We start from the raw sequence: 96,683 nt of genomic DNA, 5'->3' as shown, positions 1-96,683 counted from the left end.
GTCATCGATTAACGCTTTGCAATAATTACAAGAATGCCAAACAAGATAAAAATCCCAAGACGGATCTAAGAGTATTGCAGTTTTAATCGGCAAAGAATTTTCATTACTATTCATAACTATTCGCTCATTTTTGCGTAAGCGTTAATCATTTCTTCGCGCTGTTTGGGTGTCATTTGCTTAAATTGTTCGTCTGCCTTGTCAGACAAATATTCCATCCAATCGCTTAATTCTCTGTTGGTCATTTGTGCCAGTAACTGACAGGCAATGCCAGAAAGTAAGGAATTAGTTAAAAATTCCTCTTTGTCCATAACGATGTTCTCCCCTTCTAGTTTCATATTTTAAAAATCCGGCTCGTTTGGATGTTCGGTGTCGGAAGTCGCAAGCAGTGGCGGAAAAAGCTCGTTATCCACAAGAGCGATTAGCGTTTTTAACTCTTCATCCGGATCGTCATTTTCGTTGACGATAGATGTAGCTTCGAGGGTTTTAGATTGGTAGTTACCGAGGTTTTTGATTCGCTTGTAAGTGATGCTTTTAATGGGCATAGTGGTGATAAGATTACTCCTGTCTGAGTTTGTCAAAACGCGATCGCACTTTGCACATACAGAGTGCGATCGCGCAAAATTACCATTCGTTCTGCTTGCCAAGTTGCAATAGTTCTTGTAGCATCCTGTGCCCCTCCTCCCAGTTGCGCCCTCCCTTTTTGAGAACTTTCTCAATAATGTAAGTCTCGTTGCAACCACTTTCTAGTAGAGCTTTCACCGCTAAATACACCATTTTTTGGGAAGTGGAAGTGGAAGTGGAAGTTGTCTGTTCTGCGCTACCCTCTGTGTACAAGTGTTCTAGGGATTTAGTTAATTCGTCCTTGACTTCCGGCGTGTAAGTCGGTGCGCCATAAATTTCGTACAGCGCTTGCTCTTGTTGTTGGGTGTGCAGCGCTATTTCTACTTGCTCTAGTTCTTGGTTCATTGCTTGCAATGCACCGCGCCTAGCATCGCTAATCATCAGTCGGCGCGATTCTTGGACAAGTTGGACTACGGCAACGATCGCCAAACTGTAAGAAATGCCCTTACCGATTTTTGGCAGCGGGGATAGTGCAGCCAACCAAAAGGCGATCGCACTGGCTAACAAACAATTGGTTTTTAACCACCTAGAAGCCATGACAACACACCCCCTAAAACCAAAGCACCAAGAATTCCAATCAACAGCGCGTAGTAATCTGGTTCGGATAGTTTGAAAAAGGGGCGTACCGCATCATCGGTAAACAATGCCAAGACTAGCGCCACTGCTGCAACAATATATACAACCCACATCACCCGAAACAAAGCAGGATGCAGCGCCCCTAGCCAAGCAATAAAGCTAGAAGCGATACAGCCGGTGAGAAACCAGGCTCCCAGGTGTACCGCTTTCGCCATTAGTATTTATCCTTAACTTTGGCTTTTAACTCTTCAATTCGGCGCTGTGCTGAATTGTCAGCACGGTCTAAACCAATACCCAACCGGGCGTATTCTGGGCGCTGTGCGTGTAAAGCACGCGCAGTTTTGACATCAGAGCGTTTTTTGGTTAATTCGCTTTCGGCAACGCCCCTAATATAGCCACGGTGGGCGGTGTGTACTTCCGCGTCGCTAGCCTCCAGCTTCTTGAGGGACTTGTAAGCGCGTTTAGCTTGCTTGGCTTCTTGGGCTTTTTGGGTTGCGAGTCGCTTGAGAGAATCAGCTTCAGTTTTGTTAAAGTAGCGTGGTGTATCATTGACTGGTGCTGTTCTCACAGTTTCCCAACTACCCGCGTTCATCGGGTTAATGACGGTTGGATCTGTGGGGGATAGCACCCGATTTTTATCTATGGCGTGACCGCCACTGCTTAGAGACGAAGAATCGTTCGTGTTGCCGGAAGTTTTGCCCCTTCCGGTGATGCGTGCGAGCATTCCCATAATTTATTCCTTACAGACTTTGCTTTTAACTTGTTGTAGTTGTTGGTGGTCAGATTGCAGTTGACGTAGTTGCTGTTGATCAGCGCTTTGGTAGGTGCTAATGGCACCGAGCGCTAACCCACTAACTAAGGCAGCCGCAATAAAAATGAACGTTGCACCCGCAACCGGACTTGGTGTTGGGGTTGTGGTTTGTGCTTCCGATTCGGGGTAAAACTCCCCAGTGAATGGTATGATTTTTTTTGACTTGGACTGATGCTTATTCACCTTCTCCCTCTAATAACAGCGGTTGGTAGGTGGGCAATAGTAAGTGAGATGTGCCAGCGTTAAGGGCACTTCTCACGCTATTGGCAACAATTTCTCTATCTTCAGGTGTGGGATTGCAACGCATTTGCTTGATACGCTGCAACGTCCGGAGTGGCAGCATTTGATAATACGCAATAGCTAATTGCTGCGAATCGTTCTCTAGCAGCGCTTCAAGCAAATCTTCCGCCTCAAAATTTGCAGCGCCAGGGGTTGCAGTTTCTCCCGCAGTTTTGCGCGATCGCAACAAATCCAACCCCGCAACAGTCCACATTTTGCGTCCTGTTTCTTCAATGACAATGTGAATACCGACTTGAAAAAGACCGGGGTAGCGCGTTAACCAGCTGCGAATTGTCCCATCTGGGATGCCGGTTTCTTTGGATGCTTCAGGTGTGGTATATAGCTGTTGCATTTGCTTTTTATTGCTTACAGTCGGCTCCAAGGTGTCTGAAAGTACCGGACAGTGGACTGTTCAGCCTCGTGAACTAAGGTGTTGATTATCTTCTGCATGAGTTTTAAGCGCTCATATTCAGTCAGCACTTTCAGGCGTTCAAATACTTCCTCAGGCAGGTAGCCTGTATAGCCTTCAAGTTCTTCAAAATCCTCATCGGGAAATTTCAAGGCAGCGGACAGTAATTCGACGACGGACAATAAGTCATTGCGGTTAAGGGTTCGCAGTAGTTCGGCGTTGTTCATTCCTCTTTTTATGTGACGGTTATGTGACTGGTTGCACTCTCACTTTCAACTGCTGGCAGGTCTTTTACTTGCACTACTTGGCTAGCAGGCTGCCGTCTCTGCTTGGTTGCGGTTGGTGGCGAGAGTTCCACTTGCACAAATGTAATCTTCTCTTATAATACACACATGTACAAATGAAGGCAATAACGACATTTGTACATATGCGATAATTGAGGAGTTGAGAATGGAACAAGTAAATGGCAAAGACCGGTCGCCCCAATCCCAGGAAGAATCCGAAAACAGTAAGTTTACATTTGGAGTCGGAAGCCTGGGAACTGTTTCAGAACCTCGCTTTAAGTATGAATCTTACGAGGTCGGAGTTAGTAGAGAAGATAGCAATGAATCAAATAACTTTGTCGCAGGAGAACGGGCATCTGATGGAGTCGGTGGGAAACTTGTCCGCCAGCTAGTTAACGAGACAGAGAAACAGCTGGCATATCACCAACAACAATCCGAATACCACGAACAACAAGCCGAACTACTAAAACAAAGGCTTGAAGAGTTAAAGCAAATTCCTGAAAAGCTTGTAGAAGTAGAACAAATCGAATAAAGCCGTCCCGCCTCATGAGGCAGGGACGGCTTTTTAATGGGTGCGATGCCGTGAGGAGTGCGATCGCGTCCCAATGCCCAATGCCCAATAACTAAAAAGCCCCAGCACTGACAATGCATAGGGCTAAAAACTAAACAATAACCAAATCAAAAAAATGGAACAACATTACAGAATGACTCTGCAAGATGCTATTGAAAAATATCACGCGGGTGATATTACAATCAAGGGCTTAATTCATTTTTACATACTTATCAAAGGTAAACCCGGTTGGGAAATAAAAATAGATTTTGATTACATCAAGCAGATATTACCTGTTAGCAAGTCTTCATTTTACCACGCAATTAACTGTTTAAAGAAAGAAGGTACTATTGTCTGGAAAGCTATAAAAGGCGCTGTTGTATCCATAATTACTCCACAAGCTGACAATGATATCAGTGTGCCTTCAGAGTCATACACAGAGCCTGATTCCAGAATCCCGGACTGCCAGTCCGAAATCCCGGACTGCCAGTCCGAAATCCCGGACTGCCAGTCCGAAATCCTGGACTGCCAGTCCGGAATCCCGGACTACGAACCGCCAAAACCCGCTACACAAAGCGATTGCGGCGATTCCCCAGATTTAGATCAATCTTTAGATCAACTTTTAAACAACTCTCTCTCCAATGAACAAGAGAGAGAGTCTTTTATAGAGTTTGGTAAGAAAAAAGCATCCGAACTTCCAAAACCACCAGGCTTAACTTTGTCGTGGATTAAAAAGCACTTCACCGAACTATTTGATATTTGGCAGAAACAATCAGGAGTCATCACAAATCAAGCTAGTAACAAATGGGAGAATCACCCACAAAAAGAAGAATGGCTTAACAAAATCCGAACGATAGGCTTTGGTGCATTCATTGTTGAAAACGGTTTCGATGAACAGCGAAAGGCATTTTTTGTGTGGGCTTCGGCTTCAAATATTATCTGGGAGGCGAAATCATGAACTTCCCCGAACTACCGCCTCAGCCAATCCGCCCTGAAACCGAGCAAGAAGAAAAAGAAATCTGGCAGCCATCCTGGAAGTGCTTTTGTTGCCAAGACACAGGGAAAGTGCAGCCTCACTTAGCTCGGTTAGTGGTTCCTGATTACAACTACGACCGCGATCGCTTGCCTGTTTGTCAGTTCTCTGACTGTAAAAAAGGCTTGCGCTGGCTGAATTTACCGACTGACAACCTTGATATGCGCTTTACGTTGGCAATCTGCCAGCAACTTGATATGCACGAACGCACAGTTTGGCGGCTAACCGTCGAGCGTCAATCTATAGACATACGGTCTTTAGCCAACAAAATGACGATGCCCAATGTTGAGTATCGCGACGGACGAAAAGAGCGTAATCCCAATGACGAGCGAGAAATTCAGCAGCGCAAAGCTGAGATAGAGGCAATCCCACCCGAAGACTGGCTACGTATGGGAGACGAATATATGTATGGGAAAAAACATGACGATGACTAAGCCGCTTGGGAACTATTAAGTACTTGCGGATAAAAAAATAGCCGCCTGCAAGCGACTACGAACAATTTCCTCGAATTATAAATTATGCATCAACCAAAGCAATTACAGCTGTTTGAGATTCTCATTCAGCCTGAAATCAAGGCAATTTACGATCCTTATTGGGATGAAATAACAAACAGTGTTGGGGGGCAAATTTCTGTTGATGAGTCTCCGTACAAAAGTGTTGGGGGGCAAGTCATCACTGATACCCAAAAAGTTGCCCCCCAACACGATGGGAAACTATACGACCGAGATACCGTTGACAAAACTACTCATTGGGTAGAGAAATATTGGGTTGAAAGAGTCGGTCAGAAGTATTGGTACTACCGTTACTGCTGGATGGAAGGACGCAAGATAAGCCGCATTTACATTGGGGCGGTGGCTTCAAAAAAAGCAATGAAGAAAAAGCAGGCGGTTGAGGATGCCATACTTGACGGTCAATCACCCCAGGAGATTAAACAGTTAATCCGAGACTTCAAAGTCTGTCCCCATGTCCCCCCTCTCCACCATTGCCCTAAACTTTCTTAGTTCATCCCAAGCGCGGCTATTTACGTTTGGTTCTTTAGCGTATTTATTGGCGTGATAGTAGGAGCGTCGTCTCCACTTTATATATCTATCGATTGCACTCAGTACTATAAAATCCTCCGTCTTGGCATCGGAGGATTTTTCGTGAGTATCAAGTGCCCTAGCGTAATCAAGAATTCGGTCAACTAGTGCGATTGGCACTCGGATAATTTGAGTCTTGCCGTGGTTCCATGCTGGTGTCCAAGTAGTGTTATTTATACCGTTAATTTTTATGACTTTCTCCTGCAATGCCTGTTACAAGGCATAGTACAGCATCTACAGTACTAGTGTCAAAAAAAGAGCGACTGTGTTACGTCAGTCGCCTCTAAGTAATTTAAATTTTGAGTTATCAATATAACTTACGGATCTATCCTTATTGACGGTTGCAAATTTTCCGCCTCGTCCCAGGTTGCTTGTCCCAATCTTCTAGCCTCATTCCACGCATCACCGGCTAATTCTTCCAGTAGCAGCGCAAAGCGTGCGGGGTGCCTCACTTCTCCAAGCAAGATGAGATTATTTATGCGCGTTAAAGACTCCATCAATTCATTTGAAATCATGTTTTTATTGAATTTACGATAATAGTTTTTGTGCTTCTGGTAACACAGAAACAACTTTGTTGACATAGCCGTTGTCTGGGCAGTAGCCGGCATCAACAATAAATCTCAAATACTCCCTTGGACTGGACGAATATTTCTCCCATCCCCGGTATGGCTGCCTGCCGATAAATAGCCAGTAACCCTTCACAGCATCCTCTAGGCTTTCAAACTTGCAGTAACTATCAAGCCCATCGTGTGCTTGATATGAGGTGCTTTGCGCGATCGCGCTCATTTCACTACGCCACTTAAGCCCGTAAGGGTTGTTATGTGTTAAGAACAACTCTGATTTTCCACGTCCTGACTCCACAATCGCTTGAGCTAACTGCGCTACCTTCAATTGTGAATACTGAATGCTTGTGTTTTTAAGCACCTTGATAAACTCTTGCCATTTGTCAGCGTCGGGAGTCCTGACGGATTGCCCGGTTAAGCCTTCTACAATCGCTTTCGCCATATCACCAACATTAAATAAATCCATATCCGTTGGTGAATCCAGAAAGCAACATTCAATAAGAATAGCCATCATGTTTGTGTTTTTTAGCACATACAAATGACCACCATCCTTAACGCCGCGATCATAAAATCCTAGTGAGCAGATTTTAGACAGTACGCTTTGTGCGAGTTTTCTACCTTGATTGCTTCCGGTAAATACCTCGCACCCGTGAGCCTGACGATTAAAAGCGTTGAAGTGGATGCTGGCGTAAACATCAACTGCGGCGTTGTTTGCGATCGCGCATCGCTGCCTCAACGAATGACTAACAGTGCTGGCTGAAGTGGGGTTGCAACTGACGACCTCATGTCCCAATGCTCGTAACCCAGCTATAACAACTTTCCCCACAGCTAAAGTTAGCTGGTCTTCTGACTTTATTCCCACCGCGCCAGTGTCCGGCGGGCAATTGTGCCCACAGTCGATTCCAATTTTCATAATGTTGCTATTGCTCCTTTTACGCGATCGCTTGAAATTTGTACATATCTCTCCAAAGTTTTAAAATCCTTGTGTCCGGTAATTTGTTTGATGGTGAACAGGTCAATCCCATTACCGTGCAGATGCGTGATAAAACTCCTCCTGGTACTGTGAGTGCTAATGCCCAAAGCTGCAAAGCCGGCTTTCTCAACCGCAGTGCGTAAAATCTTATCAGCCCACCTGAGGGTTATAGGCTTGTCCCCAGTGCGATCGGGGAACAGATAAATCGATTCAGTCTCTGGTTTATAAGCGCTTAAAACCTCACTAAGTGTTTGATGTGTGGGGACTTGTCGCGCCTGGTGCTTGCCGTCGGGGGTTGCTTTGCGAGTTTCAGCAGCAAAGTTGATATAAGCCTTTGGCTTTCCCTCAAAATAGCAATCACTTATTTTTAATTGCACCAGCGCCCCCCATCTTTCGCCGGTGTACCAAGCTAAGTCTAAAAGTAATTTATATTTTTGACTTTTGATATGTTGGCGAACTTTTGAATATTCTAAGTTCGACAAAATATATCCTTGTCCCTGCCGATTATTTTTAGCCATTCTTTTAATGAAAGCGAGTTCCGGTTTTACCCCTCACACTGATAAAACCGGAACAATCGTGTAAATTGCTGTCAGTGAAAGCAGGCTCTAATCTAATCCCAGCAATTGTTGTAGCGCATCCGTAAATGTTCTGGTTTTACATATAACCGGAATATTGGCATTGTTTTAATTGCTGATTACAACTGATTTATTCACTTCAAGAAAATCAGTTTTATGGCGGAACCAACCTTAGTTCAAGTTTTTGGGGTTAATGCTTCCCAAACCGCAACAGACTTAATTATCAGTAAGACGGATTTAGCAGCCGTGGGGTTAACTCCAGATGCTAATAACAATCCAGAATCTTTGATTGTGGCGATTCTCCTACAAGCAAAAGCTTACTTAAATCCAACGATCCAGGAGACTAATCCAGATATCCAAGTAACAATTGAGGAAGGAACTTTTCAATCACTTGTAAGCAGAAACAACGCCAACTACAGGGAGGCTACTTTCACGGTCAACCTCCAGTCAGCGGATATTGCTTTCACAATAGACCCGGATAATTACTAATGGTTGCAATTCGCAAAGATTCAACTTTAGGTGCTAGCTTTACTCAAGCGACTTTATTTGCAGCAATCAAGGCTGCAACGCTTGATGCGGGTTTTAGCAATCCGATTGATGATTACACATCTGGGACGGATCGGATTGCTGTATACGCTTTTGTAACTGATGCAAGTAAGACTTACGGCACTACTTATTATCGGGTAAGAGTTACCACTGCTTTTTCGGTATCTATTTCCCTTTATCAAGCTTGGAATTCAACTACTCACACTGGAACAAATGGGAGTGGGGAATATACATCCTCTACTTTAATTGCTTCTAATACAGTTAACTTTGTTGCTTTAGCTGGTGGATCTGAATATAAATTTGTATTTATTACTCAAAATACTACTTTTATTCCCTTGTGTGTAATTGTGCCCTCGACCAGACCTAGTTGGTGGAATTTAAATAACTGGAATTATGCTTTTCTTCTTGTGACTAATTCGTTAAATGTTGCCGTATCTACGGGCTTAAATCCGTATAGCAACGTTACTTCTAATTTGCTAATTAACAATGCTTTGATGGCTACTGCTAACCCTCAGTCAAACCTCAGCGATGTGATGACAGGATTGATTTTTATGAGCAGCTCGACTAGAGGAATATCCGGGAAAACTTCTGACGATTTAGGTAGTGCTTGTGTATTTGCCTCTTCTAGATACAACATAATAGCCACGGATACAATGGATCAAAACTTTTTAATTATCAATCCTGTAGCTGGAGGATTAGTAATTAAAATATGATTTTTGATTCCCCTAATATTCAATCTGGAATAGTACACCTTAGCGGAATTGCTACTAAAAGCCCAAATTTTCAAAACCTCTTAAGCAAGAGCCAAATTTATTTAGGATTTAATGCGACTCAAAATCAAAACTATGTCGTATTCAAAAAAACCGATTTAACCGGACTAACTCCTACCTCAAATAACACTGCTGAAAGCTTGCTAGTAGCCATTACCAACCGCTTAATTGATACTGTCGGGACTAATAAAAGGATTGAGGCAGAAGCTGCTTACTGGGGAGCCTTTACAGAAAGTGGAGCAGTCGAAAAAACGATTGAACTTAAATTCTACAATCTACTCTCGGTTGTCGATTACGAAATTCAATACAGCGATATAGTTTCACCAATGGATTATTAATTATGGTTTGTGAAATTGGCGATAAACCGACAATTAAATATAAGTTCGCTGGTCAATCTGAAAAAAGATATAAATCTAAATTCTCGCCAATAGAAATACTTCAAAAGTCTGTGCCAATACCCGCTAGCGATAATTACAGTCCTCAAGGCTTTGGACTTCGAGTGTGGCCCGTTAACGTCGGTCAATACGTTACAGGCGTTGTGTTAGATTATGAAATTTTTCATAACCCTAGCTTTCCTTTTTACGATACGGTTTCCTCTATTGCTTGTGGGGAAAAAGATTATATCGTTTTAAATCCTACGGATTGCGCCAATGCTAACCTTCAATTTGCCAAATGTCGAGCAAACTGTTACGACATTGATCCATCCAAAACAGTAACGATTGATAATACTGTTCATTGTCCCGTGCCAATGGAAGAAAAATGCAGCTTACAAATTCTCTACAATAATTTAGTAATCTTTCAAGACCAAGGCAATTGTCCTTTAGAAGTAGAAGTGATTTGCGGCGATTGTCCGGAGGGAAGTATTAAGTGTTCACATTTAAAATATCCTGGTTATTGCTGCATTCCATGCAAGGAAACCGCCAATAAAATAAATAATTTAGCTAATAAAATTAGGTAAAGTCATGGCTGATTGCAACGAAATTGATGCAGCTTTAGCCAGTCTAGGTAATAAAATTGATGGACTGGGGAATAGATTGAATGATTTAGATAGAAAGCAAAAAGAATGTTGCGACGACAAAGATAAAAAGCCAAAAGATGTTGATTTGTCAAAGATAGAAAAACGACTTGATGATATTGAACGCTACATCAACAAGCTAGACGAAGAAATTAAATTAATTACCAACAAAATCAAAGAGATTGGGGGATTTTTTAGTGACTTGTTGGATTCTGCCGATGGCATTTTAAATAAACTATTTGGCTCGATAACTATGTTTACTAATTTATTCAATTTATTTAAATAAAATGGGTGTACCTTCTAGTCCTGCCACAAAGTCCTTACAAGAATCTTTAAACGTTGTTGGCAAAGTTGTTAAAACAAGTAAATACAAGTTTGCAGATTGGAATATAAAACTTCCCAAGGGGACAACTAAGCTACCAGAAGCCGAATTTAAAAAGCTTAGTAGAGCGGCTACTTTCTTTAGAGAAGGACATTTCACCACAGAGGATATTAAAAAGGTTCAAGACACCGCAAGAGAAGCTAAGAGTAAAGTTAAAGAAGCTGAAAAACTAGCCAAAGAAAGTAAAAATCTTTGGGATAAGTTTTTGTCAAAAGCGAAGGGTGCAAGTCAAGCTGCGAAGGCGATTGAAGCTGGCAGTACTGTCGCGAAGTCTGGCGCTTTTTTAGTAAAGTTTGCACCCCTACTTGCCGCCGTAGCCGCCATAGGTGTTTCTCTTCTTGTAAATGAGCTTCAAAGTTGGAGAGCTGACATGGCTGAAGAGGGGCAACAACTATTGTCTCAATCAATTAGCCAAGTATTGGGATTGATGAATGTCCAAAAACTTAAAATTGATAAAATTAACGTTGAGATAAAAAAAGCTGATTTAGAGAATCAGCGAACCAGAGATAGAATTTATGGCGTAGAAAAGCAACTTCCTGGAATCAGGGAATCTGTTGTTGAAGCGAAAAAACAAGCGAACGACGCGCTGTATGAAGTTCGCCAGGGTCGGGTCAAAACAGATATTCAAATTGCTGAAGCCAAGAAACAAGCGAACGATGCATTGTATGAAGTTCGCCAGGGTCGGGTCAAAACAGATATTCAAATTGCTGAAGCCAAGAAACAAGCGAACGATGCATTGTATGAAATTAGGCAAGGCAGGCAAACAATTGATAGAGAAATTAATGATGCCAAGCGTATTGCTAGTGATGCCAAATTAACAGCAGAACGCATTAGCAGCGCGATTGAATCACTTAAAGCCAGAGTGGGGGACGCATACAATACCGCCACAAAGGCGCTAACTCGTGCCGACCAGTTACCAAAAATAATTGAAGGTAAACCCGGTAAGGATGGAGTGCCGGGTAAAGCCGGGACTAACGGAATTCAAGGTATTCCAGGAAAAGATGGAGTAACCAAAATAGTTACTATTCCTGGTATTCCGGGACGTGACGGTAATCACGGCATCCCTGGTACAGACGGCAAACCGGGCAAAGATGGCAAGGATGGAAAAGACGGGAAACCAGGGAAGGATTTAGAAATGGATGAAGCAACAAAAGAGCTAATAAGAAAGACAGCCCAAAACGCGGCTTTTATACCTGCCCTAGTGGCTCGTCCTGCACCATTAAGCGCAGATCAAACGATTAGCGCTGCTGCTGCTGGCACTTGCAGAACTTTGCAGCCTGGGGGATGCAGTGCCAAAGCTTTAGATGGTTTAGGCAATGGTGTAAATCAAAATACCAACAATCAAATAGACGGTTTACTTAATAAATTAAACGCCGGGGCAAATGCAGCTCAACTAGCCTTGCTTAGAGTTATTGATAATAAGCTAGGAGCGCAAATCCCCAATGGTGGGATATCAAAGTTTTTAAATGTTTTTCTTGATACATTTAACAACTTTACCAGTTGGACACGTCTAGACAGACTTTTAAATATGCTAATTTTTGCAGCAACAATCCAGAATCATTTAATGCTTTCACGAGACATCGGAACAACTTTGATTGGGGCATTTACTAATATTCTTACTCTTGTTGGATTAAAAGATAGCGAGGGAAACACTTTTAACGTAGAGGGAGTTATCAGATTTTGCAAGCAAATGAATTAATAGCGGCTCACACTGGAAAGATAGGAAACGCCCTAAAAAAGGGCGGGGTTGTTCTTGAGAGCGCTTATGGCTGGATGAATCCGCAACCTAAATTTAATAGGGTAACAAGATTCCTAGAAGGATTGCAGCAAGGAGCATCAACCGTCCAGATGGTGACGCAAGCACCGTTGGATGTCATCAATGCGACGACGGAATTTACAACAGCTTCTACTGAATTTGTTAAAGCTGTCAAGGAAGATGATAAACCAGAAAATAAAGCTACCCCCACACCGGAACCGGATGAGTTAAAAGCCAAGGAAACTAAATCAAAGGCTGATTCTCAACCCTTAGCGTTTGATTTTTCAGATTTATTTGACGGTGAGGATTAATTAATGACCTTACCGGAAGACCTTAACAATATTGAACATCTCCAGAAAACTTGGAATCAAGAGCATAATCGCCGGGTTGACAGATATTTTAAAGACGTACAAGGCAATGGTGACTTATCTGGTGTTAGACCTTCTTTAAAGTTAGCTTGTCGGGCTTTAGATAATGATAATATGTACGCATCCTGGATGCGTAGCGACCTTTTTCATAACCTTATTGGCTACAGCCGTAAAAATCTTGCGGTTGTTTACGGCAGCAAATTTGATACGGCTCCCCCTGTTGCTGGACACCCCCAGCTATTTTTATGTTTTTCACAAGACGGGGCAGCACAACCAACAGACGAGCCATTAATTGAACACGAGAAAAGTTGCAGGCTGATGAATTTTTCATGCGCTAGTGGGGGTGTAAAACCTGCTATTACCAAGACTGACATGACCGCAATTGCAACTGAAATTAAAACTCTATTTTTAGATAATAAAAAAGGAATTACGTACACTACCGGAAATAAATCAGCATCTTACACAGACCCTGATAATGGGTTTGCAAAAGGAAATTATCTGCTAGTCAATTCAAAGGCTGACGCGGTGAATATATATTCAAAAATGTGTAACGCAATTGATGTGGCTTATAAGGGTGATAGCCATATTGTCCTCAACGACCCGGATAAAGCTAGTACGACCACTGCCACTGCTGGAAAGACAACTATCTTGGGAAAGCAGCGTAACAATATGCGCTACAGACCAGTGGCAATACTTCGATTTAGATATGCTTATATTTCGTTGGGTAGCTTGATTCCTCCAATATTTTTAGTTGATACCACTTTTAGAAACCAGTCACTAGTAGAGTGGCTGTGAAATCTGGTGGGGAAATTCGCTGGAAACCTATTAGGTTTCCGGACAGAGAAAACCGATAAAACCAGCCTATGTTGTAAAAACATTTAGACAAAAAAAGGATTCAATATGGGTTTTAGAGCCTTGCAGAGATATGAAAGCCAAAAAGCTAAATACGATGCTTACAAGCTTTGGCAAGCAAAGACTCCAGAACAAAAACAAGCTTTGTACGATGCCATTCCCGGAATTGCTACTGGTAGAGCAAAACCAGTCCTGACAACGGGCTTCATTATCCCCTTTAACGCCACAGGCACAATTGTTACATATATTGAAACGTTTAAGATTTTCGATGCAACCCAAGGGAGTGCGGTTGGGGCGGATGTAGCTAGTGCGCTTCGGACTGCATTAGCTGGGCAATTTTTTGCTACTGCTGCTGGAACCACCCCCGTAGTGCTCACAAATCCGAGATACAAGTTTGCAAAACTCAGCTTTACTAACAAAGACTCCTTTGTGAAGAGGGTATCACGAATCACTGGGTCTACTTACCAAAAGCCGACAACCGACACCGTATCAATGCCTTTTGGCGGGAAGACGATGACTGATGATTTTGATACAGCAGTTGCGGATATTAAAACCAAAACCAACGGTGCGAATGCTTGGAAAAATGGCAGCACTGCCACAGTTAAAAAATCCTACAAATTTACTCCAGAAGGGATTTAATCCATGTACAGCAAGATAGCTCAAAGGGAGGGATTACTTTGGGTTCCTGATGATGACATTGATTTACTTGCTGTAGAAATTGATGTTGATGCCAGCGATGAAGAATTCGCTGGCATGATCGGATGTAACAAAGCGGCTAGAGAATGGCTGGAAAATCAAATCTCTACAGCCGACTACTGCGACAAGCTGCAATTATATGGTGTAAAAGACCCTTATGAAATTGTGGGCGAATTTTGCGATCACATTGAATTAATAATGTACCGAGGGGTATAAGTGACAAGGAATTTACAGTTAGGGATAGAAAGTAATTGGGCTTTACAATATAGTGATTCTTTCCCTGCTGTAACTTACTTGAATGATTCAGCAGGAAAACCAATTTATGAAAAGATAACTGAAATAATTGTCCCAACTGTGTTTGATAAACCTATTATTGCCGTGTCTGTCGCTACCACTATTCCTGTAGGCAAGATTTGGAAGTATGCAGGTTACTTGAGCCGTAGCCTCACAACTGGCTTGGGGGCAAGTTTCACAGGAGAACGCGAGGGATTGTTTTTAGGGAAATTCAATTTAATAGTTTTTGACGATTTAAACATTAATTATTTTGTTTCTATCCAGGTTCCCAAATGGTTTATTAACGCCAATATTTCTATCTATCAATACGAAGGTGTGGATACAACAACACTTGAAGATGATATCCAGGCAATAAAAGAAGCGGTCGGAATTTAATATGCCTTTTTTCTTTGGTCTATAGTTTCAAAAAGCATTAATCATGAAAGTTGATGTCAACAATTTTTTTACACTTGTTTCTTTGGCATTTTTATTGATTGGTGGTATCTATCGATTAGCGCAAATAGAAGCGCAAATCAACACCAGAATCACCAATGTACAAACTACTTTGTTAGCCGCAATTGATTTACACAGGGATATTTTTGTTGAGAAATTATACCTAAATGAAAAAAGGCTAGAAGTACATTTGACTGAGTACGCAGAGAAAAAATTATTCTCGGAATACAGGCACAATGCCACCGACAAACTACTTGAACACAAATTCAACCGACTTAGCGGGCTGATTAAGCAGCTTACCGGATTTTTGAATAAAGAATCTGGGTTTATTATTCGAGATGATGAATACTAAGATGCTGTCAAAAATTAGTGTTCGGTCTGTGGTTGTAATTATTTTGGTAATCGGGGCGCTGGTATTGGCGATCGCTGACCATAACTTCCGCCCTACCTTTGGGGACTTAGCGAAAGTTGGTGTCGGTGGGTATTTGGGTCAAATGCTACCAGAAGCAAATAAACGGACTGGGGATTCAGACAAGTTGGTGAGGGGAGTTGCTTTCAAGTATGGCAGAAACAGCAGCGAATATGAGATAGTCGGTGGTGTTCGTGAGAGCGATCGCGTCCGTAAAGGCAGATTGACTCGTTTGAAAAGTAGTATACCACACAGCGCTCAAACCCCTTAGCATTATCAATAGACATCTCCAGAAAAGAAAAAAAACGACGACAATTAACCCATTAGCATTCTAGCCGCACTCTTCTAGGGTGTCGGGTAAAATATTTGTTCAAAAGTGGGATGTTCCCGAAGTCCTTACTACATGTGACACAATAGACATTGCCGCATTATTATCAACATGACTGCTTGTGCAATTATCGTTCTCGGTCAAAATAGTGTAATCTTAGCTCTTCAAATAAAAACAGTTTTGCTGAATGCTACTATTTATGGTTTAGCTGAACGTACATCAAATGTCGATGTCAGTTTCACTAACTTTGGTGCTACACTGCGAGAATTATTTGCAAAGGGAACCCCAATAATTGGTATCTGTGCAGCGGGAATTCTTATTCGCACCCTTGCGCCAATTATATCTGATAAGCGTCAAGAACCACCTGTGTTAGCTGTGGCGGAAGATGGTAGCGCTGTTGTTCCCTTGTTGGGAGGACTTCAGGGAGTGAATGATTTAGCGCGACAAATTGCCGCAATGCTTGAAGTCAAAGCCGCAATTACCACAACCGGAGATATCCGCTTTCACACAGCACTCTTAACTCCTCCTCCCGGATATCATTTAGCGAATCCAGATGATGCAAAGAAGTTTATTTCTGATTTACTTGCAGGTGCAACAGTTAAACTAGAAGGAACTGCACCTTGGTTAATTAATAGTAAACTGCCTTTTGACTCTAACGGACAACTAACTATTCGCATCACAGAGTATCAAGTCCCACTAACACCAGATTGTTTGGTTTATCATCCAGCAACTCTGGCAATTGGAGTTAGTAAAGCTGCAAAAATCAGCTTAGAGGATGCGGTATCTTGCATTCAGCAAATGTATGCCGATGCTGGACTTTCAATTTTCTCTGTTGCGGCTGTATGTGCATTAGAGGAAGAAGCCGCAGAATCAGTAATTGAGGAAATTGCTGATGCTTTAAATGTACCAGTTCGTTGGTTCAATTGTCAAAGTGAGAAAAATGCCGTTGCGATCGCTTTAACTGCAACCGGTGCTAATGGTAAATTACTTCTGCAACAAGAATCTGGTATAAATCTTGCTGTGGCTGTTTCTGATGAATTAATTGATATTAACGCAATTGGCAAGGCAAGGGGACAGTTATTTATTGTGGGTACTGGTCCAGGTGCCGCAAATTGGATGTCTCCCGAAGTCAGGCAAATTATCAGTGAAGCCACAGACTTAGTAGGTTATAGCTTTTACCTGGATTTAGCGGGAACGTTGCGAGAAGGACAGCGACGACATGAGTTTGATAATCGTGAGGAACTCGCACGCGCAGAGATGGCTTTGGATTTAGCCGCAGAAGGACGAATAGTTGCGGTAGTTTCATCTGGCGACCCTGGTATATACGCAATGGCGGCAGCGGTATTTGAGGTGCTTGATTGTAACCTTCAACCCAAATGGCAAAGTATCAAAATTCATGTTGCCCCTGGAATTTCCGCTATCCAAGCTGCCGCAGCGAGAATTGGCGCACCTATCGGACATGATTTCTGCGTAATTTCTCTGTCAGATATTCTCAAACCTTGGTCTATTATCGAACGTCGGATTATTGCCGCTGCTGAAGCTGATTTTGCGATCGCTTTCTACAACCCTGCATCTAAACAACGCACTTCACAACTTGCATCTGCACGGGAAATTTTGCTTCGGTATCGTTCCCCAGAAACGATAGTTGTACTTGCCCGGAATGTTGGACGTGCGGGAGAATCAGTTGTAGTGCGGACTTTAGCTGATTTATCCCCCCAGGAGGTAGATATGCGAACTTTGGTGTTAGTTGGTTCAAGTAAGACGCGCAGAGTGCCGCATCCTAGAGGTGTTTGGGTTTATACTCCACGCACATATTAAGGAGGTGGGGTTTGGAAAATACCTTTTGCAAAAATCTGAATAAGATTATAATAGATTATATCTTGTCCCCCCTTATTAACACTAGTACAGGTCGGCGTAAAAATGAATTATGCGTTGCCCACAACCCTTGTAGAGACGCGAAATTTCGCGTCTTGTAAGAGAAATTTCGCGTCTCTACATATAATGTCCGGAAAATTATGATGTAAAGACGTTCCGCCGGAACCTCTCTACGACGGTTGCGACGTTTTTATTACTGTTAATTAAACGGACATGATATCATATTAGGACTTACGCAAAAACTCTCTCAAACTTTTCTTCCTTGGCGGTTGGTTTTTTCATGATTCTGCGTAAGTCCTACATATATAACCAGACCTCATATCAAAGATTTGCTCAAACGGGAGTAATAGAATATTAAAAATTATTAACAAATTGATTATTAAAAAAGAAATTATGCAAAATCTTATATTGAACACAACATTGAGTTTAGAACTGTTTCATCTTCAAAGTAATACGTCTTTGGAGTTACCAGCGAATCTTTCTGTAATTCGTATTGGTAAGCCAAATGAGCAAGTTCCAGTCGATATTGATGTTTCTGGCTTAACTAATGCTGATGCTGTTTCTCGGCTTCATGCAGAGATTCATGTTGAAGGAAATAGTTACTATATTGAAGATTTAGAAAGCACTAACGGAACATTTATTAACAACACAAGGTTAATACCTAAAACTCGTTATCAGCTTAGTTTAGGAGATAAAATAGACCTTGGTCAGGCAAGCCAAGTAACATTTATTTTTCAACAGAAACAACACAGAGCAAATATTTTTTCCACTGCAAATCCTACAGCAATTCAACAAGGAAATGCTGAAAATGGTAAATCCTATCAAATAGATCGTCCAAGCAAGTTTGTCGGCTTGGCATTAATGGTTGCAGGAATTATAATTTTTACAGCAAATACTCAAGTGGGTCTTTTTGTGCGGATTCCTGGTGTATTGTTATGCATTGCCGGGGTTGTAGTTTTAATCCAGCAGCGAATAAAACGTAATTTCGGATGGATTTTGATCGCATTGGGACTAGCAGTCATGATTTTTACTGGCAATGTCTTCGCATCAGTGAATTTTCTTGCTATTCTCGCTTCATCAGCTTTATTATTTGTTGGATATAAACTTTTTAGTACGGGGAAAGTGTTTAATTATAGTTTGCGATCGCTTTCCGGATTATTAAAGAAATAAATTAGGGTGGAGTAATTTACCCACCCTCCACGTAACATCAAGTAACAATTCATTTACACCCAGATTATCATTGTTACTTGATTTGAAGTATGATAAATTCTTATGCAGTACGACGGTTAAACCAGTTCCACAGAAACACGGCAATGATTGCACCGAGAACAGCTACAGCAACCCCAGGAATGCTCAAACTTGTGGCTGTCAATTGTAGAGTTCCTGTACTGAGAAAAGTTGCCAATGTACCACCAACGAATGCGCCGATAATACCTAATATCATTGTACCGAGAATACCACCACCTTGATGACCTGGATAAATAGCTTTAGCGATCGCACCAGCCAACAAACCTAAAACAATCCATGCAACTATATTCATCGTTTTATTCCTTTAAATTCAATGTCTCGTTTCTTTTGATGAATACAGAATATCAATGTCCTGATTGAAAACCAATCTGTCAAGCGAAAGAAATGTCAAATTTCTACTATTCCTTCTGGTTCGCACCCCTTCAATTGTCTTCCTTGTACTAACGGCTTTAGCCGTTAAATTACCATGAGCGGTAAACCGCTCACTACGAAAAACCTCACCCCCATAAAGCTACGCTTTATATCCCCTCTCCTTGTCAAGGAGAGGGGTAGGGGTGAGGTTTTTTAATTGCGGGTATTTTGCCTGTCATGATATTACTTATCAACAGCGTTGTAGTTGAGTTAACAACAGAACAATCTCATCAACCCCTTCCCGCAAAGCTTTCGCTTTCTCTTCACTTTGATTAACAATAATACTGAAAACCAAAGGCTCATATTTAGAATTATTTACATATCCAGATAAAGAAACAACACCTGTTAACGTACCCGTTTTTGCTTGTACAATACCTTCAGCAGGCGTATTTTGAAAGCGAGTTTTCAAACTCCCGCTTTTGCCGGCAATCGGTAAAGATGCACGATAAACTGATGCTGCTGGTGTTTTTGCCATTGCTTGCAAAACTTGCACTAAAGCTTCTGGACTAATTAAATCATGACGCGATAACCCGGAACCATCTACTAGAACGTAACCTGTGGGATTGACTCCCAATTGAGTTAAAGTTGTTTTAAGAACTTCTAAAGCAGTATTTACGGTAGTTTGATCTGGCTTTTTGGGTTGTGCGATCGCCCTTGGCGTTGGCGTTCGCGCAGCGTCTCGAAGAGAAGCGATCGCTCTCAACAATGCCTCAGCATATAAATTGTTACTATTCTGATTTGTCTCCATCACCAAATCTGATAGCAAAGGTGATTCGACAAAAGCTAATTCCTGTTGATTAAGACCCCCAGATACTACCACTGTTTCTCGCAAGCGGATTTTTTCCCCAGCTAAAGCTATACGAAAGCGTCGCAAAAAGTAATAATTCGGATCAACCACAGGCACTTGAACTAAAAGCGGATCGGCTTTCACTGCTAATTGCCCTTGAATTCGCAACACATTTCCCGATAATTCGCGGGTAACATTGATAAAAGCTGGTTGTTTTTCCTCAACTGTCATCGATTGATTAATAATCTGCCACAATCTTCCTTCGCTAAAATCAGTCCACGCAACTTGTAAAGGTTTACCCACAACTTGCGGTATTAACTTGATACTAAACACATTTTGATTGACAATCAAGCTGTTAACTGGTGCGCCATAATCAGAATAAACATCTTCCCATTCCCAGCTAGGGGACACAATATCCCCTTGAAAATAGCTATCATCAGCAATTAACTTTTCAATTTGGGTAATTCCCTTTGCTTTCAACTGTCTTGCCAATGCTACAAGCTGAGTATCGCTAAAGCTAGGATCTCCCCTACCCACAACACGCACAACATTATTACCATCTTGATAAACAGAAGTGCGAATCCGAAAATTTGCCCCCAATTGCTGTAAAGCGGCAGCCGTTGTCAGCAGTTTCGCGTTAGAAGCTGGAATAAAATATTTCTGAGCATCTCGACTATAAAGATTTTGCCCTTTATATAAAGGTTGCACTAAAATACCCCAACGCACCCGACTGTATTGAGGACGATTTATCACTTCATCCACTGCTGCTGCTAATTGATTGGGGCAAATATTTTTGGTTTTGGTTGCCGGTGCAACTTTTATTTGTGCTTGAGCAACTCTAGAATTAAATCCTATCTGGGTAGTCAAAAATAGCAGCAAACAACCCAGTGCTTTATTGAATGCCTTAATTTTCACCGATAATCCTCATTCCAATGATAGATTTTAGCACCCTGATATCAAACTTCTTTCCTCACAGAGAATCTGATACAGCAATCCTATCGCTCTTGTTGAATACACGTAACAGACGTAGCAGTGCTACGTCTCTACAAAATTTTTCAACAGATGTCTAGTATATGAAGGATGTTGACATGTTTAATAGGCAGCGGTCAATTAAAAATAATTCATGAGATGATAAAATCGCTCTTGTTAACTAACCTGTACATACAGAAATACGGAATAGGGGTAAAAGTGTGAATACATTCTTGTCTGGTGTGGCTGTATTACTTTCTACTTTGGCTTTAATGTGTAGTGGCTATGCGGCTTATCAAGTTTTCACGTTACAGCAGACACTGAATAGTAGCAAAACAGCGACTAATATCGCTCCTATCCCCATACCATCAACTGCCCCAACTTTGGAAACTCCCACAACAGCGATCGCACCATCACCGGTAACAACACCAACAACCACCGCTACAGCCTCAACATTTACCCCCGGTCAATTTGTCCAACCGGCTTTTGGTAATAAAGCAAAAGTAGAGTTACTCTCACTTAAACGGATTAAAGATCCCGGAACTGGAAACCGTGATGTAGTTAATCTGCGTCTTCGGGTACGTCGCGTCGCCGCAGATGAAGTTGCTGATAGTGATATAATATCAATTGCGAGTACAACAGCTCGTAATCCTGATACCAGTGAAACATACAAAGCTGTTGCCTTAGATCGCTCAACGGGAAGCGTTTCTTTGTTTCAGGTACGTGAAAATTCCTCAGCGGATGCGTATGTCTGGTTAAGGGTTCCCGAAGCTGTGAATAACTTGGACATCTTTGTACCAGATACAGCAGCTTTTCAAAATGTACCAATTTCTAATTAAGAGTGCGATCGCTCAACCAGATAAATCTAACTTAGTACAATATTGTATAAATTCATGTCGAAAATTTCTCACGAAAACTCTGCGTTTACCTCCTTTGCTCGTCTGCGTTAAAAAACGCGCTCGTTCTTATGCGATCGCTCTAACTTAGGTAACATCAGAGTAAAGCCACCGTTAATACACAAATACTGCCCCGTAACAAATCTGGACTCTTGACTTGCGAAGTAAAGCACTGCTTCAGTAATATCCTGTGGAGTACCCCAATTCTGCATGGGAATTCTGACTTGGTAAGCATCCTTTTTTTCCTGAAGAACACTTTCATGACGTTCTACAGGAATCCACGCTGGAGCAACTGCAATCTTTTTAAACTCTGGGACTCTGTGATTCTGCATGGTCTCACTTTTTTAATCAGCAACACCAGCAATCAAATTATCTTCCTGCTTTGAGGGAAAATAAGACTTCAGCCTCAATATAGGCTGCTCTAAACAATACCAACTCAATAATGAAACAACTAATGTCAATACTCCACAAAAGAAAAAACTAGCTAAATGTCCCAGGATAAAACAGTGACCAACGTATTCATAAATTCTGTCACACAACATCCACAAAATGGGAAAATGATAAACGTAAAATCCGTAACTGATAGTACCCAATCCTTGTAACGGCGACCAACTTAAAAATCTGACTAAGAGGCTATTTTTTGATTGTGCTACAGACAAAATTAACACTGAACTAAAGAAGATAGCTATTACAGAAAAGCCGATTGATTGAACCACTGGATTCTCATAAGAAAGTCCTCCTTGAGTGATTACTATAATGCCCAAACTAATGCCACTCAAAATTGTGAGTATTGGCGAAATTGATAGTAGCCGAGGAAGTATCTTAGGCGATCGCATCCACAAAGCAGTCAAACAACCTATCCCTAAGGCATCCACACGACAGAGGGTATTAACGTATATACTAGAAGAAAGGGTATGAGTTAAGGGATGGGTCAACAATAAGGAACTGCGAAAAAAGAGTGCAGACAAAATAACTATTCCCAAAAACCAGCTTAACAGTCTGCGAGGCAGAAAATAAATCAACGCCGGACAGATAATATAGAACTGTTCTTCAATAGCTAAACTCCAAAGATGATCCATTGGTCCAGTAAAAAAGACTCCCTCAAAGATCAATTTCCAGTTTCCTAAGTAAAACCAATACCAAATTTGGTTACTATCTAAATTATTTGCATATTCATAATTCCGAATAAGTGGATGTATTACTCCTAAAAAAAGGCTCAAAAAAACGTAGTAAACGGGAAAAATTCTGAGGATTCGTCTAGCATAGAAATTTTGGAAAAAATTCGGTTTTTCGCGGCTATCAAGGAGGATTCCGGCAATCAAAAATCCAGAGAGTACAAAAAAAGCATCGACTCCAAACCAAGTTGAGTTCATTAAATCTCTGTAAAAAGCGTTCACAGATTCAGCATGTTTCCCTGCAAATTCGGAAACACAATGAATCAGAAAAACTAACAAAATAGCTACGCCACGATATCCATTTAGTACGGGCATATAGCCACGTATAGTACTAGGAACTCTCTCTACATTCGGGGATGAATTTAACATTTAGGTAAATCACATAATTGATTTAATTTAATTTAATTATTTTAAATCTTTGCCATAGACCTTAAGACCATCCCAAATACCCATCACCCCATGATAGGGACTGTAGTAGACGTTCTCCATTGTCTGAATCTTCTTGACTAATCTTGGCTCAGAATTTCCCACAGCAATTCCTTTTAAATATTCTATAGCTGAAGCTTTGATTCAATATCACCACTCAATAGGGAAAAATCTACATAAAGTAGGGTGAGCAATGCCCACCCTCGTCTTTAAATATTAATAGGACTTACGCATTTTGAACGAGAGGCTCCTTCATGTGCGATCGCTACACTTGGTTTCGCTAAGTATGACAAAAATATTTTGCTCCCAGTCCTGATTAGTTCATTGCGGCTTTACAATTTAGTGCCGCAATCACCACAGAAGTTCTGATTGGGAGCATTTTTCGCACCGCAATGGCTGCAATAAATTGGTTCTATTGCGGCTTTGGGGACTTGTTTTGGCAAACCAATCATTTGCGCGTTGTTTTTGCCTGGGGCTACCATTGGGTAACAGTTTTCGTCTTTGGTGACACGGGCATCGACGATTACAGGTCCTTTGTGTGCTAGCATTTCGGCGATCGCATCTTTCAACTCTTCACGGTTATAAATCACCATCCCCTTGATGCCGTAAGCTTTTGCCAACAACTCAATGTCTGGCATTCCTACTTCCATATTTGAGCATGAGTAACGCTCGCCGTAAAAGGCTTGTTGCCATTGACGTACCATTCCCTGCCAGCCATTATTCATAATCACAGTCTTGACATTTATGCCATACTGTGATAATGTCCCTAATTCTTGCAAGCACATTTGGAAACTAGCATCACCGCTGATACAAATAACTTCTTCATTGGGGAATGCCACTTTAACACCCATTGCCGCAGGTAAGCCAAAACCCATCGTTCCCAAGCCAGCGCTAGAAATCCAGCGACGGGGACCATTTTTGAGGAATTGTGCTGCCCACATTTGATGTTGTCCCACATCTGTGGTGTAGTATGCGTGGGGTGCTTGACTGCCGATTTCCACAATCACTTCTTGGGGTGACATGCTATCAGCATAATGCGGCACCACTAAAGGATATTCTTCCCGCCAGCGGTTAACTAAATTCAGCCATTCTTGGGTTTGGTTGGGTGTCCCCGTGACACCTGTCTGTTTGCAGCGACGCAACAAGTCAATTAATACATTCCGGACATCACCGACAATCGGCACTTCGGGAACGCGATTTTTACCAACTTCTGCGGGATCGATGTCGATGTGAATTACTTTTGCGCGGGATGCGAATTCATCTAACTTGCCGGTAACGCGATCGTCAAATCTTGCACCAACGCAAATTAGTAAATCGCAATCAGTCACCGCAAAGTTAGCGTAAGCGGTGCCATGCATCCCTAACATTCCTAAAGCTAGGGGATGATGTTCGTCAAAAGCACCGATACCCATCAACGTGGTAGTGACGGGGATATTAAATAATTCTGCGAGTTGTTTAATTTCTTCGTGGGCACTTGAAGCGATCGCCCCACCACCCACATACAATAAAGGACGGCGACTTTCACGAATCAAGTTAATTGCTGCATTTATCTGTCGCGGATTTCCCTTCACCGTGGGACGATATCCGGGTAACTTCACTGAACCCGGTTCCACAGGCAGATAATCAAATTCTTCTAATGCCACATCTTTAGGCACATCAATCAAAACGGGTCCCGGACGTCCAGTACTGGCGATGTGGAACGCTTCGGCAACAATTCGCGCCATATCTTGGGTGTCGCGCACTACATAGGAATGCTTGACAATTGGTAGCGTAATTCCGTAGATATCCGTTTCTTGGAACGCATCTGTACCAATTGATGCCCGTGATACTTGCCCGGTGACAATAATCATCGGGATCGAGTCCATGTAGGCGTTGGCGATGCCCGTCACCAAATTAGTTGCTCCTGGTCCTGATGTACCAAAGCACACCCCTACCTTTCCAGTAGCGCGGGCGTAACCATCAGCGGCGTGGGATGCACCTTGTTCGTGCCTAACCAAAATGTGCTTCATCGCACCAGTGGCTTCTACTTTATACAAGTCATCGTAAATTGGCAGAATCGCACCGCCAGGATAGCCAAAAATATACTCAACGCCGTGACGACGCAAACTGTCCAGCAAAGCGAAACCACCACTGACACGCTTGGGCGTGACTATTGGTGAGGGGATATTTGGCTGAACGTGATTCTCAGTTTGTGGGGAAGTAATTGGGTAAGGCGATCGCACTCTTGAACCTCAGACTATAACTAACTTGATGTTTAAATACTGTAGTTAAGAATTCATTTTAATAGAAAAGCTGAATATATTTGTCAAGAAACGATAATGAAAATTGGGTAATGGGCATTGGGCAAGGGGCATTGGTACTATTTCAGACAGCATCCTCAAACAAGCGATCGCCTCGATGCAATCTGTAAGCCATTTGATAAGTTTGTCCTTGGGATCGCATAGTGGGTGCATGAGCTGCTAAATATCGGGATGCGGCGACTAAGACATTAATCCCAGCAGGTGTGTTATTCAATAGGGAGTATTGACGAAAAGCGGCTTCAATCTCCTGAATAACGTGAAATTGACGGTCTTCGCGCAACAATAATTTACCTAACATCGCCAAGAGCAGTTGTGGTTCACCCCCACTGTAGAGATAGCAACCGACTAATTCCCCAACCCGATTTACTTGCTGCTGTCTATCGAGTAAATCTGGCAATTCCCGTAATAATTCTTCCGGATTTTCCACAGTTTTATCTGGTTTGGGGAGACGAGCAGCAGGTACATTGAGAAAGCGATCGAGATATACGCTCATTGCTGCATCAAACACTCCTCGCAATAGTTCTGGTGATGTTACCCGTCGCAGTCCTTGATGGACGGCATTAGCAAAGGTAAAGGTGTGATGGGCACTATCCCAATCGCCAAAATCATTGTTGGTACTAAATTGGGCAATCCGCAAAGCGGCTGCATAGGCAACAATTCCCGCTAACTCTTCCTCGGAACATCCTTGACCCAGGGCAGTAAGTAGAGAATTGGCGATCGCTTGGGCATTGTCACTTAGTAATATTGGTATGAGTTGGTCGCGATCGTCCCAAGTTCCCCGTTTACTTTTCCCCTCAGTCAAAGCACTCGGCAATTCCTCAAAAGCCTGGTGTAAAATTGCTACCAAATCCACAGGGGAACGCCAAGATCTAGATTCCTCCATGCGAGCAGCTTTTGCGTAGCCAGCAACTAAACTAGTTAAAACGATTTCGGCATTTTGCCAACCTGTTACATCCAAAGCTTCTAAAGCTTTATTGGTGAAATCCAGAGTATGACCAACATCCAGATAGCGATGATCAGTAACTACAGTAAATAGCATCTGGGCAATTTGCTGTTGGGATGCACCCCCACGGATTGCCGATGCCAAACAGCGTTCTGCACCTTCTGCATCTCTCACCTCAATAAACTGACGAAACCAATTTTCCAGGATGGGCAGTTTTTCTGGATTGTCCGAGTCGGGTAGGGGTTGAATGGGGAACCGGGGTGGTTGATTGTTAGAATCCCTAGTGACTGCCGCTAAACCATGATAAATGGCACGGGGTTTGTCTTCCGCATCAAGATAGGGCAATAGGTTCATCATACAAGTGTGGATTGTCAAACCCGTATCCCAACCACTTTGCCGATAACACACCCCAAAATCCAACCCCATCCAAAACGGTTCAGTAGGGTTAATTTTCTTATCCAACAGGGCAATGACAGATTTGCCAATTACTAAAGAAATCCCTTTTTCTAAGCCATCCTGGAGACGTTGACGGTGGTGAGTTAACACATCTGCATGAGTCCCTAAATCAACCCACACCTCGCCATTACGGATTTGCACAGGGAAAGCTGGTAAATCATCAGCCCAAGAGTCGAAGGTTCCCCCACTCATTAAATCAAAGCGAGCGTAGTGCCAATCGCAGGTGAGAATACAATCTTTCACAGTCCCCCGACTCAGGGGAAAACCCATGTGGGGACAGCGATTATCCACGGCATAAATTTTGTCATCCAAACTGATTAGCAATAGTGTATGTCCGGCAAGAGCAACAACTAATCTGCCTGCATTACAGACATCATCTAATTTGGCAGCACGGACATAATTTTCTATTTTGGTATTTATTGTCATCACTTTCACCTAGAAGTAAGTTATCTATTTCTAGTAACCGGAGTAGCATTTGCCAATAATGTGAAAACCCAGAGATTTATAAAGTGCGATCGCTAACCTTAGATTTATCGCCTAGCGGCTCTGCCAGAGCATCGCTATTTGAATCTGTTCTAGAGAGAGGGTTTGGATAATTTTAATTCGGTTGTGCTATGTATGTTGTGATCCATCATTAATCTTTACCGATAATTATGATGACAGCTACACCAAATTGAGATAAATTTACTATGAAAATTTACTGTTATCCTATGTAATTAGAATTCCACTTACCTTGTTTCCATTCGTAGCCATCCGGGCGACAAATTCATCTCCACCATCAGCGAAACTAAGTTTCCACAAATAAATTTGATATTTACCCTGTTTCAGATTACCGAAGTAAGTAATGTTATACCCCTCTGGCATTCGTGGTGCAAGCTGAGAGCTAACCGAGTCAAACATTTCTTTGCTAATCCCTGTTTTGTAGTCCGCATCGCCAACTGTGAGGAAAAGTTCGTAATTGCCTGTTTTTATGGAATCCAAGATTGTTTCCAAACTAGCAATTGTATTTTCTGAAGGATGTATCGAACTCATAAATTATGCACTCCTAAGGAATTCTAGTATTTGTAGTTAAAGATTAAATTGATGATTTGCTATTTTTACGATGGCAAATCTCTGGGTTTTTAACAGTACCCTTGAGGGTTATTTTCTTAGGAAATTACAACTCAACTTATTCTACTTTTTTTAAAATCCCCTGGGCATTAGAGTAATACCAATTCTTTATGAGGCTGCGCTTAATAACCCGACGAGTAAACTCGCGGCTACACGTACAAAGCCCACCTGCGTGGGCACTCATTAGGCGCAGCTTCACACAGAAATGGTATAAGTAGCTTTGTAAGCAAGTTTGCCATCTGAGAGCAAATGAAAATGCTCTCCTGCTACAGGTGTGCAAATTTTGAAATTGCTTCTACTATCAAAATTACTAACGTCAAACTCGTAATCGTCACTGCTGACTTGATGCAGAGAAATTTCGCCATAACAGGGAACATCAGGAACACTGATATAACCACATTTCTCGTTTAAGCTGCAATTTCGCTGAATCTCAAGATTGATGCGAAACGACTTTCCTAAAGGCTCTTTGGCTACACCCGACCATTTCCCCAAGAACGCATTCGATACTCGTAGCGATACGGAAGAAAGAGATGTTGGAACGGGAGTAGGTGCAGAGGATGGAGATACAGAAGGAGTGGCTGAAGGAGAAGATGATGGACTAGGTGATGTTTTGTTTACCGTATTAGTTACTATCGTATTAGTTATGGTAAAGATACCACCAATTACCGCTACTGCAATAGTAGCGATCGCAGTCCATGCTTCTGGGCTAATAGCTTTTGTCTTGAATAAAAATTTACACAAAAAATTGACTTTGACAACAGTGCTACAAATAATTAACATAAAATTATCTGTTAATTATTTGAAAATATGACTCTCAGCGTTCGTAACATTTACCCATTGTCAGAATTTCAACGAGGTGCTAAAGCCTTTTTAGAAAAGCTTAGGGGAACAAAAGAACCTATTATCCTTACTGTTAACGGCAAAGCATCTGTAGTTGTCCAAGATGCTCAAAGCTATCAGGACTTGCTAGACAGGCTAGAACTGTTAGAGACAAGCGCAGGAATTCGCAAAAGTCTTGAGGAATTTGAGCTTGGTTTAGGTATCCCCCTAGACGAAGCATTCGAGCAGCTGCGAACAAAATATGATATACAAAGTTGAAATTTCGCCGACTGCGTTGGCTGATATCGAACAAATATTTCTCTGGATGCGTGAGTATTCTGTAGATACAGCCCATCGATGGGTCAGAGGGTGCTACGAAATTATGCTGACATTGGAAAAATTTCCTAATCGTTGTCCCATGTCACCAGAAAGTGAGTACATGGGCATAGAAGTACGACAGCTACTATACAAACAGCAATTTCGTATTTTGTTTACTGTTAGTGAGACTTCAGAAGAAGACGAAGGAATTGTTCGCATTCATCGAGTTCGTCATGGTTCACAAAAAAGGTTACGTCATCCCGAACAACTATTAGATGATGTAGATGATGACGATGAATAAATCAATCAATCAATACTGTTTTACAATTTATGCACTGTACAAATTAATCATAGTATGTAATATTTAATATCAATGTATAAGTCAGAATTTTCTAACAATTTTGAGCAAAATCTTGCTATTAATGGCAAAATTTTTTGGGATTCATCCCTGTATGTTTGCGAAAACACTTGGCAAAATGACTCTGATTGGCAAAGCCGCAATCTAACGCGATCGCTGTAATGGTGAGTTGCGATCGCTTTAGTAAATCTTTTGCCCGTTCTACTCGCTGTTGAATTAAGTGTTGTATTATACAAAAAATTGAGTTTGACAACAGAGCTACAAATAATTAACATGAAATTATCTGTTAATTCCATGAAAATATGACTCTCAGTCTTCGTAACATTTACCCATTGTCAGAATTTCATATCTATTCTATACAGATAGCTGCGTTTACTTCGGACTACCTAATGAACTCAATCACAGCATCGATTTGAGCTTAATTACCTCTTCCCGGTTTACAATCAGCAAAACCTAATGCTTCCGTATCGAGAAAACTGGCGATCGCCATTTCAATAACCGCTTCAACTGGATACTCAATTTCGGCAGCACGGACAATTAAAGCTTCTCGAATGCCATCGGGTAAAAGCCCTAAAATAACTTAGGCATCGGTACTTGTCAGTTGCTCTTTACTTTTAGCCTGCATAAATTCACCTTTCGGGTGGGATTTGGACGTTGTAAGGAGGTTCGGTAGCCCTGAGAATAATTGCTTCTAACTCCAATAGATTTCTCCGGAAAAGTTTTAGAGACCGCAAATTTACGCACAATCCTAACCCCCCTTCCCCCCTTCCCTACGAGGGAAGGGGGGTTTTAAAGCCTCTCCCCGAAACGGGGAGAGGAATGGAAGCGGGGTCTTTTTTCTTTTCCGGAGAAGTCTAATAGTAACCCAGGGTTTTCCCAGTAAGAATTGGCTGCATTGCAATACGAATATCTTCATCATTGTACTTATCGAGCCATGCCCACAAAAAAGCCTTATGTCCCCCACTAAAACGACTCCGCAAACTCTTGGTTTTACCGATATAAAGCAAACCGTCTGTTTTGTGTCTAATTGCATAAATACCAGGACGAGGGGGAATATGGTTGAATTCACGGCTTAAAGGCTGACATTGCTCGAAGGGTGTAAAAGCGATCGCATCCAAGATTATCCTCGCTTGGGTTTGCAATTCGGAATCGTTTGTCGGCATGAAATTAAGAAGACTGAATGCATAAAAATCATGCTCTCACAAATTTTGCAATAAATCTTTGATAGAAAATATTTCAGGTGCGATCAATCGCCACATTTACGGATTTACGTTTCAGGAACTCAACTTTCCCTTGGAACCATCGGAGTATCAAAAAGCAACAAAAAATTTTGTTTCATTTATTGCAGGCGATCGCTGTAATATTATCTTTGTTAACCCAGAGAGCGCTCGTAGTTTAGTTTTTTATGACTAAGTTCAAGTGCATTACAAAAGCTATTGAGGCTACTCAGCATCGAACAAATATTTCTCTGGGCGTAAGTCATATACCAAAAGTATAGAATTTTTTTCTAATCCCCAGTCCCTTAAATCTAAATTACATCTTCCAACACCCGGCGGGTATTTTGCCAAGCCCAAACACCGACACCAGCAACAACAATACTCATCCCTACCAGCACAATTCGCAAGCCGAAAGCATCAGTTATCGGACCTGTAATCGCTAAGGGTACAGAAAGGGCAATATTCACAGCATGATTTTGAAAGCCAAATACTTTACCAAGCATTGTTGGCGGAGTTTGCTGTTGAATTAGCGTTTGCATCGGCACACCAATTAAAGAAGCACCAATACCAAGCATTGCACACAGTCCTAAAGCCAGCGCTAAATGGTGGATAAAACTAAACAAGCCTAAAACCAGCGCCATGATCAAAAAACCAATTAAAGGTAAAGGCTTGCCATGTAATTTTTCGCCCCAGTTACCCAAAATCGCTGCACCCAAGACCATACCAACTCCAGCAGCTGCTAAGAAAAAACCAAATTGTTTCTCTTTCAAACCAAATTCCGCCGCTAATCTAATGCTCAATACCATTAAAGCTGCAAATACGCAATATAATGTTACAAGTTGCAACATGGCATTCAACACTAAACGGTTTTTCTTCAGGTAGCGCAACCCCTGTTTAAAGTCAGTCCAAGGGTGAATTACCGCCTCAGTGTCGTCTGTTGCTTTGTTCTCTTTAAAGTTAATCGGCTGCATGATTATAGCCGATAACACGTACAATGCGCCGACTACAAGCTCTTGACCATATCTTTCTCCCAAGAAATCTTTCGCCAAACTCAACATCGGCTCTCCAACTGCAAAGCCAACAATTAAAGCGCTCATCATTGTACTGCTAAACAGCGCATTAGCTGCTAACAAATTCTCTCGACGCACAATTAAAGGAATGACAGCTTGTTCGGCTGGGGCAAAAAATTGCGTGACAGTCGAGATGGCAAAAGTGACTATTAATAAAATGAGAAACTCTCGTGGCAAAAACGGCAGACACAGCGTCAATATACCGCGTACCACATCAGAACCAACCATGATTAGCTTTTTAGGAAAGCGATCGACAAAAATGCCGCCAGCAGAACCGAACAAAATTGCTGGTATTGTAAACGCTACCATCAAAGTTGAGTATTTGGAGTTTTGCGCCAACCCAGGAGATGGGTAGTATTCCAGCAGGGCAATCATCAAAACGAAGAAAACCTTGTCTGCTAATTGGGATACTAGTTGCCCAATCCACAAAAGCATAAAAGCACGATTTTTGAGAAGGGCGCCAAACCCGTTATTAACAGCCGCAGGTTCAGTTGGGAACATTAGAGATTTGGGGTAAGGACTACGGTAGATGGGGCATTGGGCATTGGGCATGGGGCATTGGGCATGGGGCATTGGGGAGGCAGTGCGGTCTTGGGGTTTCCCCAAGTGGAGGAACTGCCGAACCCGTAAGGGTCTCCGTCACGATGGGGGACTGGCGAACCCGAAGGGTCTTGGAGTCTCACGCTACTGCGTTGCGGGGTGGCTCGACAAGTGGAGCAACTGCCCTCACCTGCCGTCAACTCCTCTGGGGATGGGGAAAGATGAGGAAGAGAAATTTTGCCCCATGCCCCATGCCCCATGCCCCATGCCCCATGCCCAATTCTCAATGCCCTATTTCTCACTCCTGTTTGCCTACTCTTTTTTCCGGACTATTTTTATTGATAACGCTTTAAAAGGATCTGTAAAAATTCTGCCGCAGTCAGGTGACTTTTACGTGGGGAAACTTCATTATTAGATAAGTCTACCCATCTGCCTTGGATAGTTGGGGGCGATCGCCACATCGATAAATGCTCTACTGGTGGATCTGCATAAAAGTTATCTTGCCCACTTCCCAATATTTTAGAACTCCAGTGGGTGAGATAATCATGACTCATCCTGTGAATCGGGAAACTGCCCAAAAGAGGTACTCCCCATCCATCAATAGCAATAAATGCTTTGATGTTACCACCTAACATTTGCCACGAATACGCTGCGGCTATTGCCCCAACGACACCTGCACTAAAGCTGATGAATATAACTGGCGATTTAGTGCGATCGCCCAGGCGATGTCTTAAAACCTGTAATATATGAAATCCTGATAACGCCGAAAAACCATCAGTGGGCACTTTCAGTATATTCACTGTTTTTTCTTTAGTTTGAGAATAAATCTCTAACCCTCCCGAAATAAAGTTTTCTGTTAAGGCTGGCTCATGAATTCCAGGGCAAATAATTATGCTCGTCATTTAAAGTAGCTTTTTTACACATAACATTTATTGATTAGGACGTATTTTAATATTACTACCCAACACCCACCGAAGGCTGAGGCGTTCTGCGTACAAAGTCCGCCTAATCATGGACTAGGAAAAGTTAACGTTTTTAGCTCACCTAGGCAGGTTTTGTTCGTGTAGCTTTTTGAGTGCGTGAATGCGTGACTTCCGCCTTGCAGTACTAGTGCTTTTTTATTCGACATTATAACATTTTTTACTTACCCAAATATCTAAAAACCTTAGGTTTTTAGCCAAACTAAACGTATTAAACCGCACTTCTAGATTTAATATTTGGAATTTTTAACTCCACGTAGGTGCTATCCCCCTGGATGGGATAGTAAAATACGAGTAAGGGAAAAATAAAATCCCTTAGATATTAAATGGTTACATTGAGGAATTCAATCGTGGTTGCTACCCCGGAAAAGCTGGATCATACACACGAGCATCTATCAAGTCAAGAACGAGTAGCTGTATTGCTTATGGGTTATGGTGAAGTCGAAAGTTATGAAGACTTCGCTAACTATAACGAACAAGCTTTAAATCTACTGACAGCAAAATTTGCACCAGTACCAACCTGGATTTATCCTCCTCTGGCACGTCTTTTAGCATTATTCGATCGCCATGAATGGGGACACACGCATCATGATTTTATTTCCCCACATAACGCCATCTTTGAAAAGCAACGGGCTGGCATTGAGAAAAATTTACAAGAAAAATGGGGCGATCGCGTTCAAGTTTTCAAAGCTTTCAACTTCTGCGCTCCCTTTCTCCCCGACCAAGTTTTAACCGAAATTCGTGAAGCAGGCTTCGATAAACTACTAATTTACCCATTGCTGGTAGTTGATTCTATCTTTACCAGCGGCATAGCGATCGAGCAAGTTAACAATGCTCTTTCCCAAATCCCTGATGGTGAAGAACACTGGGTTAAAGCACAGCGTTACATTCCTTCTTTCTACAACGAACCAGCTTACATCGATTTGATGGCTCATCTGGTAGAAGAAAAAATTAACGCTGATTTGGCTAACGCTTACCTACCTTCTCAAATCGGTATTGTGTTGATGAATCACGGTTGTCCCCACAAAGCGAAAGGTTTCACCTCCGGGATTACCGAAAGTCAGATACTTTACGACTTAGTACGTGATAAGCTAATTAACCGCTATCCTCTCATCTCCGTAGGTTGGCTCAACCATGACACACCTTTAATTGATTGGACTCAACCAAACGCTGAACAAGCGGCAAAAAACCTCATCCAATTGGGTGCGAAGGTGATAGTATTTATGCCAATTGGCTTTGCGACAGAAAATCACGAAACTCTCTTGGATGTGCACCACATTATTCATGACCTAGAGAAAAAACATTCAGGTGTAAGCTACGTACAAATGGCTTGCGTCAACGACGATCCTCAATTCTTAGCAGTGGCAGCACAATGGGCAAATGCTCATATCGCTGAACTCTTATCAGAGGAAGCGACAGCAGTTAACCCCCAACTAGCTGGACATCATCACCACCATTAGGGAGATGGGGGAGATGGGGGAGATGGGGGAGCAGGGGGAGCAGGGGGAGCAGGGGGAGCAGGGGAAGCAGGGGAAGAAATTTCTCCTTGTCTCCTTGTCTCCTTGTCTTCCCTTTCCCTAACTGATTCCTCGCAATTTCCGGGTATTCTCAACTAAACTTTGGGCAAATTCGTCAAATCGCTGAGAAAGTTTCTCATCTAGTAACTTACCTTCAGCGTTGAAAGCTTTCCAAACTTGTCCGATCGCTACCTGTTCAGGTATACACCAAGCATGAACCCATCTGAGAATTAATCTCATATCATTTAAAGCGTTGCTGTTAGGTTGTCCCCCTAAGACGCTAATTAATCCCGCTACCTTACCAGAGAACTGATCGAAGCTCATTAAATCTAGTGCATTTTTCAACACACCACTGACGCTGCCGTGATATTCTGGTGTTGCTAAAATTAATCCATCAGCAGAAGTGACAGCATCCTGCATCCGTTTTACGTCGGGGTAATCTGGATATTCTTTTCCCCCGTCGCAAAAAGGTAATTTCATCTGCCTTAAGTCTAAAATTTCGACTTCTGCACCTAGCGCTTCTACTCTTTGCGCTGCTAATTGTAAAGCCATTTGGCTGTAAGAGTCCGGTCTTAAACTACCTGCAATGCCAACAATTCTCACCATAAACCAACATCCTAATATAGATTCAATAGCATCTTTTTAAATGCAAGTCGAAGTCATTACGACTAAATCTATTTTAGCGATTATTATCAAAATGTGTAGAATATACCCTTGCACTCATTCATGAATGTGCGATCGCTTTCCCCCCTTCCCCTTCTTCACAAGTGATGCAATGATGCCTATACGTCAAAGTTTATTCTTATCTGATATCCAAGTATCTTACTTAGAGTGGAATCAAGGTAAAGAACCGTTGCTGCTATTACATGGTTTAGCTGACAATGCGGTTGTTTGGTCAAGCTTAGGAGATTACCTAGCGGCAGAATACCATATAGTTGCTCCAGATATGCGCGGTCATGGTGAAAGTAGTAAGCCTGAGACAGATTATACTTTTGAGAGCGCGATCGCTGACTTAGAAGCACTGATGGATCGGTTGGGATGGAAATCTGCTCATGTCGTAGCGCATTCTTGGAGTGGTAAATTAGCTTGCATTTGGGCAAAGCAAAATCCAGCACGTTTGCGGAGTATGATTCTTGTTGATCCGATTTTTATTTGGAAAATACCCAGTTTCTTCAAAGTGACATTTCCGTTGTTGTATGGTGTCTTGCCATTTCTCAAAGGAATGGGACCATTTGCTAGTTTAGAACAAGCCGAGATGCAAGCGCGTCAGTTAAGTGAATATCAGGATTGGAATTCTTTACAGCAGCAAGTCTTTCAAGCTGGAATCGAAGAAAAAGCCGATGGTAGTTGGGGTAGTAAATTTACAATAGCTGCACGCGATCGCATTTTTGAAGAAGTCATGCGAGTTCCTGGATTAACAGTTACAATTAATACCTCAACTCTCTTTATCCAACCAGAAAAAGGTGTTAATCGTCAACAATGGCAACTTAAACCCTACAAAACTTATCTAACAAACTTACGCATCTGCCAAGTTCCCGGTAATCACTGGGCATTTTTGACAGAAAGTCAAGCATTCAACTCGACCGTAGCAGCTTTCTTAAAAAATTCGTAGTAAGCGATGAGAGCGCTTATCTTGGGCACTTCAGTGCCCACTACGATCTAAAAATATTATAAATTAATCTTTTACTTGGAGCGAAACCACATTCATGAGCTTTTGTATTAATCCAGTTTGCCCGAAACCGAACCACCCAGACAACGATGAGAACCGCTTTTGTCAAAGTTGTGGTTCCCAACTTGAGTTGTTAAAACGCTATCGGGTGTTGCGTCTTTTGAGTGACAAAACTGGTTTTGGCAAAGTTTATGACGCATACGAACAAGACACACCGAAAATCCTTAAAGTACTCAAAGAGGATTTATCAAATGATGCGAAAGTAGTAGAACTATTTCAGCAAGAAGCAGCAGTGCTAGGAAATTTGAATCATCCGGGTATACCTAAAGTTGATGGTTACTTTCAATATCAGACCAGAAATGGCTTGGTATTGCACTGCATTGTTATGGAAAAAATTGAAGGTTCCAACTTAGAACAGTGGCTAAAACAGCAGCAAAATAAACCGATTTCTCAAGAACAAACTGTAGCCTGGTTAAAACAGTTGTTAGAAATTTTAGCTCTGGTACATGGGAAACAGTATCTGCATCGAGATATAAAACCATCTAACATCATGATTCGTCCTGATGGGCAGTTAGTGTTAATTGACTTTGGTACAGCCAGAGAAGTTACTAGAACCTACTTAGCCAAAATCAGCAGCGGTGGTGGAGGAATTACAGCAATTATGTCATCTGGCTACAGCGCACCAGAACAAATAAGCGCTCAAGCTGTAGCGCAATCAGATTTTTATGCCTTAGGACGCACCTTTGTATTTTTGCTGACAGGGTATCATCCTTTGGAGATGTACGACAGCCATCATAATGTATTGCATTGGCAAAATCATGCGATGCAAATCTCACGTTTACTGTTGAATTTGATTGATTCGCTGATGGTGCGGGATGTAAATCAGCGTCCAGCTACCGCTCAGGATATTATAAAACAGTTGGAGGCAATTGAACAACAATTAACAGGAACTATTGCAACTGTAAATATTGTGGGAAGTCCAAAAACCGCCTTTTTACCGCAACCAACTACGACGACTTTACCACCCCAGCCAGAAAAGCAGCCGGAAAAAGTTCCTTTATTAGCATTATTTGCCGCGTTGCTGGTATCGTTAGGATTATTAGGTTTAGTAGCCTTAGCAACTCGTTCTTCTAAATTAGCTTCTTTACCTGAAGATTACGGGCAAGCACCAGAAAAAAAAGGCAAAGTTGATTACTTTCCTTATGAAGAAGGTAAAGATAGTCAAGGTAGAGTTGCGGAATTTAACGTTGCGGTTTTATCAGTAGAATATAAATGGCAACTTGGCAGTAATTATCAAGTTAAATATAACGACGAACTGATTAATCTGGATTCTTTAAAGTCTAATTTAGAAGAAGAAGGAATTCAGAGAATCATGGAAAATCCCAGCGAAATTATCTCTGTCGGCACAGCTTCTTGTGAAGGCAATGTAGAGGTAGAAGAAAAAAGAGCTTTTGAACGTTCTCAGAAATTACAACTTTTAGTTAAGAAAATATTTAGCAAGACCAGAAGTGTGGAAGGTTATCGGTTGTTAAATATGGGACAATTTCAGCGGACTGATTGTCAAGCAAATCAAGATTCAACAGCTTATCAAAGAAGTATTATTATTATTGGTGTGAAGAAACAATCAGAAGGTGTAATTTTAGATGAAGCGTTAAGAGATAGGTTAGACAATAAGCCTTTTGCCGATTTTAAATTACAAGATTATTCGCTGGGTTCCCAAAAGAGATTTAAGACAATACCAAGTAATTTGTAATCTATTCAGAGGAGGTTTTGATTGACTCCTCTCCAAACTTCTCCTCCTGTGGAGGAGAGGCTTTGATTTTTAATTCGTTTCTTCTTAACTCGTTCCCAGGCTCCAGCTTGGGAATGCATACTCATACCAATTCACTAAAATTATGTACCTCACGCGATTTGTCGTTTTGCTACTATTACAGCAAATTTCAGGTTGCAGGAGGTACATGCCTAAAACCCAAAACCCGCTCACAGACGTAGCATTGCTACGTCTCTACGTGTATTTAATAACAACGCAATCTGCTGTATATAAATACCGTTTTACTTTAGGTTGCTAAGGAACAGTAAAAACGAGATAATATTATTTGTATAGATTTTTGGGGTTTGTGAAAATGACAGCACCTCAACCAACAGCTTTTACTAACTCAAGTCTTTACGAGCAAGATTTTTATCTGTGGATAGAAACGACTGCTAAACAGTTAAAAAAAGGTAAGTTTGCTGAAGTTGATTTAGCGAATTTGATTGAAGAAATCGAAAGTATGGGGAGAAGCGAAAAAAGAGCTTTAGAAAGCAATTTAGTAGTTTTATTAATGCACCTCCTGAAATATAAGTATCAACCCGAAAAATGTTCTAACAGTTGGCTTTCTACTATCTTTGAACATCGGCGCAGATTAAATAAATGTTTGCAAGATAGCCCAAGTTTGAAAAAGTATTTTGCGGAAAACTTTATGGAATGTTATCAAGATGCGCGTCAGCTAGCAGCTTTAGAAACTGGGTTAACTCTTGATACTTTTCCTGTAGAGTCTTTTTTGACTGCGGATGAATGTTTAAATCAAGAGTTTTTACCTGATTAGTTGAATTTTGATTTATTTTACCAAAAAACCTTGTAGAGACGTTCCGGTGGAACGTCTCTACAATCGTGTGGAATGACGAAAAATCGTTATATAAGGGGTATCATCTCGGATTCGTGCCTCGATATCTTTAAAGAAGTCGGGGATCTTATTTTTTCAGGTTAATTGCTTTGAAGAATTAGCCTTTAGCAACCCGAAGATGACATCACATGTGACTTTATGTCTGAGCCTACAATGGGTTAGGAGGTTGAAAAATCAAATAATTTTGCGTAACCAGTTACCCTAACCCCAGCCAAGAGAAGAGATTTTGCCACCAAGAAGTACTTACCTGACCCACAAGTTTCATTTTTTGGCGAATGTCTTGAATATTCCAGTTAGTTAATTTCGCAAGAGTTTGCGCTTCTTTTTCAAAACGCTTGCCCAAAGAACGTTTATATTCTCTTCCCGCAGAACATGTAACTCGACCTGTAAATGGGTGTTGCAAAATGTAACGTCCTTGAAAAGATTCGCGGTTAGAAGTTTCGTGAAACATCAAATCTTCCGGGAATTTGTCGCGAGTGTAGCGGACATGCAAACGAGAAATGAAAACGCTACTAGAAGGGCTTGGTGGACGAAAGCCACGGGGTGCAGGTGCGTTTACCCCAAAATCATTATCTAACCAAAATACACCCGCTTGCTTAAGTTCCTGTTGGCTAAGAGGTTCGGCAGAACAAGGATCGCAATTACTCATATCCCAAGCATATTCTAAAAATGCCACTTTTCTATCTTCTTTGATGTAAGAAGTTTGGAACATGGATTTATAAAAGTTGCTAAATTCATCTTTGACAAATAAGGGAATATTGTCACCAGAGGGAACTTTCACTGTGCGGTAATTGGTGATTTCTGCTTGTCCTTTGGGCGATAAAATGTAGACAATTAAATCTTGTTCGCTTGTGGCATTAATCATGCCCAAACGAATTGGCAACATGAATTTAGGTGAAGTGTAATAAATTTGCAAAGGACGCAGAAACTGATAGCCAGATTTCTCAAATTTATTCAAGTTGACTTTAGCAACAAAGAATTTCATTGAAGAACGAATGTAAGGCTGAAGTAGCTGTTTTGCCCCTCTAGGAATTTTATAACCGTTGCGGTTCAGCCAAGTTTCCAGTCCGCCCGATTCTTTGGCGCTGAGGATTAAAATGTCGTATTCACCAACGTTAAAACGCGCTTCTATAGTCACACCTAAATTGTCAGCACCCCTAGCATTTCCTACTCGACTTCTTGGTGCTGCTGATGGTGCAGGTAATACCCTATTTTCTTCGTAAACTGGTGTGCAGGGGTCTGAGTCGAAATATTCTACCAATCGTGGTGCGCTAAAAGCATCTAAACGCTCGATGATTTTCGGTTCGGCAACACGCACTTGCTCTTTTTTCAACACTGTCGGTACAGGTATAACAATTGCAAAATCTTTAACTTCACCCTGAAAGTCATTTGCCATCGTTAGGACAGTGCGATCGCCTGATCGTGCGATCGCTACCTGAGAAGCTTTGTTATACAGCTTTGCATCAGCTTTCGCAACATAAAATCCACAAAATGCCCATGCCGCCGGCGTAAAACAAAATACCGCAACAAATGTTAGTAGTAAAGAAATTAATAATCGAAAAGGTTTCATGTTAGTTGTTAGTTGTTGGTTGTTGGTTGATAGTTGATGGTTGATAGTTGATAGTTGTTGGTTGATGGTTGATGGTTGATGGTTGTTGGTTGATGGTTCATAGTTGATGGTTGATGGTTGATGGTTGATATAACCACTAACTACTAACCACTAACCACTAACTAACAACAACTAACCACTAACTACTAACCACTAACTCTTAACCAGGAAAATCGCGGTGCTTTCCACAAGGTATCTAGCAGGATAGTTAAAGGTGCAAGGGCAAACAATGCCCAAAAAACTGCGGTGGAAACAAAGAAATAATTCCGCAGAATAAAAGTTAATATCGCAATGCACATTGCCCAAATCACACGCCCAATTTGAGCATTGGGAATTGACCGGGGGTCTGTTACCATAAATAGGGCAAATAGCACTAACGATCCACTCATCAATCGATGCCAGTAAACATCCCAAGTCCAGCCCAACATCATATTGCGAATTGCTTCCATAAAAGCGTATGTAAGCAAAAAAGCGGCTGTTGTATCCCAACGTCCGACTCGCTTGAGAATCATGCCACCTGTGCCGGCAAATAACAGCCCATACCACCAATCATCACCCCATTGTCCTGGTGAAACCCAAGCATCGGGGGTTAGTAATAAAGCACAAATGATACCAGCGTTGGCGGGATTGAAGACATGTTTATCGCCAACTTTGAAGACAAATTTACTCGCGATCGCCACAAATCCCGCTAAAGCCATCGTCGTCCAATCATCAGCTCGTAAAAGCAAGCTGAGTCCTAATGCAGTAATCAACGCACTACGAATATTCGTCTTTTGCCCTGTGTCATTTGCTAATAACTCTTGACTGGTAGAGACGCGATATATCGTGTCTCTACAACTGTTGACTAATGACAAAAGCCATTGCGTTGATACACAGGTAGCGATCGCAACTACAATCAACTCTGGTTGTAGTGTCCAATCTCTTGTACCAATTCCTAAAATTAGGAATAAGGAAAGAAATAAAATTTGATAATCTCGTATATCTTTCAGCAACATTGCCCCTAAAATCAGAGATTTCCCGAATATGTGTCACCAATCTAAACGGGTAGAGGCAAAAATGATGCTGCCGTTACAAATTTTGTTACAGTTTGAGAAGGGACTGGGAACTGGGGAGTAGGAATTAAGTGAATTTCCAATTTTTAATCCCCAATCCAAAATCCAAAATCCAAAATTGAAAGACTCAAGATGCAATTCGCTTCACTATATCCGCTTGTTTACCGAATTCTCAAACCAACGTTTCCTAAGTGTCTTTGGTGTGGCAATCCAAATTCTAAAGCGATCGCACTCACGTTTGATGATGGTCCCCATCCGCAATACACACCAGAACTTTTAGCCGTTTTAGACCGCTATAATATTAAAGTTAGTTTTTTTTGGTTGGGTGTTTGCGTGAATCGTTCGCCGGCGATCGCCAAAACAATATGCGATCGCGGTCACTGGATCGGATTGCATAGCTACGATCATCGCAATTTCCCCATGCTTTCCCCAACTGAACTTCAGCAAAGCTTAGAAAAAACCCAAGCTGCAATTCATAATGCTTGCAATTTACCACCGTCACAAGTACGTGATGTCCGACCCCCCAATGGTTTCTTTACACCGGAAACTTTAAAATTATTACATCAGTGGAATTACCGCCCTGTTATGTGGAGCGTTGTCCCTGAAGATTGGGTAAGACCAGGAGTCGCTACTGTGGTGCAGCGAGTTCTCCAGCAAGTACAAAACGGCTCACTGATTGTTTTACATGATGGTGCTTGCGGTGGACAAGATGTTGCCGCTACAGCAGAAAGCTTGATTCCCCAATTGCTACAACAAGGTTATCAGTTTGTCACAGTTGATACTTTATGGCAGCAATCTGCACTCACGTCATAATCATCACCTATAAGATGAGTGCTAGCGCCAATAGTTAACGGTTAACATTCCTGATGAATTATTGCTATCTATAAAGGCGCTGCCAAGTAATACCCTTTTAGAGTAGAATAATAATATGGCAATGGTGTCCCGCATACATTTGAATTTAGGTAATATACGCACTTTGTAACTTGCTTTTCTTACGTGCCAATAGTCAAGCAATCAAGTACCAACAATAGTTGGCTGGTGCTTATGAACCAAGAAATTAAGAATGAGTGAATTTACTTAAGATACATTGGAGTTGCTTCTAGCGACTTTGCGCTTGTGAGCTACTTCAGGTTGTGGTGTGCTGGCAAGCGTTGGCTCGTCAGTCCCCAATAGGTCATGTATCTCGCTTAAGGATCTTGAAGTTTTTGCCGAAATCTCTTCTGGTGAGGCACTTACGTACTCAATCAGGTCTTCTACTTTGCAGTTTAGAGCTTGGCAAAATCTCACGATTCTTTCAATATGGTCTGTTCCAGTCCTGCCACTCTCCCAGTTCTGGATGGTGCTTTCAGTAACCCCGACAAGACGTGATAGCTCAAGCTGGGTCAGCCCTGCTTTGTCACGCAGAAAGGCGATTCTTGGTTTTGCTTTCTGTTTCACAGCTGTAGCACTTTATATCTTAACTTATAGTCGTAGATCCTAGCACCAAAAAAATCCAGCGCCCAGGAATTTCCCAAAAAAGACTTTTGCCCAAATCCTTGACACCCCCAAGAACTTTGGTTAAAAATATTGTGTATGAGGATCACCTCTTTTAGAGGTTATATAAAGGACAGATTAAGCGCACCCATGCAATTTAAAAAAAACTTTCCGAATATTCCGGAATGATGCGACTTTGATTTGAATATCATGATATCAAACGACAGCGTAAAAACCCTGGTAACTCCTCAAATTTTAAGTATGTATACGCAAATTGAGTCACAGGATTTATAAGTCAGTTTGAACCAACTACAAGACACAAATAATCAGGTCTAGAAATATTATGTTGAAGAATTTTGCTTTCGGTATCTTGGCTGCTGCGATCGCGATCGCTCCTGGTGCTGCATTTGCCGGTCAATCTCAAAGCAACGTGCAAGTTACCACACAAGACGGTGCGGCAATCAATGGTAGCACCAACGCTCAAACTTCTACCAGCACCAACGTTCAACAACAAATTCAACGCGCTAACCAAGCTGGTAATCGTTATAACCGTGGCAGAAACTACAAACCCGTTTGCAGAACTGGTGCTCAATCTCAAGGTTCTGTACAACGTACAAGCCAAAGCGGTGCTGCGATTGACGGTTCTGTCAATGCTCAAGATAGCGTTACAACCAGCAATCAACGTCAAATTTTAGCTGCTGGTTGCCGCTAATTAGTGCATAAATTCTGATGGCGTTACCTACTTAATAAAAGAATCAGAAAAACGATTCCACTAGTCTTATAACGCCTTCTCTCAATCAAAAACACACACAAATTTTTAGGTATAAAAACATGTTGAAGAATTTTGCTTTCGGTATTTTGGCTGCTGCAATCGCGATCGCTCCTGGTGCTGCATTTGCCGGTCAATCTCAAAGCAACGTCCAAGTTACTGAGCAAAACGGTGTTGCAGAAAATGGTAGCACCAACGCTCAAACTTCTACCAGCACCAACGTCCAACAACAAATTCAACGCGCTAACCAAGCTGGTAATCGTTATAACCGTGGCAGATACTACAAACCCGTTTGCAGAACTGGTGCTCAAGCTCAAGGTTCTGTACAACGTACAAGCCAAAGCGGTGCTGCAATTGGCGGTTCTGTAAATGCTCAAGATAGCGTTACAACCAGCAATCAACGTCAAATTTTAGCTGCTGGCTGCCGCTAATTAGTGCATAAGTTCTCCTGGCGTTACCTACTTAATAAAAGAATCAGAAAAACGATTCCACTAGTCTTATAACGCCTTCTCTCAATCAACAACACACACACTTATTTAGGTATAAAAACAATGTTGAAGAATTTTGCTTTCGGTATTTTGGCTGCTGCGATCGCGATCGCTCCTGGTGCTGCATTTGCTGGTCAATCTCAAAGCAACGTACAACATACCAATCAAGAGGGTGCTGCAATCAATGGTAGCACCAACGCTCAAACCTCCACCAGCACCAACCGTCAACAACAAATTCAAAACGCACAGAAAAAAGCTGGTGGATACCGTGGCAGCTACTACAAGCCCCGCTACCCCAAAGCTAACACAAACCAATCTCAAGGCTCTGTACAACGTACAGGTCAAAATGGTGCTGCGATTGACGGTTCTGTAAATGCTCAAGAGAGCAACACCCGCAACAACCAAACCCAAACTGTTCGCGGTCGCTAATTATTAATTAAGTTCTTAGGCGTTGGTAGTAAAAGTTTAACTTAAACAACGCCCTTTCCAAACAAAAACAACACTCACACACAACTAAATCAGGTTTAGAACAATGTTGAAGAATTTTGCTTTCGGTATCTTGGCTGCTGCGATCGCGATCGCTCCTGGTGCTGCATTTGCTGGTCAATCTCAAAGCAACGTACAACATACCAATCAAGAGGGTGCTGCAATCAATGGTAGCACCAACGCTCAAAGCTCCACAAGCACCAACCGTCAACAACAAATTCAAAACGCACAGAAAAAAGCTGGTGGATACCGTGGCAGCTACTACAAGCCCCGCTACCCCAAAGCTAACACAAACCAATCTCAAGGCTCTGTCCAACGTACAGGTCAAAGCGGTGCTGCCATTGACGGTTCTGTAAATGCTCAAGAGAGCAACACCCGCAACAACCAAACCCAAACTGTTCGCGGTCGCTAATTATTAATTGAGTTATTAGGCGTTGCAAAATTGAAGGAATCAGCCAAATTATTCCGCTTCTAAAGCAACGCCAACTCGAAATCAGTAAGAAATTTCAAATCGGATTCAAAAATATGTTGAAGAAAACTTCCGTTTTTAGTCTTTTAGCCGCAGCAATGATTATAGCACCATCTGCTGCTTTCGCAGGGGATTCCGGTACTCGCCAAGAGCTTAATCAAAGTGCTACTTCGATTAACAACAGCCGAGTTGATCAAGCAGCTACCCAAACGAGCATTCAGTACCGCAACAACAGAGCAGGTTCTCGCTACGGCAGCTATAACTGCCCAGCAAACCAGCAATCACAACGCTCAAATCAGCGTATTGACCAAAATGGTGTAGCGATCAATGATAGCGTTGTCAGCCAACGTGCCAACCAAGCAAACTTGCAACGTCAAGTTGGTGCCGGTCAACGTTACTGCCGTTAAAGCACTTGTGTTATCAGCTATCAGCTATCCAGTTTGGAACTTAAAATACTGCTGCTGTGGTTGGTGACTAAACCCTTGATTAATTCTACTGCCACGAGAAGGGTGTTGTGAAATAATTAATTCTCAAACCCGCCCGGATCGCTTTCAAGTCGAATTAGTCTGTTAGCAAGCCTGTGGTGTGGTGCTGACAGCTTTTACAGGGGTATTACCGATTTGCTAGCTTGCGAAGCAGAAAAAAAAATCGGTTTTTTCTATTAGGAGAGTGATTAAGTTATGTTTCCCAAACAAACAGTTTCATTACTAGCAGTCTTATCTGCGCTAATTGCATTACCAAGTGGAATTGCCAGAGCCGGTGAAATCTACGTTCAAACTGATAACGTTCAAGTCTCGGTTGGCAATGACAGCGGTATCCGGATTAACACTACTCCCACACACACATACTTGTTTCCCCGTTGGCTGTCTGCACCGATCGCATCACCTAGCGGCTTTATCACAGCAGGTAACACGATAGTTCAAACTGACGACGTAATGGTCGATTTTGATGACGACGATGACGACGACATCAGGGTTAACACAATTCCCAGAAGAAGAACAACTATTATTCGCACTCCAACGCAGATTTATCGACCAAATAGTGTTCGGACTTACGGAAATTGGAAAAACCCCCGCTCAACCCCGTCCATGCGGTGTAATGGCAGAAATATAACAAGGACAACCACTCAAAGCCAGAGTTCTGGTAGGGCAGTTAACCGCAGTTATAGTTCGATGACAACAACAACTTGTCAATAGTTTACGTTTTGTTTATTTCCATTAGGATACAACCATGAATTTAAAATTACTTTCTCTTGGTATTTTCTCAGTTGTAAGTGTATCTCCTTTCTTGGTGCCTTCGTTTACTCCTAAAGCTGAAGCTGGATGTGTTGCAGTTGACGTGGCAGCGCAAGTAGCGGTTGACGGTTCCAGAACACGTTCGCAATCCAATAATGTTAGTCAACGCTTTGACCCGAATTGCAGTGGTGGCAGTGTGACCAGCGTCGGCAACCAAGTTTGTGTTTCTAGCAAGTGCGATCAAAGACGGACTAGCAATCAGTCTGTTAGTGGAAGTGGCAGATACAACACTGGTGGTCGAAATATTCAAATTAGAGTCAATCCTAAAGTGCATGTATACAACCGAGCTGCTGACCCTAACTTTCTTAACAAGAAGTAAATTAGCCCAATATTTATAGATTGGGTGTAACGATTTTAATCGTTTTGAATTCCCCTCCGGGGGAATTTCGCCATAAATATTTTCTTAACATTACTTTGGGGAGTTTCCTTCCTTGAGGAGTTGGGTTTAAACTCATACTATATACTCAAGGGAGTAAGTCTAATTATGAAAAAAATTCTCATGGCTTTTGGAAGCAGCGTTGCTTTTCTTATAGCGACGATGTTTGTAGCTCAAAGCTTCAATCAAAGCAACGAAAATCAAAATACTTTTCTGCGATCGGATAACACTAGTATTAACTCAGACAGTACTAGCGTTAACTCAGCTACCAATAATGACGATGATGATATGAAAGACTCTGGAACTTTTCTTAGCCAACAAAACGATCAATCATCTCAGTATCAACGAAGCACTCTCAATGTGGATGCAGCTAGTCTTAGTCAACCTCATATTCTCAGCATTAATAGCTCTGCAACTCAATTGAAAGGTCAGATTGTTGTTGATGGTAAAGTGGTGAAAAGACTAAACAAAAATAGTTCTGAGATTAATCTCTCACCTTATCTATCAATGGGACAACACAATGTGGAAATTACTGCGCGTTATTCTCCCCCAACCTCTGGGGTCAGTGTACAAATAAACGGTCCTGGAACAAATGTCGCTCAACAAAATAGCGGTGATGGTGCTTTGAATTACAAAATTGATGTTAACGTCCAATAGCGTGAATCAACTTTTGTTTAATCTAAAATGGTATGTACGTAGAGACGTAGCATTGCTACGTCTCTACAATAATTTGGGGCTTAATTGAAAGGTATTTGCTTATAGCCTGCGGGCTTTTTGCACATTTGGAATGCTCCCCTAATATTTGTTTTTTGTAGTGAGGACTTTAGTCCTCATCAGATAAGGACTGAAGTCCTTACTACGAGCTTATCAACGTTATATGATTAGACATTGTATGAAGCAAGTTTATGATTAACTAGTTCTAGTTGCTTGTAATTGATTTTCTAGATTTGCCCGCAACCGCAAGTCTGCGACTGACCAAATCCAAAACTTGTTAGAACATAAAGCAAAATCATCATGTTTATGGGTAACGATCGCATCTAATTTTTCATAACTAGCACAAACTAATTCTACGGCAGATTCAAAATCTCGAAGTGGTGAAGAGCGTGCTTGTTGTAAAATTATCTGATCGACAGTGCAAATCTGAATTTTATCTTGTAACCAATCAACGACTATTTCTGCTATTTTAATACCTTGAAAACGACTCGCATAATCGTAAATTTTCTGCCAACCAACATCTGTTACATACATTTGTATTGACGGGTGTACTCTATCCAATAGTTCTCTGATATTTCCAATAAATTCGGTGCGATTAATCAAAGCTTCTAAAATTAAATCAGCATCAACTAAAATCCTGATCACTTTAACCCCCCAGAATATCTGAAATTGTGTGTGAGAAAGTTTTGTTCAAAAATCAAATAGGAGTCCTATATATAAGTTCTTCAAAGAATATTTCTGATTTGATTTGACTTAATCTTATTGGCAAAAGAGAGTTACTTGGTAAATAAAAATAGGTTTTCACATTAGCAATTAGGACAAAAATTACAGATTTCGGATGGTAAATTGAAATGACGACTTAGAATTTTTGTAGTTCCTAGCTATTCATGAAGAGGGTAAAGGATTAGATTCACCTAGATAAACAAAGTGAAGATAAAACACAATTTTTAGGGCAAAGACTTGTGATTATATCACTAAGTTGGAAAAATAAGCGTTAGATGAATTGTTAACTTTATAAAAATCACTTTTCAAACACCATCATGATAGTTGTAAATATTAGTTCCGCTTTTACTAGGGAAATAAGTTTATTTCTGGGACTTAAGTAGCAGATAATATAGTTGTCCATCACTGACAGTTACACCAGCGCGATCGCCTGCCACTTTCCCAGTACCTAAAAAATAATCCACCCTTCCCGCACCTTTAATCGCACCTCCAGTATCTTGATCGAGAACGTAACGGCTGACGATTCGATGCTCCATTTCCCCACTAGACTTGACAAAGGGAAAAGGAGCGCGAATTAACGCTAAAGCACCAGGAGGCATGATAGATTTATCTGTAGCAATTGAACGCTCTGGAGAAAGTGCCACTTGGATAGAACCTTGCGCTGCTGCACCGAAGTTTTCTTGAAAAAAAACAAAGCTGGGATCGCGAGGAATATAGATATTTAGCGCTTGTGGTTGCTTATGAAAATAATCCAGGATAATCGGCATTGTCATCCCCTCAAGGGGTAATATTCCATCATTAGCCAATTCTCGTCCGATGCTTTTGTAGTTGTAAGCTGTATTACCGGCATAGCCTACGGTAGTTTGTGTGCCATCGGTCAAATCAAGTTTGGCAGATCCTTGTATTTGAATCATATATGGTTCCAGGCGATCGCGAAACCAAAACAACTCTAAACCCCCCAACTTTCCTGCTTGACCTTGCAATCCATCAACTCCCTCTAGTTGCACTCGTGTCGGATGAGGTTTTGACCAAGATTGGATATCAGCAGGCAATTTATAAATCGGATAGCGATACTCTGCGGTAGGAACACGACTAGCAGCATAAAGTGGTTCATAATAAGCGGTGAACAAAACAGAACCTTTGTTGTCTTTACCAATTGACTGATAAAGGACAAAATCGCGCTCAATAGCTGTATGAAGTTCTGTAGCAGATTTAGATTTTAGCAGCAGTTCGCGGAATCTTTGCAGACTTTTGCTGACGCGATCGCGTGTAATTCCCGGCACTGATGAGTTTTTGTAAGCCGTATCTGCATTACTGGTTTGCAAATATCCCAAACTGCGATCGATAGCTTGTAAAAGTATCTTTTTATCTGGTAACTGAGTATTTTCACCTTGAAATAAAACTTGATCCAAACAAGACGTATCACCCTCACAACAAGCTACTGGCGACCTTTGGATAAGTACTGGAGATGAAGCTTTTTGATTTTTGGTTTTCAATAACACTGGTAGATCCCACTTTTTGACTTGACATTCCGGTGGACTGAGTTCCGGCTGTCCAAAACTTGGCATCCGTACTAGAAGTATTAACAAAACTACGGGTATGCTGAGAGTGATGATTGTCAGAGTCTTTTTCATCGAAAAATGTCTAATGAAAATTTTTAATATTTAATTCCCTAGTCATGTTACTTAGAAAACTACAGTTTTTCATAACTCACTTTTTAGATGAAAAAGTCTTGATTTTCGGTTTCTGCGAAAATCAGCGGATCTAACCAAGCTGAAAGATATCTCAGCAAAGCTCCTGGGAACTTTCAGCTGTGCTGTATCTATATGATGAGCTTGGGAGATTTATGCAAGTTCCGGAAAAATTAGTTACATTTTTTAACTTTGGCAAGACTAATCAATAGACATCTGGTAAAAAACATGTAGAGACTACCAAGTGCTACGTCTAATCAAGGGTTGTGGACAACGCATAATAAGCATAGCGATCGCGCAAGTTGTAAAAACCCCCACACCTGTCCGAATAAGGGATAGATGCAGGGGTTGTGTCTTCATAACCGTTAAACTAAAGTAGTTTACGCATCACGACTCGTAACTTGTTAACAAGATGTTGTTGTCATGGTACTATAACTACGGTTAACCGAAGTGCCAGACCTATTGGTTTGAGTACTTCGCTGGGTTATTTTTTTGCCATTACAAATATTTGGTGTTGATTGAGAATTTTTCCAAACGCTGTAACGCTGGTTGCGATTTGATAGAACACGTGCTCTTGACGTAGGTACGCGATTAGGAACGATAATTGTTTGTCTGGGAGTCGAGTTAATTATTGTAGTACCGTTTTCATTGACTCTAACTCTCATGCTGCCGGTCTGAACGTCAATGTCCTGTGCTGTGGCAATACCAGCTGGTAATACCATCAGCGCAGAGACTGCTAATAATGAAAGTGTTTGTTTGATAATCATGGCTTGGCTTTATGACTCTATTAGTAGAAAAGACTGATTTTTTTCTGCTTTGTTCGCAAGCAAATAGCAAAACTTTACTTGTCTAGTAAGTAATACTCGGTAACTATTTTTACCCAAAGCTTATTCATTCATATTGCGGTAGGTTGCTACTGCTGAAGGTGATATGCGGTTTAGGTATCGGAAGATCCAGTACTTAAATATGGTATCTAAAATTACTGGAAAAGTGGCAATAAACAAGAAAATGAAATCGTGATTACCTGGTAGTCCCCAATGACGTGATATACCCTCTAGAAGCACTTCCCATCCATGAGGTGAGTGAAATCCGACAAAAACATCTGTAAACAAAATAATAATAAATGCTTTGGCACTATCACTCAGACCATATACTATATTATCTAAGAAATCTTTGATTACGGCAATGGAGGGTTTACTCACCAGTAAAAGCGAGATAACAGCAACAACCGAGCAAAGGTCAGCAAAAACATTTTTAATCGCACTTGAGCTTTCGGCACGAAATTCTTGGGCAATCTCAAGAGCCTTTTCTTTTACCTCGTTTTTCATCTCCTCAGGAGATAGGGGGGTTAATCTGCCTATAAGAATGTCGAACTTTGTTCTCTGTTCAAATTTTTCTAGTGCTTGGAGTGCTTCTTCTTCCATTTCATAATTGATGAAGATTCCAGTTTGCTCGGAACTTCTAAAACTATCAACAAGTGGTCCGACAACCAATGTTTTTGATAGTTGATGAGTTAGAATTGGCACTATAATTAATAGTAAAAGAAATCTGACAGATATAATTGTTCTTCTTTGAGCCTGACGAAAGTTTTTAACAACATCTTGTTCGGATTTCGGATCTAACTCAACTTGCAAACGAGTAATAGTACTTAAAATTGAACGAGGCAATATTCCGGTTGAATTTGCCTTATTTAGGGGTTTTTTATCCCAAGTTTTACTTGAGAACCTTTGCGCTAATGGTGCCGGTGCAATATTTGGTGCGATCGCTGAATCTAAAGGAATATTTTCCAGTTTAGGATCGGTAACTAAATCTGAAGAAGTTGTTTCATAATCAAAAGTGGTGTATTTGGCGATAACTTCATCGATAAATTTAAGTTTTTCTAAAATTGTCGCCGGATTAGTATATTCTATCCCTGCTTTCTTGGCAGCTTTTTCGTTAGATTCGCTGAGAAAATAACGGCTAGCTTTAAACTCTGTCAGCCGCATTCGAGCAATTTTTAATTGTTTTTGCAGATCTGACTCAAAATAATCCATCATGCTGTTGGTGTATTTAGATGAGTCAAAGTCTATTTTATTACCATTAAAATATTCGTCTTCTATACCCTTAATGTGTAACGCTGCTTTGTAAGCTTGCTCTAGAGAACGTTCTGCTGTCACTAAGTACCATCGGTAAGCAGCTAGCAGAAAATTATATACTTTTTGGCGAAAAAAAGAAATCTTCATCGTCGGCAATCATCCAGCACTTTTTGGTGATTATTAACTTTAAGTTAACGCATAAGCTATAATAAGAGATTAACTTTGGAGATGGTTTGTGGTTTCTGATTCACTTTGGATTGTAGGCGCTAGCCGCAGTGGTAAGACTGCTCGCTTGGTGAAGCAGTTCTGTAATTGGCTGCAAACTGAAAATCCAAACCAGGAATTATTTTATACTAAAAAGCCAGGACAAAAAAAAGATTTACCCCGACAAAAATACCCCTATCTTCAGCAAACAAAACCAGCAGTTTTAGTGTTTGCCGCCAATGACGATAATCGACGACAGTTGGCAGATAGAATTATTACATCAACTCAGGGAAAATATCCAGTACGTGCTAAGACGATCTTGGGGTTTTTTCAGGATGAGATTATTTTATTTTGGCCCCTATTAATTCAATCTTTACACTTAAAAGCTCAATTTCCGGTTAGATTACGTCCAGAGACTGAGCAAGAATTAGCAACTAAGCTTTGGCGATCGCATTTGGATGAAAACTTTCTCCAAGCTTTGGGAGGTTCGGAGTATCGAGTTGTGCGTCGCATCCTGGACTTATTGCAATTAGCGGCTTACAGTGGTGTACCCTGCGAAGATATTAGCCAAATTTTAACAAAAGCTATATTACCACAAGAAAATACGGTAAATTTAGATCCGCAATTGTTAGGCACTTTGCTTTTAGATTGGCGTAACTGGTGTTTGGAAAGGGGATTATTGACTTATGGAATTATCACCGAACTTTGGTGTCAACATTTGTTAAGCGATCGCCTTTATCAACAGCGCTTAATTAAACGTTACCAAGCAGTGTTAGCTGATGACGTAGATGAGTATCCAGGGGTAGCACGTCGCTTATTTGACTTTTTGTTAGATCAAGGTGCTGTAGGAGCTTTTACTTACAATCCTGATGGGGGTGTGCGCTGGGGATTGGGAGCAGATCCGAAATACGTAGAAGAGTTAGGAAGGCGTTGTCGAGTAGAAATTTTAAATCAACCAGCAGAAAACAGCCTTGCAGATACGCTTACCGTGCCGATGGTGGAATTAGTTACAGAATCGATGCTTTCGAGTTTACCAGAGGTAGTGCGATCGATTCAAACGACATCCCGCGCTCAACTGTTGCGACAAACAGCAGAAGAAATTGTCAAAGCGATCAAAACTGGAGAAGTTGAAGCCGATCAAGTTGCAATAATTGCACCTGGTTTAGATGCGATCGCTCGTTATACCCTAGTAGAAATTCTAACTAAGCAAGGAATATTTTTAGAATCCCTCAACGACCAACGCCCTTTGATTGCTTCACCAATTATCCGTGCCTTACTTACACTTATGGCACTAGTTTATCCTGATTTGGGACGCTTGGTAGACCGAGATGCTGTAGCTGAGATGCTGGTTGTTTTGAGTAAGGGATATAGCGGGGGGGAGGGGGGGAAAGATGAATTATTATTTCCTTCTTTGGTTTCTAGTCATTACATCGACCCAGTAAGAGCAGGATTAATAGCAGATTACTGCTTTGTGCCGCATCTTGATCGCCCGAATTTGCTTGCCGTTACTGCCTTCGATCGCTGGGATAGAATCGGCTATGCAGCGACTAAAGCGTATACTCAGATATTAGAGTGGATAGAACAACAGCGATCGCAACAAGAATTACGACTTATCCCCAGTCCAATTTCCTTATTAGATAGAGCAATTCAACGCTTTTTGTGGAATGGTAGCAATCTCCCCTACGAACAATTAGCCCCACTGCGGGAATTACTGGAAACCGCCCAACATTACTGGGAAATTGATACCAGGTTACGGCAGACGCCATTATCTGGAGCGGGGATGGGGGCAGGGAAAGCAGGGGGAGATGAGGGAGCAGGGGGAGCAGGGGGAGCAGGAGGGGGACAAACAAGAATTTCTTCTTTATCTCCCTTATCTCCCTTATCCCCCTTATCTCCCCTCTCCCCCTCCTCTACAGTCGGTGAATTTATACAACTGCTGCGTCGGGGAACCATTACCGCTAACCCTTACCCAATGCGTCCTGTAGGACCAGCTAGCAAAGCTGTCACCTTAGCGACAATTTTTCAATATCGCGCAAGTAGGCGATCGCACCGCTGGCATTTTTGGCTGGATGCTGGTTCACCTTTATGGTCAAAAGGTGGTGCAGCAACCTTATTTGGTGCCCCTTTCTTTCTGCAACACAGATTAGGACAGCCTTGGACAGCAGAAGACGATAAATTGTCAGAACAACAGCGATTACAACGCATTTTAGCTGATTTGCTATCTCGTGTATCACAGAGAGTATATTTGTGTCACAGCGAATTAGCTGTGAACGGACAAGAACAACTTGGTCCGTTATTGCCTTTAGTAAATGCTTGCGTATCAGCACCGACACTGTAGAAGGGTGCGGTGTGCCTGTTCTTGGCAACCCCTAATTGTTGATTTGCCGCAGGCGATCGCTAAAAAACGGACGAAATAACTCGCAGGCAGGATTTGCCATTATACCATGCAAATGCACCAACCCCATCTTGTACAATTGTGAGGCGGTGCAAGCCTCACAATATACAAGATTTGATTGCTTGACGATTTCTGTAAACAATGGTACTAAATCGGGATAGCGTTGCAGGTTCCACCATTGTTGTTTTAGATGCTCTGCATAGATGGTGGTGGCGATCGCAGAATTTTCTAACAATTCTTCCAGGGTTACTGTCTGTTGCTGAAGGTAATAAAAAGCCAACTGCAAGCGATAGGGATGTCCTCCCAAAAGGGTAATCAATTGCTCAATTTGTTGCACCGTCATTTCCTCTCCCCACCGATTTGCAAAATCCTGCACCTGAGCCGGGGTAAACTCAGGTAACTCAATAACTAGCCCAGTATTCAACAGTGAGGGATTGATCGAGGGAGGCATCAGGATTTCAGTAGAATGAACCGTCACCAGTCGCAGCTTGTGCCAAGGATTAATGTCTGCATCGCTTTCTTTGGCTTGCTCAGACCAGGTTCGCAAAAGTAGGAGAAATTCACGAGCAATGTCCGGGTAGGCAAAAAGCTCGTTGAGTTCATCGATGGCAATCACCAGGGAGCGATTCTCCCTTGAAGACCCTGCGCGAACGAGTTTGGCTAAGAGAATCTTCTCTAAGTAGTCCGTAGTGTTCGATTTGCTACCCAACGAGTTATCCCAAAAAGATGCGATCGCCCAAAGGGCGATCGCATCTGGCAAGTCTAACTGCTTGCTGACTCTGACACAGAACCATTGTAGGAAGCGTTCTAGGTTCTGTAAAATCTCCTCGTCGGCAAGTTGCAAGTTCAGGGAAACAGTGCGATCGCCATTCATTTGAGAATAAGCCAGGATGCGGGTCATTAGGGAGGTTTTGCCCATTTGCTTGGGGGCACGGATGTTGACCAGCGCACCAGGTTCCTGGATGGCTTCGTAACAGAGGGATTCGAGAATGGGACGGTCAATGTAAAAGACTGAATCCAGGGGCATCTGCCCTCCTGGTACGATTGGGGGACGAGGTTGCAGATTGTCAGGCGATCGTTCCATTTTGTAGGTTTGAGGCGGATTGGTGCGAGAATCGCAGACTGGTTCGATAGGACAATAGTTTTCATTCGCGGACATTGAGCCAATCTCGGCAAGATTGTCTTGATCAGGCTCCAGGTAGAGATAATCGTCCTTTAACAAAGTTAGATTAAAGGCATTGAAGCAGCACTCCAGGGTTCGCTTATCGACTCCAGTTGAGCCATTAAAGACCTTGCTGAGGGTATTGGGGGTTAAACCTGTTTTTTCACTGAGGTCTTCGAGAGTGTATCGCTTAAAGTTTTGCTGAATTTCTACCTCGGCTTTTGCTTGATTGAGTTTCCTTGAGCCTTGAGCCGTCAGAGTCGCACCCCGTCGCCGTAGTTGATTTTTTGATTGTAATTGCATTTTTAACTCTCAAATACAGGATCAGAATGTGCTTAGTAATCTGCTTATTAGTTATAGGTGAATACTGTTATGATTTATGCACTTTACAAGTTTATGCAGTATAGTTACAAATCTTACAAATAAAATTCCAAAAAGTTCATTCTCAACGCGCCCATCCTTGACAATTTCAAGAAAAGTCTATATTGTCAATACTTCTAAATACATAAATATACTGCAAACGGCTCATAGTTGAACTTTTTGCACCGGCTGTAAGCTTTGCGTGATAAAGCTTTTGTGATTATTGAAAAGTAAAGCTCCAAGCCGTTTTGAGTATATATAAGCTTTGAATTGGAGTTTGCTCAGGATAAGGTAAACGGAAGCATAGTTCTTAACTTGGTGGTTTTTCCAAAATTAAGAATGACGTTAACTAATGGTTGCGAGGTTATTAAATTTTTCGTAACTCAAACCAATATGGGGAATAGCTTTGGGAAATTGCTGGTGCTAAATCCTTAACTTTTTTCTTAAAATTGTAAACTTTGGTGGCTTGGTTTTGGTTGAAGGTGCAAGCTAAGAGCAATTAGAAGGGAAAAAACAGATGACAAACGCAATAAAAATAGTTGGCGGTGGTGATTACGAGCCGAACCTGGAAAAATTGGGGTTAAAACCTTACAACTCTGAAATGCTTGTGACTGAGAAAGTGACTGCAACGGCGGTCGTACCAATAGTGATAGCAAGTGTATCCTTGATTGTGGGGCTTGCAAATGGTATCATGGGATGGTTGGCAGCAATAGGGCGGGATAACGAGAAACGTGAGGCATTTACTAGAAATTTTGTAGAGGAAGCACACAAACAATTTCCTGATTACAATGTTGTGATTATCCACACACAACATAGCACCTGGGGGACTTGGATACACCAGCACGTTGAACTTCCTATGACGATTGGAACCTGCGGTTATGAAATATATTTCTCGGTCAGAGGTCAAGGGTTCACCTTGGCAAATAATGGTGATGGTGGATATCTAAATTGGGCATACTATGGTGAGTACACCCGAAACAGTAACTCTATCTCGGCAATAGAGTACTAATTAGTGCGATCGCTGCTCTTGTAGCGACTGTGTTAAAAGTCAAGCGATCGCTCATGGATGATGGTTGATAAGGGTGCGATGTCTGTTCTCAAGAGTGCGATCGCCGCTCTTGTAGCGACTGTCTTAAAAGTAATGCGTAGGCGAAGCCCGTCGTAGACATCGCCCATGTATGAAAGTATTGGAGCGTGGGATGTCTGTTCTCAAAAGTGCGATCGCGTGATGTTGTAGCGACTGTCTTAAACAGAGGTGATCGCTCATGTAGGACGGTTGATGAGCGTGCGATCGCGGATCTTGTAGGGTGCATTAATATTAATGCAATGCACCATCTAAATTCTCCTCCAAATGACGTATTAATGGTGAGTTACGCGCTTCGCTAACCCACCCTACGAAATTTTAGTGTAATTTAAGCAACAGCAAACTCAGTTAACTTACGACTTTCTGGATCGTAGAAAGCTAGAACAATATCCTCTTTCGGTACATTTTCCCTTAATAACTCAGTAGCAATTCCTTCCTCCGTCCAATCTTCCTCAATATAAATCTTCTCATTTTTAATGCGAATATGAACTTGAATATTTCTGATTTTTTTCTTTCCTTCCCAACCCATAAACAGCCAAAAATATTGATCATGTATCTCGTCAAAAACAAGGCAACTTTCTTGATCTAAATTGGCTGAACCAGAAACCCATTCGTGATATTCTGTTAAGATTTTTATAATATAATTACGATATTTTTTTAATTTATCCATTGTAAAATTTCCTCCTTTTCCATCTCAACAACAATCAAAAGTAATTGATTTATTTTAGTAATATCTTGAATGGACTCCCGTTTAAAAAAGTTTTCGTAAATACTGTCCTTAATTGCTAAATAAATTTGATATTCTGGTTCAGTAAGATTAATGAAGTTTCGATATAAAATATATTGTCCTAAAGCCAGTTCAAAATCTCTCATTGGTGAGGCGCTTAAAAAGCTTTTAATTTCGACAACAATTTTGCGTCCATTTTGTTCAGCAGCAATAGGTTTTTCTGCTGCTAAATCAGCAAATAATTCAGCATCTTTGTATTTAATTTTATAAGGATCAGCTAAAATGCTCCAACCGTCTTTAATCAAAGCATTTTTAACCGCATCGTGGTAAACATCTTTTGCTGGCATTATCCTCCTTGTAATTTACACAATCATTTTAAACAAAAATTTTAAGTGCGATGTCTGTTCTCAAAAGTGCGATCGCTGCTCTTGTAGCGACTGTCTTAAAAGTAAGGCGATCGCTTTATATAAGAATAGAGACTTAAACTCGTCACCTTATATCTTGCAATCGCGCAGTATTTGTGCTAAAAAACCCCGACCAATCGTCCCCCCTTCAGACCGAAACCACTGTTTGACGCCCATCACTATGTATCAAAATATGATGACTTCCGCTTACCCTAGCAACTTCTGATCGCACCATGTATAAATGTTGATGAGCGTGCGATCGCTGATTTTGTAGGTTAGCTTAACCCAAGGAAACCCAACATTATTTTAATCCATTTCAGTCCCATAACCTTTGAATGGGATAAGCATCAAACTTGACCCTTTTTGAATTCAAAATTCACGCATTTAAAATTCCCAGAGGAAGAAATAAATAATCAGGGTGGTGCTACATGAACAAAGCCCGCCTACGAGGACTAATTAGAGCTTCGTTTTTATGGATAAATGGTAGAATATACAAAATTCGATCCTAAACATAAATTTGCTCACACAGATATTTCCTCGCATTCAGCAAGCGAAAGATTTTGTTTATCAAAGCGTTGATTCTCTAACCAAATCAGCGCAGCAAGTTAAAGAATCTTGGCAGCAAACAGCAACGACAACTGTTGAACAAGCTAAAAGTTCATTAGAACAGTCTTGGCAAAATGCTGACCAAATTAAGAATACAACATCGAGAGCAGTTGAAAGCGCGATCGCATCTTCGGTGAATGATTGGATTACTCAACATCCAACTATTTTCCGGATAATGCAAGTCCTTAGTTGGGGGAGTAATCACCCAATCATCAGTTTAGTAATTCTGCTTTTGGTGATTGCGATCGCCTCAAGTATCATCAAAGCTATTGTACGCTTAATTGAAACGGCTAGTTGGTCAATTCTTCAAGTTCCTTTTAAATTACTTTTTGCCTTAATTAAAGTTAGTTTTTTCTCATTTACAAAAGCTGGCAATATCGCGATTAAAAAACTCACATCACATGAACCAGTTAATAATCTACCAGCTTTGCCACCTGCAACTTCTCAAGAAATTCACAAAGATAAACAGCAAAGACTTACAGAAATTACTCTGCGGTTAGAGGAAATTCAATTCGAGCAAAAGCAACTTTTGCAAGAAGCTACAGAACTTTTGGCTACAGATGCGATGGAGATGAAAAAACAGAGTCCGTAAGGTGTACTTTTATTCTTCTGTTTCAAATACAACACCTTCATACAACCATTCGATAGGAAACTCAAATTCAATGCTTGATAGGGTGATAATGTCTCCAACAGTGTAGGGATAGTAAAGCCACATTCTTCCCTCTCCCCGACAGTAACATTCCACGGAAATTTTCTCCGAATCAATTAAGATATAATCTTGCAAAGTGGGGATTGTCAGGTAGTAAGTGAATTTTTCACCCCTATCTTTACCGCTTGTACCAGGAGAGAGAACTTCCGCAATTAGTTTAGGATTTTGAATAAATTTGCGGGCGTTGAGGTCTTGAGGGTCACAACTGACGATAACATCAGGATAGTAATATGGACTTTTAGGACTAACTTGCACCTTCACGTCTGACACGTTCGCTCGACAACCTCTGGAACGTAAATGTGGGCGTAGGGCAGTGTAAAGATTTAGAGCAATATCATTATTGGGAATTGTACCACCTGTCATGGCAAAGAGTTCGCCGTTGACATATTCGTAGCGAACGTCTTGGTCAGGTTCCCATTGGAGATATTCCTCAATGGTCATTTTTTGCGGTTGTTCGGGAATGGCTATCATAGGAAGATTTTTCAAGCTTGCCTTGATTGTAGCAACAGAAGCGCAACGAATGATTGATTAGCGTTAGCTGAGGTTATTTCGCTCTAAAATTAAGTCTATCGCCATTTTAATAATCTCTTCACACTCTACCATTTCGCTAATTTCTTCAGCTTCATAGCTTCCTTCAAATACTTCTATAGCTGCTTCTCTCAAAGCAGATTCATAGGCATCATGTATAGTTTCTAATAATTCTTCTTCAGTTAAATAAGTACCCTTTCCTTTGCGACGCTGATTGCTGCGTTGAATTTGCTTAACTGAGTTGAAAATAGAAGTTTCCCAAGATTTAGTTGTTCGCTTTTCAGCCATTTTTTTAATTAGATGTAACAATAAAATGATGGCATAGCTAAATATTTTATTGAGTTTATCAAGTTTACTCATCTCCTCTAATTCTTCGACAATGATGAGAGCTTCTGCTACTTTTCCTTGGTGCAGTAGTTCCTTTATTTCTAGCAGTTCTTCCATTAGCTATTAACCCTACTTTACTCAATTTCAGTAATAGTAAAAATCGTCATTTTTATTGAATCTTCGCAACTTACTTGTTGTTATAACTACAATATTCCATAAGTTTATGACGAAAATTTATCACAAAAACTCTGCGTCACTCTGCGCTTACCTCCGTGTACCTTTGCGTTTAAAATTCCGTATTTAAGCCACCTCATTAGCGCGGATAACAGTTTCAATTTCTTCAGGATAAGCATCTGCATATACCCAAGCATTAACTAAATCGGCTGCACTAATATAAGGATAATCTTGCAAAAGTTGGGCTTCAGGAATGCCAAGACGACGCGCTTCAACTAATAGCCAAACAGAAATACGGGTTCCAGTAATGCAAGCTTCTCCACCGCAAACACCAGGTGTTTTAGTAATACCTTTAGCTCCAATATTGATAGTTTGAGTTAGACTTTGGATAATTGCGGCTTTTTCCGTTGGGAGTAGAGCAAGGATTTGATGTTCTAGTTCTTGGAGAGTCATAGAGTAACTCCTTAATTTTTACTGTAGTTGTTTAATTGTAGCCACGGGGGTAAGATGAGCATCTGAAATTGCGATTGATCGCGCATATTCCAAAACCGCTATATTATTGTTTAGTTTCCAAGGTTTTTATTCGTCTAAAATATTTAAATCTGATACCACGCTGTTAACGCTACCGCCAAAGCATCTGAAGCATCATCAGGCTTGGGGATATAATCTAAATCTAACTCTCGCGCTACCGCATCTTGGACTTCCGACTTTTCGGCATTGCCATACCCCGTTAACGCTAGTTTAATTTGGGCAGGTGTAAATTCCACATAGGGTAAGCGACGCTGCCCTAAGACTAAAATCATCACACCCCGCGCTTGTGCAACTAAGATAGTACTTGACATACGATAGAAGAATAATTTCTCGATCGCTACCAAATCGGGTTTAAATTCCTCCATCAGGGTGTGCAAATCGTCGAACAAGGTAGACAGTCGCTGTCCCATTTCCGCATCTGACGGCGTTCTGATAACACCAAAATCCAGCATATCTACTGTTGTGCTTTGTACCTTAGCTTGACTTTGTTTGCAAGTTATGGCACCAAATCCTAAAATTGCCAGTCCTGGATCTAATCCTAAAATTCGCTTTTCCATTAGTTTCGGTTTTACCAAACCAGGGTATTGTTTTACTGGGATGCTGGCAAGTTTAACTAGTAGCTCTTAATGTAATGGAATCAAAAAATTTAATAATTCCACATTTGGCGTTAAACCCAGGTGCTGTAAATTTTCTCTTATTCACTGTTCTAAACACATTGTTTATTTTCAGGTATGTCAATTGGTTTTCTCAGACAAGCTTTAAACACCTTGCAAGCACAGTCGCGTCGTCGCACTTCCCATAGGGTTAATCAGTGGTTCAAATGGTTATCCCCCGGTATATCGGTGAAACGCTGGTTGCTCATCTCGGTTGCGGGTGTAGTGCTAGCAAGTCTGGGATTGGCTATTTGGATTAAGCTGACACCAATTTTTTGGGTGCTTGAGTTTCTCCGGGGTTTTTTGGGAGTAATCACCGATGTCTTACCCAATTATATTAGTGGACCTTTGGTTATATTGTTTGGCTTGCTGTTGCTTCTCTGGGGGCAAACCCGCACTGTAGGCTCAATTACTAAGGTTCTCAGACCACAAGGACAAAGTGAAGAAGAATTAATTGATGTATTATTGGCGCATCGTCGATTGTACCGGGGACCGAAAATTGTCGTGATTGGCGGTGGTACGGGACTTTCCACATTGCTGAGAGGACTGAAAACCTACAGTGCCAATATTACCGCCATTGTCACCGTCGCTGATGATGGCGGTTCTTCTGGACGGTTGCGCCAAGAATTTGGCGTGTTACCACCAGGAGATATTCGTAACTGTTTAGCAGCACTAGCAGACGAAGAAAAGCTTTTAACCGAACTGTTTCAATACCGCTTCAAAGCTGGAGATGGCTTGACGGGTCACAGTTTTGGTAACTTGTTTTTAACGGCGATGAGTGATATAACCGGAGATTTAGAACGAGCCGTCGCTGCTAGTTCCAAAGTGCTAGCGGTGCGAGGACAAGTATTACCCGCAACTTTGAGCGATGTTCGCCTTTGGGCTGAGTTAGCCGATGGTCGCCGAATTGAGGGGGAGTCGAGCATTCCCGAAGCTGGGGGTACTATTGTGAAAATTGGCTGCATTCCGGCTAATCCGCCAGCTTTGCCAACAGCTATCAAGGCAATTAATGAAGCAGATTATATCATAATTGGTCCGGGTAGTCTATATACTAGTCTGATTCCTAATTTGTTGGTTCCACAAATTGCCGATGCGATCGCCGCATCCCTTGCCCCCCGTATTTATGTCTGCAATATCATGACTCAACCGGGTGAAACTCAAGGATACACTGTTTCTGACCACATTAGAGCAATTGATGCCGCTTGTGGACGACAGCTTTTTGATGCTGTATTAGTACATAAAAAATCCCCTAGCGCTCATTCACTAATCCGCTACGCTCAACAAAACTCTCATCCGGTCTTTCTCGATCGCGAAGCTGTATTGAATTTGGGACGAAGAATTGTCTTAGCAAATATTTTGTTTGAAGATGATATCGGCTGCGTCCGTCACAATCCTCAGAAATTAGCACGAGTTTTGTTGCGGTGGTACAGTGGCGCCCATCAGGGGATGGGGAGGTAGGGGGATGGGGAGATGGCGGAGATGAGGGAGATGAGGGAGACATTTTATAATCCAATGCCCAATGCCCAATGCCCAATGCCCAATGCCCAATGCCCCATGCCCAATGCCCAATGCCCAATGCCCAATGCCCAATGCCCAATGCCCAATACCCAATTATGAAAATTGTTCTTGGAAGTGCAGATGCGACACACGAGCTTGGCTTCACTTTTGGTCGATCGCTGACTGCTGGTAGTGTAATTTTACTCAAAGGTGATTTAGGTGCTGGCAAAACTACGTTAGTGCAAGGTATTGGCGCAGGTTTGGGTATCACCGAACCTATTGTTAGTCCCACTTTCACTTTGATTAATGAGTATGATGAAGGGCGTCTCCCCCTATACCACCTCGATTTATATCGCTTAGAATCAAAGGAAGTCGTAACTTTGAATTTAGAAACCTACTGGGAAGGAATTGAAGTTACGCCAGGAATTGTGGCTATCGAATGGGCAGAGCGAATGCCGTACCAGCCAGATAGTTATCTCAAAGTGTGTTTGAGCTTTGGAGATGAGGGTATACGTCAAGCAGAAATTACAGCGTTTAATTGCTTGATTAACTCAGCGATCGCACGGCTAATATAACTCTTGTCAATGAGAGCAAGACACACTTTTTTTAGAACTCAAGCCGAAATCAACGCACTTGTCAACTCCCTACAGTAATAGGGGATTGTCGGTCAGTGGAATAATACCAGAGCCGAAACACGCATTCGCTGTGAACATAATTGTCTTCGGTGCGCGATCGCACTATCTCGCATTGGTGACGTTCAACTAAGACCGCAAGCGATACATACTGTAAGCTACCCTAACGCCGCATTCGTTTCCCACTTTTGGGATTAGGGAATTGGCAATGTCTGTAGCAAGCACATCTGCTAACACCTCCCACCATCGACGCTAAAAAAATGAAAACCCAGAAATTGCTTATTTCTCGCGACACCAAAAAATGTCTGAAAACAGTTGATGTCAAATTGAGGGCTGGTCAAATCTGCCACTACCACGCTCGTCAGAGTCATTTTCAAAATTTGTCATTTTAGTTACCAGTTTTTATTAGCCATTTTTCTACAACGATAGATTTATCAAGCATTTACATTGGATATTTGATAGCCAATGTAAATGATGTTATACGCATTTTTAATTATAAATACGCATATGCTTTATGACTCAATTATAAAAATAAACTCGGTACAGCAGTATTTTGGCGGCTGAGAGACTACGAATTTTGCCCGACTTCTCGTACCTGCTCTCAACTACTAGCAACTGTAAAGAACGAATGCAGATAGCCAACACAAGTGAACGGTGAGGCGTTGTGCTCACCCAAGCCTGGGTCGGCAGGCTTTGGCAACGCCCCAAGCTGAAGCCTGGGGGCTTAATCGAACCGTATTGACTTCAGTCCCTACAGCGCTTTGAACCCCAACGCCAGATGCTTACTGCTGTGTATGCAATAGTGCAAAAAAGAATGAGTCTTGAGGTCTATAATTAGTATTGCCAAGTTGTTTTCAAAATGTACTCAGTAGAAATCGCTAATTATAAATTAATGATATAAATTACTTTGATTTTTTTAAGATAAAAATATATTATTATCGCGAATTATGTAGTTAATACTGAAGCCAAACCAGGTTAACTCAACTATCGAAATGTAAAGACGTTCCGCCGGAACGTCTCTACGACGACAGGTAGGTTTTTATTCCTGTTAATTAAACGGACATGATATCTAATTGTTTTTTGATTTATTCATTTTGAATGCATGAATTCAAAAAAGGTCATAAATGCAGTTCTACAAAAAATTTAAAGCTTGACCCCGCACATCGGTATTCAATTTGCCTTTGTCATAAACAATTTCACCGTTGACAATAGTTGTCACAGCCCATCCGGTGAGATTCCAGCCTTCAAAAGGACTCCAACCGCATTTAGTTAACAATTCCTCGCGTCGGACTTGGCGGTAGGTTTGCAAATCTACTAAAACTAAATCAGCATCAAACCCAGGTGCGATCGCTCCTTTATGAGGAATACCATACGATGAAGCTACAGCGGTTGACATCCAATTCACAACTTGGGCAACACTACATCGCCCCTGCATGGCAGCAGTTAACATTAAAGCTAGAGAAGTTTCCACCCCAGGCATTCCAGAAGGGCTGTTGGGATATTCGAGAGCCTTCTCCTCTAAAGTGTGAGGTGCATGATCTGTGGCAATGAAATCAATTACCCCATCGCGCAAAGCTTGCCAAAGAACTTCATTATCGTGAGGCGATCGCAAAGGTGGATTCATCTGCGCTAAAGTGCCAATCTTCTCATAAGCGCTGGTATTTAGCAGTAAATGTTGTGGTGTCACCTCTGCCGTTACCCAACTCGGCTTATCTTGACGCAGCAATTGGGCTTCTTCTGCCGTTGACATATGGAGAATATGCAGCCGACGTTGATATTTTTTAGAAAGTTTTAACGCTAGCTTAGTTGCCAAAAGTGCCGCTTCATTGTCTTGAATTTGCGAGTGAACAGCAGGATCGTGAATTCCGGCAAATTCCTGACGACGTTCATTGATTCTGGCTTGGTCTTCTGCGTGAACGGCAATTAAGCGATCGCCATGAGCAAATATAGCATCAAGTGCCGCTTCTTGAGACACCAGTAAGTTACCGTGCATTGATCCCATAAAAATCTTAATTCCTGGTGTCGGCTGGGAAGAAAGCAAAGAAGGCAGATTTTCTGGAGTTGCGCCAATAAAAAAGCCATAATTAACCAGGCACTTGCTTTGAGCGCGTTGCAACTTGTCGTCTAAAGCTTGCTGGGTAATCGTCAGGGGACGAGTATTCGGCATTTCTAGAAACGAGGTAACTCCCCCCTTAGCACAAGCACAACTGGCAGTGAACAAGTCTTCCTTGTGCTCTAGTCCTGGTTCCCGGAAGTGTACCTGGGGGTCAATTACCCCTGGCAACAAAGTTAACCCATCTGCGTCAATTTCTGTTGTTGGTGTTGCCGAGGAGATTTCTGGAGCGACTTCAATAATTTGGCGATCGCGGGTCAGGACATCCCCTACTATTAACTCACCATTAGGTAGAATAATGCGAGCGCCGCGAATCAGTAAACTTTTTGGAGATGACATGGAGTTAAGACCCAGAACGAAAATTAGCTTTTATCGTGACAGAAAACAATTATTTTCGGTTAAATTGGTTGCACTATTCGTAACAAATGTTCGCACTTTGGTGACAAAAAAGTTTATTTTTTAACTAGAAATCACCATATCAAGATGCCAAAATAACCAGAAAATCACATTTCCCCAGTTAAAATGAACGAATACAGTGACTGTGGTAGTTTAATTAACTGCATCTTCCTTTTACTTCAGTAATTTAATGCATAATAAAGTGTCTGATAACAACTCTAACCAACAACCTGATAATTCCTGGATCGCAGAACTAGGTAGAACAGTAGTATTAAGTATAATTCTTGCCTTGGGAATTCGCACCTTTGTTGCGGAAGCTCGTTGGATTCCCTCTGGTTCAATGGAACCTACCCTGCACGGTTCGGAAAATCAGTGGGAGGCAGACAAAATCATTGTTGATAAGTTGAAGTATAAATTTTCTGACCCACAGCGAGGAGACATTGTAGTATTTTCACCTACGGAAGAGTTGAAAAAAGAACAATATCAAGATGCTTTTATTAAACGTATAATTGGTTTACCCGGAGAAAAAGTAGAACTGAGGAATGGCAAAGTATACATCAATAACAAACCGCTTCAGGAAATCAATTACCTCAACCAAGACTTACGTACAGAAAAAGAAGTTTGCACCTCAGGACCGCAGCCTCCTTTTTTAGCTAAATCCGTGACTATACCGCCTAACTCATATTTGGTGCTAGGAGACAACCGCACCCAGAGTTATGATGGTCGCTGTTGGGGTGTTGTCCCTCGCGAAAACATTATTGGTCGTGCTGTACTTCGTTTTTGGCCTTTAAATCATATTGGCGGAATCGATAAGGGACCAGTGTATTCAAATTAAAGATAATTTCGCAAGCAGAATATACCACAATGAACTGCACCCGCAAAATAAAGTATCGCCATCTTTAAAACAGCAAAATTTTTGGATAGGGACAAGTGATATTATGTCCTGATAATTAACATTAATAAAAATATCGCAACCCTCGTAAAGACGTTCCGCTCGTAAAGACGTTCCGCTCGTAAAGACGTTCCGCCGGAACGTCTCTACTTATGTATGTTAAAGCTAACAAAGATTTATATCTGATGTTAGAGAATGTCTCAAAAGTATAGGACTTACGCACTCGTTACCAGAAAACAAGACTTTGAGATTGCTTCCTTGGATCGCAATGACGGAAATACGTAGTTCGTGCGTAAGTCCTAAAGTAAAGCCTCTTTGTCAAGAATATTTTCAATTTTGAGGGTGCGTTGATGTAGTTGAACGCACTCTATTTTTTTCGTGTCCGTGGAGAAGGGGGAGAATTAATTCCAAATTAAAGTAGAAGTGCGATTGAGAACGGTAGTAACAAGAGAAAGAAGAAAATAAGTAATTTTGTGGTGGAAAAAAGTAATTTTAGAATAAGTTAAACAAATTCCTCAAAATAAGCCGTTAATTTTCCGCGTTTTCCGAGGTTTAGCAAACAACTCTGAATTTGAGAAAATTAAGGAATTAACTAGAGCAAAGACAAAATGAATTACAACCGGTTAGAACCTCATAAAAAAGATATTTTAATTATTGACGATACAGTAGATAATTTGCGAGTTTTATCCTTACTACTAACAAAGCATGGGTATAACGTTCGTAAAGCTTTGAATTGGCAAATGGCTCTAACTGCTTGTGAAACAGTATTACCCGATTTAATTTTGCTTGACATTATGATGCCAGAAGTAGATGGCTATAAAGTTTGTCAGCGTTTAAAAGCGAGTGATTTTACTGCTGATATTCCGGTGATTTTTATTAGTGCTTTGGATGACGTTTTTGACAAAGTAAAAGCTTTTGGGGCAGGAGGTGTAGACTATATTACCAAACCTTTTGAGTTTGAGGAAGTTTTGGTACGTGTCAAAAATCAACTAGCCTTGAAAACAGCGCGACTAGAAATATTGAACTTAAACACCGAACTAGAACAAAGAGTAAAACAGCGCACTGCTGAATTAGAAAAGGCTCTACAAAAAATTCAGGGAGAAGTTACTTTTCGGCAGCAATTGCAAAATAAACTACTGAATATAGCACTATATGATTCACTGACTGGATTGCCAAATCGAGTTTTGTTTATTAAGCGACTAGAAAAAGCTTTGAATCGTGCTCAACTAGAAGCTGATTTTCAGTTTGCCGTGTTGTTTTTAGATTGCGATCGCTTTAAACTTGTCAATGATTCTCTTGGTCATCTGGTAGGAGATGAATTACTCATAGCGATTGCCAATCGACTAGAACAATCTTTATTGCCTGTTGATACTTTAGCACGATTAGGCGGAGATGAATTTGGAATTATTCTCGAAAATTTAACAGATATCACCCAGGCAATTCAAGTTGCCGAGCATATTTTACAACAATTCTCACTAGCTTTTAAATTGTCTCGGTCTGAGGTATTTATAAATGCCAGTATTGGCATTAGTTGGGGCAATAGTGATTATAAAAAGTCAGAGTATTTGCTGAGAGATGCTGATACAGCAATGTATCGAGCTAAAGCTTTAGGAAAAGCCAGATATCACGTTTTTAACCCAGAAATGCATCACGAAGCTACCCAGCTTTTAGACTTAGAAAACGATTTGCGTAGAGCTGTAGAACGGCAAGAATTTATTGTTTACTACCAGCCAATTATTTCTTTAGTTACAGGCAAAATTTCAGGATTAGAAGCACTTGTGCGTTGGCAACATCCTACTCGCGGTTTGATTTATCCTACAGAGTTTATTTCGGTTGCCGAAGAAACAGGTTTGATTCATGCCATCAATATTTGGGTATTGCGAGCAGCTTGCGAGCAGCTAACTATTTGGCAAAATCACTCTGCGACACTAGAATCTCTAACTATCAGTGTGAATTTAAGTGTGCGCTTGTTTTCAGACCCGAAATTATTAGCACAAATTGACCAAATTATTCAAGAAACTAAAATAAATCCTGCTTGTCTGGAAATAGAAATTACAGAAAGTGTAATTATGGAAAATAGTCAGGCATTGAAAAAATTTTTACAACAATTAAGTGAACGAAAAATTAAGTTAGTTATGGATGACTTTGGTACAGGTTATTCATCGTTAAATTATTTGTATAGCTTCCCTTTTAATGTCTTAAAAATTGACCAATCCTTTATCAAACGTATACAGGAAAACAAAGAAAGCATGGGGTTAGTGCCAGCAATGCTCAGTATTGCCAACTCAATGGGGATGAGTGCGATCGCTGAAGGTGTAGAAACAACTTTTCAGTTAGCACAACTGAGAAATTTAAACTGTAATTTCGCTCAAGGATATCTATTTTCTCAAGCTCTACAACCAGAATTAGTTCTAGACTTCATCACCAATGCACCTCAATGGTAATACCAAGTATGAAAAAACAATGGGACAGATACATGTTTTCAACCCATGTGTAAATTAATTATGCGTTACCACAAACCTTGTAGAGACGCGAAATTGAACTTCGTCCCGCTTCGCTAACGCGTCTCTACATATTTTCCACTTTTGCATGTCTTATTAGTCTATGTCATTATTTTGACCCTTGAATGAGTGACCCTTGACACGGCAACGCAAAACTTTTTATTAACTAACGAGTACAATTTTCAGTCACATATAAGCATAATAGAGAAGTGACTGATCACATCAACCCTTTACGCTCCCTCAAAGAAGGTCACTGGTTTAAGCTCATCTGTGGCGCCAGTTTCCAACATCTGCCTGCGGTCAGTAGTTTAACATTAGCCTACACATTGGCTGGTGCTGACTGCATAGATGTCGCAGCTGATCCTGCGGTGATTGCAGCAGCACAATCCGCGCTACAAGTAGCCAAAGATTTAGCTGGGGATGCCGAAAAGCGAGGCTTTGCCTTTTTGCCAAAGTCGCCTTTGTTAATGGTCAGTTTAAACGATGGGGAAGACCCCCATTTCCGCAAAGCCGAGTTTAATTCGGCTGTTTGTCCTACAGACTGCGATAGACCATGTGAAAAGATTTGTCCAGTGCAAGCAATTGTATTTAACGGTATAAAAAACGACTTATCGGGAGTCGTATCGCAAAAATGTTACGGCTGCGGTCGTTGTTTACCAGCTTGCCCTTATGGTATAATTTATACAAGGTCGTATGTTTCCACTCCAGGAGCGATCGCACCATTAGTAATGTCAAGTGGGGTAGATGCCGTAGAAATCCATACAAAAGTAGGACGCTTAACAGAATTTAAACGATTGTGGCAAGCAATTTCACCGTGGGTAGATCGTCTCAAGGTAGTATCAATTAGTTGTCCAGATGGCGATGACTTAACTGACTACTTACACGCACTTGACGATCTGATTACTCCAATAAAGAGTGCCTTAATTTGGCAAACTGATGGTCGTCCGATGAGTGGAGATATTGGAGATGGCACCACTCACGCAGCAGTGAAATTAGCCCAAAAAGTTTTGGCAGCTAAATTACCCGGATATGTGCAGTTAGCAGGTGGCACTAACAGCTACACCGTTGCTAAGTTAAAAGCAATGGGACTGCTGAGGAAAGGGGGACAAGGAGACAAGGAGACAAGGAGACAAGGGGGACAAGGGGGACAAGGGGACAATTCTTTCTCCCCATTCCCCCCAACCCCACTTCGTGGGGACCCCAAAGCCCCCCATCCCCCCCTCTCCTTGTCTCCCCTCCCCTCCTCCTCCATATCCGGTATTGCATACGGCAGCTATGCCCGTGTACTACTGTCACCGATTCTTGAAAAGTTAGAAACTAAGGAGGTAAACAAAGCAAGTGTAAAACCAACTGTTCGCCTTGAAGAAGACGAAGTATTACTTTGGCAAGCTGTAGAGCTTGCTTATTCTCTCGTTTCCCAACTCAAGTCACAGCAGGAGCGCTAATAAAAGCGCGTTGTGGACACAAATCAAAAAAAAGTGTCCTATCTATCTCTAAAAACGTCACCATAGAAAGCATGACGATTACAGACGATCTCCAAAAGTTATTAGACATTGTGCCCCAAGACCTGCGTCAAATACTAGAGAGTCATCCCCGACGAGATAGTTTAGTTGAAGTAGTCTTGGATTTGGGTCGTCGCCCAGAAGCTCGTTTTCCTACTAGCGCCGAGTATCTGAGCGAAACACCCGTAACTCAAGAACAGATAGATGATTGTATCTCAAGAGTGGGAATTTTTGGCGGAGATAATCGGGCAGGAATTGAGCAAACTCTTCATCGGATTAGCGCCATCCGCAATCGCACCGGCAAAATTATCGGCTTAACTTGTCGCGTTGGTCGAGCGATATTCGGAACTATAGGCATGATCCGCGATTTGGTAGAAACTGGTAAATCGATTCTCATGCTGGGGCGTCCGGGCGTGGGTAAAACTACCGCATTACGGGAAATAGCTCGTGTATTGGCGGATGAGTTAGATAAGCGAGTGGTAATCATTGATACCTCTAACGAAATTGCTGGAGACGGTGACGTTGCCCATCCCGCTATTGGTCGAGCCAGACGAATGCAAGTGGCTCATCCCGAAAATCAGCATCAGGTGATGATTGAGGCAGTGGAAAACCATATGCCAGAAGTCATCGTTATTGATGAAATTGGTACAGAACTCGAAGCTCTGGCGGCACGTACTATTGCTGAACGCGGTGTACAGTTGGTAGGTACGGCACATGGCAACCAGATAGAAAACCTGATTAAAAATCCGACTTTATGTGATTTAGTTGGGGGTATCCAGGCTGTGACTTTGGGGGATGACGAAGCGAGAAGAAGGGGTAGTCAAAAGACTGTTTTGGAACGCAAAGCACCTCCTACTTTCGAGATTGCTGTGGAAATGCAAGAACGACAGCGTTGGGTAGTACACGAAAGCGTTGCGGATACGGTTGATAGTCTTCTGCGGGGTCGTCAGGCTAATCCGCAGACGAGAACCGTTGATGATAGTGGCAAGGTGGCGATCGCTCGACAGTTATCTGTAGTAAATGGTCGTGGTCTGCCGCAAGCTGTGGGTGAGGAATCTTTCGCATCAGCGCGACCCTCTAACGGCTGGCGTTCATCTGGACAAATGGTAGCACTACCTTTATTATCTCCTGAGCGAGAGCGGGTGAGTGGGCAAAGTGAATTTGACCGCTTATTAGATGAATCTTTCAATTACTCTGAGAGTATTGATTTTGCCACTCCCAGACTCCCAGGACCAAACGGTGAAGATTTGCCATTGCATATTTTCCCCTATGGTGTTAGTCGCCACCAGTTGGAACAGGTAATAAGTGTGTTAACTTTGCCGGTTGTATTGACAAAAGATATTGATAGTGCTGATGCAATTTTGGCACTGCGATCGCATGTCAAAAATCACGCCAAACTCAGGCAAATGGCGAAAGCTCGTCATGTACCGATTCACATGATTAAAGCCAGCACGATTCCCCAGATTACCCGTGGTTTGCGACGCTTGCTGAACATGGACGATCCGGAACTAGCTGATGACCGGGAATTGCAATTATTTCTCCATAGTGGTAGCGATGATGAAATGGATGCTTTAGAGGAAGCCAGACTTGCCGTAGAGCAAATTGTCATTCCCAAAGGGCAACCAGTAGAATTACTGCCACGTTCTGCCCAAGTGCGTAAAATGCAACACGAGTTGGTAGAACACTACCGCTTGAAGTCGCACAGCTTTGGGGATGAACCAAATCGGCGTCTACGGATTTATCCGGCGTAAACTCAGTTTCTACCCCCTTTCCTGCTTTGGAAAGGGGGATTTTATTTAGGTATGTTAGTGATTTATCAGGTTAATAGCTTGCTCTATATGGAGTTTTGCTTTGTGTAGGTTTAATAATCTCTCTTGGTCGTAGCGATCGCTATATGACATCCGTCTACCTTCCATTGTCATTTTAATCAATGCAGCTTGCTCAAGGGTGGGAGTTTCCATTTCATCAAGTGCAGTACCCAACGCTTGAAAGCTGGCAAAGGTGGGACTTTTTAATCCTCTCCCTTCCTTGATTTGTTGAATCGCTAGCACTGGAAAAGCCATTAAAGACGTAATCCAAGAGGTTTTATAAGCCAATACGCTTGGTGTTAACGTCAAAAACTTTAAACTGCGTAGGTTGGGTTGAGGAACGAAACCCAACATTTTCGGGGGGTTTGTTGGGTTTCACTTCGTTCAACCCAACCTACAATTATCCTTAACTGAACCGTATTGTTTTATAAGCTGGATTGCCTGTTGCCTTAATGCCGTAACGACTAGCTAAATCCTTTAACTGTTTCAGCGTTTTGATTTCCAGTTCAGAACGTGTAAACATGGAATTGTCCATTGGTTGATATTGATTAATGGATTTGGTGGCTACCAACTGTCCAGGGAGATAGCCACCAGTAATACTTTATTCACTCGCTTCCACATAGCTCAACTTATATTTACATTTCTACATAGATGCCTAACCCTAGGGGTAATCCTGAGAATCTAAAACCATTCACTACTAATAGAGAAGAACCATTAACTGAAAAAATCAACCTTCGCATTACCAAGTCAATGAAAGAAGAACTAGAGAAAAAGGAAAATCCACCGGAATTTTGTAGACAGGCTATTCGCAAAGCATTAGATGAAGAAAAAAATTCAGATGACGCTACAGAAGGTTAGTGAGTAGATAAAGTAAAAAATGATGAGTGATGTAGTGTTTATTTGCCGTGGAAAGTCGATAACCACTACCAAAAAATATACAATATGTCGTCTTATTGTTGATTGCTATTATTAACAAAACTTAAAATGCCTAACCCTCACGGGAACCCAGAAATTAAGAAATATGGTTTTAAAACGAACAGAGATGAACCGTTAATTGCAAAGCTAACCGTCAGAATTCCTCAATCTATGATGGATGAACTAAAAGCGTTAGAAAATTATCCTGAATTCGTCAGAGAAGCTATCCAAGATGCACTCTTAAAGTTAAAAAATGACAATACTACACAGGAGTAAAAAGACAAAGCATTTTACAAAGTGAAAAGCGATATAGTAATTTTAATAAAACTTAAAATGCCTAATCATGAGGAAAAGCCTTATTTAAAAAAACATCAATTCACCACTAATAGGGATGAACCTTTAACAGAGAGAATCGCTATCAGGGTTACTAAGTCAATGGCTGAACAAATCAAAGTTATTGATAACTACCCAGAGTTTTGCCGTCAAGCACTACAAGATGCTCTAGATAAGTTAGAGGAGATTACTGAGGACTAAAATGTATAAATTAAAAATGCAAATTTTTTAGTTAGACAAAGCATATATGAATCAACTAACTGTAGAACTACCTCCAAATATTTCCATTGAAGAAGCACGATTACTGCTTACTGTTAAACTATTTGAAACTGGAAAACTATCACTCGGACAAGCTGCAAAGTTAGCAGGTTTTTCTAAAAAAACATTTATAGAATTATTAGGCAAGATGGGGGTTCCGGTAATCGACTATCCGGCTGAGGAATTAGAACGGGAGATCAGTTTTTGAGCGAACAGACAGTTACTAACAGTACATGCCTGATTGGGTTAGAGCGTATTGGACGATTAGATATACTGCCTCAAGTATTCTCCACTGTCATGATACCGTTAGCTGTACAGGCTGAAGTCGGCTTATCCGCAGATTGGCTGAAAGTAAGAGCTGTTCAAAATATAGCAGTTGTTGCTACGCTGAAAACTCAGGTAGATGATGCAGAAGCTGAAGCAATAGCACTAGCAATGGAATTAGAAGATGTCTTGATCATCCTTGATGATAGAAATGCTCGGCGTATTGCTCAACAACTTAATTTAAAAGTAATCGGTACTGTGGGAATGCTGCTACGTGCTAAACAAAAGGGTGTGATTGCTGAGATTAAGCCACTACTAACTGCATTGTCACAAGCTGATTTTCGCATTTCAGCGTCTTTAGTTGAAAATGCTTTACGGCTTGCTGGAGAATTATGAGCTATGAAAGAAGAACTAGAGAAAAAGGAAAATCCGCCTGAATTTTAGTGTCCCTCAAGCGCTTGGGACTATCTGAATTTGATCGGAAACAACCCACGCTGCGTATTTTATCGCTTGTTGGACATCTTCGGCTTCTAGTTCTGGATAGGCTTCTAATATTTCTACCACGGACTTATCACTCGCTAGCATTTTGAGGATGACGCTGACGGTGATTCGCATCCCCCGAATCGTCGGTTGCCCCAAGCAAACGTTAGGATTAACCGTGATGCGATCAAGTTTTTCCATTTTTCCCGTGTGTAATTGCCTTGTGCTTATTATAGTGAAAAAGCCGACGGGAATGATAGTGAGGTAAAGCCGAAAAAATCATCGCTCCGGATAAATATGATTCCCACAGTCGTTGCACCCCACCCCGATCAGCCCCTCCCCGCAAGCGGGGAGGGGAGACAAAGCACAGCTTTGGCGGGGTGGGGTTCTGCGGAAAAGCGTAAGTAATCAAGCGGACATGATATGAAAGGAGGATTTTTTGACTATTTAGCAAGCTTCTAAATTGATAGGTGTTATTTTACTTAATATTTCAGACTCTTGTGCAGCATTCCAAAGGTCATATTTTTGCTGTAGATTTAACCAAAGTTCTGGGGTTGTTTGAAAAGCTTTTGCTAAACGTAGAGCCATAAGAGGTGAGACGCTAGCTTGTTCGTTAACAATTTCGGAAACTGTTTTACGTGAAACACCTAAAATCTCAGCAAGCTGAGTATTACTCATTTCTAAAGGTTCTAGATATTGACGTTTAATCAAAGCACCGGGGTGTCTTGGTTTTCTTTTAGTCATCATAATTAATTTCCTATAGGAATCATATTTGATTTCTGAAAAGACACGTAGGGTGTGTTAGCGGCGAGAGTACGACACCATTTTTACTGCATTATATTATGGGTCAGTCAGGCGATCGCATCGTGTCTCTACATTACCAAAAAACGAGTAAATCTCGTTGTCCCCACAGCATCCATACACCGCTAATAGCCATTGTTGCGAGTACTATTGAACGAAACTGTTGAGGATTTATCTGATTGAGAATATACTTGCCGAGAAAGTTAGCTGGTATGGCTACTAAACCAATGACTAAACCAATAGCGATAATCTGCGGTGATAATGCTCCAAATGCACCATAAGTCAATATCTTAACTAAGTGAATAATCACTACATGAGTTGCTTTAGTAGCAATCAACTCTTCTTTAACTAGACCATAATTTAAATAAAAAGCATTCAATACTGGACCTGTAGTCCCAATTAGTCCAGAGACAAAAGCTTTGACGAAACCGGCAGGTAAAATATACCAAGCTTTGACTTTAAATGTAGTTTCTTTTTGTTCTAATCCAAAGCCAAAAATACTAACTACCAAAAAAACGCCGATGAGTAACTGTAACCAATCTATATGAATTTGGGTGAAAGTATACGCACCGAGCATCGCTCCAAGAATACCGCCCGGAGCATACCATAATGTCAATTTCCAGTCAATATATCGCCAAAAAAGTCCGATGCGATGTGCATTTCCCAAAAACATACCGATAGTAATTATCGGTGGAACCGATGCGGCACCTTGAATTGAGTTAACTAGAGGTATGAGCATGAAAGGACTACCACCACCAGCTAGGGTGCTAATCAACCAAGCAAAAAAGCTGACTATTCCTAGAGAGAAAATAACCATTTAAATAAAATAAATAGGTAAAATTTCAAAGCGTTTATCTGCGGTTTCTTTATCTATTGCAGTTAATTGAAACCCGTTCTGGTGTAAGTTACTAGAATCACTCAGGTATCACAGGACTCATTGGATCGAGAGGGACAGAAAATACAAAATATATTACCCCTGCACCCAAAAGAAGCATAGTGAGGCTGAAAAGAATTACCCAGCGATCTGGTGGTTCATAGGTATCTTCATCAATATTATCGCGGACGGCGAAATAGTGTTGAGTTGAGAATAACACCGTCAATAGACCAACTAGAGCGAAAGTTAAACCTAACTTCCACCCCGCCCCAACATGTGGTATGAGTGGTGCTTGGAAGTGGCGAAGACGGACGATAACAACACCGAAACCCATCAGAGCGATCGCACTCCGCATCCATGCTAAGTAAGTGCGCTCATTTGCCAAGTGATCTCGCACTCGTGACGGATTTCTTAATTTTGACTTTTCTATATCTACATTTTTAGCTTTGAACAGCAAGCCCATGAGTAACACCCTAAATTTAATTCTAATTTTATATTTATAAATAAAATCAGCTTAAAATCCAAGTACTTTCACTAACTATTTTATCTTTGTGCGATCGCTTCGATCATAATGCTGATTTAATTCTATGGGAGATTGAGATATTACAGATTGATTAGTTCGGCGATTTTATTGTAAATTGGGATCAGGAATTGAAACTAACCAAAGCGGTAACTCTAATTTTTCTAAATAACTCAGACTAGCACGAAGTTGCTGCGGTCTACCCCACAAATCTAAGTCAAACCAGCCATCATCTTTGATGTCGGGATTTAGCAGCGCACTGGTGATATTGACTGTGAGCATATAATGAGAAACTAATTCGGAAATTATCGGTTTATGGTAATAGTTTTTCAAGATGCACACTTGCAAACGCACTCGATTTGTTTGAGCGATCGCATTATATATTGGTTCTTGTTTTAACAAAATTGATGCAGATTCTCTGTTAGTTAAATTGCTAACTAAATTAGGGAAAGGCTGAGTGTTTTGTGATTGAATCTGATTAGCGATCGCTAATTGCATCAAATCCACACCCAAGGAATGTAGGTAGGATAGCGAATAAGCCAATTCTCCGGGATTTCCGGAAAGTTCTAGGTCAAACCAGCCATCATCTTTACTGTCTGATGTCAGCGATGCTGCGGTAATATTGACAGTTAAATTATAGCGAGATACAAGCCGGGAAATTATCGGTTGTCTATTATACCGCTGGGGTATGCGAATCCGACTGTGGACTGGAGCAGGTTTTTCAAAGTTGCTGAAAGACATTGCATTCATAAACGATGATGAATTGCTTTTCTCGGTGGTTATTAAAATACGGTAATTTTATCGACTTGCCGTATTTGCTGTTGTAAAGGAATGTAGCACAAGAGAAACTAAAAAACAATCTCTTATAGGCTGAAACAGCGCAGATATAGTTGAAAATAGCAAATTCAGAAGGCAGAAGGCAGGAGGCAGAAGGCAACCCACCCTTACTCATAGTGGGATTGAAACAAGGACGTTTTATACCGTCCGTGCAAGCCATCTTGAGTATAATTATTTGTTTAAACTGGGCTTTAAACCCACAAAGTAAGTTTTAATTGATACTCCTAACATAAGTGCCTTCTGCCCTCGAACTTCTGCCTTTCTTGTAAGTGGTTGTGCAAAATTAAATATAAGTACCTTTCATATTTGCGGTGGGTGACGCTGGCTTGACAAAGCTAAATTGTTGTGTTAGGGAACCCATTTGTTATTTCGGCGATCGCAATTGTTATTTCGGCGTTCGCAATTGTTATTTCGGCGTTCGCAATTGTTATTTCGGCGTTCGCAATTGTTATTTCGGCGTTCGCATTTGTTATTTCGGCGTTCGCATTTGTTATTTCGGCGTTCGCGTTTGTTATTTCGGCGTTCGCATTTGTTATTTCGGCATGTCCATAACGCATCTTACAAAACTACTACTACAGGTTGCCGTAAATAAACCACCCATTCTCAATCGCTAACAAGCTTACTTCATATTACTTTTGAATGCGTGACTTTTGACTTTTGACTTCCAAAGAAGCGGTACTAGCTCTTTAATACGAATTGAAACACAGAGATGACAGCGAGAAAATATACAGGTATACTCACTTGATGAGCCAGTCCTTGGGAAACTTTAATCAAAGGGTAAATAATGAAACCAATTGCTAATGCCTCTGCAATCGAGTAAGTAAGAGGCATAGTTAGAAGAATTAGGAATGCTGCGATCGCTTCTGCTGGATCGTTCCAATTAATGTTTTGCACGCTACTTATCATCAAAAAACCCACCATAATCAATGCAGGAGCTGTTGCAAATGTAGGCACTGCTGCAAATAAGGGAGTAAATAACACAGAAAGCAAAAATAAAGCTGCTACAACTATAGACGTAAAACCAGTCCGTCCTCCTTCAGATATACCTGAGGCAGACTCGATATAAGTCGCACATGGGGAAGTACCCATAAATGCCCCAAAAGTTATGCCGATCGCACTTGCTAACAAAGATTTACTAGCGCGAGGCAATTCACCATTTTGATTAATGTAACCTGCTTGTTGTCCCAGACCTGTGAGTGCGCCAATGGTGTCGAAAGAAGTTACAAATAAAAGGGTAAGTGTGACAGATATAAAATTCCATATTTGCTTCGGTGTAAGGTAACTCAAGCCAGTGAATGCTTGGCTGGTCAAGTTTTGTGACCATTCAGGTAAGGCAATAATTTTTTCAGGATAAGGAGCAATGTTTAGTATCCAACCTAACAGCGCTGTAGCGAAAATTCCCCATAATATCGCTCCTTTAATATGACGTGCTACCAAAGTAGCGGTAAGCAATAGACCAAAAGCTGAGAGTAATGTAGCTGGTTGCCTGAAAGAGCCAATAGTTGTTAAGGTTGCTTTACTAGCAACAATAATACCTGCTCCCAGAGTGGGAGGTTGAGGAACACCAGAAAGACCAATGTAAGCGATGAATAAACCAATACCCGCGACGGTGGCATGTTTGAGGGAAGCTGGAATCGCTTTAATAATTTGGATATGGACATTGCATAAAATCAACGCAGTGAAAATTAAGCTTTCGATGAGGACAGATGCTAGCGCTAACCTCCATCATCTGCAAATCTAACACCACTGAAAAAGCAAAAAAAGCATTCAGACCCATTGCGGGAGCCACGGCAAAGGGATAATTAGACAATAGTCCCATTAGAGCAGTTGCGATCGCTGAAGAAATGGCTGTGGTAGTCACAAGCTGATTGAACAAATCACCAGGCTGATTGATAAATATAGCATTTGATAAGATTCTGGGATTCACAACCAAAATGTAAGCCATTGTCATAAAGGTTGTGACACCTGCTAGAACCTCTGTTCGGTAAGTTGTACCATTATGTTTAAATCTAAAAAATTGAGGAATTGAGGTAGTTAAAATATATTTTGGCGTAAATAATTTCATAAAGTTCTTAGTAATATTCGATTTTTCAATGCGTAATTCCTAGAGTGATTATTCACTGCAAATAAACAGATAAGCCCCTAGTTTGAACAGGGGCTTGATGAATAACTTAATAAGTGATGATGTTTAAAGTGCAAATATCAAAACTAAAAAGTACAAATCAAGCTAATTTTGCACAAGGAATATGGATTTAATAAAATACAAAACCTCACCCCGATAAAGCCGTGCTTTATCTCCCCTCTCCTTGCTAAGGAGAGGGGTAAGGGATGAGGCAGATCACATTAAGTGGTTCATTTTTTGTAACTGACCAAAACCTTTATAAGCTAAAGGTTACTCAATACGGTTCGGATAAGACTCGATCCCCCCAACCCTCCTTAAAAAGCAGGGCTAAGAATAGCTCTATTTCCCCTTTTTTAAGGGGGACTAAGGGATCTTTAAGGACTCCTTAACCGAACCGTATTGAGAGGTTATTTAGTAACTTTGCATCCTTTAAATTTAGGTTTGCATAGCTACTCAGTGCCAGAATGCTATCTAAATCTGCTTTCTGGGAAAGCGCGTATGTTCATGTTCCATTGCTACTTTGAACTCGTACTTTCAAGTCCGGGAATATGTAAGGTTAGTAAGGGAACTGGAATTTTTACCCTAAATCATTCCCCAACCCTGTTACTCCTGCGTTTAGAACCTGGAAACCACCCTCTAATCCACCATTAATATTATTGAGGTCTGTCGTGGTTGCGCCTAGTGTAGTTGTTACTACTCCAACAGTGCCTGTTGTAGGTCTACCTCCGTTACCAACAGTATTATTAAAATCAGTAACAGTACCTAGCAAACCACCAAGAAGACCACCTCCTGTTACTGCGACTAAATCTGCATCATTCAATTCTTCAAAAAGATTAGATTGGAAACCAGCGATTTTGATGTTAGACATAATTCCTCTTAAGTTGTTTTGTGTGTATAGGTAAGCACCCCTTGCTTAATTAAATTTATAACTTGATAATTATGTGTAACCAACAATCCATAGAGGTATAAAATTATCAATATAAATAATAATATTTATGTCTTTTAGCAGAAGTGCCGTGGCGATCGCCTTATTTTTGGATACATCGATGCTGTACGTGATTGCTCTGGAAATTATGCGATCGCACTTTATAGATTTACAATGACTTTGACTGGTTAAAGCGTATAACATATGAAAAACTACCCAAAAAGTAAATCATGGGTAGCTTTGTCGATAAATAAGGTAATAATCTGTCTGCGCTAACTTAATCAAATTGGGGATTTCTGTTAGAGGGTGCGATCGCCCTAACTATACATAATGTGATAATTTTCGCAATGATATATTTTTAGCTAAAAAAACGTCAAATCAATTGTAAAAAGTAAAACAATCTATCTTTAGATATATATCTGATTATCTGTGTCTTATTTCTAAAGGATGAATGTGTATCAAAAAAATTAGTATAAAGTATTTCCAGTAATGATCGGTGCTTTTTTATGGGCAGGGGAATAAACACAAGCGTTTCATGAAATACGCCAACGTTTTACAACATAGTGAAGAAGATTGCGGTGCTGCTTGTCTAGCTTCCATTGCCAAACATTATGGACGTACTTTTACCCTAAATCATATCCGCGAAGCCGTAGGCACTGGACAATTAGGCACAACTATGTTAGGGCTGAAACGGGGAGCAGAAACACTTGGGTTTAATGCTCGTGCTGTGAAAACTTCACCAGAATTATTAAATAAGATTAATCAAGCACCCCTACCAGCAATTATTCACTGGAAAGGGAATCACTGGGTTATTTTATACGGCAAGAAAGGCAAAAAATGTGTAATTGCCGACCCAGCGGTAGGTGTTCGTTATCTTTCATCTGAAGAGGTAGCTTTATGTTGGACAGATTGGTTGATGTTGTTACTGGAACCTGATCCAGTAAAGTTTTTTGCCAACGAAAATGACGAAATTGGGGGATTTTGGCGTTTCTTTAAGCGCGTTTGGATTTATCGCGGTATTCTAGCACAAGCTTTACCCCTCAATTTAATTTTGGGATTGCTATCTTTAGCTTCCCCTTTTTTGCTGCAAATTCTCACAGATGATGTGCTAGTTCGAGGTGATACAAAATTACTTACTACTGTAGCAATTTCTGTAGTAGTGATGAATTTTATTTCTCGCAGTCTTTCGTTTGTGCAATCTAACTTAATCGCTCACTTTGCCCAACGTCTGCAATTAGGACTTGTTCTCGAATTTGGACGGCAAATTCTGCGATTACCTCTTTCTTACTACGAAGCACGTCGCAGCGGAGAAATTATTAGTCGTCTGCGAGATATTGACCAAATTAATCAATTAGTCGCTCAAGTTGTAGTCAGTTTGCCCAGCCAATTTTTTATTGCGCTGGTTTCTTTTGGTTTCATGGTTTTCTATAGCTGGAAACTAACATTAGTGGCTGTATTCATCGTTATAGTCATGAGTTCATCTACAATAGTCTTCCAGCCAACTTTGCAACGAAGAACCCGTGAACTTTTAGTTCAAGAAGCCGAAACCCAAGGTGTTTTAGTAGAAACTTTTAAAGGCGCACTTACTGTCAAAACTACCACATCAGGACTACAATTTTGGGATGAATTCCAAGTTAGATTTGGTCGTCTTGCTAATGTCACATACCGGACAATTCAAATTGGAATTATTAATAATACATTTTCGGGCTTGATTTCTGGTATTGGTAGCGTTATTTTACTTTGGTTTGGCGGCAATTTGGTAATTAATCCGGCAGAAAAGTTGAGTATAGGGCAGCTATTTGCATTTAACTCGATGAATGGCAACTTTGTCGGTTTAATTAGTACTTTAATCAGTTTTGTAGATGAATTTACTCGTGCTAAAACAGCTACTCAACGCTTAATAGAAGTTATAGATTCAACCCCAGAAAATGAAAACGATGGGAAAAAACCTTTTGCCAAAATTCCTGGAGATGCTGACATTATTTGTACAAACGTTAACTTTCACTATGCGGGGAGGTTGGATTTAATCGAAGATTTTTCTTTAACTATACCCGGTGGTAAAGTTGTTGCCATCATCGGTAAATCTGGTTGTGGTAAAAGCACTTTAGCAAAACTGATTGCTGGGTTATATCCCCTGCAATCTGGTAATATTAGGATGGGACTTTATAACCAAAAAGACCTTTCTCTTGATTGCTTGCGGCAGCAGGTGGTTCTTGTTCCCCAAGAGCCTCACTTTTGGAGTCGTTCTATTATGGAGAACTTTCGCTTAGGAACACCATTTGTAACCTTTGAGCAGATTGTCAGTGCTTGCAAAGTTGCTGAAGCTGATGAATTTATCAGTAAATTGCCTGATAAATATCAAACTATTTTAGGGGAGTTTGGTGCAAATATTTCTGGTGGGCAACGTCAAAGATTGGCAATAGCAAGAGCGATTGTTACAGATCCACCAGTTCTGATTTTAGATGAATCTACAGGTGGATTAGATCCAGTAAGTGAAGCGCAAGTTTTAGATAAGTTATTTGAACATCGTCGCGGTAAAACCACAATTTTGATTACTCACCGTCCTAAGGTAGTTAATCGGGCTGATTGGATTATATTGTTAGATGAAGGCAAGTTGAAAATTCAAGGAACTCTTTCAGAGTTACGCTCTCAACCCGGAGACCATATAAACTTTTTAATTCCTTAATTATCTGTCATTTATTAAAAGTCATAATGTTTCACACCGATGAGAAAAAATTAGTTCCCGGAATTGATAGTCACGAGTTTCTGCCTGCTATTAGTCCTTGGACAACATTAACCGGCATATTTCTGGTTGGGACTGTTTGTAGTGCGATCGCTCTTTCTTCTTGGGTCAAATACAACGTCATAGTCAAAGCTGCTGGTACTGTGCGTCCTACAGGAGATGTCCGGGTAGTGCAATCGCATATGGAAGGAACTGTTAAAAATATCTTTGTTAAAGAAAATCAGAATGTGAAAAAAGGTGATGCGATCGCTATGTTAGATGACGAGCAACTACGCATCAAAAAAAGCCAATTGCAAGGCAATATTCAACAAGCTATGTTGCAACTAATTCAAATTAATGCCCAAATCAGAACTTTAGATACTCAGATAAAGGCTGAATCTACAGTGATAGAGCGCTCAGTTTCTGCTGCTACAGCGGATTTGGAACGCAACCAACGTGAATATCAAGAGCGAACAAGTACAACTAATAACGAATTACTCGCAGCTCAAGCAGACTTAGAAAAAGCTAATTTAGATTTGCTAAAAGCTAACGCAGATTTAGAATTTGCTGAAGTAGATCGCGATCGCTACGAGCAGCTTTCACAAAATGGTGCAATTGGTAAGCGTGAATTTGAGCAGAAAAAACTAATTGTTGTCCAGACAAAATCAATACTGGAAGCTGAAAAAAAATCTATTGAAATCGCTAAAGCGAAAGTTGCATCAGCCAAAGTCGCTCTTAATCCTAGTAAAGCAACAGTAGCGATCGCACTCGGAAAAATTGCTCAAGAAAAAGCTAGAGGTGAATCAACTATTGCAACTTTGAATAAAGAAAAACAAGCTTTAATTGAGCGGACTGTTGAAATGCACAACCAAATAAATCAATCTAACAAAGAACTGCAACAACTTAAAACTTTATTTAAAAGTAGCACGATTCGGGCAACGAGTGACGGCATTCTCCTGAAACTCAATTTACGCAACTCTGGTCAAGTAGTACAGAAGAGCGATTCTATTGCCGAAATTGTTCCAGATAATGCTCCTTTATTAATTAAAGCAGCTATACCTACTACCGAAATTAAAAAGGTCGCAATTGGTCAAAAAGTGCAATTGCGAGTTGATGCTTGCCCTTATCCTGATTATGGTACACTTAAAGGTGATGTCAACGCTATTTCTCCAGATGCTATTGCACCTCAAAGTAATAATGCAGGTGCAGCAACACCTACTGCCGCTAGCTATTTTGAAGTGACAATTAAACCTGAAAGCCGTTCATTTGGGAATAGCGATCGTCAATGTCTAATCCAAGCAGGAATGGATGCCAAAGCTGATATTATTTCCAAAGAAGAAACCGCACTGAAATTTATTCTCAGAAAAACAAGATTAACTACAGATTTGTGAGCAGTTATCAATTAAACCCACATTCCGCACCCTTAATTGTCACAATTGGTTATTACGGAAGTTTATTCCTAAAAAAGGAGTAAAAAATTACATTTTTATCAAAAAAACAAATTTGGGATAGGAAAATTTATTAGATATATTCTCAATTCTCAACTCAGCTATCACCACTTTCTACAGTCCGTAGAAATCCTCATCTAGAATCTGCTCAACCGAAAAAGGACAAATCAGGGGATACTCACTTTCTTCTGGCACACGAACCCCAAATTTAGCCAACTTCCCCTCTTTAATTGCCAGCTTCCGACCATCTGGATAAGCTTTTTCCAATGCTTGTACCAGATAGCTTTTGAGCGAAGGTGTATCTGCCAAATTATTGAGAACGCGCTGACGATGTTCAAGCACCGAACTATACCAACTTCCTTTCATCATATCAGGCACATCATGCTGAACCCTTAATTTGAGTAAATGCGCTAATAAAATAGTCAAATTGCTTCTCAGGGCATTCTTTTCCGACTTCCCCAAATCAACCAACTCCTCAATTAAATGCTCAATATCCAGCAACCCAAATTCACGGTTTTTCAATTGCCCAATTGTTTGCTCAATCCAGAGTTGTAAATCGCGCTCGTATAAATTGTTAGACATTCTTCAGAATAACTCCCAGTTATCCAATGTTTCAAAAGTGCGAAAAAACAATAACACCCTCAAGTTTATTCCTTGTCGTGCCACTTTTTTTCATCAATGCCACACATGATTAATATATGGCATTTGAATGGACTTGTGCTATTAGCCCGGAATTTAAATTCCGGGTTGTAGCAAAATGTGAATTCACCAAATACCTGTTTCGGTGTTGTTATCCCAGATTTGCAAATCCAAGTCATGCAAATAGCCTAGAGCTAGGTCAATTTGTCCAATTGTGCCTTGTAAATCTAGGTCAAACCAACCATCACCAACAGCATTGGCACCAAGAACAGCAGCAGTGATATTCACAGTCAAACCGTACTCAGATACCAAGCTAGAAATCACAGGTTGAGAGTGATAGTCTTTAGGAATTCTTAAGCGAATCCGTTTATGGGCGATCGCAATGTCATTAGCCATAATGGATAGTAGATAGTGGTTGGTGGATAGTGGATGGTGGATAGTGGGAATTTGAAAAGGGGAAAGGGGAAAGAATATTACCAATGCCCCATGCCCAATGCCCAATGCCCACTAACAACCAACATCCTATTCAACATCTTTAATGCGGGTTTTCCGTTCCAGAATCTCCTTCAACACCAAGGTGACAACTGCTAGCAACGCTAACAATACAGCAGCAGAATAGGCAGCTTCAGTTTCATACTGCTTGTAAGCGTCTTCCACAAATAAAGGTAAACTTTGAGTTTTATCGGCAATATTTCCCGAAACTACCGAAACTGCTCCGAATTCACCCATTGCTCTGGCATTTGTCAAAATTACGCCATATAATAAGCCCCAGCGGATACTTGGCAAAGTAACCCGCCAAAATATCTGCCAATCCTCTGCACCCAAGGTTCTGGCTGCTTCTTCTTGGTCTTTGCCGAATTCTTCTAAAACTGGAATTACTTCACGAGCAACAAAGGGCATCGTGACGAATGCTGTCGCTAGCACCATACCTGGAAAGGCAAAGATAACCCTGATACCATGTTCCTGAAGCCAGGTGCCAAACCATCCATTTCGCCCGTATAGCAGTACAATCATCAAACCTGCGACAACGGGGGAGATCGAAAAAGGCAGGTCAATAACGCTGAGGACGAAAGCGCGACCGGGGAATTTGTGACGGGTGATTGCCCAGGCTGCACATAAACCAAATACCGTATTTAAAGGTACAGTAATTACGGCTAGTATCAGTGTCAACCAAGCTGCATGAAGAAAGGCAGGATGGGTCAGGTTAGAGAAAAATGGACCAACCCCTTTTTTGAAAGCTTGGAAAAAGACGTTAGCAGCAGGGATGTAGAGAACTAAACCTAAATAGGCGATCGCTATCCCAATCAAAATAATTGGCACCCAATTCCTGGATTTTACAGGTCTTTGCGGCTTTGGATCTGTGGCACCTGAATGAATCCGGGGTGGAAAAGAGGTTTCATTTTGTGTCATATCTTCTTGCCCAAGCTTGTAAAAGATTAATTCCGATTAACAACACCAAGGAAATCACCAGTAACACAGTACCAATTACAGTTGCCCCAGAATAGTCATACTGCTCTAATCGCTGGAAAATCAGTACAGGTGCAATCAAATCTTTGAACGGAGTATTGGAAGCGATAATTACCGTTGAGCCATATTCCCCAACTGCGCGGGAGAAACCCAAGGCAATACCAGTCAAAATGGTCGGAAATAAGGGTGGAAAAATCACCTTCCAGAAAGTCTGCCATTGAGTTGCTCCTAAACTCCAGGCAGCTTCTTCAATTTCGCGTTCCATTTCCTGAAGTACAGGTTGCACTGTCCGCACGACAAAGGGCAGCGAAATATAGGTCATTGCCACTGCTACCCCCAGACGAGTGAAAGATACTTTGATACCTAAAGGTACGAGCAACGAACCAAGCCAGCCATTATCGCTGTAAACTGTTGCCAGAGTTAACCCCGCAACCGCTGACGGCAGCGCAAAAGGTAAATCTACTGAAGCTTCAACAATCCGTTTCAAGGGAAATTGATAGCGAACTAAAACCCAAGCAATCAGAGTACCAAAGACTCCATTAAACAGAGATGCAATTACTGACGTGGTAAAAGTCACATCATAAGTTGCCAATGCGATCGGACTAGTCGCGATTTCCCAAAACTTAGCTGGGGGTTCGGTACCCGCTTTCAGGAACATCGCAGCTATGGGGACGAACAACATTACCGTGAGATATATCACAGTAATTCGCCAAGTCCAAGGAATTCTAGACAAATTATTTAAAAATCTCTTCCAAACCGGAGGTTCTGGGGGAATGAGTTGCCGAGGGGAGGGAGGTGAGGAGACTGTCATTTTGATGAGAGGGGGGGAGGGGGGAAGGGGACAAGGGGACAAGGGGGACAAGGGGGACAAGGGGGACAAGGGGGACAAGGGGACAAGGGGACAAGGGGGACAAGGGGGAGAAATATTTCTTTTTTCTTACCCTTTACCCTTTCCCCTTTACCCTTTCCCCCTCTGAAAAATAACTATTTCTTTTGAGCTTGAATCTTGTCGAAAAGACCACCATCTGCGAAGAATTTTGTCTGCACGGTATCCCAACCACCGTAGTCACCAACTGTACCAAGGGTTTTGACTTTGGGATATTTGCCTGCTAGTTCTTTGGTTGCAGGTGGTGTCTCGTCTACTGGTCTAAATCCTAATTTGGCGAATTCTTGCTGCGCTTGCGGGCTATAAAGGTATTTGACGAAACCTTCTGCTACTTCTCTTGTGCCGTGCTTATCAACGTTTTTGTCTACGACTGCGATGGGGTTGTCGATGGATATATTGACATCAGGGACGATATAACTTACTTTTTCGCCTTTTTGTTGTGCCAAGATAATTTCGTTTTCGTAGTTAATTAAGGCATCTCCTTGACCCTGCTTGAAGAAGGCATCGCTAGCTTCACGGGCATCTTTGGTCAAAAGAGGCACATTTGTATAAACTTTGGTGACAAAATCAGTCGCTTTCGCTTCATCTCCACCAGTTTTAATTACTGAATTCCATAGTGCTAGGAAATTCCAACGCGCAATACCTGATGTTTTCGGATCTGCGGTAATTAGCTTGACACCATTTGTACCCAAATCTGCCCAGGTTTTGATGCCTTTGGGGTTGCCTTCTCTGGTGACTAAGACGGCAACTGATTTTGAGACAATGCCATTGTTGGGGACTTCTTTTTCCCATCCTGGTTGAATCAATCCAGCTTTCTCAATTTTTTGGGTGTCTAATGCTAGTGCTAAGTGGACGATATCGGCTTCTAAACCGTCGATAACAGCGCGAGTTTGCGAACCAGAACCTCCGTAGCTTTGTTTGAAGGTGACGTTTTGGTTATGGTCTTTTTTCCACTGTTCGACAAATTTAGGAATAATTGCTTCGTGAACGGCTTTAGTGACTGCAAAGGAAACGAGGGTTAATTCAACGTCTTTGTTGTTAGCTGCAACAGGACTAGCACCAGAACCCGCACCGCTATTAGCATTATCGGCATTTCCACCAGAACAGGAGGCGATCGCTACACTCAATATCGCTCCCACCAAAAACATCGATATAAAGCCTTTAAAAGAACGCAATCTGAGTCTACGGCTCAAATGCTCAATGGTAAGCCCCGATTGCTTAACTCGGCGTTGCCAATAACTCATTATCTTATGCTCCTAATCTATCTACTATTTATTGATAAACATACCGTGCAATAGATATTACAGGGCTGGAACTAAAAATGCAAGAGATAATCTCCACTTTTTTTATGGAGAATTGGGAGATTTGTCTAGGTGAATAGCGATCGCTCAAAGCGGTGGAAATGAAGCTAAAGTTTTCGCGACGCGAGAAATTTGGTCAGACTAGGCTCCTCACCTCACTTCTCTATTCATCTCAACACTGAACCTGTACCCAGGTCAGTGTGAGATGAATTGCTGTTTCAGGTAAAATCAATAGGGTTTGGTTAAGATCGCCTTCATCGTGAACGGTAGGCTTAAGCTAACTGTATTGTAGGACTTACGCACTCAGTCACGAGAAAACAAGACTTTGAGATTGCTTCGGTTGCAATGACGGAAATACGTAGTCCGTGCGTAAGTCCTCTATTGGTTCCAGTTTTTTACGTTAACAAAGCACTCGTCATGAATTCAGTTCCCCCCAGCTTGATATCACCCAATATTTTGCCAAAAAAGCTGATGTCAGCACCTTTAAAATTGGGAATTATGGCTTCTGGAAATGGCAGCAATTTTGAAGCAGTTGCCGAAGCAATTAAAAATGGGGAACTTGCCGCTAAAATTCAAGTTTTGATTTACAATAATTCCTCAGCAAAAGCAGCAGTACGCGCTAAAAATTGGGGTGTGCCATCTATATTTTTAGATCACCGCAAATACAAAACTCGCGAAGAATTTGATCGAGTAATTGTGCAAACTTTGCGGCAATACGATGTTGAATGGGTGATTATGGCAGGTTGGATGCGATTGGTTACACCGATTTTAATTGATGCCTTTCCTGATAAGATTATCAATATTCATCCGAGTTTATTGCCCAGTTTTAAAGGAGTAAATGCCGTAGAACAAGCTCTTGCTGCTGGTGTGAAAATTGCCGGCTGTACGGTGCATTTGGTGTGTTTAGAAATGGACAGCGGTGCAATTTTGATGCAAGCTGCGGTGCCAGTGTTGCCTGATGATACAGCAGAAACGCTTCACACCAGAATTCAAGTTGAAGAACATCGAATTTTACCGATTGCGATCGCACTTGCATCTCAATATCAATTACAAGTTACACTAAAGCCTGTGTGAATATACGCAATAGTTCCCAACTAAAGCCCATTCCCAATAAACATCTCCAGAAGTTAATTATGCGTTGCCCGAAACCCTTGATTAGACGTAGCAGTGCTACGTCTCTACCTATGACTCTGGAGATGAAAGATTGCCTATTCCATCAATTCAATCATGTCTTCAATCGTCACCTCTAAAGCACGAGCTATTTTATAGACTGCACTTAAATCAACTGTATTCATGCCGTCATCACGTCGAGCATAACTCTTGACTGTGTTGTAGTTGACTTCAGCATGGTCAGCTACATCTTGAAGTGTCCAACCCCGCTTCTGAGCTAATTCTCGAATTCGCAGTCTAACTCGTCCCATCCATATCTTGACAAAGGTGAGTATTCACCTATAGGATGTATAGTAAAGGTGAATACTCACCTTAAAGAAAAACACATCAAAAGCTATCGCTCGTCTAGCCTGGAAAACTTGAGAGCGATCGCTATTCATAACACATCCCATAATCATAGGAAGGATTGCTCATGACGCAGATGCCTATCTACAGATTCTGCGGCAATTGCTACCTACGGTAGATCATATTATATTTGATTTGAATTTACCAGAAACGTATGCTTGAGGCTCAGTTGCCTCGAGTAATGCGCGATCGCCTTTCTCACTTTCCGTAAACTAAAAAAACTGCCGCTGTTGTTGAAAGATAGATTGGGAAAGTGGGCTAATGGGCGATCACATCTGTCCTGCATTTAAATTATTCATAATCAAATTAATCAATTACGTGAGATGCTGATTAATGATTGCAAAGTATTTTATAAATGTCTATTGTTTCTTGTGTCACTGTTACCGTTCCCGCCACAACTGCCAATTTAGGACCAGGTTTTGATTGTATTGGCGCAGCTTTGACGCTTTACAATGAGTTTAAGTTCACTCGTCTTGACAAAGGTGGGGTAATTATCTCTGTCACGGGTGCGGAGGCTGAAAAAGTTAAAACTGATGAGAGTAATCTAGTTTATCAGGCTTTTGTCACTTTCTATCAACACTTGCAGCAGACACCGCCATCTGTAAAAATCGAGATTAAAATGGGTGTACCATTAGCGCGGGGTTTAGGTAGTTCGGCAACAGCGATTGTTGGTGGATTGGTTGGTGCTAATTTGTTGGCAGGTGAACCTTTAAGTCAGTCGCAGGTAATGGAGTTAGCGATCGCTATCGAAGGACATCCCGATAATGTCGTTCCCGCTTTGTTGGGTGGATGTCGTCTCGCTGCTACTACTGACACCGCTTGGGAAATTTGTGACATTCCCTGGCATAACCAGGTTGTGCCAGTGGTAGCGATTCCTGATTTTGAACTCTCAACTAAAGAAGCACGGGGAGTTCTCTCAAATCAAGTAAGTCGTGCGGATGCAATTTTCAATACTGCACACTTGGGCTTATTGTTGCGCGGTTTGGAAACTGCCAACAGTAATTGGTTAAAGGCAGCTTTACAAGATAAGTTACATCAGCCTTATCGAAAAGTGCTGATTCCGGGGTACGATGCTGTAAATTCAGCTGCGCTGTCAAAAGGGGCTTATGGCATGGTAATTAGTGGTGCAGGACCGACGCTTTTAGCCTTGACAGATGAATTGCACTCGCAAGCTGTAGCGACAGCGATGGCAGCAGCTTGGAAGCTTGAAGGAGTTACAGCGATTATGCGATCGCTTTCTCTTGATACTCAAGGTGCAATCAGCACTACTCAAGGATAAAATTCCCCAGATTTTTCTACACTTACTTAAAACTCAGGACTTTGTTTTGCTGTGGAAATACAAGCAGAAATTGCAGCGATTCGCTCTCAAATTGATGCTCTCCAGGAGGAACGCGCTTCTCTGGCTGGCTATTAATGATGCGATCGCTGCTTTGAAAGCTCAATTACAAAACAAACAAGCGCAGTTAGAGCCTTTTTCTCTTGTAGAGCAACAACTTTCAAAGCAAGAACAGCTAGAGTCTGCTAAAAATCTGGCTAAAATTCATGCTGAACGCATAAATGAACTAGCTGGGGAACTTGTAGCTGAAATACGAATCCTCAAAGCTTGTGCCGATCGCATTAGTCCAATGTATTGGCAGGTTTATTGCAAGCCGTTTATTACTGGTTTCAAAACTATCTCCGTTCCCCATGTCCGCTCTGATTCTGAAGTATGGACAATTGTCAACCGTATAGGTTAAAGATTTAAAAGTTTTTATTATTGCATTTTTTTTATAAACATCCTCCTTAAGACAGAATTTATATTAAGATTTATCGCGGCAGCTTTTTATTGACTTAGTAAAACTTCACTTTAGAATGGATTCATCGTTTTAAATAAGTATTTATTCTTAGTTTTATTCAAGATTCGACCGTTTCGGGAAAAATAAGATTTACAAAACTATAAATTGCTTAATATAATGTAATTAAAAGAGAAAAAACAAATTGATTGTCAGTGATGAATGCCGTTGAATTTCCTTGGTTAACAACCATAGTTCTGTTGCCTGTAGTGGCTACCCTAGCCATCCCCCTTATCCCAGATAAAGAGGGCAAAACCGTCCGGTGGTATGGTTTGGGAATAGCGATCGCCGACTTTGCCTTAATGATTTATGCCTTGTGGCAAAACTACGACTTTCAAAGTTCAACACTCCAGCTTGTAGAAAGCTATCCTTGGATACCGCAGTTGGGTTTGAATTGGTCTCTAGCACTTGACGGTCTGTCGATGCCCTTGATACTGTTGACAGGCTTAATTAATACCCTCGCAATATTCGCGGCTTGGAAAGTTACAAACAAGCCGCGTTTATTTTATGGGCTTATGTTGGCAATGTATAGCGCCCAGCTTGGAGTGTTTCTGGCTCAGGATTTGCTGTTATTCTTTTTGATGTGGGAAATCGAATTAGTGCCGGTGTACCTGCTGATTTCCATTTGGGGAGGACAGAAACGGCAATATGCAGCTACTAAATTCATTCTTTACACAGCTGCTGCATCAATATTTATTTTGATTGGGGGTTTTGCGATCGCATTCTCTGGAGATACCGTCACCTTTGACATGGCAACTCTGGGAATGAGGCAATATCCCAAAGCTATAGAAATGTTGGCTTACGCAGGTTTCTTAATTGCCTTCGGGGTAAAGCTGCCGATTTTCCCTTTACACACTTGGCTACCTGATGCCCACGGTGAAGCATCAGCTCCCGGCTCAATGATTTTAGCAGGCGTATTGTTGAAGATGGGAGGATATGCCCTCATCCGCATCAATATGGAAATGCTGCCTAATGCCCATGTTTACTTTGCTCCAATGCTGGCGATTTTGGGTGTAGTCAACATTGTTTACGGTGCTTGTTGTGCCTTTGCCCAAACTAATCTTAAGCGTCGTTTAGCTTACTCTTCCATTGCCCACATGGGGTTTGTGCTGATTGGCATCGCTTCCTACACTGAAATTGGGATGAGTGGTGCAGTGTTACAGATGCTTTCTCACGGTTTAATTGCCGCTAGCTTGTTCTTCCTTTCAGGGGTAACTTACGAACGCACTCACACCTTGGTGATGGATAAAATGGGTGGTATGGCAAAAGTAATGCCCAAAACCTTTGCAGTGTTTACCGCCGGTGCAATGGCATCTCTGGCTTTACCAGGAATGAGTGGCTTTGTCGGTGAGTTGATGGTATTTATCGGTATCGCTTCCAGTGACGTTTACAGTTCTAGCTTCAAAGTTGTAGTCGTCCTGCTATCAGCCGTGGGTGTGATTTTGACTCCAATTTACCTGCTATCGATGCTGCGTCAAGTCTTCTACGGTAAGCAAAATGAAGAGTTACAAATAGATGCTACACTACCTGATATCAAGCCCCGCGAGTTATTTATTACTGCTTGTCTGCTGCTTCCCATCATCGGTATCGGCTTCTATCCTAAGTTAGCAACGCAGACTTATGATGTTAAGGCAGTGGAAGTTGCAACTCATGCGCGTCAGGTTTTGCCAGTATTTGCGGAGCAACAGCCATCAAGTCTCTACTCTCGTATTTTTACTTCTCCGACATTGGCTGATTCTCAGGTTGAAAGTTTAGTTGATATTGCTGAATAAATATAAGTTTTAATTAAGGGTGCTGCAAGTAAATTCTAATTATAGGGGAATGTGGGGATGATTTGGTAATCATCCCCACAACTTTTTGGGATGATTATTTGGCATTACCGAGATCCTTGTAAAATCATACTAGATAGTCTGTAAAAGCTTTCCCTGCCTAGCTTTGAGATATTCACTAAAATGAAGGTTACATAGTAACTCTATAAATGCACGGTTGACCTATAAATTGCTATCGCCGCCACTAAGCTTTGAAAAATCAAAACACCATTATGTGATCGGATCTGATGTCTAAATGGGAACCATAAGAAAATAAGCTAATACCATGCTTTGGTATGAAGCAAGAAAACGTAATATATCACACTCGATTGGTTACTTATGTCTGACGATCTTAAGCGTAATTCCGCTTTTAATGCCGCTGCCAATATTAAAGTTCAACATGCCCAATTGCAGGATTTATCCAAAACATTAAAGGATAGATTAGATAAAGGTGGGATTCGATCTGGTGAACCGATAAGAACCAAGGTACAAGCCCAAGAAATGTTAGAGAAGATTCCTCCATCTCAGCGTGTAGGCATGGACGGCAAATCTGCGGTTAGTAACGCCGAAAATTATCTATCTGATAAGCACGCTAGTCACATCGAACCCCACAGCAAAGGAGGGTCTAATAACCCCAACAATATCAAATGGGAGAATGCCAAAGACAACATAACTCGTGGTAATAAAACCATGACTCGGCAGGAAAAAATGAGACTGAATGCCAAATGGCAGTTTGACAACCTGACAGGTGCTGTCAAAGCAGGTTTTCAAGCTGCACCTTTGGGGGCTGCTGTGGGTGCGGCTGTCACCGCACCTTTTTCGCTTCTAACTAATGCATTGCGCGTAGTCCGAGGAGAAATCTCCGCAGAGGAAGCGACTACAGCAACATTAAAAGATACCGTCATAGGTGGTCTGGTTGGGGGTGCAACGACATTTACAACTACAACAGTAGCAGCAGCTTGT

Annotated in this window: 116 protein-coding genes (1 of these 116 cut by a window edge); 58 read left to right on the top strand and 58 right to left on the bottom strand. The window is 41.4% G+C overall.

What is annotated here, in order from left to right:
- Positions 1 to 116: 116 nt before the first annotated feature.
- The 9 genes from TOL9009_RS0126265 to TOL9009_RS49690 are packed head-to-tail and all read right to left on the bottom strand — an operon-like array spanning position 117 to position 3,060.
- Complete coding sequence (locus TOL9009_RS0126265) at positions 117 to 335, bottom strand: hypothetical protein (RefSeq protein WP_144238345.1); 219 nt, start codon at positions 333 to 335, stop codon at positions 117 to 119.
- 3 nt (positions 336 to 338) lie between these two features.
- Entirely contained in the window at positions 339 to 644 is a 306-nt protein-coding gene (locus TOL9009_RS0126260) for a hypothetical protein (protein ID WP_144238344.1), read from the bottom strand.
- Entirely contained in the window at positions 622 to 1,158 is a 537-nt protein-coding gene (locus tag TOL9009_RS0126255; protein WP_029636010.1) for a hypothetical protein, read from the bottom strand. Before TOL9009_RS0126255 ends, TOL9009_RS0126260 begins: the two co-directional genes overlap by 23 nt.
- Complete coding sequence (locus TOL9009_RS0126250; protein WP_029636008.1) at positions 1,140 to 1,412, bottom strand: hypothetical protein; 273 nt, start codon at positions 1,410 to 1,412, stop codon at positions 1,140 to 1,142. The genes TOL9009_RS0126255 and TOL9009_RS0126250 overlap by 19 nt, the downstream gene beginning before the upstream one ends.
- On the bottom strand, positions 1,412 to 1,927 hold the full coding sequence (locus TOL9009_RS0126245) for a hypothetical protein (RefSeq protein ID WP_029636006.1): 516 nt from the start codon (positions 1,925 to 1,927) through the stop codon (positions 1,412 to 1,414). The genes TOL9009_RS0126250 and TOL9009_RS0126245 overlap by 1 nt, the downstream gene beginning before the upstream one ends.
- 3 nt (positions 1,928 to 1,930) lie before the next feature.
- Positions 1,931 to 2,191 (bottom strand): hypothetical protein, encoded by a 261-nt coding sequence (locus tag TOL9009_RS0126240; protein WP_029636004.1) that lies wholly within the window; start codon positions 2,189 to 2,191, stop codon positions 1,931 to 1,933.
- A complete protein-coding gene (locus tag TOL9009_RS0126235; RefSeq protein WP_029636002.1) occupies positions 2,184 to 2,639 on the bottom strand; it encodes a MerR family transcriptional regulator in 456 nt (151 codons plus the stop codon). Before TOL9009_RS0126235 ends, TOL9009_RS0126240 begins: the two co-directional genes overlap by 8 nt.
- A 14-nt stretch (positions 2,640 to 2,653) precedes the next feature.
- Positions 2,654 to 2,923, bottom strand: a complete 270-nt coding sequence (locus TOL9009_RS0126230) for a hypothetical protein (RefSeq protein ID WP_029636000.1) — start codon at positions 2,921 to 2,923, stop codon at positions 2,654 to 2,656.
- Between the two features lie 8 nt (positions 2,924 to 2,931).
- The gene (locus TOL9009_RS49690) at positions 2,932 to 3,060 is read right to left on the bottom strand and encodes a hypothetical protein (RefSeq protein WP_260675945.1); all 129 of its coding nucleotides are present in this window, start codon (positions 3,058 to 3,060) and stop codon (positions 2,932 to 2,934) included.
- 86 nt (positions 3,061 to 3,146) lie between these two features.
- Here TOL9009_RS49690 and TOL9009_RS0126225 point away from each other — a divergent pair, with 86 nt between their 5' ends.
- The 4 genes from TOL9009_RS0126225 to TOL9009_RS0126210 all read left to right on the top strand — a co-directional run bounded on the left by TOL9009_RS0126225 (position 3,147) and on the right by TOL9009_RS0126210 (position 5,564).
- Positions 3,147 to 3,512, top strand: a complete 366-nt coding sequence (locus TOL9009_RS0126225) for a hypothetical protein (protein WP_029635998.1) — start codon at positions 3,147 to 3,149, stop codon at positions 3,510 to 3,512.
- A 154-nt stretch (positions 3,513 to 3,666) separates the two neighbouring features.
- Positions 3,667 to 4,488: a hypothetical protein gene (locus tag TOL9009_RS47780; RefSeq protein WP_029635997.1), complete on the top strand. Its 822-nt coding sequence runs from the start codon at positions 3,667 to 3,669 to the stop codon at positions 4,486 to 4,488.
- On the top strand, positions 4,485 to 4,997 hold the full coding sequence (locus TOL9009_RS0126215; RefSeq protein WP_029635995.1) for a hypothetical protein: 513 nt from the start codon (positions 4,485 to 4,487) through the stop codon (positions 4,995 to 4,997). Before TOL9009_RS47780 ends, TOL9009_RS0126215 begins: the two co-directional genes overlap by 4 nt.
- Before the next feature lie 84 nt (positions 4,998 to 5,081).
- Positions 5,082 to 5,564 (top strand): hypothetical protein, encoded by a 483-nt coding sequence (locus TOL9009_RS0126210; protein ID WP_029635993.1) that lies wholly within the window; start codon positions 5,082 to 5,084, stop codon positions 5,562 to 5,564.
- A 395-nt stretch (positions 5,565 to 5,959) separates the two neighbouring features.
- Here TOL9009_RS0126210 and TOL9009_RS0126205 read toward each other — a convergent pair whose 3' ends face one another.
- From TOL9009_RS0126205 to TOL9009_RS0126195, 3 genes are read right to left on the bottom strand one after another with little or no spacing between them, the layout of a single operon-like run.
- A complete protein-coding gene (locus tag TOL9009_RS0126205; RefSeq protein WP_029635991.1) occupies positions 5,960 to 6,157 on the bottom strand; it encodes a hypothetical protein in 198 nt (65 codons plus the stop codon).
- Between the two features lie 13 nt (positions 6,158 to 6,170).
- A complete protein-coding gene (locus TOL9009_RS47775) occupies positions 6,171 to 7,118 on the bottom strand; it encodes an N-acetylmuramoyl-L-alanine amidase (protein WP_063628705.1) in 948 nt (315 codons plus the stop codon).
- Complete coding sequence (locus tag TOL9009_RS0126195) at positions 7,115 to 7,696, bottom strand: tyrosine-type recombinase/integrase (protein ID WP_038296599.1); 582 nt, start codon at positions 7,694 to 7,696, stop codon at positions 7,115 to 7,117. Before TOL9009_RS0126195 ends, TOL9009_RS47775 begins: the two co-directional genes overlap by 4 nt.
- Positions 7,697 to 7,909: 213 nt before the next feature.
- Between TOL9009_RS0126195 and TOL9009_RS0126190 the strand changes: the two genes are divergently transcribed.
- The 15 genes from TOL9009_RS0126190 (at position 7,910) to TOL9009_RS0126120 (ending at position 18,646) form a co-directional block, all read left to right on the top strand.
- Positions 7,910 to 8,242 (top strand): hypothetical protein, encoded by a 333-nt coding sequence (locus tag TOL9009_RS0126190; RefSeq protein ID WP_029635989.1) that lies wholly within the window; start codon positions 7,910 to 7,912, stop codon positions 8,240 to 8,242.
- On the top strand, positions 8,242 to 9,012 hold the full coding sequence (locus tag TOL9009_RS0126185) for a hypothetical protein (RefSeq protein WP_029635987.1): 771 nt from the start codon (positions 8,242 to 8,244) through the stop codon (positions 9,010 to 9,012). The genes TOL9009_RS0126190 and TOL9009_RS0126185 overlap by 1 nt, the downstream gene beginning before the upstream one ends.
- On the top strand, positions 9,009 to 9,407 hold the full coding sequence (locus TOL9009_RS0126180; RefSeq protein WP_029635985.1) for a hypothetical protein: 399 nt from the start codon (positions 9,009 to 9,011) through the stop codon (positions 9,405 to 9,407). The genes TOL9009_RS0126185 and TOL9009_RS0126180 overlap by 4 nt, the downstream gene beginning before the upstream one ends.
- A 2-nt stretch (positions 9,408 to 9,409) precedes the next feature.
- Entirely contained in the window at positions 9,410 to 10,027 is a 618-nt protein-coding gene (locus TOL9009_RS0126175) for a hypothetical protein (protein ID WP_029635983.1), read from the top strand.
- Positions 10,028 to 10,031: 4 nt separating this feature from the next.
- Complete coding sequence (locus TOL9009_RS0126170) at positions 10,032 to 10,370, top strand: hypothetical protein (RefSeq protein ID WP_029635981.1); 339 nt, start codon at positions 10,032 to 10,034, stop codon at positions 10,368 to 10,370.
- Between the two features lies 1 nt (position 10,371).
- The gene (locus TOL9009_RS0126165) at positions 10,372 to 12,165 is read left to right on the top strand and encodes a collagen-like protein (protein WP_029635979.1); all 1,794 of its coding nucleotides are present in this window, start codon (positions 10,372 to 10,374) and stop codon (positions 12,163 to 12,165) included.
- Positions 12,147 to 12,533 carry a hypothetical protein gene (locus TOL9009_RS0126160; protein ID WP_029635977.1) on the top strand — a complete coding sequence of 129 codons (387 nt, stop codon included), beginning with the start codon at positions 12,147 to 12,149 and terminating at the stop codon, positions 12,531 to 12,533. Before TOL9009_RS0126165 ends, TOL9009_RS0126160 begins: the two co-directional genes overlap by 19 nt.
- Positions 12,534 to 12,536: 3 nt before the next feature.
- A complete protein-coding gene (locus TOL9009_RS0126155) occupies positions 12,537 to 13,385 on the top strand; it encodes a hypothetical protein (protein ID WP_029635976.1) in 849 nt (282 codons plus the stop codon).
- A gap of 105 nt (positions 13,386 to 13,490) precedes the next feature.
- A complete protein-coding gene (locus tag TOL9009_RS0126150) occupies positions 13,491 to 14,081 on the top strand; it encodes a hypothetical protein (protein ID WP_029635974.1) in 591 nt (196 codons plus the stop codon).
- A 3-nt stretch (positions 14,082 to 14,084) separates the two neighbouring features.
- Positions 14,085 to 14,354, top strand: a complete 270-nt coding sequence (locus tag TOL9009_RS0126145) for a hypothetical protein (RefSeq protein WP_029635972.1) — start codon at positions 14,085 to 14,087, stop codon at positions 14,352 to 14,354.
- A complete protein-coding gene (locus TOL9009_RS0126140; RefSeq protein ID WP_029635969.1) occupies positions 14,355 to 14,807 on the top strand; it encodes a hypothetical protein in 453 nt (150 codons plus the stop codon). It begins immediately after the preceding gene.
- A gap of 43 nt (positions 14,808 to 14,850) precedes the next feature.
- Positions 14,851 to 15,216 (top strand): hypothetical protein, encoded by a 366-nt coding sequence (locus TOL9009_RS0126135; RefSeq protein WP_029635967.1) that lies wholly within the window; start codon positions 14,851 to 14,853, stop codon positions 15,214 to 15,216.
- Positions 15,203 to 15,544, top strand: a complete 342-nt coding sequence (locus TOL9009_RS40515; protein ID WP_144238343.1) for a hypothetical protein — start codon at positions 15,203 to 15,205, stop codon at positions 15,542 to 15,544. Before TOL9009_RS0126135 ends, TOL9009_RS40515 begins: the two co-directional genes overlap by 14 nt.
- 168 nt (positions 15,545 to 15,712) lie before the next feature.
- Positions 15,713 to 17,419 (top strand): precorrin-3B C(17)-methyltransferase, encoded by a 1,707-nt coding sequence (gene cobJ / locus TOL9009_RS0126125; RefSeq protein ID WP_038296594.1) that lies wholly within the window; start codon positions 15,713 to 15,715, stop codon positions 17,417 to 17,419.
- A gap of 450 nt (positions 17,420 to 17,869) precedes the next feature.
- The gene (locus TOL9009_RS0126120; RefSeq protein WP_029635964.1) at positions 17,870 to 18,646 is read left to right on the top strand and encodes an FHA domain-containing protein; all 777 of its coding nucleotides are present in this window, start codon (positions 17,870 to 17,872) and stop codon (positions 18,644 to 18,646) included.
- A 100-nt stretch (positions 18,647 to 18,746) separates the two neighbouring features.
- On the opposite strand, the gene TOL9009_RS0126115 is transcribed toward TOL9009_RS0126120, so the two are convergent.
- On the bottom strand, positions 18,747 to 19,016 hold the full coding sequence (locus tag TOL9009_RS0126115) for a GlsB/YeaQ/YmgE family stress response membrane protein (protein ID WP_029635962.1): 270 nt from the start codon (positions 19,014 to 19,016) through the stop codon (positions 18,747 to 18,749).
- 309 nt (positions 19,017 to 19,325) lie between these two features.
- Positions 19,326 to 20,837, bottom strand: coding sequence for a D-alanyl-D-alanine carboxypeptidase/D-alanyl-D-alanine endopeptidase (dacB, locus tag TOL9009_RS0126110; protein ID WP_260675944.1), 1,512 nt, complete (start codon positions 20,835 to 20,837; stop codon positions 19,326 to 19,328).
- A 275-nt stretch (positions 20,838 to 21,112) separates the two neighbouring features.
- Between dacB and TOL9009_RS0126105 the strand changes: the two genes are divergently transcribed.
- Entirely contained in the window at positions 21,113 to 21,730 is a 618-nt protein-coding gene (locus TOL9009_RS0126105; protein ID WP_029635958.1) for a hypothetical protein, read from the top strand.
- A gap of 107 nt (positions 21,731 to 21,837) precedes the next feature.
- Here the strand turns inward: TOL9009_RS0126105 and TOL9009_RS0126100 are convergent, their stop codons facing one another.
- The 6 genes from TOL9009_RS0126100 to TOL9009_RS46205 form a co-directional block, all read right to left on the bottom strand.
- Positions 21,838 to 22,119, bottom strand: coding sequence for an SDR family oxidoreductase (locus TOL9009_RS0126100; RefSeq protein WP_029635956.1), 282 nt, complete (start codon positions 22,117 to 22,119; stop codon positions 21,838 to 21,840).
- Positions 22,120 to 22,131: 12 nt separating this feature from the next.
- Positions 22,132 to 23,331, bottom strand: a complete 1,200-nt coding sequence (locus TOL9009_RS0126095; RefSeq protein ID WP_084763304.1) for an acyltransferase family protein — start codon at positions 23,329 to 23,331, stop codon at positions 22,132 to 22,134.
- 389 nt (positions 23,332 to 23,720) lie between these two features.
- The gene (gene ilvB / locus TOL9009_RS0126090) at positions 23,721 to 25,610 is read right to left on the bottom strand and encodes a biosynthetic-type acetolactate synthase large subunit (RefSeq protein ID WP_029635953.1); all 1,890 of its coding nucleotides are present in this window, start codon (positions 25,608 to 25,610) and stop codon (positions 23,721 to 23,723) included.
- 142 nt (positions 25,611 to 25,752) lie between these two features.
- Positions 25,753 to 27,513 carry a Rieske (2Fe-2S) protein gene (locus tag TOL9009_RS0126085; protein WP_038296592.1) on the bottom strand — a complete coding sequence of 587 codons (1,761 nt, stop codon included), beginning with the start codon at positions 27,511 to 27,513 and terminating at the stop codon, positions 25,753 to 25,755.
- Between the two features lie 282 nt (positions 27,514 to 27,795).
- Positions 27,796 to 28,119, bottom strand: coding sequence for a hypothetical protein (locus tag TOL9009_RS0126080; RefSeq protein ID WP_029635950.1), 324 nt, complete (start codon positions 28,117 to 28,119; stop codon positions 27,796 to 27,798).
- A gap of 273 nt (positions 28,120 to 28,392) precedes the next feature.
- A complete protein-coding gene (locus TOL9009_RS46205; RefSeq protein ID WP_144238342.1) occupies positions 28,393 to 28,977 on the bottom strand; it encodes a hypothetical protein in 585 nt (194 codons plus the stop codon).
- A 27-nt stretch (positions 28,978 to 29,004) separates the two neighbouring features.
- Here TOL9009_RS46205 and TOL9009_RS0126070 point away from each other — a divergent pair, with 27 nt between their 5' ends.
- Positions 29,005 to 29,295 carry a type II toxin-antitoxin system Phd/YefM family antitoxin gene (locus TOL9009_RS0126070; protein WP_029635946.1) on the top strand — a complete coding sequence of 97 codons (291 nt, stop codon included), beginning with the start codon at positions 29,005 to 29,007 and terminating at the stop codon, positions 29,293 to 29,295.
- Positions 29,279 to 29,635 (top strand): type II toxin-antitoxin system RelE/ParE family toxin, encoded by a 357-nt coding sequence (locus TOL9009_RS0126065; RefSeq protein ID WP_029635944.1) that lies wholly within the window; start codon positions 29,279 to 29,281, stop codon positions 29,633 to 29,635. Before TOL9009_RS0126070 ends, TOL9009_RS0126065 begins: the two co-directional genes overlap by 17 nt.
- Positions 29,636 to 29,753: 118 nt before the next feature.
- Here TOL9009_RS0126065 and TOL9009_RS43870 read toward each other — a convergent pair whose 3' ends face one another.
- On the bottom strand, positions 29,754 to 29,945 hold the full coding sequence (locus TOL9009_RS43870) for a helix-turn-helix transcriptional regulator (protein WP_242055664.1): 192 nt from the start codon (positions 29,943 to 29,945) through the stop codon (positions 29,754 to 29,756).
- 601 nt (positions 29,946 to 30,546) lie between these two features.
- Positions 30,547 to 30,855, bottom strand: a complete 309-nt coding sequence (locus TOL9009_RS40510) for a GIY-YIG nuclease family protein (protein ID WP_186227652.1) — start codon at positions 30,853 to 30,855, stop codon at positions 30,547 to 30,549.
- A 58-nt stretch (positions 30,856 to 30,913) separates the two neighbouring features.
- Here TOL9009_RS40510 and TOL9009_RS0126050 point away from each other — a divergent pair, with 58 nt between their 5' ends.
- The gene (locus TOL9009_RS0126050) at positions 30,914 to 31,105 is read left to right on the top strand and encodes a hypothetical protein (protein ID WP_029635942.1); all 192 of its coding nucleotides are present in this window, start codon (positions 30,914 to 30,916) and stop codon (positions 31,103 to 31,105) included.
- A gap of 115 nt (positions 31,106 to 31,220) precedes the next feature.
- Here TOL9009_RS0126050 and TOL9009_RS0126045 read toward each other — a convergent pair whose 3' ends face one another.
- From TOL9009_RS0126045 to TOL9009_RS0126040, 3 genes are read right to left on the bottom strand one after another with little or no spacing between them, the layout of a single operon-like run.
- Complete coding sequence (locus tag TOL9009_RS0126045; RefSeq protein ID WP_029635940.1) at positions 31,221 to 32,480, bottom strand: MFS transporter; 1,260 nt, start codon at positions 32,478 to 32,480, stop codon at positions 31,221 to 31,223.
- On the bottom strand, positions 32,480 to 32,806 hold the full coding sequence (locus TOL9009_RS47770; protein WP_186227651.1) for a hypothetical protein: 327 nt from the start codon (positions 32,804 to 32,806) through the stop codon (positions 32,480 to 32,482). Before TOL9009_RS47770 ends, TOL9009_RS0126045 begins: the two co-directional genes overlap by 1 nt.
- 48 nt (positions 32,807 to 32,854) lie before the next feature.
- The gene (locus tag TOL9009_RS0126040) at positions 32,855 to 33,421 is read right to left on the bottom strand and encodes a hypothetical protein (protein ID WP_029635938.1); all 567 of its coding nucleotides are present in this window, start codon (positions 33,419 to 33,421) and stop codon (positions 32,855 to 32,857) included.
- Positions 33,422 to 33,849: 428 nt separating this feature from the next.
- Here TOL9009_RS0126040 and TOL9009_RS0126035 point away from each other — a divergent pair, with 428 nt between their 5' ends.
- Positions 33,850 to 34,959: a ferrochelatase gene (locus TOL9009_RS0126035; RefSeq protein ID WP_029635936.1), complete on the top strand. Its 1,110-nt coding sequence runs from the start codon at positions 33,850 to 33,852 to the stop codon at positions 34,957 to 34,959.
- A 117-nt stretch (positions 34,960 to 35,076) separates the two neighbouring features.
- Here TOL9009_RS0126035 and TOL9009_RS0126025 read toward each other — a convergent pair whose 3' ends face one another.
- Complete coding sequence (locus TOL9009_RS0126025) at positions 35,077 to 35,622, bottom strand: NADPH-dependent FMN reductase (RefSeq protein ID WP_029635934.1); 546 nt, start codon at positions 35,620 to 35,622, stop codon at positions 35,077 to 35,079.
- A 172-nt stretch (positions 35,623 to 35,794) separates the two neighbouring features.
- Here TOL9009_RS0126025 and TOL9009_RS0126020 point away from each other — a divergent pair, with 172 nt between their 5' ends.
- The 3 genes from TOL9009_RS0126020 to TOL9009_RS0126010 all read left to right on the top strand — a co-directional run bounded on the left by TOL9009_RS0126020 (position 35,795) and on the right by TOL9009_RS0126010 (position 39,270).
- On the top strand, positions 35,795 to 36,628 hold the full coding sequence (locus TOL9009_RS0126020; protein WP_029635932.1) for an alpha/beta fold hydrolase: 834 nt from the start codon (positions 35,795 to 35,797) through the stop codon (positions 36,626 to 36,628).
- Positions 36,629 to 36,722: 94 nt separating this feature from the next.
- Entirely contained in the window at positions 36,723 to 38,438 is a 1,716-nt protein-coding gene (locus tag TOL9009_RS0126015; RefSeq protein WP_029635930.1) for a serine/threonine protein kinase, read from the top strand.
- A gap of 370 nt (positions 38,439 to 38,808) precedes the next feature.
- A complete protein-coding gene (locus tag TOL9009_RS0126010; protein WP_029635928.1) occupies positions 38,809 to 39,270 on the top strand; it encodes a DUF29 domain-containing protein in 462 nt (153 codons plus the stop codon).
- Positions 39,271 to 39,544: 274 nt separating this feature from the next.
- Here TOL9009_RS0126010 and TOL9009_RS0126005 read toward each other — a convergent pair whose 3' ends face one another.
- Both TOL9009_RS0126005 and TOL9009_RS0126000 read right to left on the bottom strand, forming a co-directional pair.
- Positions 39,545 to 40,918 (bottom strand): DUF2330 domain-containing protein, encoded by a 1,374-nt coding sequence (locus TOL9009_RS0126005; RefSeq protein ID WP_029635926.1) that lies wholly within the window; start codon positions 40,916 to 40,918, stop codon positions 39,545 to 39,547.
- A 185-nt stretch (positions 40,919 to 41,103) separates the two neighbouring features.
- Positions 41,104 to 41,952 (bottom strand): RnfABCDGE type electron transport complex subunit D, encoded by an 849-nt coding sequence (locus TOL9009_RS0126000; protein ID WP_029635925.1) that lies wholly within the window; start codon positions 41,950 to 41,952, stop codon positions 41,104 to 41,106.
- Between the two features lie 189 nt (positions 41,953 to 42,141).
- On the opposite strand from TOL9009_RS0126000, the gene TOL9009_RS0125995 reads away from it, so the two are divergent.
- Positions 42,142 to 42,822, top strand: a complete 681-nt coding sequence (locus TOL9009_RS0125995) for a polysaccharide deacetylase family protein (protein ID WP_029635924.1) — start codon at positions 42,142 to 42,144, stop codon at positions 42,820 to 42,822.
- A gap of 264 nt (positions 42,823 to 43,086) precedes the next feature.
- Here the strand turns inward: TOL9009_RS0125995 and TOL9009_RS0125990 are convergent, their stop codons facing one another.
- Positions 43,087 to 43,446: a helix-turn-helix transcriptional regulator gene (locus tag TOL9009_RS0125990; protein WP_029635922.1), complete on the bottom strand. Its 360-nt coding sequence runs from the start codon at positions 43,444 to 43,446 to the stop codon at positions 43,087 to 43,089.
- A gap of 379 nt (positions 43,447 to 43,825) precedes the next feature.
- On the opposite strand from TOL9009_RS0125990, the gene TOL9009_RS40505 reads away from it, so the two are divergent.
- The 8 genes from TOL9009_RS40505 (at position 43,826) to TOL9009_RS0125950 (ending at position 48,022) form a co-directional block, all read left to right on the top strand.
- Positions 43,826 to 44,194: a hypothetical protein gene (locus TOL9009_RS40505; RefSeq protein ID WP_051503032.1), complete on the top strand. Its 369-nt coding sequence runs from the start codon at positions 43,826 to 43,828 to the stop codon at positions 44,192 to 44,194.
- Between the two features lie 119 nt (positions 44,195 to 44,313).
- Positions 44,314 to 44,682 carry a hypothetical protein gene (locus TOL9009_RS40500; RefSeq protein ID WP_051503031.1) on the top strand — a complete coding sequence of 123 codons (369 nt, stop codon included), beginning with the start codon at positions 44,314 to 44,316 and terminating at the stop codon, positions 44,680 to 44,682.
- Positions 44,683 to 44,802: 120 nt separating this feature from the next.
- A complete protein-coding gene (locus TOL9009_RS42320; protein ID WP_051503030.1) occupies positions 44,803 to 45,168 on the top strand; it encodes a hypothetical protein in 366 nt (121 codons plus the stop codon).
- 103 nt (positions 45,169 to 45,271) lie between these two features.
- Positions 45,272 to 45,637: a hypothetical protein gene (locus tag TOL9009_RS42315; protein ID WP_051503029.1), complete on the top strand. Its 366-nt coding sequence runs from the start codon at positions 45,272 to 45,274 to the stop codon at positions 45,635 to 45,637.
- Between the two features lie 113 nt (positions 45,638 to 45,750).
- Entirely contained in the window at positions 45,751 to 46,101 is a 351-nt protein-coding gene (locus TOL9009_RS0125965; RefSeq protein WP_029635920.1) for a hypothetical protein, read from the top strand.
- A 273-nt stretch (positions 46,102 to 46,374) separates the two neighbouring features.
- The gene (locus tag TOL9009_RS0125960; RefSeq protein ID WP_029635918.1) at positions 46,375 to 46,890 is read left to right on the top strand and encodes a hypothetical protein; all 516 of its coding nucleotides are present in this window, start codon (positions 46,375 to 46,377) and stop codon (positions 46,888 to 46,890) included.
- A 34-nt stretch (positions 46,891 to 46,924) separates the two neighbouring features.
- Entirely contained in the window at positions 46,925 to 47,308 is a 384-nt protein-coding gene (locus TOL9009_RS0125955; RefSeq protein ID WP_029635916.1) for a hypothetical protein, read from the top strand.
- A gap of 165 nt (positions 47,309 to 47,473) precedes the next feature.
- Complete coding sequence (locus tag TOL9009_RS0125950; protein WP_029635914.1) at positions 47,474 to 48,022, top strand: hypothetical protein; 549 nt, start codon at positions 47,474 to 47,476, stop codon at positions 48,020 to 48,022.
- A 252-nt stretch (positions 48,023 to 48,274) separates the two neighbouring features.
- On the opposite strand, the gene TOL9009_RS0125945 is transcribed toward TOL9009_RS0125950, so the two are convergent.
- The 4 genes from TOL9009_RS0125945 to TOL9009_RS0125930 form a co-directional block, all read right to left on the bottom strand.
- On the bottom strand, positions 48,275 to 48,724 hold the full coding sequence (locus tag TOL9009_RS0125945) for a PIN domain-containing protein (protein WP_029635911.1): 450 nt from the start codon (positions 48,722 to 48,724) through the stop codon (positions 48,275 to 48,277).
- Positions 48,725 to 49,164: 440 nt separating this feature from the next.
- The gene (mltA, locus tag TOL9009_RS0125940; protein WP_029635909.1) at positions 49,165 to 50,436 is read right to left on the bottom strand and encodes a murein transglycosylase A; all 1,272 of its coding nucleotides are present in this window, start codon (positions 50,434 to 50,436) and stop codon (positions 49,165 to 49,167) included.
- Between the two features lie 461 nt (positions 50,437 to 50,897).
- Positions 50,898 to 51,215 carry a hypothetical protein gene (locus tag TOL9009_RS0125935; RefSeq protein WP_144238339.1) on the bottom strand — a complete coding sequence of 106 codons (318 nt, stop codon included), beginning with the start codon at positions 51,213 to 51,215 and terminating at the stop codon, positions 50,898 to 50,900.
- A 165-nt stretch (positions 51,216 to 51,380) separates the two neighbouring features.
- On the bottom strand, positions 51,381 to 52,724 hold the full coding sequence (locus TOL9009_RS0125930) for a proton extrusion protein PcxA (protein ID WP_186227650.1): 1,344 nt from the start codon (positions 52,722 to 52,724) through the stop codon (positions 51,381 to 51,383).
- A gap of 79 nt (positions 52,725 to 52,803) precedes the next feature.
- Between TOL9009_RS0125930 and TOL9009_RS0125925 the strand changes: the two genes are divergently transcribed.
- On the top strand, positions 52,804 to 55,110 hold the full coding sequence (locus TOL9009_RS0125925; protein WP_029635903.1) for a hypothetical protein: 2,307 nt from the start codon (positions 52,804 to 52,806) through the stop codon (positions 55,108 to 55,110).
- A gap of 31 nt (positions 55,111 to 55,141) precedes the next feature.
- On the opposite strand, the gene TOL9009_RS0125920 is transcribed toward TOL9009_RS0125925, so the two are convergent.
- A complete protein-coding gene (locus tag TOL9009_RS0125920; protein WP_029635901.1) occupies positions 55,142 to 56,632 on the bottom strand; it encodes an AAA-like domain-containing protein in 1,491 nt (496 codons plus the stop codon).
- Positions 56,633 to 57,206: 574 nt separating this feature from the next.
- Here TOL9009_RS0125920 and TOL9009_RS0125915 point away from each other — a divergent pair.
- Positions 57,207 to 57,698, top strand: a complete 492-nt coding sequence (locus tag TOL9009_RS0125915; RefSeq protein WP_029635899.1) for a hypothetical protein — start codon at positions 57,207 to 57,209, stop codon at positions 57,696 to 57,698.
- A gap of 32 nt (positions 57,699 to 57,730) precedes the next feature.
- Here the strand turns inward: TOL9009_RS0125915 and TOL9009_RS49685 are convergent, their stop codons facing one another.
- From TOL9009_RS49685 to TOL9009_RS0125905, 3 genes are all read right to left on the bottom strand, one after another.
- Positions 57,731 to 57,865 carry a hypothetical protein gene (locus tag TOL9009_RS49685; protein WP_260675943.1) on the bottom strand — a complete coding sequence of 45 codons (135 nt, stop codon included), beginning with the start codon at positions 57,863 to 57,865 and terminating at the stop codon, positions 57,731 to 57,733.
- A 236-nt stretch (positions 57,866 to 58,101) separates the two neighbouring features.
- Positions 58,102 to 58,443, bottom strand: coding sequence for a XisI protein (locus tag TOL9009_RS0125910; protein ID WP_029635897.1), 342 nt, complete (start codon positions 58,441 to 58,443; stop codon positions 58,102 to 58,104).
- Positions 58,431 to 58,847 carry a XisH family protein gene (locus TOL9009_RS0125905; RefSeq protein ID WP_029635894.1) on the bottom strand — a complete coding sequence of 139 codons (417 nt, stop codon included), beginning with the start codon at positions 58,845 to 58,847 and terminating at the stop codon, positions 58,431 to 58,433. The genes TOL9009_RS0125910 and TOL9009_RS0125905 overlap by 13 nt, the downstream gene beginning before the upstream one ends.
- A gap of 574 nt (positions 58,848 to 59,421) precedes the next feature.
- Here TOL9009_RS0125905 and TOL9009_RS0125900 point away from each other — a divergent pair.
- Positions 59,422 to 60,102, top strand: coding sequence for a hypothetical protein (locus tag TOL9009_RS0125900; protein WP_029635892.1), 681 nt, complete (start codon positions 59,422 to 59,424; stop codon positions 60,100 to 60,102).
- A 9-nt stretch (positions 60,103 to 60,111) separates the two neighbouring features.
- Here the strand turns inward: TOL9009_RS0125900 and TOL9009_RS0125895 are convergent, their stop codons facing one another.
- The 4 genes from TOL9009_RS0125895 to ruvC all read right to left on the bottom strand — a co-directional run bounded on the left by TOL9009_RS0125895 (position 60,112) and on the right by ruvC (position 62,336).
- Positions 60,112 to 60,690, bottom strand: coding sequence for a Uma2 family endonuclease (locus TOL9009_RS0125895; protein ID WP_029635890.1), 579 nt, complete (start codon positions 60,688 to 60,690; stop codon positions 60,112 to 60,114).
- Positions 60,691 to 60,753: 63 nt separating this feature from the next.
- On the bottom strand, positions 60,754 to 61,191 hold the full coding sequence (locus TOL9009_RS0125890; protein WP_029635888.1) for a DUF29 family protein: 438 nt from the start codon (positions 61,189 to 61,191) through the stop codon (positions 60,754 to 60,756).
- A gap of 183 nt (positions 61,192 to 61,374) precedes the next feature.
- Positions 61,375 to 61,701, bottom strand: coding sequence for a DUF433 domain-containing protein (locus TOL9009_RS0125885; protein ID WP_029635886.1), 327 nt, complete (start codon positions 61,699 to 61,701; stop codon positions 61,375 to 61,377).
- 143 nt (positions 61,702 to 61,844) lie between these two features.
- Positions 61,845 to 62,336 (bottom strand): crossover junction endodeoxyribonuclease RuvC, encoded by a 492-nt coding sequence (gene ruvC, locus TOL9009_RS0125880; protein WP_029635884.1) that lies wholly within the window; start codon positions 62,334 to 62,336, stop codon positions 61,845 to 61,847.
- A gap of 174 nt (positions 62,337 to 62,510) precedes the next feature.
- Here ruvC and TOL9009_RS0125875 point away from each other — a divergent pair, with 174 nt between their 5' ends.
- The 3 genes from TOL9009_RS0125875 to tsaE are packed head-to-tail and all read left to right on the top strand — an operon-like array spanning position 62,511 to position 64,504.
- Entirely contained in the window at positions 62,511 to 63,890 is a 1,380-nt protein-coding gene (locus TOL9009_RS0125875) for a gluconeogenesis factor YvcK family protein (RefSeq protein ID WP_029635882.1), read from the top strand.
- Positions 63,891 to 63,902: 12 nt separating this feature from the next.
- On the top strand, positions 63,903 to 64,049 hold the full coding sequence (locus tag TOL9009_RS47765) for a hypothetical protein (protein ID WP_186227649.1): 147 nt from the start codon (positions 63,903 to 63,905) through the stop codon (positions 64,047 to 64,049).
- On the top strand, positions 64,046 to 64,504 hold the full coding sequence (gene tsaE, locus TOL9009_RS0125870) for a tRNA (adenosine(37)-N6)-threonylcarbamoyltransferase complex ATPase subunit type 1 TsaE (protein WP_029635880.1): 459 nt from the start codon (positions 64,046 to 64,048) through the stop codon (positions 64,502 to 64,504). The genes TOL9009_RS47765 and tsaE overlap by 4 nt, the downstream gene beginning before the upstream one ends.
- A 1,189-nt stretch (positions 64,505 to 65,693) precedes the next feature.
- On the opposite strand, the gene TOL9009_RS0125865 is transcribed toward tsaE, so the two are convergent.
- Positions 65,694 to 67,013, bottom strand: coding sequence for a dihydroorotase (locus TOL9009_RS0125865; protein WP_029635878.1), 1,320 nt, complete (start codon positions 67,011 to 67,013; stop codon positions 65,694 to 65,696).
- A gap of 247 nt (positions 67,014 to 67,260) precedes the next feature.
- On the opposite strand from TOL9009_RS0125865, the gene lepB reads away from it, so the two are divergent.
- The 4 genes from lepB (at position 67,261) to TOL9009_RS0125840 (ending at position 73,716) form a co-directional block, all read left to right on the top strand.
- The gene (gene lepB / locus TOL9009_RS0125855) at positions 67,261 to 67,905 is read left to right on the top strand and encodes a signal peptidase I (protein ID WP_029635876.1); all 645 of its coding nucleotides are present in this window, start codon (positions 67,261 to 67,263) and stop codon (positions 67,903 to 67,905) included.
- 665 nt (positions 67,906 to 68,570) lie between these two features.
- Positions 68,571 to 70,406, top strand: coding sequence for a two-component system response regulator (locus TOL9009_RS0125850; protein ID WP_029635874.1), 1,836 nt, complete (start codon positions 68,571 to 68,573; stop codon positions 70,404 to 70,406).
- A gap of 266 nt (positions 70,407 to 70,672) precedes the next feature.
- A complete protein-coding gene (ldpA, locus tag TOL9009_RS0125845; protein WP_029635872.1) occupies positions 70,673 to 71,908 on the top strand; it encodes a circadian clock protein LdpA in 1,236 nt (411 codons plus the stop codon).
- A 71-nt stretch (positions 71,909 to 71,979) separates the two neighbouring features.
- The gene (locus TOL9009_RS0125840) at positions 71,980 to 73,716 is read left to right on the top strand and encodes a R3H domain-containing nucleic acid-binding protein (RefSeq protein WP_029635871.1); all 1,737 of its coding nucleotides are present in this window, start codon (positions 71,980 to 71,982) and stop codon (positions 73,714 to 73,716) included.
- A 54-nt stretch (positions 73,717 to 73,770) separates the two neighbouring features.
- Here TOL9009_RS0125840 and TOL9009_RS40485 read toward each other — a convergent pair whose 3' ends face one another.
- A complete protein-coding gene (locus TOL9009_RS40485; protein ID WP_038296586.1) occupies positions 73,771 to 74,127 on the bottom strand; it encodes a hypothetical protein in 357 nt (118 codons plus the stop codon).
- A 297-nt stretch (positions 74,128 to 74,424) separates the two neighbouring features.
- Here TOL9009_RS40485 and TOL9009_RS0125830 point away from each other — a divergent pair, with 297 nt between their 5' ends.
- From TOL9009_RS0125830 to TOL9009_RS0125810, 5 genes are all read left to right on the top strand, one after another.
- Entirely contained in the window at positions 74,425 to 74,631 is a 207-nt protein-coding gene (locus TOL9009_RS0125830; RefSeq protein ID WP_029635870.1) for a ribbon-helix-helix domain-containing protein, read from the top strand.
- A 126-nt stretch (positions 74,632 to 74,757) separates the two neighbouring features.
- Positions 74,758 to 74,964, top strand: a complete 207-nt coding sequence (locus TOL9009_RS0125825) for a ribbon-helix-helix domain-containing protein (RefSeq protein WP_029635868.1) — start codon at positions 74,758 to 74,760, stop codon at positions 74,962 to 74,964.
- 57 nt (positions 74,965 to 75,021) lie between these two features.
- Positions 75,022 to 75,222: a hypothetical protein gene (locus tag TOL9009_RS0125820; RefSeq protein WP_029635866.1), complete on the top strand. Its 201-nt coding sequence runs from the start codon at positions 75,022 to 75,024 to the stop codon at positions 75,220 to 75,222.
- Between the two features lie 46 nt (positions 75,223 to 75,268).
- A complete protein-coding gene (locus TOL9009_RS0125815) occupies positions 75,269 to 75,487 on the top strand; it encodes a UPF0175 family protein (RefSeq protein WP_029635865.1) in 219 nt (72 codons plus the stop codon).
- A complete protein-coding gene (locus tag TOL9009_RS0125810) occupies positions 75,484 to 75,939 on the top strand; it encodes a DUF3368 domain-containing protein (RefSeq protein ID WP_029635863.1) in 456 nt (151 codons plus the stop codon). The genes TOL9009_RS0125815 and TOL9009_RS0125810 overlap by 4 nt, the downstream gene beginning before the upstream one ends.
- A gap of 54 nt (positions 75,940 to 75,993) precedes the next feature.
- On the opposite strand, the gene TOL9009_RS0125805 is transcribed toward TOL9009_RS0125810, so the two are convergent.
- From TOL9009_RS0125805 to TOL9009_RS0125765, 9 genes are all read right to left on the bottom strand, one after another.
- Positions 75,994 to 76,224 (bottom strand): DUF433 domain-containing protein, encoded by a 231-nt coding sequence (locus TOL9009_RS0125805; RefSeq protein WP_029635861.1) that lies wholly within the window; start codon positions 76,222 to 76,224, stop codon positions 75,994 to 75,996.
- 246 nt (positions 76,225 to 76,470) lie between these two features.
- Positions 76,471 to 76,770 (bottom strand): HigA family addiction module antitoxin, encoded by a 300-nt coding sequence (locus TOL9009_RS0125795; RefSeq protein WP_029635859.1) that lies wholly within the window; start codon positions 76,768 to 76,770, stop codon positions 76,471 to 76,473.
- A 130-nt stretch (positions 76,771 to 76,900) separates the two neighbouring features.
- Positions 76,901 to 77,641: a sulfite exporter TauE/SafE family protein gene (locus TOL9009_RS0125790; RefSeq protein ID WP_029635858.1), complete on the bottom strand. Its 741-nt coding sequence runs from the start codon at positions 77,639 to 77,641 to the stop codon at positions 76,901 to 76,903.
- 97 nt (positions 77,642 to 77,738) lie between these two features.
- Complete coding sequence (locus tag TOL9009_RS0125785) at positions 77,739 to 78,161, bottom strand: YidH family protein (RefSeq protein WP_029635856.1); 423 nt, start codon at positions 78,159 to 78,161, stop codon at positions 77,739 to 77,741.
- A 165-nt stretch (positions 78,162 to 78,326) separates the two neighbouring features.
- On the bottom strand, positions 78,327 to 78,968 hold the full coding sequence (locus TOL9009_RS0125780; RefSeq protein WP_029635854.1) for an NIL domain-containing protein: 642 nt from the start codon (positions 78,966 to 78,968) through the stop codon (positions 78,327 to 78,329).
- A gap of 422 nt (positions 78,969 to 79,390) precedes the next feature.
- Positions 79,391 to 79,612 (bottom strand): hypothetical protein, encoded by a 222-nt coding sequence (locus tag TOL9009_RS47760; protein WP_029635852.1) that lies wholly within the window; start codon positions 79,610 to 79,612, stop codon positions 79,391 to 79,393.
- Positions 79,613 to 79,733: 121 nt separating this feature from the next.
- Positions 79,734 to 80,729, bottom strand: a complete 996-nt coding sequence (locus TOL9009_RS40480; RefSeq protein ID WP_199341396.1) for an NCS2 family permease — start codon at positions 80,727 to 80,729, stop codon at positions 79,734 to 79,736.
- On the bottom strand, positions 80,695 to 81,120 hold the full coding sequence (locus TOL9009_RS48535) for a solute carrier family 23 protein (RefSeq protein WP_199341393.1): 426 nt from the start codon (positions 81,118 to 81,120) through the stop codon (positions 80,695 to 80,697). The genes TOL9009_RS40480 and TOL9009_RS48535 overlap by 35 nt, the downstream gene beginning before the upstream one ends.
- Positions 81,121 to 81,754: 634 nt before the next feature.
- Positions 81,755 to 82,045: a hypothetical protein gene (locus TOL9009_RS0125765; RefSeq protein WP_029635850.1), complete on the bottom strand. Its 291-nt coding sequence runs from the start codon at positions 82,043 to 82,045 to the stop codon at positions 81,755 to 81,757.
- 592 nt (positions 82,046 to 82,637) lie between these two features.
- Here TOL9009_RS0125765 and TOL9009_RS0125760 point away from each other — a divergent pair.
- Both TOL9009_RS0125760 and TOL9009_RS0125755 read left to right on the top strand, forming a co-directional pair.
- A complete protein-coding gene (locus TOL9009_RS0125760; protein WP_029635848.1) occupies positions 82,638 to 84,788 on the top strand; it encodes a peptidase domain-containing ABC transporter in 2,151 nt (716 codons plus the stop codon).
- A 26-nt stretch (positions 84,789 to 84,814) separates the two neighbouring features.
- Positions 84,815 to 86,215 (top strand): HlyD family efflux transporter periplasmic adaptor subunit, encoded by a 1,401-nt coding sequence (locus TOL9009_RS0125755; RefSeq protein WP_029635847.1) that lies wholly within the window; start codon positions 84,815 to 84,817, stop codon positions 86,213 to 86,215.
- A gap of 171 nt (positions 86,216 to 86,386) precedes the next feature.
- On the opposite strand, the gene TOL9009_RS0125750 is transcribed toward TOL9009_RS0125755, so the two are convergent.
- From TOL9009_RS0125750 to TOL9009_RS0125725, 5 genes are all read right to left on the bottom strand, one after another.
- Positions 86,387 to 86,854 (bottom strand): DUF29 domain-containing protein, encoded by a 468-nt coding sequence (locus tag TOL9009_RS0125750; RefSeq protein ID WP_029635845.1) that lies wholly within the window; start codon positions 86,852 to 86,854, stop codon positions 86,387 to 86,389.
- 183 nt (positions 86,855 to 87,037) lie between these two features.
- Positions 87,038 to 87,307 carry an NIL domain-containing protein gene (locus TOL9009_RS0125745; protein ID WP_029635843.1) on the bottom strand — a complete coding sequence of 90 codons (270 nt, stop codon included), beginning with the start codon at positions 87,305 to 87,307 and terminating at the stop codon, positions 87,038 to 87,040.
- A gap of 126 nt (positions 87,308 to 87,433) precedes the next feature.
- Entirely contained in the window at positions 87,434 to 88,321 is an 888-nt protein-coding gene (cysW, locus tag TOL9009_RS0125740) for a sulfate ABC transporter permease subunit CysW (protein ID WP_029635841.1), read from the bottom strand.
- On the bottom strand, positions 88,308 to 89,189 hold the full coding sequence (cysT, locus tag TOL9009_RS0125735) for a sulfate ABC transporter permease subunit CysT (RefSeq protein WP_029635838.1): 882 nt from the start codon (positions 89,187 to 89,189) through the stop codon (positions 88,308 to 88,310). The genes cysW and cysT overlap by 14 nt, the downstream gene beginning before the upstream one ends.
- A gap of 173 nt (positions 89,190 to 89,362) precedes the next feature.
- Positions 89,363 to 90,508, bottom strand: a complete 1,146-nt coding sequence (locus tag TOL9009_RS0125725; protein ID WP_029635836.1) for a sulfate ABC transporter substrate-binding protein — start codon at positions 90,506 to 90,508, stop codon at positions 89,363 to 89,365.
- 474 nt (positions 90,509 to 90,982) lie between these two features.
- Between TOL9009_RS0125725 and purN the strand changes: the two genes are divergently transcribed.
- A complete protein-coding gene (gene purN / locus TOL9009_RS0125720; RefSeq protein WP_029635834.1) occupies positions 90,983 to 91,639 on the top strand; it encodes a phosphoribosylglycinamide formyltransferase in 657 nt (218 codons plus the stop codon).
- Between the two features lie 134 nt (positions 91,640 to 91,773).
- Here the strand turns inward: purN and TOL9009_RS0125715 are convergent, their stop codons facing one another.
- Complete coding sequence (locus TOL9009_RS0125715) at positions 91,774 to 91,986, bottom strand: helix-turn-helix domain-containing protein (protein WP_029635832.1); 213 nt, start codon at positions 91,984 to 91,986, stop codon at positions 91,774 to 91,776.
- Positions 91,987 to 92,435: 449 nt separating this feature from the next.
- Here TOL9009_RS0125715 and thrB point away from each other — a divergent pair, with 449 nt between their 5' ends.
- From thrB to TOL9009_RS0125695, 4 genes are all read left to right on the top strand, one after another.
- Positions 92,436 to 93,359 (top strand): homoserine kinase, encoded by a 924-nt coding sequence (gene thrB / locus TOL9009_RS0125710; RefSeq protein WP_029635830.1) that lies wholly within the window; start codon positions 92,436 to 92,438, stop codon positions 93,357 to 93,359.
- Positions 93,334 to 93,816, top strand: a complete 483-nt coding sequence (locus tag TOL9009_RS40475) for a hypothetical protein (RefSeq protein WP_313770078.1) — start codon at positions 93,334 to 93,336, stop codon at positions 93,814 to 93,816. Before thrB ends, TOL9009_RS40475 begins: the two co-directional genes overlap by 26 nt.
- A 254-nt stretch (positions 93,817 to 94,070) precedes the next feature.
- Entirely contained in the window at positions 94,071 to 95,684 is a 1,614-nt protein-coding gene (locus tag TOL9009_RS0125700) for an NAD(P)H-quinone oxidoreductase subunit 4 (RefSeq protein ID WP_029635828.1), read from the top strand.
- A 375-nt stretch (positions 95,685 to 96,059) separates the two neighbouring features.
- Positions 96,060 to 96,683 carry the 5' portion of a hypothetical protein gene (locus TOL9009_RS0125695; RefSeq protein WP_029635826.1) on the top strand. Its footprint extends 387 nt past the window's final position, so the window shows 624 of its 1,011 coding nt (coding positions 1–624); its start codon is at positions 96,060 to 96,062; its stop codon lies off the right edge, out of view.

Origin of the sequence: [Scytonema hofmanni] UTEX 2349 (assembly GCF_000582685.1) — a bacterium.
In the GTDB taxonomy this organism is placed as follows: domain Bacteria; phylum Cyanobacteriota; class Cyanobacteriia; order Cyanobacteriales; family Nostocaceae; genus Hassallia; species Hassallia hofmanni.
This window is presented reverse-complemented; position numbering and strand designations above follow the sequence as displayed.

Excerpts from the sequence above, each read along its gene's own strand:
- TOL9009_RS0125715 (WP_029635832.1), bottom strand. The coding sequence starts at position 91,986 with ATGGGACGAGTTAGACTGCGAATTCGAGAATTAGCTCAGAAGCGGGGT.
- TOL9009_RS0126185 (WP_029635987.1), top strand. The coding sequence starts at position 8,242 with ATGGTTGCAATTCGCAAAGATTCAACTTTAGGTGCTAGCTTTACTCAA.
- TOL9009_RS0125700 (WP_029635828.1), top strand. The coding sequence starts at position 94,071 with ATGAATGCCGTTGAATTTCCTTGGTTAACAACCATAGTTCTGTTGCCT.
- TOL9009_RS0126045 (WP_029635940.1), bottom strand. The coding sequence starts at position 32,480 with ATGTTCCCAACTGAACCTGCGGCTGTTAATAACGGGTTTGGCGCCCTT.
- TOL9009_RS0126155 (WP_029635976.1), top strand. The coding sequence starts at position 12,537 with ATGACCTTACCGGAAGACCTTAACAATATTGAACATCTCCAGAAAACT.
- TOL9009_RS0126225 (WP_029635998.1), top strand. The coding sequence starts at position 3,147 with ATGGAACAAGTAAATGGCAAAGACCGGTCGCCCCAATCCCAGGAAGAA.
- TOL9009_RS0126215 (WP_029635995.1), top strand. The coding sequence starts at position 4,485 with ATGAACTTCCCCGAACTACCGCCTCAGCCAATCCGCCCTGAAACCGAG.
- TOL9009_RS0125750 (WP_029635845.1), bottom strand. The coding sequence starts at position 86,854 with ATGTCTAACAATTTATACGAGCGCGATTTACAACTCTGGATTGAGCAA.
- TOL9009_RS40500 (WP_051503031.1), top strand. The coding sequence starts at position 44,314 with ATGTTGAAGAATTTTGCTTTCGGTATTTTGGCTGCTGCAATCGCGATC.
- TOL9009_RS0125965 (WP_029635920.1), top strand. The coding sequence starts at position 45,751 with ATGTTGAAGAAAACTTCCGTTTTTAGTCTTTTAGCCGCAGCAATGATT.
- TOL9009_RS0125885 (WP_029635886.1), bottom strand. The coding sequence starts at position 61,701 with ATGACTCTCCAAGAACTAGAACATCAAATCCTTGCTCTACTCCCAACG.
- TOL9009_RS0126095 (WP_084763304.1), bottom strand. The coding sequence starts at position 23,331 with ATGTTAAATTCATCCCCGAATGTAGAGAGAGTTCCTAGTACTATACGT.
- TOL9009_RS40510 (WP_186227652.1), bottom strand. The coding sequence starts at position 30,855 with ATGCCGACAAACGATTCCGAATTGCAAACCCAAGCGAGGATAATCTTG.
- TOL9009_RS0126230 (WP_029636000.1), bottom strand. The coding sequence starts at position 2,923 with ATGAACAACGCCGAACTACTGCGAACCCTTAACCGCAATGACTTATTG.
- TOL9009_RS0126135 (WP_029635967.1), top strand. The coding sequence starts at position 14,851 with ATGAAAGTTGATGTCAACAATTTTTTTACACTTGTTTCTTTGGCATTT.
- TOL9009_RS0126100 (WP_029635956.1), bottom strand. The coding sequence starts at position 22,119 with ATGCAGAATCACAGAGTCCCAGAGTTTAAAAAGATTGCAGTTGCTCCA.
- TOL9009_RS0125790 (WP_029635858.1), bottom strand. The coding sequence starts at position 77,641 with ATGGTTATTTTCTCTCTAGGAATAGTCAGCTTTTTTGCTTGGTTGATT.
- cobJ (WP_038296594.1), top strand. The coding sequence starts at position 15,713 with ATGACTGCTTGTGCAATTATCGTTCTCGGTCAAAATAGTGTAATCTTA.
- TOL9009_RS0126010 (WP_029635928.1), top strand. The coding sequence starts at position 38,809 with ATGACAGCACCTCAACCAACAGCTTTTACTAACTCAAGTCTTTACGAG.
- TOL9009_RS0126115 (WP_029635962.1), bottom strand. The coding sequence starts at position 19,016 with ATGAATATAGTTGCATGGATTGTTTTAGGTTTGTTGGCTGGTGCGATC.
- TOL9009_RS0125820 (WP_029635866.1), top strand. The coding sequence starts at position 75,022 with ATGCCTAATCATGAGGAAAAGCCTTATTTAAAAAAACATCAATTCACC.
- ruvC (WP_029635884.1), bottom strand. The coding sequence starts at position 62,336 with ATGGAAAAGCGAATTTTAGGATTAGATCCAGGACTGGCAATTTTAGGA.
- TOL9009_RS0126235 (WP_029636002.1), bottom strand. The coding sequence starts at position 2,639 with ATGCAACAGCTATATACCACACCTGAAGCATCCAAAGAAACCGGCATC.
- TOL9009_RS0126120 (WP_029635964.1), top strand. The coding sequence starts at position 17,870 with ATGCAAAATCTTATATTGAACACAACATTGAGTTTAGAACTGTTTCAT.
- TOL9009_RS0125830 (WP_029635870.1), top strand. The coding sequence starts at position 74,425 with ATGCCTAACCCTAGGGGTAATCCTGAGAATCTAAAACCATTCACTACT.
- TOL9009_RS0125850 (WP_029635874.1), top strand. The coding sequence starts at position 68,571 with ATGAATTACAACCGGTTAGAACCTCATAAAAAAGATATTTTAATTATT.
- TOL9009_RS0125995 (WP_029635924.1), top strand. The coding sequence starts at position 42,142 with ATGCAATTCGCTTCACTATATCCGCTTGTTTACCGAATTCTCAAACCA.
- TOL9009_RS47780 (WP_029635997.1), top strand. The coding sequence starts at position 3,667 with ATGGAACAACATTACAGAATGACTCTGCAAGATGCTATTGAAAAATAT.
- TOL9009_RS0125795 (WP_029635859.1), bottom strand. The coding sequence starts at position 76,770 with ATGATGACTAAAAGAAAACCAAGACACCCCGGTGCTTTGATTAAACGT.
- TOL9009_RS0126015 (WP_029635930.1), top strand. The coding sequence starts at position 36,723 with ATGAGCTTTTGTATTAATCCAGTTTGCCCGAAACCGAACCACCCAGAC.
- TOL9009_RS0125840 (WP_029635871.1), top strand. The coding sequence starts at position 71,980 with ATGACGATTACAGACGATCTCCAAAAGTTATTAGACATTGTGCCCCAA.
- TOL9009_RS0125895 (WP_029635890.1), bottom strand. The coding sequence starts at position 60,690 with ATGATAGCCATTCCCGAACAACCGCAAAAAATGACCATTGAGGAATAT.
- TOL9009_RS0125765 (WP_029635850.1), bottom strand. The coding sequence starts at position 82,045 with ATGTCTAACATCAAAATCGCTGGTTTCCAATCTAATCTTTTTGAAGAA.
- TOL9009_RS0126020 (WP_029635932.1), top strand. The coding sequence starts at position 35,795 with ATGCCTATACGTCAAAGTTTATTCTTATCTGATATCCAAGTATCTTAC.
- TOL9009_RS0126250 (WP_029636008.1), bottom strand. The coding sequence starts at position 1,412 with ATGGCGAAAGCGGTACACCTGGGAGCCTGGTTTCTCACCGGCTGTATC.
- TOL9009_RS0126065 (WP_029635944.1), top strand. The coding sequence starts at position 29,279 with ATGATATACAAAGTTGAAATTTCGCCGACTGCGTTGGCTGATATCGAA.
- TOL9009_RS0125760 (WP_029635848.1), top strand. The coding sequence starts at position 82,638 with ATGAAATACGCCAACGTTTTACAACATAGTGAAGAAGATTGCGGTGCT.
- purN (WP_029635834.1), top strand. The coding sequence starts at position 90,983 with ATGAATTCAGTTCCCCCCAGCTTGATATCACCCAATATTTTGCCAAAA.
- TOL9009_RS42320 (WP_051503030.1), top strand. The coding sequence starts at position 44,803 with ATGTTGAAGAATTTTGCTTTCGGTATTTTGGCTGCTGCGATCGCGATC.
- TOL9009_RS49685 (WP_260675943.1), bottom strand. The coding sequence starts at position 57,865 with ATGGGCGATGTCTACGACGGGCTTCGCCTACGCATTACTTTTAAGACA.
- TOL9009_RS0125875 (WP_029635882.1), top strand. The coding sequence starts at position 62,511 with ATGTCAATTGGTTTTCTCAGACAAGCTTTAAACACCTTGCAAGCACAG.
- TOL9009_RS0125815 (WP_029635865.1), top strand. The coding sequence starts at position 75,269 with ATGAATCAACTAACTGTAGAACTACCTCCAAATATTTCCATTGAAGAA.
- TOL9009_RS0126085 (WP_038296592.1), bottom strand. The coding sequence starts at position 27,513 with ATGACAATAAATACCAAAATAGAAAATTATGTCCGTGCTGCCAAATTA.
- TOL9009_RS0126175 (WP_029635983.1), top strand. The coding sequence starts at position 9,410 with ATGGTTTGTGAAATTGGCGATAAACCGACAATTAAATATAAGTTCGCT.
- TOL9009_RS0125935 (WP_144238339.1), bottom strand. The coding sequence starts at position 51,215 with ATGGTATTACCAGCTGGTATTGCCACAGCACAGGACATTGACGTTCAG.
- TOL9009_RS0126210 (WP_029635993.1), top strand. The coding sequence starts at position 5,082 with ATGCATCAACCAAAGCAATTACAGCTGTTTGAGATTCTCATTCAGCCT.
- TOL9009_RS0125780 (WP_029635854.1), bottom strand. The coding sequence starts at position 78,968 with ATGAATGCAATGTCTTTCAGCAACTTTGAAAAACCTGCTCCAGTCCAC.
- TOL9009_RS0125805 (WP_029635861.1), bottom strand. The coding sequence starts at position 76,224 with ATGGAAAAACTTGATCGCATCACGGTTAATCCTAACGTTTGCTTGGGG.
- TOL9009_RS46205 (WP_144238342.1), bottom strand. The coding sequence starts at position 28,977 with ATGTTAATTATTTGTAGCACTGTTGTCAAAGTCAATTTTTTGTGTAAA.
- TOL9009_RS0126190 (WP_029635989.1), top strand. The coding sequence starts at position 7,910 with ATGGCGGAACCAACCTTAGTTCAAGTTTTTGGGGTTAATGCTTCCCAA.
- TOL9009_RS0126145 (WP_029635972.1), top strand. The coding sequence starts at position 14,085 with ATGTACAGCAAGATAGCTCAAAGGGAGGGATTACTTTGGGTTCCTGAT.
- TOL9009_RS0125955 (WP_029635916.1), top strand. The coding sequence starts at position 46,925 with ATGAATTTAAAATTACTTTCTCTTGGTATTTTCTCAGTTGTAAGTGTA.
- TOL9009_RS0126150 (WP_029635974.1), top strand. The coding sequence starts at position 13,491 with ATGGGTTTTAGAGCCTTGCAGAGATATGAAAGCCAAAAAGCTAAATAC.
- TOL9009_RS40485 (WP_038296586.1), bottom strand. The coding sequence starts at position 74,127 with ATGTTGGGTTTCGTTCCTCAACCCAACCTACGCAGTTTAAAGTTTTTG.
- TOL9009_RS0125785 (WP_029635856.1), bottom strand. The coding sequence starts at position 78,161 with ATGGGCTTGCTGTTCAAAGCTAAAAATGTAGATATAGAAAAGTCAAAA.
- TOL9009_RS0126245 (WP_029636006.1), bottom strand. The coding sequence starts at position 1,927 with ATGGGAATGCTCGCACGCATCACCGGAAGGGGCAAAACTTCCGGCAAC.
- TOL9009_RS0125920 (WP_029635901.1), bottom strand. The coding sequence starts at position 56,632 with ATGCAATTACAATCAAAAAATCAACTACGGCGACGGGGTGCGACTCTG.
- TOL9009_RS0126005 (WP_029635926.1), bottom strand. The coding sequence starts at position 40,918 with ATGAAACCTTTTCGATTATTAATTTCTTTACTACTAACATTTGTTGCG.
- TOL9009_RS0125950 (WP_029635914.1), top strand. The coding sequence starts at position 47,474 with ATGAAAAAAATTCTCATGGCTTTTGGAAGCAGCGTTGCTTTTCTTATA.
- TOL9009_RS47765 (WP_186227649.1), top strand. The coding sequence starts at position 63,903 with ATGGCGGAGATGAGGGAGATGAGGGAGACATTTTATAATCCAATGCCC.
- mltA (WP_029635909.1), bottom strand. The coding sequence starts at position 50,436 with ATGAAAAAGACTCTGACAATCATCACTCTCAGCATACCCGTAGTTTTG.
- TOL9009_RS0125915 (WP_029635899.1), top strand. The coding sequence starts at position 57,207 with ATGACAAACGCAATAAAAATAGTTGGCGGTGGTGATTACGAGCCGAAC.
- cysT (WP_029635838.1), bottom strand. The coding sequence starts at position 89,189 with ATGACAGTCTCCTCACCTCCCTCCCCTCGGCAACTCATTCCCCCAGAA.
- TOL9009_RS0126000 (WP_029635925.1), bottom strand. The coding sequence starts at position 41,952 with ATGTTGCTGAAAGATATACGAGATTATCAAATTTTATTTCTTTCCTTA.
- TOL9009_RS0125755 (WP_029635847.1), top strand. The coding sequence starts at position 84,815 with ATGTTTCACACCGATGAGAAAAAATTAGTTCCCGGAATTGATAGTCAC.
- TOL9009_RS0125745 (WP_029635843.1), bottom strand. The coding sequence starts at position 87,307 with ATGGCTAATGACATTGCGATCGCCCATAAACGGATTCGCTTAAGAATT.
- TOL9009_RS0126025 (WP_029635934.1), bottom strand. The coding sequence starts at position 35,622 with ATGGTGAGAATTGTTGGCATTGCAGGTAGTTTAAGACCGGACTCTTAC.
- TOL9009_RS48535 (WP_199341393.1), bottom strand. The coding sequence starts at position 81,120 with ATGAAATTATTTACGCCAAAATATATTTTAACTACCTCAATTCCTCAA.
- TOL9009_RS0125960 (WP_029635918.1), top strand. The coding sequence starts at position 46,375 with ATGTTTCCCAAACAAACAGTTTCATTACTAGCAGTCTTATCTGCGCTA.
- TOL9009_RS0126080 (WP_029635950.1), bottom strand. The coding sequence starts at position 28,119 with ATGAGTTCGATACATCCTTCAGAAAATACAATTGCTAGTTTGGAAACA.
- TOL9009_RS0126170 (WP_029635981.1), top strand. The coding sequence starts at position 10,032 with ATGGCTGATTGCAACGAAATTGATGCAGCTTTAGCCAGTCTAGGTAAT.
- TOL9009_RS0126180 (WP_029635985.1), top strand. The coding sequence starts at position 9,009 with ATGATTTTTGATTCCCCTAATATTCAATCTGGAATAGTACACCTTAGC.
- TOL9009_RS0126195 (WP_038296599.1), bottom strand. The coding sequence starts at position 7,696 with ATGGCTAAAAATAATCGGCAGGGACAAGGATATATTTTGTCGAACTTA.
- TOL9009_RS40515 (WP_144238343.1), top strand. The coding sequence starts at position 15,203 with ATGATGAATACTAAGATGCTGTCAAAAATTAGTGTTCGGTCTGTGGTT.
- thrB (WP_029635830.1), top strand. The coding sequence starts at position 92,436 with ATGTCTATTGTTTCTTGTGTCACTGTTACCGTTCCCGCCACAACTGCC.
- TOL9009_RS42315 (WP_051503029.1), top strand. The coding sequence starts at position 45,272 with ATGTTGAAGAATTTTGCTTTCGGTATCTTGGCTGCTGCGATCGCGATC.
- TOL9009_RS0125865 (WP_029635878.1), bottom strand. The coding sequence starts at position 67,013 with ATGTCATCTCCAAAAAGTTTACTGATTCGCGGCGCTCGCATTATTCTA.
- TOL9009_RS0126070 (WP_029635946.1), top strand. The coding sequence starts at position 29,005 with ATGACTCTCAGCGTTCGTAACATTTACCCATTGTCAGAATTTCAACGA.
- TOL9009_RS0125910 (WP_029635897.1), bottom strand. The coding sequence starts at position 58,443 with ATGGATAAATTAAAAAAATATCGTAATTATATTATAAAAATCTTAACA.
- lepB (WP_029635876.1), top strand. The coding sequence starts at position 67,261 with ATGCATAATAAAGTGTCTGATAACAACTCTAACCAACAACCTGATAAT.
- TOL9009_RS0126255 (WP_029636010.1), bottom strand. The coding sequence starts at position 1,158 with ATGGCTTCTAGGTGGTTAAAAACCAATTGTTTGTTAGCCAGTGCGATC.
- TOL9009_RS0125725 (WP_029635836.1), bottom strand. The coding sequence starts at position 90,508 with ATGAGTTATTGGCAACGCCGAGTTAAGCAATCGGGGCTTACCATTGAG.
- TOL9009_RS0125905 (WP_029635894.1), bottom strand. The coding sequence starts at position 58,847 with ATGCCAGCAAAAGATGTTTACCACGATGCGGTTAAAAATGCTTTGATT.
- tsaE (WP_029635880.1), top strand. The coding sequence starts at position 64,046 with ATGAAAATTGTTCTTGGAAGTGCAGATGCGACACACGAGCTTGGCTTC.
- TOL9009_RS0125825 (WP_029635868.1), top strand. The coding sequence starts at position 74,758 with ATGCCTAACCCTCACGGGAACCCAGAAATTAAGAAATATGGTTTTAAA.
- TOL9009_RS47760 (WP_029635852.1), bottom strand. The coding sequence starts at position 79,612 with ATGCGTTATGGACATGCCGAAATAACAAATGCGAACGCCGAAATAACA.
- TOL9009_RS47775 (WP_063628705.1), bottom strand. The coding sequence starts at position 7,118 with ATGAAAATTGGAATCGACTGTGGGCACAATTGCCCGCCGGACACTGGC.
- TOL9009_RS0126205 (WP_029635991.1), bottom strand. The coding sequence starts at position 6,157 with ATGATTTCAAATGAATTGATGGAGTCTTTAACGCGCATAAATAATCTC.
- TOL9009_RS0126265 (WP_144238345.1), bottom strand. The coding sequence starts at position 335 with ATGAAACTAGAAGGGGAGAACATCGTTATGGACAAAGAGGAATTTTTA.
- TOL9009_RS0126040 (WP_029635938.1), bottom strand. The coding sequence starts at position 33,421 with ATGACGAGCATAATTATTTGCCCTGGAATTCATGAGCCAGCCTTAACA.
- TOL9009_RS0126165 (WP_029635979.1), top strand. The coding sequence starts at position 10,372 with ATGGGTGTACCTTCTAGTCCTGCCACAAAGTCCTTACAAGAATCTTTA.
- cysW (WP_029635841.1), bottom strand. The coding sequence starts at position 88,321 with ATGACACAAAATGAAACCTCTTTTCCACCCCGGATTCATTCAGGTGCC.
- TOL9009_RS0125890 (WP_029635888.1), bottom strand. The coding sequence starts at position 61,191 with ATGGAAGAACTGCTAGAAATAAAGGAACTACTGCACCAAGGAAAAGTA.
- TOL9009_RS40505 (WP_051503032.1), top strand. The coding sequence starts at position 43,826 with ATGTTGAAGAATTTTGCTTTCGGTATCTTGGCTGCTGCGATCGCGATC.